This window comes from Streptomyces misionensis (assembly GCF_900104815.1).
In the GTDB taxonomy this organism is placed as follows: Bacteria; Actinomycetota; Actinomycetes; order Streptomycetales; family Streptomycetaceae; genus Streptomyces; species Streptomyces misionensis.
Genome location: NZ_FNTD01000004.1, coordinates 3,878,574 through 3,991,210, shown reverse-complemented (window position 1 = coordinate 3,991,210; position 112,637 = coordinate 3,878,574). Strand labels below are relative to the sequence as shown.

101 protein-coding genes (2 of these 101 cut by a window edge) are annotated in these 112,637 nt (G+C 73.5%); 56 read left to right on the top strand and 45 right to left on the bottom strand.

The genetic code is table 11. From position 1 onward, the window contains the following. Together BLW85_RS19700 and BLW85_RS19695 are read left to right on the top strand one after the other, a co-directional pair. On the top strand, positions 1 to 711 hold the 3' portion of the coding sequence (locus tag BLW85_RS19700; RefSeq protein WP_070024411.1) for a hypothetical protein. Its footprint begins 102 nt before the window's first position; only the last 711 of its 813 coding nucleotides appear in the window; its start codon lies off the left edge, out of view; the stop codon is at positions 709 to 711. 69 nt (positions 712 to 780) lie between these two features. Then, the gene (locus tag BLW85_RS19695) at positions 781 to 1,110 is read left to right on the top strand and encodes a rhodanese-like domain-containing protein (protein ID WP_070024410.1); all 330 of its coding nucleotides are present in this window, start codon (positions 781 to 783) and stop codon (positions 1,108 to 1,110) included. 155 nt (positions 1,111 to 1,265) lie between these two features. Here BLW85_RS19695 and paaE read toward each other — a convergent pair whose 3' ends face one another. From paaE to paaA, 5 genes are read right to left on the bottom strand one after another with little or no spacing between them, the layout of a single operon-like run. Next, positions 1,266 to 2,330, bottom strand: coding sequence for a 1,2-phenylacetyl-CoA epoxidase subunit PaaE (paaE, locus tag BLW85_RS19690; RefSeq protein WP_070024409.1), 1,065 nt, complete (start codon positions 2,328 to 2,330; stop codon positions 1,266 to 1,268). Then, positions 2,330 to 2,857, bottom strand: coding sequence for a 1,2-phenylacetyl-CoA epoxidase subunit PaaD (paaD, locus tag BLW85_RS19685; protein ID WP_070024408.1), 528 nt, complete (start codon positions 2,855 to 2,857; stop codon positions 2,330 to 2,332). Before paaD ends, paaE begins: the two co-directional genes overlap by 1 nt. Then, on the bottom strand, positions 2,851 to 3,582 hold the full coding sequence (paaC, locus tag BLW85_RS19680; RefSeq protein WP_074992740.1) for a 1,2-phenylacetyl-CoA epoxidase subunit PaaC: 732 nt from the start codon (positions 3,580 to 3,582) through the stop codon (positions 2,851 to 2,853). Before paaC ends, paaD begins: the two co-directional genes overlap by 7 nt. Next, entirely contained in the window at positions 3,579 to 3,866 is a 288-nt protein-coding gene (gene paaB, locus BLW85_RS19675) for a 1,2-phenylacetyl-CoA epoxidase subunit PaaB (RefSeq protein WP_014673816.1), read from the bottom strand. Before paaB ends, paaC begins: the two co-directional genes overlap by 4 nt. Further along, on the bottom strand, positions 3,863 to 4,891 hold the full coding sequence (gene paaA, locus BLW85_RS19670; protein WP_070024407.1) for a 1,2-phenylacetyl-CoA epoxidase subunit PaaA: 1,029 nt from the start codon (positions 4,889 to 4,891) through the stop codon (positions 3,863 to 3,865). The genes paaB and paaA overlap by 4 nt, the downstream gene beginning before the upstream one ends. A gap of 348 nt (positions 4,892 to 5,239) precedes the next feature. Between paaA and BLW85_RS19665 the strand changes: the two genes are divergently transcribed. Genes BLW85_RS19665 through BLW85_RS19655 form a run of 3 tightly spaced genes read left to right on the top strand, consistent with a single transcriptional unit; the run spans position 5,240 to position 8,402 of the window. Continuing rightward, positions 5,240 to 6,427: a DUF5819 family protein gene (locus BLW85_RS19665; protein WP_425275338.1), complete on the top strand. Its 1,188-nt coding sequence runs from the start codon at positions 5,240 to 5,242 to the stop codon at positions 6,425 to 6,427. Further along, a complete protein-coding gene (locus BLW85_RS19660) occupies positions 6,424 to 7,638 on the top strand; it encodes an HTTM domain-containing protein (protein ID WP_074992739.1) in 1,215 nt (404 codons plus the stop codon). The genes BLW85_RS19665 and BLW85_RS19660 overlap by 4 nt, the downstream gene beginning before the upstream one ends. After that, positions 7,635 to 8,402, top strand: coding sequence for a TrmH family RNA methyltransferase (locus tag BLW85_RS19655; RefSeq protein ID WP_074992738.1), 768 nt, complete (start codon positions 7,635 to 7,637; stop codon positions 8,400 to 8,402). The genes BLW85_RS19660 and BLW85_RS19655 overlap by 4 nt, the downstream gene beginning before the upstream one ends. On the opposite strand, the gene BLW85_RS19650 is transcribed toward BLW85_RS19655, so the two are convergent. Both BLW85_RS19650 and paaN read right to left on the bottom strand, forming a co-directional pair. Beyond that, a complete protein-coding gene (locus BLW85_RS19650; protein WP_107409137.1) occupies positions 8,399 to 9,352 on the bottom strand; it encodes an IS481 family transposase in 954 nt (317 codons plus the stop codon). The two genes, BLW85_RS19655 and BLW85_RS19650, sit on opposite strands and share 4 nt — an antisense overlap. Before the next feature lie 111 nt (positions 9,353 to 9,463). After that, positions 9,464 to 11,161 carry a phenylacetic acid degradation protein PaaN gene (paaN, locus tag BLW85_RS19645; RefSeq protein WP_070024404.1) on the bottom strand — a complete coding sequence of 566 codons (1,698 nt, stop codon included), beginning with the start codon at positions 11,159 to 11,161 and terminating at the stop codon, positions 9,464 to 9,466. A gap of 159 nt (positions 11,162 to 11,320) precedes the next feature. Here paaN and BLW85_RS19640 point away from each other — a divergent pair, with 159 nt between their 5' ends. Together BLW85_RS19640 and BLW85_RS19635 are read left to right on the top strand one after the other, a co-directional pair. Then, on the top strand, positions 11,321 to 12,835 hold the full coding sequence (locus BLW85_RS19640) for a 3-hydroxyacyl-CoA dehydrogenase (RefSeq protein WP_074992737.1): 1,515 nt from the start codon (positions 11,321 to 11,323) through the stop codon (positions 12,833 to 12,835). Further along, a complete protein-coding gene (locus BLW85_RS19635) occupies positions 12,832 to 13,419 on the top strand; it encodes a TetR/AcrR family transcriptional regulator (RefSeq protein ID WP_074992736.1) in 588 nt (195 codons plus the stop codon). Before BLW85_RS19640 ends, BLW85_RS19635 begins: the two co-directional genes overlap by 4 nt. A 1-nt stretch (position 13,420) precedes the next feature. Here BLW85_RS19635 and BLW85_RS19630 read toward each other — a convergent pair whose 3' ends face one another. Then, positions 13,421 to 13,918 carry an Lrp/AsnC family transcriptional regulator gene (locus BLW85_RS19630; RefSeq protein ID WP_208624867.1) on the bottom strand — a complete coding sequence of 166 codons (498 nt, stop codon included), beginning with the start codon at positions 13,916 to 13,918 and terminating at the stop codon, positions 13,421 to 13,423. 175 nt (positions 13,919 to 14,093) lie between these two features. Here BLW85_RS19630 and pdhA (BLW85_RS19625) point away from each other — a divergent pair, with 175 nt between their 5' ends. The 7 genes from pdhA (BLW85_RS19625) (at position 14,094) to BLW85_RS19595 (ending at position 22,092) form a co-directional block, all read left to right on the top strand. Then, positions 14,094 to 15,248: a pyruvate dehydrogenase (acetyl-transferring) E1 component subunit alpha gene (pdhA, locus tag BLW85_RS19625; protein ID WP_070024399.1), complete on the top strand. Its 1,155-nt coding sequence runs from the start codon at positions 14,094 to 14,096 to the stop codon at positions 15,246 to 15,248. Beyond that, the gene (locus tag BLW85_RS19620) at positions 15,245 to 16,249 is read left to right on the top strand and encodes an alpha-ketoacid dehydrogenase subunit beta (protein WP_074992734.1); all 1,005 of its coding nucleotides are present in this window, start codon (positions 15,245 to 15,247) and stop codon (positions 16,247 to 16,249) included. Before pdhA (BLW85_RS19625) ends, BLW85_RS19620 begins: the two co-directional genes overlap by 4 nt. After that, a complete protein-coding gene (locus BLW85_RS19615; protein WP_070024397.1) occupies positions 16,249 to 17,562 on the top strand; it encodes a dihydrolipoamide acetyltransferase family protein in 1,314 nt (437 codons plus the stop codon). Before BLW85_RS19620 ends, BLW85_RS19615 begins: the two co-directional genes overlap by 1 nt. Before the next feature lie 112 nt (positions 17,563 to 17,674). Continuing rightward, positions 17,675 to 18,565, top strand: a complete 891-nt coding sequence (locus BLW85_RS19610) for an NTP transferase domain-containing protein (protein ID WP_074996132.1) — start codon at positions 17,675 to 17,677, stop codon at positions 18,563 to 18,565. Next, positions 18,562 to 19,929, top strand: coding sequence for a molybdopterin molybdotransferase MoeA (locus BLW85_RS19605; protein WP_074992733.1), 1,368 nt, complete (start codon positions 18,562 to 18,564; stop codon positions 19,927 to 19,929). The genes BLW85_RS19610 and BLW85_RS19605 overlap by 4 nt, the downstream gene beginning before the upstream one ends. After that, positions 19,917 to 21,056 carry a potassium channel family protein gene (locus tag BLW85_RS19600; protein WP_079172367.1) on the top strand — a complete coding sequence of 380 codons (1,140 nt, stop codon included), beginning with the start codon at positions 19,917 to 19,919 and terminating at the stop codon, positions 21,054 to 21,056. The genes BLW85_RS19605 and BLW85_RS19600 overlap by 13 nt, the downstream gene beginning before the upstream one ends. Before the next feature lie 55 nt (positions 21,057 to 21,111). Beyond that, the gene (locus BLW85_RS19595) at positions 21,112 to 22,092 is read left to right on the top strand and encodes an NAD(P)H-quinone oxidoreductase (protein ID WP_074992732.1); all 981 of its coding nucleotides are present in this window, start codon (positions 21,112 to 21,114) and stop codon (positions 22,090 to 22,092) included. 28 nt (positions 22,093 to 22,120) lie between these two features. Here the strand turns inward: BLW85_RS19595 and BLW85_RS19590 are convergent, their stop codons facing one another. After that, complete coding sequence (locus BLW85_RS19590; protein ID WP_074992731.1) at positions 22,121 to 22,783, bottom strand: hypothetical protein; 663 nt, start codon at positions 22,781 to 22,783, stop codon at positions 22,121 to 22,123. 181 nt (positions 22,784 to 22,964) lie between these two features. Between BLW85_RS19590 and BLW85_RS19585 the strand changes: the two genes are divergently transcribed. Next, positions 22,965 to 23,507, top strand: coding sequence for a bacterial proteasome activator family protein (locus BLW85_RS19585; RefSeq protein WP_070024393.1), 543 nt, complete (start codon positions 22,965 to 22,967; stop codon positions 23,505 to 23,507). A gap of 59 nt (positions 23,508 to 23,566) precedes the next feature. Here BLW85_RS19585 and BLW85_RS19580 read toward each other — a convergent pair whose 3' ends face one another. Beyond that, positions 23,567 to 25,210, bottom strand: a complete 1,644-nt coding sequence (locus BLW85_RS19580) for a protein kinase domain-containing protein (RefSeq protein ID WP_074992730.1) — start codon at positions 25,208 to 25,210, stop codon at positions 23,567 to 23,569. Positions 25,211 to 25,554: 344 nt separating this feature from the next. On the opposite strand from BLW85_RS19580, the gene BLW85_RS19575 reads away from it, so the two are divergent. Beyond that, positions 25,555 to 27,186, top strand: a complete 1,632-nt coding sequence (locus BLW85_RS19575; RefSeq protein ID WP_079172366.1) for a protein kinase domain-containing protein — start codon at positions 25,555 to 25,557, stop codon at positions 27,184 to 27,186. A gap of 13 nt (positions 27,187 to 27,199) precedes the next feature. Here the strand turns inward: BLW85_RS19575 and BLW85_RS19570 are convergent, their stop codons facing one another. Next, on the bottom strand, positions 27,200 to 28,237 hold the full coding sequence (locus tag BLW85_RS19570) for a phosphotransferase (RefSeq protein WP_177329875.1): 1,038 nt from the start codon (positions 28,235 to 28,237) through the stop codon (positions 27,200 to 27,202). A 430-nt stretch (positions 28,238 to 28,667) separates the two neighbouring features. Here BLW85_RS19570 and pdhA (BLW85_RS19565) point away from each other — a divergent pair, with 430 nt between their 5' ends. Genes pdhA (BLW85_RS19565) through BLW85_RS19555 form a run of 3 tightly spaced genes read left to right on the top strand, consistent with a single transcriptional unit; the run spans position 28,668 to position 32,297 of the window. Beyond that, the gene (gene pdhA / locus BLW85_RS19565) at positions 28,668 to 29,924 is read left to right on the top strand and encodes a pyruvate dehydrogenase (acetyl-transferring) E1 component subunit alpha (RefSeq protein WP_074992729.1); all 1,257 of its coding nucleotides are present in this window, start codon (positions 28,668 to 28,670) and stop codon (positions 29,922 to 29,924) included. Position 29,925: 1 nt separating this feature from the next. After that, on the top strand, positions 29,926 to 30,903 hold the full coding sequence (locus BLW85_RS19560) for an alpha-ketoacid dehydrogenase subunit beta (protein WP_070024386.1): 978 nt from the start codon (positions 29,926 to 29,928) through the stop codon (positions 30,901 to 30,903). Positions 30,904 to 30,914: 11 nt separating this feature from the next. Beyond that, a complete protein-coding gene (locus BLW85_RS19555) occupies positions 30,915 to 32,297 on the top strand; it encodes a dihydrolipoamide acetyltransferase family protein (protein WP_074992728.1) in 1,383 nt (460 codons plus the stop codon). Between the two features lie 93 nt (positions 32,298 to 32,390). Here the strand turns inward: BLW85_RS19555 and BLW85_RS19550 are convergent, their stop codons facing one another. The 6 genes from BLW85_RS19550 to BLW85_RS19525 are packed head-to-tail and all read right to left on the bottom strand — an operon-like array spanning position 32,391 to position 36,868. Then, a complete protein-coding gene (locus BLW85_RS19550) occupies positions 32,391 to 33,059 on the bottom strand; it encodes a contact-dependent growth inhibition system immunity protein (RefSeq protein ID WP_070024383.1) in 669 nt (222 codons plus the stop codon). Positions 33,060 to 33,081: 22 nt separating this feature from the next. Next, on the bottom strand, positions 33,082 to 33,381 hold the full coding sequence (locus BLW85_RS19545; RefSeq protein WP_070024382.1) for an RNase A-like domain-containing protein: 300 nt from the start codon (positions 33,379 to 33,381) through the stop codon (positions 33,082 to 33,084). Further along, positions 33,382 to 34,119 (bottom strand): hypothetical protein, encoded by a 738-nt coding sequence (locus tag BLW85_RS19540; protein WP_143060456.1) that lies wholly within the window; start codon positions 34,117 to 34,119, stop codon positions 33,382 to 33,384. Between the two features lie 16 nt (positions 34,120 to 34,135). Further along, the gene (locus tag BLW85_RS19535) at positions 34,136 to 36,076 is read right to left on the bottom strand and encodes an RNase A-like domain-containing protein (protein WP_074992726.1); all 1,941 of its coding nucleotides are present in this window, start codon (positions 36,074 to 36,076) and stop codon (positions 34,136 to 34,138) included. Further along, entirely contained in the window at positions 36,076 to 36,387 is a 312-nt protein-coding gene (locus BLW85_RS19530) for a WXG100 family type VII secretion target (protein ID WP_070024379.1), read from the bottom strand. The genes BLW85_RS19535 and BLW85_RS19530 overlap by 1 nt, the downstream gene beginning before the upstream one ends. A 55-nt stretch (positions 36,388 to 36,442) precedes the next feature. Further along, positions 36,443 to 36,868 carry a WXG100 family type VII secretion target gene (locus BLW85_RS19525; RefSeq protein ID WP_070024378.1) on the bottom strand — a complete coding sequence of 142 codons (426 nt, stop codon included), beginning with the start codon at positions 36,866 to 36,868 and terminating at the stop codon, positions 36,443 to 36,445. Between the two features lie 310 nt (positions 36,869 to 37,178). Here BLW85_RS19525 and BLW85_RS19520 point away from each other — a divergent pair, with 310 nt between their 5' ends. The 3 genes from BLW85_RS19520 (at position 37,179) to BLW85_RS19510 (ending at position 39,183) form a co-directional block, all read left to right on the top strand. Continuing rightward, positions 37,179 to 37,580, top strand: coding sequence for a peptidase inhibitor family I36 protein (locus BLW85_RS19520; protein WP_070024377.1), 402 nt, complete (start codon positions 37,179 to 37,181; stop codon positions 37,578 to 37,580). A gap of 86 nt (positions 37,581 to 37,666) precedes the next feature. Continuing rightward, positions 37,667 to 38,176: a hypothetical protein gene (locus tag BLW85_RS19515; RefSeq protein ID WP_079172365.1), complete on the top strand. Its 510-nt coding sequence runs from the start codon at positions 37,667 to 37,669 to the stop codon at positions 38,174 to 38,176. A 194-nt stretch (positions 38,177 to 38,370) separates the two neighbouring features. Then, positions 38,371 to 39,183, top strand: a complete 813-nt coding sequence (locus BLW85_RS19510) for a hypothetical protein (RefSeq protein ID WP_244174886.1) — start codon at positions 38,371 to 38,373, stop codon at positions 39,181 to 39,183. On the opposite strand, the gene BLW85_RS19505 is transcribed toward BLW85_RS19510, so the two are convergent. From BLW85_RS19505 to BLW85_RS19495, 3 genes are all read right to left on the bottom strand, one after another. After that, positions 39,159 to 40,160 carry a DUF1648 domain-containing protein gene (locus BLW85_RS19505; RefSeq protein WP_244174885.1) on the bottom strand — a complete coding sequence of 334 codons (1,002 nt, stop codon included), beginning with the start codon at positions 40,158 to 40,160 and terminating at the stop codon, positions 39,159 to 39,161. The two genes, BLW85_RS19510 and BLW85_RS19505, sit on opposite strands and share 25 nt — an antisense overlap. Beyond that, positions 40,157 to 40,507 (bottom strand): GntR family transcriptional regulator, encoded by a 351-nt coding sequence (locus BLW85_RS19500; RefSeq protein WP_070024375.1) that lies wholly within the window; start codon positions 40,505 to 40,507, stop codon positions 40,157 to 40,159. Before BLW85_RS19500 ends, BLW85_RS19505 begins: the two co-directional genes overlap by 4 nt. A gap of 130 nt (positions 40,508 to 40,637) precedes the next feature. Next, complete coding sequence (locus BLW85_RS19495; RefSeq protein ID WP_070024374.1) at positions 40,638 to 41,540, bottom strand: D-alanyl-D-alanine carboxypeptidase family protein; 903 nt, start codon at positions 41,538 to 41,540, stop codon at positions 40,638 to 40,640. A gap of 185 nt (positions 41,541 to 41,725) precedes the next feature. Here BLW85_RS19495 and BLW85_RS19490 point away from each other — a divergent pair, with 185 nt between their 5' ends. After that, positions 41,726 to 42,397: a GntR family transcriptional regulator gene (locus tag BLW85_RS19490; protein WP_070024373.1), complete on the top strand. Its 672-nt coding sequence runs from the start codon at positions 41,726 to 41,728 to the stop codon at positions 42,395 to 42,397. Next, the gene (locus BLW85_RS19485; RefSeq protein ID WP_070024371.1) at positions 42,394 to 43,689 is read left to right on the top strand and encodes an MFS transporter; all 1,296 of its coding nucleotides are present in this window, start codon (positions 42,394 to 42,396) and stop codon (positions 43,687 to 43,689) included. The genes BLW85_RS19490 and BLW85_RS19485 overlap by 4 nt, the downstream gene beginning before the upstream one ends. A gap of 18 nt (positions 43,690 to 43,707) precedes the next feature. Here the strand turns inward: BLW85_RS19485 and BLW85_RS19480 are convergent, their stop codons facing one another. Beyond that, on the bottom strand, positions 43,708 to 44,460 hold the full coding sequence (locus BLW85_RS19480) for an SAM-dependent methyltransferase (RefSeq protein ID WP_074992724.1): 753 nt from the start codon (positions 44,458 to 44,460) through the stop codon (positions 43,708 to 43,710). A gap of 77 nt (positions 44,461 to 44,537) precedes the next feature. Next, entirely contained in the window at positions 44,538 to 45,362 is an 825-nt protein-coding gene (locus tag BLW85_RS19475; RefSeq protein WP_070024367.1) for a maleylpyruvate isomerase family mycothiol-dependent enzyme, read from the bottom strand. A gap of 182 nt (positions 45,363 to 45,544) precedes the next feature. On the opposite strand from BLW85_RS19475, the gene BLW85_RS19470 reads away from it, so the two are divergent. Beyond that, a complete protein-coding gene (locus BLW85_RS19470; protein ID WP_074992723.1) occupies positions 45,545 to 46,360 on the top strand; it encodes a carbon-nitrogen family hydrolase in 816 nt (271 codons plus the stop codon). 31 nt (positions 46,361 to 46,391) lie between these two features. Here BLW85_RS19470 and BLW85_RS19465 read toward each other — a convergent pair whose 3' ends face one another. Continuing rightward, a complete protein-coding gene (locus tag BLW85_RS19465) occupies positions 46,392 to 46,886 on the bottom strand; it encodes an LURP-one-related/scramblase family protein (RefSeq protein WP_070024363.1) in 495 nt (164 codons plus the stop codon). A gap of 152 nt (positions 46,887 to 47,038) precedes the next feature. Here BLW85_RS19465 and BLW85_RS19460 point away from each other — a divergent pair, with 152 nt between their 5' ends. Continuing rightward, positions 47,039 to 48,883, top strand: a complete 1,845-nt coding sequence (locus BLW85_RS19460; protein WP_074992722.1) for an NHL domain-containing thioredoxin family protein — start codon at positions 47,039 to 47,041, stop codon at positions 48,881 to 48,883. On the opposite strand, the gene BLW85_RS19455 is transcribed toward BLW85_RS19460, so the two are convergent. The 3 genes from BLW85_RS19455 to BLW85_RS19445 form a co-directional block, all read right to left on the bottom strand. Continuing rightward, positions 48,871 to 49,131 (bottom strand): DUF6458 family protein, encoded by a 261-nt coding sequence (locus BLW85_RS19455; protein ID WP_070024359.1) that lies wholly within the window; start codon positions 49,129 to 49,131, stop codon positions 48,871 to 48,873. The genes BLW85_RS19460 and BLW85_RS19455 overlap by 13 nt on opposite strands. Positions 49,132 to 49,197: 66 nt before the next feature. Next, a complete protein-coding gene (locus tag BLW85_RS19450) occupies positions 49,198 to 50,547 on the bottom strand; it encodes a M18 family aminopeptidase (protein WP_071828464.1) in 1,350 nt (449 codons plus the stop codon). Between the two features lie 132 nt (positions 50,548 to 50,679). Beyond that, a complete protein-coding gene (locus tag BLW85_RS19445; protein ID WP_074992721.1) occupies positions 50,680 to 52,506 on the bottom strand; it encodes an acyl-CoA dehydrogenase in 1,827 nt (608 codons plus the stop codon). A gap of 195 nt (positions 52,507 to 52,701) precedes the next feature. Here BLW85_RS19445 and BLW85_RS19440 point away from each other — a divergent pair, with 195 nt between their 5' ends. From BLW85_RS19440 to BLW85_RS19430, 3 genes are all read left to right on the top strand, one after another. Next, entirely contained in the window at positions 52,702 to 53,184 is a 483-nt protein-coding gene (locus BLW85_RS19440) for an SseB family protein (protein ID WP_071828465.1), read from the top strand. 127 nt (positions 53,185 to 53,311) lie between these two features. After that, positions 53,312 to 54,289, top strand: a complete 978-nt coding sequence (locus BLW85_RS19435; RefSeq protein ID WP_070024351.1) for a pirin family protein — start codon at positions 53,312 to 53,314, stop codon at positions 54,287 to 54,289. A gap of 131 nt (positions 54,290 to 54,420) precedes the next feature. Beyond that, positions 54,421 to 55,500 carry an AI-2E family transporter gene (locus BLW85_RS19430; protein WP_074992720.1) on the top strand — a complete coding sequence of 360 codons (1,080 nt, stop codon included), beginning with the start codon at positions 54,421 to 54,423 and terminating at the stop codon, positions 55,498 to 55,500. On the opposite strand, the gene BLW85_RS19425 is transcribed toward BLW85_RS19430, so the two are convergent. Then, positions 55,437 to 57,590: a SpoIIE family protein phosphatase gene (locus tag BLW85_RS19425; RefSeq protein ID WP_074992719.1), complete on the bottom strand. Its 2,154-nt coding sequence runs from the start codon at positions 57,588 to 57,590 to the stop codon at positions 55,437 to 55,439. The genes BLW85_RS19430 and BLW85_RS19425 overlap by 64 nt on opposite strands. Positions 57,591 to 57,748: 158 nt before the next feature. On the opposite strand from BLW85_RS19425, the gene aspS reads away from it, so the two are divergent. Then, entirely contained in the window at positions 57,749 to 59,512 is a 1,764-nt protein-coding gene (gene aspS / locus BLW85_RS19420; protein WP_070024345.1) for an aspartate--tRNA ligase, read from the top strand. A 56-nt stretch (positions 59,513 to 59,568) separates the two neighbouring features. Here the strand turns inward: aspS and BLW85_RS19415 are convergent, their stop codons facing one another. The 4 genes from BLW85_RS19415 to BLW85_RS19400 all read right to left on the bottom strand — a co-directional run bounded on the left by BLW85_RS19415 (position 59,569) and on the right by BLW85_RS19400 (position 65,106). Then, entirely contained in the window at positions 59,569 to 60,270 is a 702-nt protein-coding gene (locus BLW85_RS19415) for a hypothetical protein (protein WP_074992718.1), read from the bottom strand. A gap of 112 nt (positions 60,271 to 60,382) precedes the next feature. After that, positions 60,383 to 62,098 (bottom strand): methionine--tRNA ligase, encoded by a 1,716-nt coding sequence (gene metG, locus BLW85_RS19410; RefSeq protein WP_074992717.1) that lies wholly within the window; start codon positions 62,096 to 62,098, stop codon positions 60,383 to 60,385. A 183-nt stretch (positions 62,099 to 62,281) separates the two neighbouring features. Next, entirely contained in the window at positions 62,282 to 64,216 is a 1,935-nt protein-coding gene (locus BLW85_RS19405; protein WP_341867945.1) for a VWA domain-containing protein, read from the bottom strand. Positions 64,217 to 64,314: 98 nt separating this feature from the next. Continuing rightward, positions 64,315 to 65,106, bottom strand: a complete 792-nt coding sequence (locus BLW85_RS19400; RefSeq protein WP_074992716.1) for an alpha/beta fold hydrolase — start codon at positions 65,104 to 65,106, stop codon at positions 64,315 to 64,317. A gap of 99 nt (positions 65,107 to 65,205) precedes the next feature. On the opposite strand from BLW85_RS19400, the gene BLW85_RS19395 reads away from it, so the two are divergent. Next, complete coding sequence (locus BLW85_RS19395; protein ID WP_070024334.1) at positions 65,206 to 66,573, top strand: aminotransferase-like domain-containing protein; 1,368 nt, start codon at positions 65,206 to 65,208, stop codon at positions 66,571 to 66,573. Here BLW85_RS19395 and BLW85_RS19390 read toward each other — a convergent pair. Together BLW85_RS19390 and BLW85_RS19385 are read right to left on the bottom strand one after the other, a co-directional pair. Further along, a complete protein-coding gene (locus tag BLW85_RS19390) occupies positions 66,461 to 67,396 on the bottom strand; it encodes a hypothetical protein (RefSeq protein ID WP_070024331.1) in 936 nt (311 codons plus the stop codon). The genes BLW85_RS19395 and BLW85_RS19390 overlap by 113 nt on opposite strands. 79 nt (positions 67,397 to 67,475) lie before the next feature. Beyond that, entirely contained in the window at positions 67,476 to 67,958 is a 483-nt protein-coding gene (locus BLW85_RS19385) for a hypothetical protein (RefSeq protein ID WP_070024330.1), read from the bottom strand. Between the two features lie 189 nt (positions 67,959 to 68,147). Here BLW85_RS19385 and BLW85_RS19380 point away from each other — a divergent pair, with 189 nt between their 5' ends. Both BLW85_RS19380 and BLW85_RS19375 read left to right on the top strand, forming a co-directional pair. Next, positions 68,148 to 69,368 carry a PP2C family protein-serine/threonine phosphatase gene (locus tag BLW85_RS19380; protein ID WP_079172631.1) on the top strand — a complete coding sequence of 407 codons (1,221 nt, stop codon included), beginning with the start codon at positions 68,148 to 68,150 and terminating at the stop codon, positions 69,366 to 69,368. 86 nt (positions 69,369 to 69,454) lie between these two features. Then, a complete protein-coding gene (locus tag BLW85_RS19375; RefSeq protein ID WP_074992715.1) occupies positions 69,455 to 70,897 on the top strand; it encodes a hypothetical protein in 1,443 nt (480 codons plus the stop codon). 6 nt (positions 70,898 to 70,903) lie between these two features. Here BLW85_RS19375 and BLW85_RS19370 read toward each other — a convergent pair whose 3' ends face one another. Together BLW85_RS19370 and BLW85_RS39445 are read right to left on the bottom strand one after the other, a co-directional pair. Next, positions 70,904 to 72,148 (bottom strand): amidohydrolase, encoded by a 1,245-nt coding sequence (locus BLW85_RS19370; RefSeq protein WP_074992714.1) that lies wholly within the window; start codon positions 72,146 to 72,148, stop codon positions 70,904 to 70,906. A 27-nt stretch (positions 72,149 to 72,175) separates the two neighbouring features. After that, positions 72,176 to 72,349 (bottom strand): hypothetical protein, encoded by a 174-nt coding sequence (locus BLW85_RS39445; RefSeq protein ID WP_167381419.1) that lies wholly within the window; start codon positions 72,347 to 72,349, stop codon positions 72,176 to 72,178. Positions 72,350 to 72,461: 112 nt separating this feature from the next. Here BLW85_RS39445 and BLW85_RS19365 point away from each other — a divergent pair, with 112 nt between their 5' ends. Beyond that, a complete protein-coding gene (locus BLW85_RS19365) occupies positions 72,462 to 73,805 on the top strand; it encodes a tetratricopeptide repeat protein (RefSeq protein WP_074996129.1) in 1,344 nt (447 codons plus the stop codon). Positions 73,806 to 73,812: 7 nt separating this feature from the next. On the opposite strand, the gene BLW85_RS19360 is transcribed toward BLW85_RS19365, so the two are convergent. Continuing rightward, positions 73,813 to 74,598: a hypothetical protein gene (locus BLW85_RS19360; RefSeq protein WP_074992713.1), complete on the bottom strand. Its 786-nt coding sequence runs from the start codon at positions 74,596 to 74,598 to the stop codon at positions 73,813 to 73,815. A gap of 333 nt (positions 74,599 to 74,931) precedes the next feature. On the opposite strand from BLW85_RS19360, the gene thrS reads away from it, so the two are divergent. The 6 genes from thrS to BLW85_RS19330 all read left to right on the top strand — a co-directional run bounded on the left by thrS (position 74,932) and on the right by BLW85_RS19330 (position 81,478). Continuing rightward, the gene (gene thrS, locus BLW85_RS19355; protein ID WP_074992712.1) at positions 74,932 to 76,158 is read left to right on the top strand and encodes a threonine--tRNA ligase; all 1,227 of its coding nucleotides are present in this window, start codon (positions 74,932 to 74,934) and stop codon (positions 76,156 to 76,158) included. A 49-nt stretch (positions 76,159 to 76,207) separates the two neighbouring features. Beyond that, the gene (locus BLW85_RS19350) at positions 76,208 to 77,158 is read left to right on the top strand and encodes a nucleoside hydrolase (protein WP_074992711.1); all 951 of its coding nucleotides are present in this window, start codon (positions 76,208 to 76,210) and stop codon (positions 77,156 to 77,158) included. Positions 77,159 to 77,236: 78 nt separating this feature from the next. After that, positions 77,237 to 78,883 carry a glycoside hydrolase family 13 protein gene (locus BLW85_RS19345; RefSeq protein WP_074992710.1) on the top strand — a complete coding sequence of 549 codons (1,647 nt, stop codon included), beginning with the start codon at positions 77,237 to 77,239 and terminating at the stop codon, positions 78,881 to 78,883. Between the two features lie 121 nt (positions 78,884 to 79,004). Next, on the top strand, positions 79,005 to 79,706 hold the full coding sequence (locus tag BLW85_RS19340) for a DUF6445 family protein (protein WP_074992709.1): 702 nt from the start codon (positions 79,005 to 79,007) through the stop codon (positions 79,704 to 79,706). Positions 79,707 to 79,743: 37 nt separating this feature from the next. After that, positions 79,744 to 80,421 carry an SDR family NAD(P)-dependent oxidoreductase gene (locus tag BLW85_RS19335; RefSeq protein ID WP_074992708.1) on the top strand — a complete coding sequence of 226 codons (678 nt, stop codon included), beginning with the start codon at positions 79,744 to 79,746 and terminating at the stop codon, positions 80,419 to 80,421. Positions 80,422 to 80,533: 112 nt separating this feature from the next. Further along, positions 80,534 to 81,478, top strand: a complete 945-nt coding sequence (locus BLW85_RS19330; RefSeq protein ID WP_070024318.1) for an MIP/aquaporin family protein — start codon at positions 80,534 to 80,536, stop codon at positions 81,476 to 81,478. Positions 81,479 to 81,506: 28 nt separating this feature from the next. Here the strand turns inward: BLW85_RS19330 and BLW85_RS19325 are convergent, their stop codons facing one another. Genes BLW85_RS19325 through BLW85_RS19315 form a run of 3 tightly spaced genes read right to left on the bottom strand, consistent with a single transcriptional unit; the run spans position 81,507 to position 83,439 of the window. Further along, a complete protein-coding gene (locus tag BLW85_RS19325; protein WP_070024529.1) occupies positions 81,507 to 81,917 on the bottom strand; it encodes a VOC family protein in 411 nt (136 codons plus the stop codon). A gap of 48 nt (positions 81,918 to 81,965) precedes the next feature. Next, positions 81,966 to 82,355 (bottom strand): helix-turn-helix domain-containing protein, encoded by a 390-nt coding sequence (locus tag BLW85_RS19320; RefSeq protein WP_208624864.1) that lies wholly within the window; start codon positions 82,353 to 82,355, stop codon positions 81,966 to 81,968. A gap of 16 nt (positions 82,356 to 82,371) precedes the next feature. Beyond that, complete coding sequence (locus BLW85_RS19315; protein WP_074992707.1) at positions 82,372 to 83,439, bottom strand: PucR family transcriptional regulator; 1,068 nt, start codon at positions 83,437 to 83,439, stop codon at positions 82,372 to 82,374. Positions 83,440 to 83,673: 234 nt separating this feature from the next. Between BLW85_RS19315 and BLW85_RS19310 the strand changes: the two genes are divergently transcribed. Both BLW85_RS19310 and BLW85_RS19305 read left to right on the top strand, forming a co-directional pair. After that, positions 83,674 to 85,860 carry a flotillin family protein gene (locus BLW85_RS19310; RefSeq protein ID WP_074992706.1) on the top strand — a complete coding sequence of 729 codons (2,187 nt, stop codon included), beginning with the start codon at positions 83,674 to 83,676 and terminating at the stop codon, positions 85,858 to 85,860. Positions 85,861 to 85,972: 112 nt separating this feature from the next. Beyond that, positions 85,973 to 90,844, top strand: coding sequence for a DNA repair ATPase (locus BLW85_RS19305; RefSeq protein WP_107409143.1), 4,872 nt, complete (start codon positions 85,973 to 85,975; stop codon positions 90,842 to 90,844). A gap of 36 nt (positions 90,845 to 90,880) precedes the next feature. Here BLW85_RS19305 and BLW85_RS38460 read toward each other — a convergent pair whose 3' ends face one another. Further along, complete coding sequence (locus tag BLW85_RS38460; protein WP_107409142.1) at positions 90,881 to 91,249, bottom strand: hypothetical protein; 369 nt, start codon at positions 91,247 to 91,249, stop codon at positions 90,881 to 90,883. 23 nt (positions 91,250 to 91,272) lie between these two features. After that, positions 91,273 to 91,929, bottom strand: coding sequence for a hypothetical protein (locus BLW85_RS19300; protein WP_074992705.1), 657 nt, complete (start codon positions 91,927 to 91,929; stop codon positions 91,273 to 91,275). 262 nt (positions 91,930 to 92,191) lie between these two features. Between BLW85_RS19300 and BLW85_RS19295 the strand changes: the two genes are divergently transcribed. Beyond that, positions 92,192 to 93,178: an ATP-binding cassette domain-containing protein gene (locus BLW85_RS19295; protein WP_074992704.1), complete on the top strand. Its 987-nt coding sequence runs from the start codon at positions 92,192 to 92,194 to the stop codon at positions 93,176 to 93,178. Further along, positions 93,175 to 93,984 carry an ABC transporter permease gene (locus BLW85_RS19290; protein WP_070024302.1) on the top strand — a complete coding sequence of 270 codons (810 nt, stop codon included), beginning with the start codon at positions 93,175 to 93,177 and terminating at the stop codon, positions 93,982 to 93,984. Before BLW85_RS19295 ends, BLW85_RS19290 begins: the two co-directional genes overlap by 4 nt. Here BLW85_RS19290 and BLW85_RS19285 read toward each other — a convergent pair. Together BLW85_RS19285 and BLW85_RS19280 are read right to left on the bottom strand one after the other, a co-directional pair. After that, positions 93,962 to 97,087, bottom strand: a complete 3,126-nt coding sequence (locus BLW85_RS19285; protein WP_074992703.1) for an ATP-binding protein — start codon at positions 97,085 to 97,087, stop codon at positions 93,962 to 93,964. The two genes, BLW85_RS19290 and BLW85_RS19285, sit on opposite strands and share 23 nt — an antisense overlap. A 43-nt stretch (positions 97,088 to 97,130) precedes the next feature. Further along, the gene (locus BLW85_RS19280; protein WP_074992702.1) at positions 97,131 to 98,306 is read right to left on the bottom strand and encodes a permease; all 1,176 of its coding nucleotides are present in this window, start codon (positions 98,304 to 98,306) and stop codon (positions 97,131 to 97,133) included. 112 nt (positions 98,307 to 98,418) lie between these two features. Between BLW85_RS19280 and BLW85_RS19275 the strand changes: the two genes are divergently transcribed. Continuing rightward, a complete protein-coding gene (locus BLW85_RS19275) occupies positions 98,419 to 98,850 on the top strand; it encodes a GNAT family N-acetyltransferase (RefSeq protein WP_070024296.1) in 432 nt (143 codons plus the stop codon). A 20-nt stretch (positions 98,851 to 98,870) separates the two neighbouring features. On the opposite strand, the gene BLW85_RS19270 is transcribed toward BLW85_RS19275, so the two are convergent. Further along, positions 98,871 to 99,779: a phosphotransferase gene (locus tag BLW85_RS19270; protein WP_074992701.1), complete on the bottom strand. Its 909-nt coding sequence runs from the start codon at positions 99,777 to 99,779 to the stop codon at positions 98,871 to 98,873. 67 nt (positions 99,780 to 99,846) lie between these two features. Next, a complete protein-coding gene (locus tag BLW85_RS19265) occupies positions 99,847 to 100,476 on the bottom strand; it encodes a phosphatase PAP2 family protein (protein WP_070024526.1) in 630 nt (209 codons plus the stop codon). Between the two features lie 269 nt (positions 100,477 to 100,745). Here BLW85_RS19265 and BLW85_RS19260 point away from each other — a divergent pair, with 269 nt between their 5' ends. From BLW85_RS19260 to BLW85_RS19210, 11 genes are all read left to right on the top strand, one after another. Then, positions 100,746 to 102,029 (top strand): hypothetical protein, encoded by a 1,284-nt coding sequence (locus BLW85_RS19260; protein ID WP_074992700.1) that lies wholly within the window; start codon positions 100,746 to 100,748, stop codon positions 102,027 to 102,029. A 71-nt stretch (positions 102,030 to 102,100) separates the two neighbouring features. Beyond that, positions 102,101 to 102,868, top strand: coding sequence for a GntR family transcriptional regulator (locus BLW85_RS19255; RefSeq protein ID WP_074992699.1), 768 nt, complete (start codon positions 102,101 to 102,103; stop codon positions 102,866 to 102,868). Then, entirely contained in the window at positions 102,865 to 104,121 is a 1,257-nt protein-coding gene (locus BLW85_RS19250; RefSeq protein WP_074992698.1) for an MFS transporter, read from the top strand. Before BLW85_RS19255 ends, BLW85_RS19250 begins: the two co-directional genes overlap by 4 nt. Before the next feature lie 163 nt (positions 104,122 to 104,284). Continuing rightward, positions 104,285 to 105,337 (top strand): sphingomyelin phosphodiesterase, encoded by a 1,053-nt coding sequence (locus tag BLW85_RS19245; RefSeq protein WP_074992697.1) that lies wholly within the window; start codon positions 104,285 to 104,287, stop codon positions 105,335 to 105,337. An 86-nt stretch (positions 105,338 to 105,423) separates the two neighbouring features. Then, on the top strand, positions 105,424 to 106,368 hold the full coding sequence (locus BLW85_RS19240; RefSeq protein WP_070024286.1) for an RNA polymerase sigma-70 factor: 945 nt from the start codon (positions 105,424 to 105,426) through the stop codon (positions 106,366 to 106,368). A 111-nt stretch (positions 106,369 to 106,479) separates the two neighbouring features. Next, positions 106,480 to 107,679 (top strand): NAD(P)/FAD-dependent oxidoreductase, encoded by a 1,200-nt coding sequence (locus BLW85_RS19235; RefSeq protein ID WP_074992696.1) that lies wholly within the window; start codon positions 106,480 to 106,482, stop codon positions 107,677 to 107,679. 306 nt (positions 107,680 to 107,985) lie between these two features. Continuing rightward, positions 107,986 to 108,735 (top strand): hypothetical protein, encoded by a 750-nt coding sequence (locus BLW85_RS19230; RefSeq protein WP_074992695.1) that lies wholly within the window; start codon positions 107,986 to 107,988, stop codon positions 108,733 to 108,735. 224 nt (positions 108,736 to 108,959) lie between these two features. Further along, a complete protein-coding gene (locus BLW85_RS19225) occupies positions 108,960 to 109,397 on the top strand; it encodes a TIGR03618 family F420-dependent PPOX class oxidoreductase (RefSeq protein WP_070024281.1) in 438 nt (145 codons plus the stop codon). Between the two features lie 137 nt (positions 109,398 to 109,534). Next, the gene (locus BLW85_RS19220; protein WP_070024279.1) at positions 109,535 to 109,897 is read left to right on the top strand and encodes an ArsR/SmtB family transcription factor; all 363 of its coding nucleotides are present in this window, start codon (positions 109,535 to 109,537) and stop codon (positions 109,895 to 109,897) included. Further along, on the top strand, positions 109,890 to 112,553 hold the full coding sequence (gene mgtA / locus BLW85_RS19215; protein WP_074992694.1) for a magnesium-translocating P-type ATPase: 2,664 nt from the start codon (positions 109,890 to 109,892) through the stop codon (positions 112,551 to 112,553). Before BLW85_RS19220 ends, mgtA begins: the two co-directional genes overlap by 8 nt. 53 nt (positions 112,554 to 112,606) lie before the next feature. Beyond that, on the top strand, positions 112,607 to 112,637 hold the 5' portion of the coding sequence (locus BLW85_RS19210; RefSeq protein WP_074992693.1) for a lysozyme family protein. It continues 650 nt past the right edge of the window; 31 of the gene's 681 nt are visible here — the first part of the coding sequence; its start codon is at positions 112,607 to 112,609; its stop codon lies beyond the right edge, outside the window.

Sequence of the window (112,637 nt, the reverse complement as noted above, 5' to 3'; positions counted from 1 at the left end):
GCCGTGGAGACCTTCCGCGTCGAGGTCGAGAACTTCTCCCGGCTGCACGAACAGCGGCTCGGCCCGCTCTATCTGCGTATCGAGGAACTGGACGCCGAGATCGCCGAGGCGAAGGCCGCGCGCACCGGTGATCCGGAGGACGTGCGCCGTGCCGAGGAGGCCCGCGCCCGCGTGCTGCCGATCCCCGGCGTCGAGGAACTGCTGGGCGGCTGGATGGACGGCCACGGCCTCTACCCGGAAGCCGCCGCCATGCTCACCGACCAGGCGGTACGCCCCCCGGAGCGGGTACGGCCCGGCGAGGAGGCCCGCAAGCTCTACCGCGAGCTGGCCCGCAAGGCCCACCCCGACCTGGCGCAGGAGGAGGACGAACGCAAGCGACGCGAGGAGTTCCTGACCCGCGTGAACGCCGCCTACGCCCGGGGCGACGAGAAGCTGCTGAGGGAACTGGCCGAGGAATGGGCGGCCGGCCCGGTGCCGCCCGAGCGGCTCCCGAGCCCCGCCGAGGAGCTGTACGCCCGCCTCGAATGGCTCTCCCAGCGCAAGGAACTGCTCACCCTGGTCGCCCGCGAACTGGAGGACGGCGCCATCGCCGGAATGCTCCGCCTCGCCCCGGACGATCCCGACGCGCTGCTGGAGGAGATCGCCGGCAAGCTGCGCGCCGACATCGCCCAGCGGGAGGCCGAGCTGGCGGCCCTGCGGGAGCAGGGCTGAACCGGGGCCGACAGGACTGAACCGGGTCCGCCTTCGGGTAGCGTCGGAGACATGAATTTCGGAGCTGGTGTGCCCACGGCCGGGGTCACGGACCTCAAGGACGGCGACTTCCTGCTGGACGTCCGCGAGAACGACGAGTGGCAGGCGGGTCACGCCGAGGGAGCGCTGCACATCCCGACGAGCGAGTTCGTGGCCCGTTACGGCGAGCTGACCGAGGCCGTCCCGCAGGACGGCCGCGTGCATGTGATCTGCCGCTCCGGTGGCCGGTCCGCCCAGGTCACCATGTATCTGGTGCAGCAGGGCATCGACGCGGTGAACATCGACGGCGGTATGCAGTCCTGGGCCGCCGCGGGCCGCCCGGTGATCACCGACGACGGCCGCCCGGGCCACGTGCTGTAGTACACCCGCGGGGTCAGCCGAGCGGATGTGCCGCCGGCAGGTCCCCGGGCGTCTCCTCGTACACCGCCGCCGGGCCGAGCGCCGGCTCCAGGCGCTTGGCCCAGGCGTGGTGGCGGTGCAGGGGGTGCCTCGGCGGTTCCCCCTCGTGTCACTCCTCAGCGGTCGAAGTCCAGCTCCACCTGTTCGGTCAGCGGATGGGACTGGCAGGCCAGCACGTATCCGGCGTCCGTCTCCTCCTGCTCCAGGGCGAAGTTGCGGTCCATCCGGACCTCGCCCGCCACCAGGAAGGCACGGCAGGTGCCGCAGACCCCGCCCTTGCAGGCGTAGGGCGCGTCGGGGCGGTTGCGCAGCACCGTCTCCAGCAGGGACTCGCCCTCCCGCACGGGCCAGGTGCCGCCGCGGCCGTCGAGCCGCGCGGTGACCGTGCTGTGCGCGGCCGCCGGTGCGGTGCCCGCCGCGGCCGGACCGGAGTCCACGTGGAAGATCTCCTCGTGTATCCGGGCGCGGTCCACGCCCAGCCCGCGCAGCGCCCGCTCGGCGCCCTGCACCAGCCCGTACGGCCCGCACAGGAACCAGCCCGCCACCTCCTCCAACGGCACGAGCCGCGGCAGGAGTTCGGTGAGGCGTCCCTCGTCGAGCCGGCCGGAGGGCAGACCCGCCTGCTGTTCCTCGCGGGAAAGCACGGTCACCAGCTGAAGCCGCTCCGGATAGCGGTCCTTCAGGTCGGCGACCTCCTCCAGGAACATCGTCGAGGCGGCCGTGCGGTCACCGCGTATCAGACAGAACCGGGCCCCGGGCTCCCGCGCCAGCAGGGTGGAGACGATGGACAGCACCGGGGTGATGCCGCTGCCGCCGACGATCGCCGCGTACAGCCCCGGCGCCGGGTCCAGGGTGAAGCGGCCGGCCGGGGTCATCACCTCCAGTTCGTCCCCGACGTTGATCTCCTTCAGCGCGTAGGTGGAGAAGGCGCCGCCCTCCACCAGCCGCACCCCGACCCGCAGACTGCCGGGGCCCTCGGCGTCCGGGGCGGGAGCGGGTGAGCAGATCGAGTAGGTGCGCCGCACTTCCGTGCCGTCCACCCGGCGCCGCAGCGCGAGGTGCTGGCCGGGGGCGTGGCGGTACTCCGCGCGCAGCTCGGGCGGGACGGCGAGGGTGAGGGCGACGGAGTCGTCGGTGAGCCGGTCGACCGCGGCCACCTGGAGCGGGTGGAAGCGCGCCATCACAACTCCTTGAAGTGGTCGAACGGTTCGCGGCAGGACAGGCAGCGGCGCAGCGCCTTGCACGCGGTCGAGGAGAACCTGCTCAGCAGTTCGGTGTCGGCCGAGCCGCAGTGCGGGCAGCGGACCGGTTCGGTCTCGGTGGCGTGGGTGCGCGTCGGACCGAGGGACAGCGGCACGGGCCCGGAGGACTCGCGCACCCGCGGGGGCGCTATCCCGAACTCCCGCAGTTTGCGGCGGCCTTCCGGGCTGATGTCGTCGGTCGACCAGGCCGGGGTGAGCACGGTGCGGACGGTGACCTCGCGCATGCCGTGTTCCCGCAGGACCCGCTCGATGTCGAGGCTCATCGCCTCGATCGCCGGGCAGCCGGTGTACGTGGGGGTCAGCTCGACCTCGGCGGTGTCGGCGTCGCGCAGACGCACCGCGCGCACCACGCCCAGCTCGTGGAGCGTGAGCACCGGAAGCTCGGGGTCGGGGACCGAGCCGGCCAGCTCCAGCAGCTCCGCCTCCAGGGCGGTGGCGGTCACCATGACGCCCCCGGGTGACTGCGGTGCAGATGCTGCATCTCGGCGAGCATCCGCCCGAACGACTCGGTGTGGATGCCCTGCCGGCCCGCGCCCGCCGACCAGGCCCCGGTGCGGGGCCCCTCGGGGAGACTCAGGGTGGCCCGGCCGAGCACCTCGGTGACGGACTCCAGCCAACGGGACTCCAGGGCCGCCCAGTCGACGTCCAGGCCCAACACGGGCTGGAACATCTCCCCGGTGAACCGCCACAGCGCGGCGCAGGCGCGCCGCATCCGCTCATGGCTGGTCTCGGTGCCGTCTCCCAGACGCAGGGTCCACTGCTCGGCGTGGTCGCGGTGGTAGGCGACCTCCTTGACCGCCTTCGCGGCGAGCGGCGCGAACGGGCCGTCGCTCGCGGCGAGTTCGGCGTGCAGCAGGTGCTGGTAGGTGGAGAAGTACAGCTGGCGGGCGATGGTGTGGGCGAAGTCGCCGTTCGGCTGCTCGACCAGCTGGAGGTTGCGGAAGGCGCGTTCCTCGCGCAGGTACGCCAGTTCGTCCTCGTCGCCGGCCAGGGACAGCAGCACCCGGGCCTGGCCGAGCAGGTCGAGGGCGATGTTCGCGAGGGCGACCTCCTCCTCCAGGACGGGGGCGTGCCCGGCCCATTCCCCGAGGCGGTGGGAGAGCACCAGGGCGTCGTCGCCGAGGGCGAGCGCGGCGGTCACCGGGACGGTGGCCGGTCCGGTGGCGGTCACAGGTGCTTCACCCCTTCCGGGATCTCGTAGAAGGTCGGGTGCCGGTAGGGCTTGTCGGCGGCCGGCTCGAAGAAGGGGTCCTTCTCGTCCGGCGAGGAGGCGGTGATCGCGGCGGCCGGGACGACCCAGATGGAGACGCCCTCGCCGCGCCGGGTGTACAGATCGCGGGCGTTGCGCAGGGCCAGCTCGGCGTCGGGGGCGTGCAGGCTGCCGGCGTGGGTGTGGGAGAGGCCGCGCCGCGAGCGCACGAATACCTCCCACAGGGGCCAGTCGGTGGTGCTCATGCTCGCTCCGCTCCCGTCGTGTCGTGACCGGCGGGTTCGGTGCCGCCGGTGTGCTTGGCCGCGTAGGCCGCGGCCGCCTCCCGTACCCACGCGCCCTCGTCGTGGGCGCGCCGGCGCTGGGTGAGGCGCTGTTCGTTGCACGGGCCGTTGCCCTTGAGGACGTCCCGGAACTCCGACCAGTCGATCGCGCCGAAGTCGTAGTGACCCCGCTCCTCGTTCCACGTCAGGTCCGGGTCGGGGAGGGTGAGGCCCAGGGACTCGGCCTGGGGGACGCAGATGTCGACGAAGCGCTGGCGCAGCTCGTCGTTCGAATGGCGCTTGATCTTCCAGGCCATCGACTGGGCGGAGTGCTGCGACTCGTCGTCGGGCGGGCCGAACATCATCAGCGAGGGCCACCACCAGCGGTCCACCGCGTCCTGGGCCATCGCGTGCTGCTCCGGGGTGCCCTTGCTCAGGGCCAGCAGCAGCTCGTAGCCCTGGCGCTGGTGGAAGGACTCCTCCTTGCAGATCCGCACCATGGCGCGTGCGTAGGGGCCGTAGGAGCAGCGGCACAGAGGCACCTGGTTGGTGATCGCGGCGCCGTCCACCAGCCAGCCGATCGCGCCGACGTCGGCCCAGGTCAGCGTGGGGTAGTTGAAGATCGAGGAGTACTTCTGGCGGCCGCTGTGCAGCTTGTCGAGCAGTTCGTCCCGGCCGGTGCCCAGGGTCTCGGCGGCGCTGTACAGGTACAGGCCGTGGCCCGCCTCGTCCTGCACCTTGGCCATCAGGATCGCCTTGCGGCGCAGGGAGGGCGCACGGGTGATCCAGTTGGCCTCCGGCTGCATGCCGATGATCTCGGAGTGCGCGTGCTGGGCGATCTGGCGGACCAGCGTCGCGCGGTAGGCGTCGGGCATCCAGTCGCGCGGTTCGATGCGCTCGTCGGCGGCCACGGCCGCGTCGAAGGCGCGCTGGTATTCCGCCGGGTCCCCGGCGGTGGCACCGTCCGCCTGCGGGCGGGCCGTGCGCTGCGCGGCTGCTGTGGCCATGCGGTCCCCCTGACCTCGGTCTCTGTGGTGGGATACTCCCGACCGATCGTTCGGTCCGTGTGCGTCAATGGTGTGCCGGGCCGCCGGACAGTGTCAACCGCTGTGGAAAACTCCGCGCGTAGCCCGTGGACGAGCGGGGCCTGTGGACGAAGCGTGGGGGGACGGGAGGGCCCCCGCGCCCGGACTGTGCCGACAGGGGCGGGGCTGAGTACCGTTCCGTGCGAGTGCCGCGGTTGTGGCGCTCGTGGACCGTGCGGCGCCGGTGACGGGCGGCCGTAGCGACGAGCAGACCCATGGGCCGGCCCGGCGGGCCGGCCCACGACCGAGCCGGAACAGGGGACGGGGCGGATGGACGCGTACGACGAGGACTCGGGGGCCGCGCCCGGCCCGGACGGGTCGACCGGGGCGCGTCCCCCGGAGCACGCCCCGGAACGTCTGCCGGACGGCGAGCGCGACGAGGGTTTCGCCGCGCCCGCGCACGACGGCGGCTTCGCCGAGCGGGAGCCGGGCAGGGAGGCGGTGGGCCGCGCACGGCCGGGTCGCCAGCCGGCGGACGGGGAGCCGGCGGATCCGGAGCGGACCGGCCCCGAACCGGCGAGCCGGGAACCGTCCGGTCTGGAGCTGCTGGGCTTCAAGCCGACGGATCGGGAACCGACGGATCAGGAACCGAAGGACCGGGGACGTAAGGACCGGGGGCCGTCGCGCCTGAGGCCGATGGGCCGGAAGCCGTCGCGGCCGGAGCCGTCGGCCCCGGAGACGGCCCGCCCGGCGCCGCCCCACCTGGAGACAACCCGCCCGGAAACGGCCCGCCCGGGAGCAACCGGTTCCGAACCGGCCCGCCCCGAACCAGCCCGCCCAGAAACGTCCCAGCCCCACCCCCAGCCCGCCCGCCAGGGAATCCTCGCCCTCTCCCCCCGCTACCAAGCCGCCGCCGCGCTCGCCGTCGCCGCTGTCGCCGTCGGGGTCGGTGTGCACCTGCTGATGGTGTTCCTCAGCGTCGCGCCGCCCAACGCGGTGTCGAAGCAGCACGGCAAGGCCGTCGAGGCATGGGTGTTCCCGGAGTTCGAGCAGAACTGGAAGCTGTTCGCGCCCAACCCGTTGCAGCAGAACATCGCCGTGCAGGTGCGCGCCGAGGTGCGGACGAAGGACGGCAGCCTGATCACCACCGGCTGGACCGACCTGTCCGCGCAGGACGGCGCCGCCATACACGGCAATCTGGCGCCCAGCCACGCCCAGCAGAACGAACTGCGCAGGGCCTGGGACTTCCTCACCGCGACGCACACCGACGACAACCGTCCCGTCGGCATGCGCGGCTCCCTCTCCGAGGACTACCTGCGCCGGATAGTGGTGCTGCGCCTGTACCGCACCGATCCGACCAGCCGGGACGGCGTCATCCAGCGGGTGCAGGTCCGCTCCCGCACCACCAATGTGCAGCCCCCCTCGTGGAGCGACGAACGGGTGCCCGACAAGCCCTACTACCGCGAGCTGCCCTGGTGGACGGTGCGCGCCGACGAGGCCGCCGGGGGTGTGCGGTGAACCAGGTCCCCGCGACGCTGTCGCGCGCGCTCACCCGTGTCACCGAGGCGGCCCTCGGGCCCTACCAGAGTGCCGTCATCCGGATCGGCTTCGCCCTCACCTGGCTGCTCTACCTGCTGCGCGAGTTCCCGTACCGCCAGGAGCTGTACGGCCCCAGCGGACCCTGGAACCTGGCCATGGTCAAGCGGCTGACCGGGGACAACCACGCCTTCACCGCCCTGACGTGGTCGAGCGGGCAGCCGTGGTTCGAGTTCTGCTACGCGCTCGCGATCCTGGCCGCCGCCGCGCTGCTGCTCGGCTGGCGCACCCGTACGGCGTCCGTGCTGTTCATGGTGGGCGTCGTCTCGCTGCAGAACCGCAGCATCTTCATCGGTGACGGCGGCGACAACGTGCTGCACCTGATGTCCATCTACCTCGTGTTCACGCGCTGCGGTCAGGTGTGGTCCCTCGACGCGCGGCGAACGGCGCGCACCGCGGCGGCACACGCGCGGGGGGAGCGCGCCCCCGCCGACCGGACGGGCCCGGCGCTGTGGGCGGTGCTGGGGCTCGCGCTGGTCACGGCCACCGCGACCGGCAGGCTCTTCGGCAACAGCTGGCTGATCCCCGCCCTGCTGTGGGCGGTGTGGGCGGTGCTCGGACTGTGGTGGCTGGTCCAGCGCCGGGCACGGTCGGCCGAGCCGCGCATCCTGCTGGACGTGATCGCCAACGTCCTGCACAACGGCGCCCTCGTGGTGATCATGGCCGAGGCCTGTCTGATCTACGCCACGGCCGGCTGGTACAAGATCCAGGGCTCGCGCTGGCAGGACGGCACCGCCGTCTACTACCCGCTCCACCTGGACTACTTCACACCCTGGCCCGGCCTCGCCGGTCTGCTGTCGGCCAGTGCCACCATGCTGACGATCGTGGCCTACGGCACCGTCACGGTGCAGGTCGCCTTCCCGTTCACCCTGCTCGACCGGCGGGTGAAGAACGTGCTGCTGGTGCTGCTGATCCTGGAGCACGCGGTGATCGCCGTCGCCCTCGGACTACCGTTCTTCTCGCTGGCGATGATCACGGCGGACGCGGTCTTCCTGCCGACCTCCTTCCTGCTGCGGCTCGGCCGTCTCGCGGCCCGCGCGCGCGGGCGCTTCGTACGCGAGGGCGGCGGCCCGGTGCCCGGGCCACGCTCCCCGGAGGAGAGCACACCGGGCCACGTAGGGTTCACGGCATGACCGACCCGCTCATCCGCTGGCGCGAGCACGCCGCGTCCGCCGTGCTGCTCGACGGCTTCCACGCCCTGAAACACGCGCTGCGCTTCGGGGCCGAGGTGCCGGTGGCGGTCACCACCGACCGGCGGGCCGCGCTCGACCTGGCCGGGGAACTGGCCGAGGACGTGCGGGAGATCATGGGCGGGCTGCTCACCGAGGTACCCGAGCGGACGTACGCGGCGCTCGTCCCGCGGCCGCATCCGACGGGGGTCGCCGCGCTCGCCGTACGCCCCTCCCGCGAGGCCCATCTGCGCACGCTCGCCCGGATGCCCCGCACCAGCCCCGTGGTGGTCCTCGACAACCCCCGCAACCTGGGCAACGCGGGCGCCGTGATCCGGCTGGCCGCCGGGTTCGGGGCGACCGGGGTGGTCACCACCGGCACCCTCGACCCCTGGCACCCCACAGTGGTGCGCGGCGGCGCGGGTCTGCACTTCGCGACCGCCGTGGAGCGCCTGGACGTCGGCGAACTGCCGCCCGGGCCGCTGTTCGCGCTGGACCCGGAGGGCGAGGACATCCGCGGCACCGAGCTGCCCGACGACGCCGTGCTCGCCTTCGGGTCGGAGCGCAGCGGGCTGTCGGCATCGCTGCGCGCGCGTGCAGACCACCTGCTGCGGCTGCCGATGCGCCCCCAGGTCTCCAGCTACAACCTCGCCACCAGTGTGGCGATGACGCTGTACCACTGGAGCGCCACCGGGGGCGCGCCCGCCGCCCTGGGCCGCCGGCCCTAGGTGTGCTGTTCGGACAGGTTGGTGACGCGGCTGGCTGGTGGGTGGCCGCCGATGCCGGTGTGGGGTCGGTGGTAGTTGTACCAGTCCAGCCAGTCGGGGAACGCCGCTTGTCGTTCGGTGTCTGAGGTGTAGGGCCGGATGTAGGCCCATTCGTCGAGCAGGGTGCGGTGGAAGCGTTCGACCTTGCCATTGGTCTGGGGCCGCCAGGGCCTGGTCCAGCGGGGGCTGATGCCCAGGTCGCGGCAAGTCTGGCGCCAGGTGTTCTTGGTGTAGGCCCAGGCGTTGTCGGTCAGGACCCGCTCGACGATGACGCCTTGCCGGGCGAACCAGGCAGTTGCTCGTCGTAGGAAGCCGGCGCAGGTGGTGGCGGTCTCGTCGGGCAGGTCTTCGGTGTAGGCGAGGCGGGTGTGGTCGTCCAGGGCGGTGTGCAGGTAGGCGTAGCCGACTCCGGTGCGGTTGCGTCGGCCTTCGGCACGGCCCTGGGTGCGGTGCCCGCCGCCTTCTGGGATGCGGCCGAGCTTCTTGACGTCGATGTGGATGAGTTCGCCGGGCCGGGCGCGTTCGTAGCGGCGGACGGGTTCGCCGGTGGCCCGGTCGCAGGCGGCCAGGGCAGGCAGGCCGTGGCGGACGAGGATGCGGTGGACGGTGGATGCGGCGATGCCGGTGCGGGCGGCGAGTCGCAGCGGGCCGATCCGGTGCTCGCGCCGCAGCCGCAGAACCTGTGCCTCGACGGCAGCCGGGGTGCGGCGGGGTTGATGGTGCGGGCGGCTGGAGCGGTCGTGCATGCCCGCCTCGCCCAGCTGCCGGTAGCGGCTGGCCCAGCGTGCGGCTGTGGTGTGGCTGACCTGGAAGCGTTCCGCGGCCCGGCGCAGCGGCCAGCCGTCGTCCACGACACACCGGGCCAGACGCAGCCTCCCAGTCGGCGTCAGCGGGGCGTTACGGTGGGACACGAGGGCCTCCTGGCGGTCGGCGGTAGATGTCGCAATCCACACCGAACCCAGAAGGCCCTCACCTGTTCAAGCACCCAGCACGCGTGTCACCAACGTCCCGGGACAGCACACCTAGGCCCGCACGTCCCGGCGCACCTCGACCACCCGGAAGCGGTTCGCCACGAAGGCGCCGTCGCACAGGGCCGCGTTCGCCGCCGGGTTGCCGCCCGAGCCGTGGAAGTCGGAGAAGGCCGCGGTCTGGTTCACGAACACCCCGCCGGTGAGGTTGAAGGACAGTTGGGCCGCCTCCTCCAGGCACACCTCCTGGACGGCCCGCTCGACCTCGGCGTCGGTGGTGTACGCGCCGACCGTCATCGCGCCCTTCTCGCGCACCGTGCGCCGCAGCAGCTCCACCGCGTCGGCCGCCGAGTCCACCGCGACGGCGAAGGAGACGGGGCCGAAGCACTCGCTCATGTAGGCGGCCTCGGCGTCGGGCTTGGCGCCGTCCAGCTTGACGATCACCGGGGTGCGCACCACCGCGTCCGGGAACTCCGGGTTGGTGATCTCCCGGGACGCGAGGGCGACCTCGCCGAGGCCGGCGGCGGCCTCCAGACGGGCCTTGACGTCGGGGTTGACGATCGCGCCCAGCAGCCCGTTGGCCCGCGCGTCGTCGCCGAGGAGGCCGTCGACCGCGCGGGCGAGGTCGGCGGTGACCTCGTCGAAGGTCTTCGGGCCCTGGTCGGTGTGGATGCCGTCCCGCGGGATCAGCAGGTTCTGCGGGGTGGTGCACATCTGGCCGCTGTACAGGGACAGCGAGAACGCCAGGTTGGACAGCATCCCCTTGTAGTCGTCCGTGGAGTGCACGACCACCGTGTTGACGCCGGCCTTCTCCGTGTAGACCTGCGCCTGGCGGGCGTTGGTCTCCAGCCAGTCGCCGAAGGACGTCGACCCGGTGTAGTCGATGATCCTGATCTCCGGGCGGGTCGCGAGGGTCTTGGCGATGCCCTCGCCGGGGCGCTCGGCGGCCAGTGCCACCAGGTTGGCGTCGAAGCCGGCCTCGGCGAGCGCCTCGCGGGCGATCCGCACGGTCAGCGCGAGCGGCAGCACCGCGCGCGGGTGCGGCTTGACCAGGACCGCGTTGCCGGTCGCCAGGGAGGCGAACAGGCCCGGGAAGCCGTTCCAGGTCGGGAAGGTGTTGCAGCCGATGACCAGGCCGATGCCGCGCGGGACGGGGACGAACTCCTTGGTGAGCACCAGCGGGTCGCGCTTGCCCTGCGGCTTGGTCCACTCCGCCGTGCCCGGGGTGCGGACCTGCTCCGCGTACGCGTACGCCACCGCCTCCAGGCCGCGGTCCTGGGCGTGCGGGCCGCCGGCCTGGAACGCCATCATGAAGGCCTGCCCGCTGGTGTGCATGACGGCGTGCGCGAACTCGTGCGTCCGGTCGCTGATCCGCTTGAGGATCTCCAGGCAGACCACGGCCCGCACCTCGGGGCCGGCGTCCCGCCAGGCCCGCTGGCCCGCCTTCATCGCGGGCAGCAGGACGTCCAGGTCCGCGTGCGGGTAGCTGACGCCCAGCTCGATGCCGTACGGCGAGACCTCGCCGCCGACCCAGTCGTCGGTGCCCGGCTGGCCGAGGTCCAGGCGCGAGCCCAGCAGGGCGTCGAAGGCGGCCTTGCCCGCCGCCGCGTCCAGGCTGCCGTGTTCGCCGTACGCCTTGGGGTGCTCGGGGTGCGGGGACCAGTAGGCGCGCGTGCGGATCGCTTCCAGGGCCTGGTCGAGCGTGGGCCGGTGCTTCGCGATCAGCTCCGGGGCGGTCAGTTCGGCGGCCATGCGGGACCAACTCCTCGTCTCGGGAACTCTTCGTCGAGTTCACGACCTGGCAGAAAGAGCAGCGGGATGGGACGGTCAGGGCTAGAGTAACCGAACGATCGGTCGGTTCAAGGGGGTCCGCCGTATCTGTGGAAAACCCCGTGCGGGAGGATCGCGGACATGACAGCACTCGACCTCAGCAGCCCCGTGGCCGTCGTCGGCACCGGCACCATGGGCCAGGGCATCGCCCAGGTCGCGCTGGTCGCCGGCCACCCCGTGCGGCTCTACGACGCCGTACCCGGGCGTGCGCGGGAAGCGGCCGTGGCGATCGGCGCCCGCCTCGACCGGCTGGTGGACAAGGGCCGGCTCGACGCCGTCGCCCGGGACGCGGCCCGCGCCCGCCTGGAGCCCGCGCAGGCCCTGTCGGAGCTGGCCGACTGCGCCCTCGTCGTGGAGGCCGTCCTGGAGCGCCTCGACGTCAAGCAGCAGCTCTTCGGCGAGCTGGAGGACATCGTCGCCGAGGACTGCCTGCTCGCCACCAACACCTCCTCGCTGTCGGTGACGGCGATCGGCGGCGCCCTGCGCCATCCGGGCCGCTTCCTCGGCCTGCACTTCTTCAACCCCGCCCCGCTGCTCCCGTTGGTCGAGGTCGTCTCGGGGTTCGCCACCGACGTCGCCTCGGCCACGCGCGCGTACGAGACCGCCCGCGCCTGGGGCAAGACCCCGGTGGCCTGCGCGGACACCCCCGGTTTCATCGTCAACCGGATCGCCCGGCCCTTCTACGCCGAGGCGTTCGCCGTCTACGAGGCGCAGGCCGCCGACCCGGCCACCATCGACGCGGTCCTGCGCGAGTCGGGCGGCTTCCGGATGGGCGCCTTCGAACTCACCGACCTGATCGGCCAGGACGTCAACGAGGCGGTGACGCACTCGGTGTGGCAGTCCTTCTTCCAGGACGTGCGGTTCACCCCGTCGCTGGCCCAGCGCCGCCTGGTGGAGTCGGGCCGCCTCGGCCGCAAGACCGGACACGGCTGGTACGACCACACCGAGGGCGCCGAGCGGCCCGAGCCGCACACCGCCGACAAGGAGCAGGCGCCCGCCCACGTCGTCGCCGAGGGGCGGCTCGGCCCCGCGCACGAACTGCTCGACCTGATCCGCGAGGCGGGCATCCAGGTCCGCGAGGAGGACGAGGACAACGGCACCCGCCTGGTGCTGCCGAGCGGCGGCCAGCTGGTGCTCGCCGACGGCCAGACGTCCGTGGAGTTCCGCGACGTCGTCTACTTCGACCTGGCCCTCGACTACCGCAAGGCCACCCGTATCGCACTTGCGGCCTCCCAGGACACCTCGCCCCGCACGCTCGCCGAGGCCACCGGGCTCTTCCAGGCGCTCGGCAAGGACGTCAGCGTCATCGGCGACGTCCCCGGCATGATCGTGGCCCGTACCGTGGCCCGGATCATCGACCTCGCCCACGACGCCCTCGTCAAGGGCGTGGCGACCAAGGAGGACATCGACACCGCGATGCGCCTGGGCGTCAACTACCCGCTCGGCCCCTTCGAGTGGGACGACAGGCTCGGCCACGACTTCGCCTACGAGGTGCTGGACGAGATGCACGACCGCGACCCCTCCGGCCGCTACGCGCCCTCGCTCGCGCTCTTCCGCCACTCGTGCGCCGCCGAACGGCGGGAGGACCCCTCATGACCACGGCCCGACGCGACACGTACACCCCCGAGACGCTGCTCTCGGTGGCCGTCCAGGTCTTCAACCAGCGCGGCTACGACGGCACCTCCATGGAGCACCTGTCCCGGGCGGCCGGCATCTCCAAGTCGTCGATCTACCACCACGTCAGCGGCAAGGAGGAACTGCTGCGCCGGGCCGTCAGCCGCGCCCTGGACGGCCTGTTCGCGATCCTGGAGGAGCCGGGGGCGCGCGAGGGGCGGCCCGTGGACCGCCTGGAGCACGTCGTACGGCGCATGGTCGAGGTGCTCATAGCCGAACTGCCCTATGTGACGCTGCTGCTGCGGGTGCGCGGCAACACCGCCACCGAGCGGTGGGCGCTGGAGCGGCGCCGCGACTTCGACCACCGGGTCGCGGAACTGCTCAAGGCGGCCGCCGCCGACGGGGACGTACGCGCCGACGTGGAGATGCGGCTGGTCACCCGGCTGGTCTTCGGGATGATCAACTCCATCGTGGAGTGGTACCGGCCGGATCCGCGCGGCGCCACCGGCCGCGAGGTGGCCGACGCGGTCGTCCGGCTGGTCTTCTCGGGGCTGCGCGGGGACTGAGCTACGCGTCCGGCTCCAGGTCCTCCTCCTCGAACACCAGCAGCGTGCGGGTGCTCAGCACCTCGGGGATGGCCTGGAGCCGGGTGAGCACCAGCTCGCGCAGCGCCCGGTTGTCGGGCGTGTGCACCAGCAGCAGGACGTCGAAGTCGCCGCCCACCAGCGCGATGTGCGAGGCGCCGGGAAGCTGCCTGAGCTGTTCGCGGACCGTGCGCCAGGTGTTCTGGACGATCTTCAGCGTGATGTACGCCGAGGTGCTGTGTCCGGCGCGCTCGTGGTCCACGCGCGCGCCGAACCCCCGGATCACCCCGTCCTCGACGAGCCGGTTGATGCGCGCGTAGGCGTTGGCGCGCGAGACGTGGACGCGTTCGGCGACCGACCGTATCGACGCGCGGCCGTCCGCCTGGAGGATGCGCAGAATGTCCTGGTCGATCGCGTCCAGCGGCCGGGCCGGGGACAGCACGGCCTCCTGCGTCTCGTCGGCCATTCGTTCAGGTGCCATGTCCCCCCGCTTCCTCGCCGTGGACGTCCTGCGTTCATTCCAGGCTGTGGAGAACCGTTTGTCCACAGCCTCGACCCGCCTGTAGCCAAAATGTGCCGACGACCGAACAATCGGTAGGTGAGGCGGGTCACAGCCGACCCGCCTCCCGTAGCCGCTCCCACGAGGAGGTGCCGTCATGACGGTTCTGGAGCAGCGGGGCGCGTACCGGCCATCGCCGCCGCCCGCCTGGCAGCCCCGTATGGACCCCGCGCCGCTGCTGCCCGACGCCGAGCCCTACCGCGTCCTCGGCACCGAGGCGGCCGCCAAGGCCGATCCCGACCTGCTCCGCCGGCTCCACGCCCACCTGGTGCGCGGCCGCCGCTACAACACGCAGGCCACCGCGCTCACCAAGCAGGGCCGCCTCGCCGTCTACCCGTCCAGCACCGGCCAGGAGGCGTGCGAGGTCGCCGCCGCCCTGGTCCTGGAAGAGCGCGACTGGCTCTTCCCCAGCTACCGCGACACCCTCGCGGTCGTCGCCCGCGGGGTGGACCCGGTCGAGGCCCTCACCCTGCTGCGCGGCGACTGGCACAGCGGCTACGACCCCCACGCCCACCGGGTCGCCCCCCTGTCCACCCCGCTGGCCACCCAGCTCCCGCACGCCGTCGGCCTCGCCCACGCCGCCCGTCTCAAGGGCGACGACGTGGTCGCGCTCGCCATGGTCGGCGACGGCGGCACCAGCGAGGGCGACTTCCACGAGGCGCTGAACTTCGCGGCCGTCTGGCAGGCACCCGTGGTCTTCCTGGTCCAGAACAACGGCTTCGCCATCTCCGTCCCGCTCGCCAAGCAGACCGCGGCGCCCTCCCTGGCCCACAAGGCCGTCGGGTACGGCATGCCGGGCCGCCTGGTCGACGGCAACGACGCCGCCGCGGTGCACGAGGTGCTCACCGACGCCGTACGGCACGCCCGCGCGGGCGGCGGCCCCACGCTGGTCGAGGCGGTCACCTACCGCATCGACGCCCACACCAACGCCGACGACGCCACCCGCTACCGGGGCGACGCCGAGGTGGAGGCGTGGCGCGCGCACGACCCCGTGCGGCTGCTGGAGACGGAGCTGACCGAGCGCGGCCTGCTCGACGAGGCCGCCCTGGAGGCCGTACGGGAGGAAGCCGAGGCGATGGCCGCGGACCTGCGCGCGCGCATGAACCAGGACCCCGCGCTCGACCCGATGGACCTCTTCGACCACGTCTACGCCGAGACCACCGCCCAACTGCGCGAACAGCGGGACCTGTTGCGGGCCGAGCTGGCGGCCGAGCAGGACGGGCCCGACCAGCAGGAAGGCGACCGCCGATGACCACCGTGGCCGTCAAGCCCGCCACCATGGCACAGGCCCTCACCCGCGCGATGCGCGACGCGATGGCCGCCGACCCGAGCGTGCACGTCCTGGGCGAGGACGTCGGCACCCTCGGCGGCGTCTTCCGGGTCACCGACGGACTCGCCAGGGAGTTCGGCGAGGACCGCTGCACCGACACCCCGCTCGCCGAGGCCGGCATCCTCGGCGCCGCCGTCGGCATGGCCATGTACGGCCTGCGGCCGGTGGTGGAGATGCAGTTCGACGCCTTCGCCTACCCGGCGTTCGAGCAACTGGTCAGCCACGTCTCCCGGATGCGCAACCGCACCCGCGGCAGGATGCCCCTGCCGATCACCGTGCGCATCCCCTACGGGGGCGGCATCGGCGGCGTCGAGCACCACAGCGACTCCTCCGAGGCGTACTACATGGCCACCCCCGGCCTGCACGTGGTCACACCCGCGACCGTCGCCGACGCCTACGGCCTGCTGCGCCGGTCCATCGCCTCCGACGACCCGGTGGTCTTCCTGGAGCCCAAGCGGCTCTACTGGTCCAAGGACACCTGGAACCCCGAGCAGCCGGCGGAGGTCGAGCCGATCGGCCGGGCGGTGGTGCGGCGCACCGGCCGCAGCGCCACGCTGATCACCTACGGCCCCTCCGTGCCCGTCTGCCTGGAGGCCGCCGAGGCCGCGCGGACCGAGGGCTGGGACCTGGAGGTCGTCGACCTGCGCTCCCTGGTGCCGTTCGACGACGAGACGGTGTGCGCCTCCGTGCGCCGCACCGGACGCGCGGTGGTGGTGCACGAGTCCACCGGCTTCGGCGGGCCGGGCGGCGAGATCGCGGCCCGTGTCACCGAGCGCTGCTTCCACCACCTGGAGGCCCCCGTGCTGCGCGTGGCCGGGTTCGACCTGCCCTACCCGCCGCCCATGCTGGAGCGGCACCATCTGCCCGGCGTGGACCGCATCCTGGACGCCGTGGCCCGGTTGCAGTGGGAGGCCGAGGGCTGATGGCACAGGTGCTGGAGTTCAAGCTGCCCGACCTCGGCGAGGGACTGACCGAGGCGGAGATCGTCCGCTGGCTGGTCCAGGTCGGTGACGTGGTCGCCGTCGACCAGCCGGTGGTCGAGGTCGAGACGGCCAAGGCGTCGGTGGAGGTGCCCTGCCCCTACGGCGGCGTGGTCACCGCCCGCTACGGCGAGGAGGGCACCGAACTGCCGGTCGGCGCACCGCTGCTGACGGTCGCCGTCGGCGAACCGGAGGCCGAGCCGGAGAGCGGTTCGGGCAATGTCCTGGTCGGCTACGGCACCTCCGAGGCGCCCGGCCGCCGACGGCGGGTACGGCCGACGGCGCCGGCCGGCGGGGCGAGGGTGAACGGCGCCGCGCCCGCGCCCGCCGCGAGCGCCCCCGCCGTCACCCCGGCCGCGGCGCCCGGCGGTCCCGTGCCCGTGATCTCCCCGCTGGTCCGGCGACTGGCCCGCGAGGGCGGGCTGGATCTGCGCGGGCTGGCCGGTTCGGGTCCGGACGGGCTGATCCTCCGTGCCGACGTGGAGCGCGCCCTGCGGACCGAACCGGACCGGGACCGCGGCCGCACGGCCGGGACCCCCGCCGCGGCCGTTCCCGCCCCGGGCCCGGCGGAGGTCCGCGTCCCCCTCAAGGGCATCCGCGGCGCCGTCGCCGACAAGCTCTCCCGCAGCCGCCGGGAGATCCCGGACGCGACCTGCTGGGTGGACGCCGACGCCACGGAACTGATGCGCGCGCGGGCCGCGATGAACGCGGCCGGAGGGCCGAAGATCTCGCTCCTCGCGCTGCTCGCCCGCGTCTGCACCGCCGCGCTCGCCCGCTTCCCCGAGCTGAACTCCTCGGTCGACAGCGAGGCCCGCGAGGTCGTCCAACACCCGTATGTACACCTGGGGTTCGCGGCACAGACCGACCGCGGCCTGGTCGTACCGGTCGTCCGGGACGCCCATGCGCGCGGCGCCGAGTCGCTGACCGCCGAGTTCGCCCGGCTCACCGAGGCCGCCCGCACCGGCACGCTGACCCCGGGGGACCTCACCGGCGGCACCTTCACGCTGAACAACTACGGGGTCTTCGGCGTCGACGGCTCCACGCCGATCGTCAACCACCCCGAGGCGGCCATGCTCGGCGTCGGCAGGATCGTCCCCAAGCCCTGGGTGCACGAGGGGGAACTGGCGGTGCGCCAGGTCGTCCAGCTGTCGCTCACCTTCGACCACCGGGTGTGCGACGGCGGCACGGCGGGCGGCTTCCTGCGGTACGTGGCGGACTGCGTGGAACAGCCGGCGGTGCTGCTGCGCACGCTGTGAACCCGCGGTTCCCTGTGATCGGCCCGGCCCGCATACTCGGGGAGTGACCGACAAAGCCACCGCCGACGAGACCGGCGCCGGGCCGCCGGCCACCGCGGCCGCCACGACCCCCGTGCCGTACGACCCGTACGACGCCGTCGTGCTGGCCGGCGGTGCCGCGCGGCGGCTCGGCGGGGCCGACAAGCCCGGGGTACGGGTCGGCGGCCGGGCACTGCTGGACCGGGTGCTCGCCGCCTGCGCGGGCGCCCGTACGACCGTCGTGGTGGCCGCGCCCCGGCCCACCGTCCGGCCCGTGCGCTGGGCACGCGAGGAGCCGCCCGGCGCGGGGCCGGTCGCCGCGCTGGCCGCCGGCCTGCGGCACACCACGGCCGAGCACGCCGTCGTCCTCTCCGCCGACCTCCCCTTCCTCCGCCCGGCCACCCTGCGCCGGTTGCTGGCCGCGCTCCACGGGACCGGCGCCGACGGCGCACTGCTCACCGACGCGGACGGCCGCGACCAGCCGCTGGTGGCCGCCTACCGCACCGCCGCGCTCCGCCGTGAACTGGCCGCCCTCGCCGCCGCGCCCGACGGCCTCACCGGCCTGCCTCTGCGCCGGCTCACCGGCGCCCTCCGCCTCACCCGCGTCCCGGACCCGCACGCGTCCTTCGACTGCGACACCTGGGACGACATCGTCAACGCCAGGGCACGCATCAGGGAGCATGGGCACGTGTTGGATGAATGGATCTCCGCAGTCAAGGACGAGCTGGGCATCGACCTGGACGTCGACATGAACGTCCTGCTCGACCTGGCCCGGGACGCCGCACACGGTGTCGCGCGGCCCGCCGCCCCGCTGACCACCTTCCTCGTCGGCTACGCCGCGGCCCGGGGCGAGGGCGGCCCCGAGGCCGTCGCCGAGGCCGCCCGCAAGGCCGCCGCACTGGCGCTGAGCTGGGAGGAAGAGGCGCGGGAGACCGGCGGGGCCGGGGAAGGGAACGGGGGCCCGAGCGCCCCGGACGCCGGATGACCGCGTCCCGCCTGGGCGGCGGGGCACCCGTGGAGGACGGCGACGACCTCGATGTCGAGGAGGCCCTGGCCCTCGTGAGGGAAGCCAAGGACGACGGTACCGGCCCGCCCCCGGTGCCCGGGACACGGGACGCGCGGACCGACGGCCCGCACCGGGCCACCTCCTGGCCCGAGGCCCGCGAGATCGCCGCCCGCGCCGCCCGGACGGCCCGGTCCGCGGGCGCCCGCCGGGGCCCCGTCTCCGTCCCGCTCGGCGACTCCCTCGGCCTGGTCCTGGCCGCGCCCCTCGACGCGCTCGGCGACCTGCCCTCCTTCGACACCTCCGCGATGGACGGCTGGGCGGTCGCCGGGCCCGGCCCCTGGACGGTGCGCGAGGAGGGCGTGCTCGCCGGGCACGCCCAGCCCGCGCCGCTCACGGACGGCGAGGCGGTGCCCATCGCGACCGGTGCCCGCGTCCCCGCCGACACCACCGCCGTGCTGCGCACCGAGCACGGCCGCACCGACACCCAGGGCCGGCTGCACGCCACCCGGGACCTGGCCCACGGTCAGGACATCCGCCCGCGCGGCCAGGAGTGCCGCAGCGGCGACCAGTTGCTGCCCGTCGGCACCCTGGTCACCCCCGCCGTCCTCGGCCTGGCCGCCGCCGCGGGATACGACACCGTCACCGTCGTCCCCCGCCCCCGCGTCGAAGTCCTCGTCCTCGGGGACGAGTTGCTGACCGAGGGGCTGCCGCGCGACGGCCTGATCCGGGACGCGCTCGGCCCGATGCTGCCGCCCTGGCTGCGCGCCCTCGGTGCCGAGGTCGTCGCCGTACGCCGGGTCCGCGACGACGCCAGGGCCCTGCGCAAGGCGATCACCGCCTCCCCGGCCGACCTGGTCGTCACCACCGGAGGTACCGCCGCCGGGCCCGTCGACCATGTCCACCCCACCCTGGAACGCATCGGCGCCGAACTCCTCGTGGACGGCGTCGCGGTGCGCCCCGGCCATCCCATGCTGCTGGCCCGCCTCCAGGACGGCCGGCATCTCGTCGGACTGCCCGGCAACCCCCTCGCGGCCGTCTCCGGCCTGCTCACGCTCGCCGAGCCGCTGCTGCGGACCCTGGCCGCCCACCCGGCCCCCGAGCCGTACGCGCTGCCGCTGACGGAGGCGGTGCACGGACACCCGTACGACACCCGGCTCGTCCCCGTGGTGCTGCGCGGCGACCGCGCCGTACCGCTGCACTACAACGGCCCGGCCATGCTGCGCGGTGTCGCCGCCGCCGACGCGCTGGCCGTCGTACCGCCGGGCGGCGCCCGGCCGGGCGAGGAGGCGGAGCTGCTGGACCTGCCCTGGGCGGTCGCCGGGATCGGGGTATGTTTCACGTGAAACACGCGGACCACGACACCACCGCCTCCCCCGATTCCGACCGCCCCCGGGACAACGGCACCCGGACGGACGAACGGTCGGTCACCCACCGGGTGAAGCTCCCCGTGAAAGTGGTGGAACGCCCCCTCCGCCAGGTCGCCAAACGGCTGCTCATGGCGCTGCTGGTCCTGGTTCTCACCGCGCTCGTCGTCTACGCCGACCGCGCGGGCTACCGCGACAGCGCCGACGACTCCGTGGACCTGCTCGACTCCTTCTACTACGCCACCGTCACCCTCTCCACCACGGGATACGGCGACATCACCCCGGTCAGCGACAGCGCCCGGCTGACCAACATCTTCGTCATCACGCCCCTGCGCGTGCTGTTCCTGATCATCCTGGTCGGCACCACGCTGGAGGTCCTCACCGAACGGACCCGGGAGGAGTGGCGCCTGAAACGCTGGAGGTCCGCCTTGCGCGAGCACACCGTCGTCATCGGCTTCGGCACGAAGGGGCGGTCCGCCGTGCAGACCGTGTGCGCGACCGGGCTGAAGAAGGAGCAGGTGGTCGTGGTCGACCCCAGCGCCAAGGTGATCGACGCGGCGACCGCCGACGGCTACGCCGGGGTCATGGGCGACGCCACCCGCAGCGATGTGCTCAAGCGGGCCGAGGTGGGCAAGGCCCGGCAGATCATCGTCGCCCCGCAACGCGACGACACCGCCGTGCTCGTCACCCTGACCGCCCGGCAGCTCAACCGGAGCGCCAAGATCGTCGCCGCCGTGCGCGAGGAGGAGAACGCCCCGCTGCTGCGGCAGTCCGGCGCCGATGCCGTCATCACCAGCGCCAGCGCGGCCGGCCGGCTGCTCGGCCTCTCCGTCCTCAGCCCCGCCGCCGGCATGGTCATAGAAGACCTCATCCAGCAGGGCAGCGGACTGGACCTCGTGGAACGGCCCGTGGTGCGCGCCGAGGCGGGCAAACGGCCGCGCGAGATCGACGACCTCGTGGTGAGCGTGGTCCGCGGCCATCGCGTGCTCGGTTACGACGACCGCTCCATCGGCACCCTGCAACTCACGGACCGGCTCATCACCATCGTCCGCGCCAGCCCGGGCACCCAGATCACCCCGCATATCCGCCCGCTGCCCACGGACTGAGCGAACGGCCCCCGCGCACCGGCACCCGGGCCCCTCGGGGAGTAGCGTCACCAGCATGCATGCGATCACGATTCCCGAACCTGGTGGTCCCGAGGCGCTGGTGTGGGACGAGGTCCCCGACCCGGTGCCCGGCGAGGGCGAGGTGCTGGTCGAGGTGGTGGCCGGTGCCGTCAACCGCGCCGACATCCTGCAGCGCCAGGGCTTCTACGACCCGCCGCCCGGCGCCTCCCCCTACCCCGGCCTGGAGTGCTCCGGCCGGATCGCCGCGCTCGGCCCCGGGGTGTCCGGCTGGGCCGTCGGCGACGAGGTGTGCGCCCTGCTCGCGGGCGGCGGCTACGCCCAGAAGGTCGCCGTACCCGCCGGGCAGCTGCTGCCCGTTCCGCAGGGCGTCGACCTCGCCCAGGCCGCCGCACTGCCCGAGGTGGCGTGCACGGTCTGGTCCAACGTGTTCATGGTCGCCCATCTGCGCCCCGGCGAGACGCTGCTCGTGCACGGCGGCTCCAGCGGCATCGGCACCATGGCGATCCAGCTCGCCAAGGCCCTCGGCGCCAAGGTCGCGGTGACCGCCGGGACCAAGGAGAAGCTGGAGCGCTGCGCCGAGCTGGGCGCGGACATCCTGATCAACTACCGGGAGCAGGACTTCGTCGCCGAGATCAAGGAAGCCACCGGCGGCGCGGGCGCCGACGTCATCCTCGACAACATGGGCGCCAAGTACCTCGACCGCAACATCCAGGCCCTCGCCGTCAACGGGCGGCTGGCGATCATCGGGATGCAGGGCGGCGCCAAGGGCGAGCTGAACATCGGGGCGCTGCTGAGCAAGCGGGCCGCCGTCAGCGCCACCTCGCTGCGGGCCCGTCCGCTGGGCGAGAAGGCCGCCATCGTGGCCGCGGTGCGGGAGCACGTCTGGCCGCTGCTCGCGGCGGGGCACGTCCGGCCGGTGGTGGACCGCGCACTGCCGATGCCGGAGGCCGCGCAGGCCCACCGGGTGGTCGAGGAGAGCGGCCACATCGGCAAGGTGCTGCTGCTGGCCCCGTGACGGAGCCCGCCGGTGTGCGCGGGGGCGCTCAGCCCCTGCGCAGCCGCAGGCCCAGGAAGGCCAGGCCCAGCCCCAGGCCGATGAGGACGAGCCCGCTGCCCAGCGGGAGGATCCGCAGCTCCGGCTCGCTCGCGTTCTCGCTCTGCCGGGCCGCGTCCCGCGGGGCCCCCGTGGGATCGAGGCCCGCGTCCCGGGGCGGGGGCGAGGCCGCGGACGTGGGGCTCTCGGCCGTTTCCGGTTCCGCGGGCTGGGCTGCGGCGGAGCCGACCGGGTCGTCGTCGCCCTCCACCTCGGCCCAGGGGCCGTCCGGCCGGCCCGGGCGCATCCTGCCCTCCCCGGCCCCGCTCCCGGCCCGGGACGGCTCACCGGACGGCGGGTGGTTCGAGGAGGCGGAGGGCCGGGGGGCGTGCGTGGGACGCGGGGGATCGCCGGGCCCCGGACCGTCGTGCTCGTGACCGGGTCCGGGCCCCGGGCCGTCCTGGTGATCGTGCGCCGGGCGGGCCGGGTCGCCGGAGCTGCCCGCGTGCCCCGAGGTGGAGGACGAGGGAGACGGGGAAGGGGCCGCGGGCGTCGAGGAGTGCGGGGTGCCGGGGCCGGCGTACGCGGTGGCGGCGCCGTAGGCGGGCAGGGCCGTCGCGAGGACGACCAGCAGCCGCAGCGAGCGGTGGGTGAGTCGCAGCCATGGAGTCACGTCGGTGACCTCCCGGAGCCCAGCAGGCGTGAGCCGTGATCGATGGATGAACCGACGGAAACAGCCTCACATCCACCGACTCGCCGGGCATTCCGGATTGGGCCGACGGGACCAAACCGAGGTTCGGCCGATCCGGGGGGCACCCCGGTGACGAGGTGGGCGGGTGCGAGAGAATGACGGCATGGAGATGCCGAGGAACGAACGGTCGCCCGAGAATCCCCAGATCCTCGTCGTGGGCCAGGACGGGATGGCGCTCGGCGGAGGCACCGGGAACGACGATTCCCGCGAGACTCCGGTGACGGAGCAGGTCGAGCAGCCCGCCAAGGTCATGCGGATCGGCAGCATGATCAAGCAGCTTCTGGAGGAGGTGCGTGCGGCTCCCCTCGACGAGGCCAGCCGGGTGCGGCTGAAGGAGATCCACGCCAGCTCCGTCAAGGAGCTGGAGGACGGGCTGGCGCCGGAGCTGGTCGAGGAGCTGGAGCGGCTGTCGCTGCCGTTCACCGACGACGCCACCCCGAGCGACGCGGAACTGCGGATCGCGCAGGCCCAGTTGGTGGGCTGGCTGGAGGGCCTCTTCCACGGCATCCAGACCACGCTGTTCGCCCAGCAGATGGCCGCCCGCGCCCAGCTGGAGCAGATGCGCCGGGCGCTCCCGCCGGGCGTCACGGGCCCCGACGGCGACGACCACCCGGCCGGCGGCCGCTCGGGCGGCCCGTACCTCTGACCCGCCGACCACGCGAAAGGGCCCGGCGCCGGTGCGCCGGGCCCTTCTTCACGCGCGCGTCACTGCGGCGGATTGCCCGTCGACACGCTCAGCTCGATGGTGCCCGGGTCCTTGGCGCTCACGTCCGTGCCCTGGGACGGGAACTGGTCCATCACGGTCCCGTCGCCCCAGGTGTTGTCGTCCACCTTCTTGATCTTCAGCTGCCAGCCGGCCGCCTGGAAGCACGCCTTGACGGAGTTGATGTCCTTGTAGCGGAAGTCGGGCAGCCGGATCTTGGCGGGGTCGTCGTAGGACTCCTCCGGCTCCGTGCACTTCGTCTTGTCGATCACCCGGGTGGTGTCCGGCGCCCGGTAGCCCGGCCGGTGCGAGGCGGCCGCCGAGGCGGAGGCGCCGCCGCGCCCGCCCGTGTCCTCACCGCCGTCACTGTTCGCGGTCAGCGCCACGATCAGGCCGACGACCGCGGCGAGCGACACCACGCTCGCGCCGATGATCACGGCCTTGTTGCCCCGGCCGCCGCCGGAGCCCCGCCCGGCCCCCTGCACGGCCGTGTGCGGTGTCTGGGCGTACGGCGGCGGGGTCTGCGGCCCGTAGCCCACGGGCGGGGTCTGGTAGCCGGCCTGCTGCGGATAGCCGTAGGCCGGGGCGGGCGCGACCGGTGCGGGGGTGCCCTGGCCGGGGCCGTACGGGCCCGGCTGGTACGGCGTCTGCACCGGCCCGGGCGGCGTCTGCCGCGCCTGGTCGACCGGCGGGAAGACCGCGGAGCCGACTCCCGAGCCGCTCTGCCGCGGACCCGCTCCCGGCACGATGCTCGGCGCCGCCGCCTGGAAGGAGGCGGCGACCCGCAGGCACTCCTCGCGCATGGCGTCGGCGGTCGGGAAGCGCTCGTTCGGGTTCTTCCGCAGCGCGCGGGCGACCAGCGCGTCCACCGCGGGGGGCAGCGAGCGGTTGACGGAGGACGGCGCGACCGGCTCCTCCTGTACATGCGCGTACGCGATGGCCAGCGGGGAGTCCGCGTCGAACGGCAGCCGCCCGGTGACCAGTTGGAACAGCATGATGCCGACCGAGTACAGGTCGGAGCGGGCGTCCACGCCACGGCCGAGGGCCTGCTCGGGCGAGAGGTACTGCGGGGTGCCGACGACCATGCCGGTCTGCGTCATCGACGTCACACCGGACTGCATGGCGCGGGCGATGCCGAAGTCCATGACCTTGACCACACCGCGCTTGGTCATCATCACGTTGCCCGGCTTGATGTCGCGGTGGACGAGCCCCATCTCGTGGCTGATGTCCAGCGCCGCCAGCACGTCGGCGGTGACCTTCAGCGCCTTGTCGGCGGGCATGGCGCCGTACTGCCGGATGTCCTCTTCGAGCACGGAGCCGAGCGGGCGGCCCTCGACGTACTCCATGACGATGTACGGCGTGGCCAGGCCGCCCAGGTCGTCCTCGCCCGTGTCGAAGACGGAGACGATGTTGGTGTGCGTGAGCTTCGCCACGGCCTGGGCCTCGCGGCGGAAGCGCTCGCGGAAGGCCTGTTCGCGGCCGAGTTCGGTGTGAAGTGTCTTGATCGCGACCTGACGGTCCAGCACGGAGTCGTACGCGAGGTGCACGGAGGCCATGCCGCCCTCGCCGAGCAAGTCGCGCAGCTGGTAGCGGCCACCGGCCAGCGCCTGCCCCGCGTACCGGCCGTGTGCGCCGTCCTGGCTCATCTTTCCGCGTCCCCCGTCGGCCGTCGGATGCCCTGGCTCATCGCGCGGGCCTTGATCGAATGTGTCATTCCCGGCCAAGTCTGCCCCAGGCCCCGGACACGTCAAGCTCGGTGCCCGTTCCGTGACCGTACGCGCAAGAAGCGTCGCGCAAGCGTTACAGGGGGCGTACGACCGGCACACACAATTTGCACGACGGCCCTTGCTGGGGGTTTCATGGCCGGTCCGTCGCTTGGCTGGTCCCGGTTCCGGTTCCGGACCGGTGGCCCCCACGGAGGCTGTAGCGTGACCGACGGAGACCGTGACAACACCGCGCGCACCGCGGGCAGAAACGACGGCGAGGACTGATGGCACAGACGCAGCGCGCCCAGGGCCCGTCCGACCCCGAGGCGTCTGGCGGCGGCATGTCGGACGCGCCGGAGATGTGGGGCAACGGAGGGCTCGTCGGCGACGGCCGGTACCGGCTCACGCACCGGCTCGGCCGGGGCGGCATGGCCGAGGTCTTCGCCGCCGAGGACGTCCGTCTGGGCCGTACGGTCGCGGTAAAGCTGCTCCGCGCCGACCTGGCCGAGGACCCCGTCTCCAAGGCCCGCTTCACGCGCGAGGCGCAGTCGGTCGCCGGACTCAACCACCACGCGATCGTGGCGGTGTACGACTCCGGTGAGGACGTCGTGAACGGCCAGTCCGTGCCGTACATCGTCATGGAGCTGGTCGAGGGCCGCACCATCCGCGATCTGCTGATCAACGCGGAGGCGCCGGGCCCGGAGCAGGCGCTGATCATCGTCTCCGGTGTCCTGGAGGCGCTCGCCTACTCGCACCAGCACGGCATCGTGCACCGCGACATCAAGCCGGCGAACGTGATCATCACCGACAGCGGCGCCGTCAAGGTGATGGACTTCGGCATCGCCCGCGCCCTGCACGGCGCGCAGTCCACGATGACCCAGACCGGCATGGTCATGGGCACTCCCCAGTACCTCTCCCCGGAGCAGGCGCTCGGCAAGGCCGTCGACCACCGCTCCGACCTGTACGCGACCGGCTGCCTGCTGTACGAACTGCTCGCGCTGCGGCCCCCGTTCACCGGTGAGACCCCGCTGTCGGTGGTCTACCAGCACGTGCAGGACACGCCGGTGCCGCCGTCGCAGGTCCTTCAGGCCTGCCCGCCGGAGCTGGACGGCCTGGTCATGCGCTCGCTCGCCAAGGAGCCGGACGACCGGTTCCAGACCGCCGAGGAGATGCGCGGCCTGGTCCAGTACGGCCTGCAGATGCTGTACGACCAGGGCGGGCACACCGGCACCTGGAACACCGGCCCGGTGACCGCGCACGACGCCCGGCAGACCCCCGCGGGCGGCTTCGCGGGCACGACCGTGATGCCGCACCCCATGGACGGCGCCGGCACCGCCCAGATCCCCCAGCCCCTGCTGCCGCAGGGCTACGGCAGCGGCGACGACGGCGGCTTCGAGGGCCACGGCAACAAGGGCAGCGGCCGCGGCAAGCTGTGGATCCTCGCCGTGCTCGCGGTCATCGCCATCGCGGCGGGCGTGGCACTGGCGGTCAAGGGCACGGACACCGGCGGCGGCTCCGGCACCGACACCAAGCCGCCGGCGACGCACACCAAGAGCACCAAGGATGACTCCGACACCGCGAGCCCGACCGACGACAGCACCGGGCGGCCCACGGACACCACCACCGACAACGGGTCGGACACCGGTTCCGGGTCGGGCTGGGGACAGCCGTCGTACACGCCGTCGTACACCCCGTCGCAGCCGCAGAACACCGGCCAGAGCGGCCAGCCGACCGCCCCGCAGAGCACGGCCTCGCAGCCCGCGGACCCGTCGAGCGGCGGCGCGGACGCGGGGACCGGCGACGGCGGCACGGACGCCGGCAGCTCGGACGGCGGCACGGACGCGGGCGCCAACGGCGGCGGGACCACCAACGACGGCGGCCTGTCGGCCGGCGGGGCGGGCCTGCCCACCGGCTGAGCGGCGCCGCCGGTCACCGGGTGAACGCCTCGCACACCGCGTCGTACTGCCGGGTCCACCACACCGCGAGCGCGGAGGCGGCCGGGAACTGGCAGTCGGCGCGGGTGTCACCGCGCTCGTAGTGCCAGCGCAGCATCCAGAAGTCGTTCAGCCGCTCCCACCACACCCGGTGCACGGCCGCCGACAGCTCCGCGGACGTGGCGCCGGCCGCGCGCCGGTACGCGCGGGCGTACGCCCGCACCTTCGGCAGGTCCAGCGTGCCCTCCGGGCGGACGAAGAAGATCGCGGCGGCGCGTACCGCCTCCTCGGCGCGCGGCTGCACGCCGAGCCGGTCCCAGTCCACGATGGCCGCGGGGGCGCCGTCCTTGTAGAGCAGGTTGAACGGGTGGAAGTCGCCGTGCACCCAGCCGACCGGTCCGCCGGGTGGCGGGCGCCGGTCCGCGTGCCGCTCCAGCAGTGCGCGCCGTTCCAGCAGCCGGTGCCGGGCCAGCGCGTCGAAGGCGTCGGCGGGGCGGTGCCGGCGCACCCGGGCGAGCAGCCGGCCGATGAGGTCGAAGGTGTCGGCCGGATCGGCGCTCCGCACGGGATGCGGTCCGGCGGCCGGGCGGGTGCGCGCCTTGGGCGGCATCACGCGCTCCAGACAGGCGTGCACGGCGCCGAGCAGCGCCCCGAGGCGGGCGCTCTCCGAGCGGGTGAGCTGGCCGCCGTCGCGGTGCCCGCCGTCGATCCAGGGGTGCAGGGCGTAGGCGTGCCCGCCGATCACGGCGACGGTGCGTCCCTCGCGGTGCGCGAGCGGCACGGCGACCGGGACGCCCAGGTCGGCCAGGCGCTGGGTGGCCCGGTGCCGGCGTTCGATGGCGGCCGGGTCGGCGGTGTCGGGATCGAAGTGGTGCTTGAGGAAATAGCGGCCGCGCGTGGTGCACAGCCGGTAGCCGCGATTGAGCAGGCCCTGGTCGACCGGTTCGCAGGCCACAGCGGTACCTGCGGTGTCGTAAAGGCGTAGAAGGGCGCCCACCGGGGGCGCGGGGGGTGGTACACAAGGGCGCGGCACGCCGGAGATGCTAGGGCACCGAAAAGGCCCGTGAGCTGGGCATTGTCACAGGAAGTCAGCGTCGATCGCATTCGGTCACAGGGTGTACCGCCGTGAACGCACACATGTATTCCGGTATCCACCGCGAACTCTTCCCGTCACCTGGGTGAGCGGGATAACGTGCGGGTGCTCCGGCCTTGCCACAAGGCTGTGACCAGCACGCTTCCGCACCATCTCGATTTACTTGGAAATCCAAGCAAAATCGCAGGTCAGGTGGGGTTTCACAGAATTGTGGAGCACTGGGTAACGTAATGGTTGCAGGGCGCTCGCCGGGGCACCTGTCACGCCTGTTCCCGGCCGAGTGGCACCCACCCCGTGCCCGGTGGTCGAAACAGGTGAGCCGCACTGGCCTACCGGCAACCCCGGGGGCCGGAACGACGGAGGAGCACACGTGACCGTGGACAGCAGTGCCGCGCGCAAGCGCAGCGCCGCAGGCAAAGCCGGCACCACCGGCAGCAAGACCGGCACCGCCGGGACGACGTCCGGAGCCACCGGCGCCAAGCGCACCACCAGCACCACCACCCGGGCCCCGCGTACCGCGCGCGCCGGCGCCGGGAAGAGCACCGAGCCCGCTCTCGTGCAGCTTCTGACGCCGGAGGGCAAGCGGGTCAAGAACGCCGAGTACGACTCCTACGTCGCCGGCCTCACCCCCGAAGACCTGCGCGGCCTCTACCGCGACATGGTGCTCACCCGTCGTTTCGACGCCGAGGCCACCGCCCTGCAGCGCCAGGGCGAGCTGGGCCTGTGGGCCTCCCTGCTGGGCCAGGAGGCCGCCCAGATCGGCTCCGGCCGCGCCACCCGCGAGGACGACTACGTCTTCCCGACCTACCGCGAGCACGGCGTCGCCTGGTGCCGTGGGGTGGACCCGACCAACCTGCTCGGCATGTTCCGCGGCGTGAACAACGGCGGCTGGGACCCCAACAGCAACAACTTCCACCTGTACACGATCGTCATCGGCTCCCAGACGCTGCACGCCACCGGCTACGCGATGGGCGTGGCCAAGGACGGCGCCGACTCGGCGGTCATCGCCTACTTCGGCGACGGCGCCTCCAGCCAGGGCGACGTGGCCGAGTCCTTCACCTTCTCCGCGGTCTACAACGCGCCCGTGGTGTTCTTCTGCCAGAACAACCAGTGGGCGATCTCCGAGCCGACCGAGAAGCAGACCCGGGTGCCGCTCTACCAGCGCGCCCAGGGCTACGGCTTCCCGGGCGTGCGCGTGGACGGCAACGACGTGCTCGCCTGCCTGGCGGTCACCAAGTGGGCCCTGGAGCGCGCCCGCAACGGCGAGGGCCCGACCCTGGTCGAGGCGTTCACCTACCGCATGGGCGCCCACACCACCTCCGACGACCCCAGCCGCTACCGCGGCGACGAGGAGCGCCAGGCGTGGGAGGCCAAGGACCCGATCCTGCGCCTTCGCCGCTACCTGGAGGCCTCAAACCACGCGGACGAGGGATTCTTCGAGGAACTCGAGGCCGAGTCCGAGGCGTTGGGCAAGCGAGTGCGCGAAGCGGTCCGCGCCATGCCCGACCCGGACCACTTCGCCATCTTCGAGAACGTGTACGCGGACGGGCACGCGCTCGTCGACGAGGAGCGGGCCCAGTTCGCCGCCTACCAGGCGTCGTTCGCGGACGCAGAAGGGGGTCACTGAGATGGCCGAGAAGATGGCGATGGCCAAGGCCATCAACGAGTCGCTGCGCCGCGCCCTGGAGGCCGACCCCAAGGTCCTGGTCATGGGCGAGGACGTCGGCAAGCTCGGCGGCGTCTTCCGGGTGACGGACGGCCTCCAGAAGGACTTCGGCGACAGCCGGGTCATCGACACCCCGCTCGCCGAGTCCGGCATCGTCGGCACCGCGATCGGCTTGGCCCTGCGCGGCTACCGGCCGGTGGTGGAGATCCAGTTCGACGGCTTCGTCTTCCCGGCCTACGACCAGATCGTCACCCAGCTCGCCAAGATGCACGCGCGCTCGCTGGGCAAGGTCAAGATGCCCGTCGTCGTGCGCATCCCCTACGGCGGCGGCATCGGCGCGGTCGAGCACCACTCGGAGTCCCCCGAGGCCCTGTTCGCGCACGTGGCCGGCCTGAAGGTCGTCAGCCCCTCGAACGCCTCGGACGCCTACTGGATGATGCAGCAGGCCATCCAGAGCGACGACCCGGTGATCTACTTCGAGCCCAAGCGCCGCTACTGGGACAAGGCCGAGGTGGACGTCGAGGCCATCCCCGCCCCGCTGCACAAGGCGCAGGTGGTCCGCGAGGGCACCGACCTGACGCTGGCGGCGTACGGCCCGATGGTGAAGCTCTGCCAGGAGGCCGCCGCCGCGGCCGCCGAGGAGGGCAAGTCGCTGGAGGTCCTGGACCTGCGCTCGGTCTCCCCCCTCGACTTCGACGCCGTCCAGGCCTCGGTGGAGAAGACCCGCCGCCTGGTCGTGGTCCACGAGGCCCCGGTGTTCTTCGGCTCCGGCGCGGAGATCGCCGCCCGGATCACCGAGCGCTGCTTCTACCACCTGGAGGCCCCGGTGCTCCGGGTCGGCGGCTACCACGCCCCGTACCCGCCGGCCCGCCTGGAGGAGGAGTACCTGCCGGACCTGGACCGCGTGCTCGACGCCGTCGACCGCTCGCTGGCGTACTGAGGGAGAGGGTCGTGACGACGATGACGGACGCGTCCGTACGCGAGTTCAAGATGCCCGACGTGGGCGAGGGCCTGACCGAGGCCGAGATCCTCAAGTGGTACGTCCAGCCGGGTGACACGGTCACCGACGGCCAGGTGGTGTGCGAGGTCGAGACCGCCAAGGCGGCCGTCGAACTGCCCATCCCCTACGACGGCGTGGTCCGCGAACTGCGCTTCCCCGAGGGCACCACGGTCGACGTGGGCACCGCCATCATCGCGGTGGAGGTCGCGGGCGGCGCCCCGGTTCCGGCCCCCGCGGAGCCCGAGGTGTCTGCGGCGCCCGCCGAGGAGCCCAAGGCCGAGGGCCGCCAGCCGGTCCTGGTGGGCTACGGCGTGTCGACGTCCTCCACCAAGCGCCGCCCCCGCAAGGGCCCCGAGGTCACCGTCCCGGCCCCGGCCGAGGCCGTCCAGGCCGAGCTGAACGGCCACGCCCCCGTGGCGGACCGCTCCCGCCCGCTGGCCAAGCCCCCGGTGCGCAAGCTGGCCAAGGACCTCGGCGTCGACCTGGCCACGGTCACCCCGTCCGGCCCGGACGGCGTCATCACCCGCGAGGACGTCCACGCGGCGGCCACGCCGGTGGCCGCGCCCGAGCCGGTGGCGGCCCCCGCCGCTCCGGCCGCCGCGGCTCCCGCCCCCGTGGTGACGTACGACGGCGCCCGGGAGACCCGCATCCCCGTCAAGGGTGTGCGCAAGGCGACGGCGGCGGCGATGGTCGGTTCGGCGTTCACGGCCCCGCACGTCACGGAGTTCGTGACGGTGGACGTGACCCGCACCATGAAGCTGGTCGAGGAGCTGAAGCAGGACAAGGAGATGCAGGGCCGGCGGGTCAATCCGCTGCTGCTGATCGCCAAGGCCCTGCTGGTCGCCATCAAGCGCAACCCGGACATCAACGCGTCCTGGGACGAGGTGGCCCAGGAGATCGTGGTCAAGCACTACGTCAACCTGGGCATCGCGGCGGCCACCCCGCGCGGTCTGATCGTGCCGAACATCAAGGACGCGCACGACAAGACGCTGCCCCAACTGGCCGACGCGCTCGGCGAGCTGGTGTCCACGGCGCGCGAGGGCAAGACGTCCCCGTCGGCGATGCAGGGTGGCACGGTGACCATCACCAACGTCGGCGTCTTCGGCGTCGACACCGGTACGCCGATCCTCAACCCCGGCGAGTCGGCGATCCTCGCGATCGGCGCGATCAAGCTCCAGCCCTGGGTCCACAAGGGCAAGGTCAAGCCCCGCCAGGTCACGACCCTGGCCCTGAGCTTCGACCACCGCCTGGTCGACGGCGAGCTGGGCTCCAAGGTCCTCGCCGACGTGGCGGCGATCCTGGAACAGCCGAAGCGGCTGATCACCTGGGCGTGACGGCTCGGCGGAGGCCGTGACAAGGGCCGCGCACCCGGTCGGGGTGCGCGGCCCTGTCCTGTGGTGCGGCGGCTCGGACCCGGAGCGCGCGGCTCAGTTCCCGTCCGCGGGCGCGGCGAGCTGTCCGGTGACGAGTGCCAGCCAGCCGCTGGGCGAGTAGGGCGCCGGCGGGTCGACCTCCATGCCGAGTTCCGCGACCGCGAGGGCGTAGTCGGACTCGTCCAGGTCCAGCGCGAGCAGTTCCTGGAGCTCGCCCGCGAGGCGTGCGACGAGCTGCGGGTCGGTGGAGTGCCGGTAGTCCTCGACGGCGGCGTGGTGGTCGTCGAACTCGTCCGGCATGTCCTGGGAGAACCATCCCCCGAGGAACTGCCCGAGTTCCGGGAACCGGGCGTGCCACTCCCAGTGGGTGACGGGCGCCGCGGGCGCCGGCACCTCGCCGGTCTCGATGCTCGCCCTGATGTGGTCGGCGAGGCAGCGCAGCCAGGACTGGATCTCGCCCTGGTCCAGCCCGACGTCGGGAATCGCGTAGAACTCGCCGAGGCGCAGCCGAAGCCGTCCGGGCGGGTTGTCGGCGTACTCCCGCAACTGCCGCTCCGCGACGGCGAGGGCCCAGGGCCGGCTGTGCCAGGTGTGCCGAAGGTAGGCGGTGAGCGCCCGGCCGGCCTGCTCCGGGGTGTCGTCGGCGGGCTGCCCCAGGTAGGCGCGCATGACCTGGTCGAGTTCGCCGTACCGGCGGTCGTGTTCGAGGGGGCTCAGGGGCACGGTGGTCAGCCTCTACGGGTCGCTACAGATGGATCGGGAAGGTGGCGTGCACGGCGAACCCGTGCGGGCGCGCGGGGTCCCTCCTGAGGACCACCCGGGCGGCCCGCACCTCGACGGGCTCCCGGCCCGCCAGCATCATCGCCTGCAACAACACCCGCCCGACCGGCTCCTGCCGCGCGGGCCAGGCCGCCTCGATGCTCAACCGCGCCCGCGTGGACTGCGCGAGCCAACGGTGAATGAGCTGCTCGTTGGCGGTGACGACCTGCTGGGTGGCCCACTGGGCGGTTTCCCGGTCGGGGTAGGTGGCGGAGCGGGTGCGCATCTAGCCGACGTCCCCCCTCGGCCGGTCCTGGCCGGGTGTCCACAGCGGCGAGTGGGCTTCCCTCAGGTGCTCGATGCAGTGCCGGGCGAGCAGCGGGAAGAAGTCGAGGAAGTCCGCGCTGCCCGACCCGCCGCCCATCCCCTCCAGGGAGAAGAACATGTCCAGCTGGTCCTCGGTGTGGAAGAGCGCGAGGGCCTGGTAGCACTCGGACACGACACTCGGCAGCTGCCACGGACACCGCGGGTGCGACTCCTCGATGAACAGGCGGATCCCGTCCTCCACGGAGGAGTCCTGCATCTCGTCGCTGATCGCGACGCCGTCCTGGCCCCAGTAGACCGGCAGGATCTGGGAGAAGCGCGGGAAGCGCAGCCGCAGCTCGCCCGTGGTCAGGGGAACGTCTTCACCGGACCGCCATTTCCCGCTCACCAGGTGCTCGGCGATCTCCCGGAGCACCCGGGGCGTGCGGTCCTCGGTCTCCGCGCGGGGAATGCGACCGAGTGCCTCGTGCGTGGGGTCGGCCTCGAAGAGGTCGGCGGCCACGCGCAGTTCGGCGGCGATCTCCCGGAGATTCCGGCCGCCGTCCTGTTCCGCATTCCGCATTCCGCGGATGAGGGGGAACAGCCGCGACTGCCATTGGGCGGCATCGTCGGGAATTCCCGTGCCCCACCGGTCGTACGGGGACAGGAGCACGCGGGCGCCCTCAAGGCTCCAGTAATCCACGGATCCCGGATTTGTCATGCGCTCATCCTACTTCTCAGAGGTTCTTCGGCATCGAGGTCATGACGGTGAACGGGGGATCGAGATCCTCGTTGTACACGAGACGTGTTTCGACGCCCTGCACATTCCTCGCCTTGTCCGCCGGGAAGGGATCGCTCTTGAGCTCCGTCTTGCTGATGCTCCGGCCGCTGTCTCCGTACGGGGTATTGGGAACGCTGATGTCCAGGCGTTTCCGTTTACCGGGCTCCGCTTGCTTCTGCTCGGCTATCCATTCGCTGATCTGCTGGGAGTTCTGGTCGATGTTGTACTGCGTCATCTTCTGCGCCGACTCCAGGTCGGTGAAGGTCGACGCCTCCCCGACCATGGGCTGCCCATAGGGCCAGTCCGTTCCGGGGCGGGGCGGCTTCTTCAGCTCGTCCCGCAGCCGCTGCGCCAACTGCGCGTCGGTCAGCCCGACATGCTTGGTGACGGTGTGCGAGTTCTGCATCCACTCCGTCGAGGCGAGATCGACCTTGTAGACCCCGTGGTCCGCGTCACCCGGCGTGCTCCACTTGTGCTCGTTCTTGAAGTCGTTGAGCGAGCGTGCGCCGAACGCCTCCGCGCGCGCCTCTTCCGCCACATACGTCGGAGCGCTCAGCGACGCCTCGTTCAGCTCGGGGATGAGCGCCCTGAGCTTGGCCGCCTGCTCGTGGAACGCCTTGTGGCAGTCCTCCACCGCCTTGTCGGCGCCGGACTTGTCCATGTGCGAGCGGAAGACGGCGACCACTTTGCCGAACGTCGCGATGGCGGCGAACTTGGTGAACTCCTCCCAGCTGAAGCCGTCGGGCGTCAGATCCTTGACCGTCGCCTTGGCCGCCTCGGTGGCCAGGTGCTCGGTGATCTTCCGGCACTTCTCCGCGGCGGTCGCCGCGTCGTGGAACGCCGTCTTCATCTCGTCGCCGGTCTTCTTCAGGACGTCGATGACGGGGCGGCGGGCAGACGGCGCCACCGAGGGATTGGTGCGCCAGTCCCGGCCGCCGGTGTCCCCCGGACCCATGAAGCCGCCGTCCGGCTTCCAGCTGCGGCCCCAGGCGGTGGTGCCCCAGATCGACTGGCAGAACGCATTCATGGCGCCCTGCCAGTCGCTGTTGCCGCCGTCGGTCAGGTACGCGACGCAGCCGGTGAACGCGTCGGCGGACTTCTGCGCGGCCTTGCCCGCGGCCTCCCAGGCGTTCCCGATGCTGCGCAGGTCGTCGGTCTCGGCCCCGGGAGTGATCTCGGCGGTCTTGCCCAGCCGCAGGCCCTCCTCGATGGCGGGCTTGATCAGATCCGCCAGGAAGTCGGGTACTTCGCCGATCGCCCCCAGGATGGGGACGTCCGTGCCGTCGCCGGTGCCCGTCCACTTGATCGAGGCGACCGGGCCGTAGGACGCCTTGCCCACGCCGATCGGAGGATCCCTGCGCGGGGGCGGCCCGAAGATGCCGCGGGACGACCAGTCGGCCGCCACGTAGTTGTTCGCGGTGAGGGTCAGCCCGACGGCGACCCCGCCGATGCTGGCCACGGCCTTCGCCCAGACCTCCAGGAACAGCTTGGCGACCTCGTCGTAGGCCTTCGCGAAGTCGTCGGCGCCCGATCCCTTCCCGGCCGCCTGCCGGTGGTGCACGTCCTCGACCAGCTGCGTGGCCGCCTTGTGGAAGGTGAACTGTTCGTCACGGATGAGCGCGGACGTGTAGTACACGTGACCGGGCTCGATGTGGAAACCCTTGCCGTCACTGCCCGGCGCGGGCTGCTTCAGCCGCTCCCGCTCCCACTTGCGGCGGGCGTCCGACGGCCGGCCGTCGGCCCCGGTGGGCGGCGGCGGAGGGGGCTTGTAGTTCGGGTCCGGGGACGGGCCGGGGCTGGGGGACGGCAGCTTGGGCTCGCTCGGCTCGGCCGGAGGACTCGGGTTCGCGGAGGGGGTGGTGGAGGGAGCCGGCTGCGGTGGGGGCGGGGTTGCCATCAGGCCGCTCCCCAGCCGCGCAGCACCGCACGGTGCGCCGCCGCGTAGTTGGCGTGGCCGGTGGTCACGTACGCGTGCAGCCATTTCTGGGCCGCCTGGAGGTCCTGGGCCGAGCGGTCCCACTCGTCGAGCTTCTGCACGAAGACCTCGCGGGCCTCGCCCTTCCAGGACAGGACGACGGGCTCCACGCGGTCGAACAGGTCCTCCAGCCGGCCGTTGAGCTGCTTGAGGATGTCCTCCAGGTCGGAGGCGAGTTCGTGCAGGGTGGAGAACGAGACGGTGATGTGGTCGTCGGCGGAACCGGTCGACATGATCCCCCTTGTGTCGGTAACCGTGGCAGAACGTCTTGTCCGGCGTGCCGGGGCGTCAGAAGCCGTCGAGTGCGCTGCGCGGGGGAGCCGGTGGGTCGCCGGCTCCGGTGTTCGGCGTGGACAGCTTGTCGACGGCGCTGTCGATGTCGATGTGGATCCGCCGCATGTGTTCGAGCACCTGGAGATCGTCGGAACTGAAGCCGTCGCGGCTCAACCGCACGGCCTCCTCCAGCTGTTTCAGCACTTCCCGGATCCGCACGGCGTCCTCCGCCGCCGCGCGGTGGAACTCCCGGTACGCCCTCGCCGCCGGGCCCTGCCAGCCGGCCTCGATGCGGTCGACCAGTTCGTCCATGCGTCCGACCTGCTGGTCGAGGTGGTCCTGCATATGACCGAGGTCGTTCGCCAGCTTGGTGAGGTCCTGGGACGAGACATGCAGGTCGGCGCCTTGCCCGTGCTCCTGCCCGGTCCGTCGAGTGCTCATGTCGTACCCCCCGTCATCGGCGGCACCAGTGGCCCACCGATGGCGTCATTCTACGGCGGTCTCTCCGTAAGTGGCCTGGTCCGAGCGCCGCGTCGGCGGCCCCGGCCGTCAACTCCCGCCCTTCCTGCGGGTGAACCGGAAGCACGCCCGGCGGGCTCCGGGGAGCACCGGCGGGACGCACCCCCGGCGCACACCTCACGCGCCCGTCCGGCGCGCCTTCTCAGCGCTCCCGGACGGTGACCAGAGTTCTCCTTGCCGGAGTCGGGTGCCCGGCTCCAGGCGCAGTTCCGCTCTTCGCTCCGGAGGTTCGATGACGACGCAATCCGGCCGGGCCCGCGGGCTCACGGTGCTGTTCGCCACCGTGGCCATGGCCGCCGCCTGTCTGACCCCCGCCGCCCAGGCGGCGCCCGCCACCTCGTACAACGACTGCGCGCGCGGCCTGTTCTGCGTGTGGAGCGGCGACAACGGGACGGGGCAGCGGTGCGAGTGGCGGGTCGACGACGCCGACTGGCTCGCCGGATCACGGATCTGCAAGTGGGCCAAGGGAACCCGCGTGCAGTCGGCGTACAACCATGGCGAGTCCGGCGCGCCGGTCTCGGCGTACACCGCCGCCGACTACGGCGGCACGAAGATGTTCTGCCTGCGCAGCGGCCGGCGCGCCAACCTCAAGGGCGTCGGCACGTACCTGCGGTCCCACACGTGGGCGTGCTGACAGCCGTCGTCACGCCGTAACCGCCCGCTGGACCGCTCCCGACGAAGAGCCTCCTCGAAGCAACGCGAAGGAAAAAGGTGACTGGTTTGCGTAGTTCCGCCCTCGCCGCCGTGTTCGTGGCCGCGCTCGGCCTGCCGCCGGCCGCGACCGCGCCGGCGTCCGCCGCCGTACCGGTGACGTACACGCACGCCCAGGCGGCCAAGGAGTTCCGGGCCCACGGGGTGTCCTGGACCTCGTCCGGGCACTGCGACAACCGCGACGACAGCAGGTGCACGTCGTTCACGGGCATCCGCCGCACCACCGTCTCCGGCGTCATCGCCCTGAAGCGCACGAGCCATTGCGCGGTGACGGTCACGGCGGGCACCGAGAAGGGCCACAGCCGGACGGGCAAGTACCGCCACGACAACGGCTACAAGGTCGACCTGCACGTGACCAACTGCCTGGACACCTACATCCGCAAGCACTTCCGCTCGGCGGGCACGCGCGGTGACGGGGCCAAGCTCTACAAGTCGGCCAACGGCAACGTCTACGCCTACGAGAAGCCCAAGAAGGGCGCCCTGCACTGGGACGTCACCTACTACAACGGCAGCGCCTGACCACCCTGGCACGGCCCACCAGCCGCCCCTGTCCGTGCGCGACACACGGGCAGGGGCCTCACCATGCGGCGGCGCTCACCACCACCGCCGGGGCCGGTGCCGCCCGTCCCTGATGGGGCCTCAGGGGCGGATCAGGGTTCCGCCAGGGGAGTCACGGATGGTGAGGGTGTGATCGCGGACGGCACGCTGGTGCCATGACGAAATTCCCCGCAGCCGGGCGCCGTTCGGGTTCCGCACGCCGCGCCGCCGTCCTCGTGGGCGCCGCCGTCCTCGCCGGTACGGCGGCGGTCTGCGCCCCCGGAGCCGCCTACTCCGCGCCCCGCCCGGCCGCGTCCCCGCCCGCCACTCCTTTGGCCGTCACGTCCCCGTCGCCGGCGTTGCCGTCCGCCGGGTCCGCCTCCGCCGCGACCCCGGTGTCCGAGGCCGGCTTCCGTGACTGCCCGGCCCTTCCCGACGGCGTCGACCCGGCCCGCTGGAGATGCGAAGTGCACACGGCGGCACCGAGGTTGACCATGGGTGCGGTGTCCGTGCAGCTCGCCCCGATCACCATGACGCACGCCGAGGGCCCCCTGCCGGACGGCGGCGACGGGCAGGTGTGGGGAGCGATGCACACCACGCCGACCGCCCTGCCCACAGGCCCCGGCCCCGTCCGGCACCTCGCGATACAGCCCGAGTACGGCGGCCGTTCGGACTTCTACACCGGCCGGCTCAGCCTCCGCTTCCGCCTCCTCGGCCCGCGGCTGGCGCCCGGTTGCGAGATAGGCGCGAGCGCCCCCGTGGACTTCCGGCTGACGCGCTCGGGCCCGTCCACCTGGGTGTCCCAGGACCCGCCGCTGATCGAGTTCTCGGCCTACGACGACACCTTCACCGCGCCCGCCGCCGAACACTGCGGCCCCCTCACCACCGTCCTCGACCGGCGCCTCGGACTGCCCGCGGCGGAAGGGAACCTGATGACCTACGACGCCTCGTACACCTTCGAGACCTACGACCGGCTGGGCTGGGACTGACGCGCGCGGAGCGCGTTCAGCAGGGCCGCGCCCCGTTCCGCGTCGTCCAGGCTCACCGCGAAGTCGGAGCGCCGGCCCCGGGGCCGTACCACCAGACAGTCGCCGGCGCGGAGCATGACCGTGGTGCCGAGGCCGCTGAGGCGGTAGCCCCAGCCGCCGACCTGGGAGGGCAGGCGCCGCTCGGCGCGGGCGGATTCGAGGGCGTCGGGGGACCAGCGGCGGACGGGCCAGCCGAACGGGCCGAAGGAGATCTCCAGTCCGGCCTCCGAGACCTTCGCCCGGACCGAGGAGGAGACGGTGCCCCCGAGGGCGACGACCGCGCAGGAGGCGCACACGATCCCGAGCGTCCCGGCGGGGGCCAGGCCCAGTGCCAGCCCCACGGCCGAGCCCACGGCGGCCACACCGGCGACCGCGGACAGCAGTTGCAGCCACGGGTTGGCCGCGCGGGAGAACCAGACCAGCCGCTCGTCCTGCGCCAGGTCCAGCGCCGGGGTCCCGGCCCGGGGCGCGGCGGAGGCGGCGCGGGCGGTCAGCCGCCAGGCGATCACCCCGGCGACCGCGGCCAGGGCCAGCGTCACGGCGATCCACCAGGACGGTTGCCGGGCCTGGTGCCAGTCGGCGCGGTCGAGGTTGGCGCCGACGATGGACACCTGGGCGCCGAGGAGGACGACACCGGTGGGGGCCAGGGCGATCGCGGCCCAGGCGCGCGTCGAGGCCCAGGCGCGGCGCCGGCGCACGCTCACGGCGAGGGCGACAAGCAGCCAGACCGCGGCGGGGAACGCGCAGGCCTGCCACAGCGGCATCGAGCCGTCGGGTGCCGAGCCGCCGCTCCAGTGGGTGGCCAGTCGGCCGGGAAGCCGGTCCCGCTGGGTCCAGGGCAGCACGGCCAGCAGCGCCGCCACGGCCGCCGTACCGCCGGCGAGCACCCAGGGTGCGGCGCGGTGCCGGCCGAGTCCTCCGTCGTGTCCGTCCGTCATGACAACCCCCGGATCATGTCGATGAGATCGGTCCGGCTGTACCCCAGCCGGGAGGCTTCCGCGACCAGTTCCCGCACCTTGATCTGGAGGCCCGAGCGGGGGGCCGCGGCGCCCTCGGCGACGGTGATGCCCCGGCCCCGGCGGAACTCCAGCAGGCCCTCGTCCCGCAGTTCGCGCAGGCCGCGCAGAACGGTGTTGACGTTGATGTCCAGGGCCGTGGAGAGGTCGCGGGCCGACGGCAGGCGCTCGCCCGCGCGGCACTCGCCCTCCGCGACGGCCCGCCGGATCGCCGCCGCGACCTGCTCGTGCAGGGGGCGGGTGTCGGTGGTGTCCAGATGCAGCAGCATGGTGCTAATGAAGCTAGCACCATTCACTTCATCGCGGTACCCCGGCCGGTTCTTCCCGGGACCCGCCCGGGTCCGGGCAGCACAAAGGGCCCGCCGCTGGGTGCGACGGGCCCGGGAGCGCGAACGAAGGTCAGCCGAGCTTGGCGAAGCCGTAGTTGAGGAGCTTCGTGGCGTCCGTCTGGCGCTGGTTGACGGAGCTGGAGGCGAGGACGGTGCCGATGACCGTCTTGCCGTGGCGGGTGGCGGCGAAGACCAGGCAGTAACCCGCCTCCGGACCGGAGCCGGTCTTCACGCCGATGGTGCCGCTGTAACTGCTGAGCAGCGTGTTGGTGTTGGTCCACGTGCCCATCGTGCGGGTGCCGCCGGTCTTGGTCTTCGTCTTGGCCGTGTACGACTTGGTCTTGACGATGGTGCGGAACGTGGAGTTCTTCATCGCGCTGCTGGCGATCTTCGTCAGGTCGCGCGGCGTCGAGTAGTTCTTGCCGTTGCCGATGCCGTCGAAGGAGTCGAAGTGCGTGTGCTTGAGACCCAGGCTCTTCGCGGCGCTGTTCATCTTGCCGATGAAGTTGGACACGCGGGCGGCGCGGGTGGAGCCGGAGCCGTACTTGTCCGCGAGGGCGTAGGCGGCGTCGCAGCCGGACGGCAGCATCAGGCCGTACAGCAGCTGACGGACGGTCACCTTGTCGCCCACGATCAGGTGCGCCTGGGAGGCGTTGTTCTTGACGACGTAGTCGCTGTACGCCTTCTGGATCGTCACCGTGGCGTCGAGGTTGAGGTTCTTCTGCGCCAGCACGACCTTGGCGGTCATGATCTTGGTGGTGGAGCCGGTGGATCGCGTGGTGTCCGCGGCCTTGGTGTACAGCGACGAACCGTTCGCGTTGTTCATCACGTAACCGCCCTTGGCCACGATCGAAGGCGTCGTGACGGCCTGCGCGGGCGCCGCGGAGAGGGCGCCGGCGGCGAGCAGCGCGCCGGAGGTGACGGCGACGGCGGTGGCTCGGCGGAGGCGGATGCCCTTGATGCCGGTAATCAAAGTAAATACCCCGATTGTCTGGAATGCCCCTGGATGCGGCCGAGTTGAGGTGGCGAGAGTGGGGCCGCACATGTGTGACACGTAGGTAGCACAGAAGGTTGTGCGGCCGCCGGGGGTGATCCGGGTCATGTCCGCATCGTGGATACCGGCACGCGTTGCGTACCTGTTGTATCTATCCTGTAGGCATGAAAACGGCCGTCCCGCACTCCTCCCCGCCCACCAAGCAGCCGCCCGCCGCCGACCGCGTCTACGCCCACGTCAAGCAGGGCGTCCTCGACCGCAGCTACGAGGGCGGCACCCTCCTCACCGAGGGCGAGCTGGCCGAGGCCGTAGGGGTGTCGCGCACCCCCGTGCGGGAGGCGCTGCTGCGGCTGGAGGTCGAGGGCCTGATCCGGCTGTATCCCAAGAAGGGCGCCCTGGTCCTGCCCGTCTCCGCGCAGGAGATCTCCGACGTGGTGGAGACCCGGCTGCTGGTGGAGGAGTACGCCGCCCGCAAGGCCGTACCCGCCCCGCCGGGGCTGGTGGAGCGGCTGGCCGAGCTGCTGGAGCAGCAGAAGGCGCAGGTCGCCTCGGGCGATCTGGCCGGGGCCGCGGTGACCGACCGCTGCTTCCACGCCGAGATCGTCCGCAGCGCGGGCAACGAGATCCTCTCCCGCCTCTACGACCAGATGCGCGACCGCCAGCTGCGGATGGGCGTCGCCGTCATGTACTCCCACCCCGACCGGGTCGCGAGGACCCTCGCCGAGCACGAGGAGATCCTGGACGCGCTGCGGGCCGGGGACACGGACGCGGCCGTCGGGGTCGTACACCGGCACGTGAGCCGGGTGTCGCTTCTCGCGCGGGGGGAGTCCCGATGAGCAAGGTCACCCTTCCGAGCGACCCGCCCGGCGGCCGGCGGGCCGTCGTCGTGTGGTCCGTAGGCGTCGCGGTCTACTTCGTCGCCGTCGTCTTCCGCACCTCGCTGGGCGTGGCCGGCCTCGACGCCGCGGCCCGCTTCCATGTGAACGCCTCCGCGCTGTCCACCTTCTCCATACTCCAGCTGCTGGTCTACGCCGGCATGCAGATACCCGTCGGCCTGATGGTCGACCGGCTCGGCACCAAGAAGGTGCTGGGACTGGGCGCCGTGCTGTTCACCATCGGCCAGCTGGGCTTCGCCTTCTCCCCCTCCTACGGCACCGCGCTCGCCTCCCGGGCGCTGCTGGGCTGCGGCGACGCGATGACCTTCATCAGCGTGCTGCGGCTGGGCACCCGCTGGTTCCCCGCCCGGCGCGGCCCGATGGTCGCGCAGCTCGCCGCCCTGGTCGGCATGGCGGGCAACCTGATCTCCACCCTCGTCCTGGCCCGGCTGCTGCACAGCATCGGCTGGACGCAGGCGTTCGCGGGCAGCGCGCTGGCCGGCGTGGTCGTCCTCGTGCTGACGCTGCTCTTCCTGAAGGACCACCCCGAGGGGCACGAGCCCGAGCCGTCCGGTCACCAGGGCTCCGCCTACGTCCGCCGGCAGATCGCCGAGGCCTGGCGCGAACCGGGCACCCGACTCGGCATGTGGGTGCACTTCACCACCCAGTTCCCGGCGATGGTCTTCCTGCTGCTGTGGGGCCTGCCGTTCCTCGTCGAGGCGCAGGGCCTGAGCCGGGCCACGGCCGGCGAACTGCTGACCCTGGTGGTGCTGTCCAACATGGTGGTGGGCCTGGTCTACGGCCAGATCGTGGCCCGGCACCACACCGCCCGGCTGCCGCTCGCGCTGGGCACCGTCGCGGCGACGGCGCTGCTGTGGGCGGCGACGCTCTTCCACCCCGGTGCGCACGCGCCGATGTGGCTGCTGATCGTGCTGTGCGTGGTGCTCGGCGCGTGCGGTCCGGCCTCGATGATCGGGTTCGACTTCACCCGCCCCGCCAACCCGCCCGAGCGGCAGGGCACCGGCTCCGGGATCACCAACATGGGCGGTTTCATCGCCTCGATGACGACGCTGCTCGCGATCGGCGTGCTGCTGGACGCGACGGACGACAACTACACGGTCGCGTTCAGCGCGGTGTTCGTCCTCCAGGCGCTCGGTCTCAGCCAGATCCTGCGGTTGCGCGGCCGGGCGGCCCGCAGGGAGCGGGAACGGCTGGTGGCCAGCCGGGTGGAGACGGTGCACGTACCGGCGTGAGCCCGGGCCGGGCCCGGGTCAGCGCCGTTCCGGTACGAGGGTGAGGTAGGCGATCCCGAGGACGCCCCGGTAGCTCATCCACTGGGCCCGGTGCCGGTCCAGGCGGGCCCGGGTCTCGGCCGCCGACGGGTGGTCCGGGTGGGCGGCGAGCCAGACCTCCAGGTCCGCCTGGTAGCCCGACTCGAACTCCTCCCACTCCTCGCGGCTCGCGGTCTCGGTCCACTCCGGCCGGAAACCGGCGGCGACGGCGAGATCGAGCAGGGTCGCGAGGTCGTGGTGGTCGCCGGCGGCGGCACCCGGCCACATGCCCGACAGCTCGGCCTCGGTGGGCGGCCGCTCCCAGAAGCCCTCACCGACCAGCACCCGGCCGTCGTCGCTCACCAGGCGGCGCAGCTCGCGCAGGGCCTCGGCGGTGGGGGGCTCGGCCTTGCCGAGGGCGTGGGTGGCGCCGAGGCACAGCACCAGATCGGCCGGTCCGCGCCGGGTCCCGAGGGCGGATTCCTCGGCGAACTCCACCTGGTCGGCGAGTCCGCGTTCCTCGGCGTTGCGCCGGGCTCGGGCGAGGTCCTCGGCGTTCACATCGACACCGGTCCCGGTGGCGTCGGGCACGGCCGCCAGTACCCGGAGCAGCAACTCGCCCCAGCCGCAGCCGATGTCGAGGACGGTGCGGGGGCGGTTCGCGGCGAGGCGGCGGACGACGGCGTCGGCGCGGGAGGCCGAGAGGGGGCCGTGGAAGGTGAGCCGGGTGAGCCGGGGCAGGGCAGTGGTCATGCCGGGCACGCTAGAAGGATGCCCCGGCCGTCACCACCGATTTGCGGGCGACCCGGTACCCCGGGGCCGTGCGGGCCTCACGGGGTCACGGCGAAGTTGTGCAGGATGGCCTTCGTCAGGTCCTGGTCGCCCTCGGTCTTGACGCGGTCCGCCACCGCCTCGGGGGTCACCCGGCCGCACGCCAGCCGGACATAGGTCTCCCAGTCGAGGGTGAGGGTGGCCACCGGGCCGAGCGCCGGGGCGGTCTCCAGGGTGCCGCGGCCCTGGATGTCGACGCGGATGGTGCGCAGGAACTCGACGGGGCCGCTCACGTCGAAGACCACGGCCGAACTGCGCGGCGCGTTCGCGTCCTTCGCGACGATCTTGGGCAGCGCCTCCAGCAGGACGTCACGCGTGACGTGCGCGCCGGGCGAGTCGAGGTTGCCGGGACGGCCGAGGGCCGTGCGCAGGTCCTGTTCGTGCACCCAGACGTCGAAGGCGCGCATCCGGTAGGCGTGTTCGAGGGTGATGTCCTTGCCCAGCGGGCCGCGCACCATGGTGGCGGGGTCGCGGTTCTCGTTGCGCAGCTGGCGGTTGCGGCGGATGACCGTGTACTCCAGTTCGGCCGTCATCTCCGGCGCCGTGTGGTGGCGGCGGACGTCGACCTGCATCTCCATGTAGCGCTGGTGCTCGGTGGTGACGTGGAAGAGGTCGCGCGGCAGGGAGTGGATGGGGCGCGGGTCGCCGAGCAGCTCGCAGTCCATCCCGATGACGTGCGACACGACGTCGCGCACCGACCATCCCGGGCACGGTGTCCGCCGGTTCCACTCGCCCTCGACCAGTGACTGCGCCATCTCGGATATCGCGTCGATGGAGTGCGTCCAGGCGTCGGCGTAGGGCTGGAGGGTGGGATGCAGACTCACGGAACGGGACCCCTCGGCGGTCGGTACACGGGCAGGTTGTGGCGGCGTTGCCAGCGGGCGGCGGCTGCACGTCGGCGGGTGTCTGGGAAGCTAAGTTACGCTGCTGGCAGGCACCCCGGCAGTGCTTTCGCGTGACGATCGTAGGCCCGTGTGGACGACTCGAATGCCAGGACGGTGGTAGTGTGCGCGCCTCTCTGATCCAGATGGCCGTCGACGAGGGCGAATCGGTTGCCTCGCGCAGGCACCGGGCGGCCTCGCTGGTGCGCGCGCAGGCCGGGGCCGACCTGGTGGTGCTGCCCGAGCTGTGGACCACCGGTGCCTTCGCCTACGAGGAGTTCGGCCGCGAGGCCGAGCCGCTGGAAGGCCCGACGTACGAGACGATGGCCAAGGCGGCGGCCGACGCGGGCGTGTGGCTGCACGCCGGGTCGATCCCCGAGCGCGCACCCTCCGGCGACGGCGCCACCGACGAGGGCACGCTCTACAACACCTCCCTCGTCTTCTCCCCCTCCGGCGAACTGGCCGCCGCCTACCGCAAGATCCACCGCTTCGGCTTCGACAAGGGCGAGGCCGTGCTGATGGGCGCCGGGCGGGACCTGGTGACGGTCCGCCACCCGCAGACCACACTCGGCCTGGGCACCTGCTACGACCTGCGCTTCCCCGAGCTCTTCCGCGGGCTCGTGGACGCCGGCGCCGAGGTGCTGGTGCTCCCGGCGGGCTGGCCCGAGCGGCGACGCGCGCACTGGACGCTGCTGGCCCAGGCGCGGGCCGTGGAGAACCAGGCGTTCGTGCTCGCCTGTGGAACGGCCGGGACCCACGCGGGAGTTCCGCAGGCCGGTCACTCGATCGCGGTGGACCCGTGGGGCGAGGTGCTGGCCGAGGCGGGTACCGGCGAGGAGGTCCTCACCGTCGAGTTCGACCCGGCGAAGGTGGCCGCCACCCGCGAGCAGTTCCCCGCGCTGAAGGACCGCGTCCTCGGACTGGCCCCGCCGGCGCGGTAGGGGCCCGCCGGGCCGGGCCGGCGGTCGGGGCTCAGTCGTGTTCCCGCTCCTTCTCCGCCAGGTGGATCACGCACACCGCGACGGCGATGAGGAGCGCCGGGTCGGCGTCGTCGCGTACGACGTCCACGCCGTAGGTCTCCCGCAGGTGCAGCCAGCGCCGGGAGATGACGGCCAGCAGCTCGCCGTCGTACTCGACCGCGAACTCACGGTCGAGGATCTTGCCGCTGACGTCCAGTTCGGTGCCGTCCGCCAGCGCGACGCGGTAGTGGTTGCGCAGCAGGGACAGCCGCTTGCGCCGGATGGTGGCCAGGCCCTCGCCGTCCCGTTCGATCACCATCGTGTCGCGCAGCGCGAACATCTTCTGGTGGATGTCGATCAGGACCCGGCCGTGGGCGTCCTTCAGCTCGAAGGTGTCCCGCAGCCGCATCGCCTTGCCGTCGACGAGGAACACCTTGTGGCCGTGCTCGTCCTCGATCCAGTAGTCCTCGCCGATGCCGAGGAGCCGGTCGCGTACCAGGAATCTCATGCCTGAGCCCTTCCCCGGTACGGCGGATTCATCACGGCCGGACGCGGGGCGATCGGCCGGGAGCGGACCGCTTTTCCACAGGCCGCGCGGGTGAGTTGCGCGGTTGTCCACAGGCCCGGCGGGATGTCGGGGACGGGTGGCACTCTGGAGCCATGACCGACTCCGCACGACCCCGGCGCCTTCGCGTCCGTGCCCCCGAGCTGACCGGCGAGGGCGGCTGGCTGAACACGGGAGGCCACCGTTACACCCTGGCCGACCTGCGCGGCCGCATAGTCGTCCTGGACTTCTGGACCTTCTGCTGCATCAACTGCCTGCACGTCCTGGACGAGCTGCGCGAGCTGGAGGACCGGCACCGGGACACGGTGGTGGTGATCGGCGTGCACTCGCCCAAGTTCGCGCACGAGGCGGACCACCGGGCGGTCGCGGACGCGGTGGAGCGCTACGGCGTCACGCACCCGGTCCTGGACGATCCGGAGCTGGCCACGTGGAAGCAGTACGCGGTGCGCGCCTGGCCGACACTCGTGGTGATCGACCCCGAGGGGTACGTGGTCGCCCAGCACTCGGGCGAGGGCCATGTGCACGCCATCGAGCGGCTGGTGGCGGAGCTGGAGGCCGAGCACGGCGCGAAGGGCACCCTGCGCCGCGGCGACGGCCCGTACGTCCCGCCGGAGCCCGAGCCCACGACCCTGCGCTTCCCGGGCAAGGCCGTGCTGCTGCCCTCCGGCGGCTTCCTGGTCAGCGACACCACCCGGCACCAGCTGGTCGAGCTGGCGGCGGACGGGGAGACGGTGCTGCGGCGGTTCGGCACCGGGACCCGGGGCCTTGCGGACGGCGGCCCGCGGCAGGCGTCCTTCAACGAACCGCAGGGCCTCGCCCTGCTGGACGACGGCTCGGTGGCCGTCGCCGACACGGTCAACCACGCCCTGCGCCGGCTGGATCTCGCGACCGGCGAGGTGACCACCCTGGCCGGCACCGGCAGGCAGTGGTGGCGGGGCTCACCGGCCTCGGGCCCGGCCCGCGAGGTGGACCTCTCCTCGCCCTGGGACGTGGCCTGGTGGCAGGGCCGGGTGTGGATCGCCATGGCCGGCACCCACCAGCTGTGGGCCTACGACCCGGTGGCGCGCACCGTCGGCGTCACCGCGGGCACCACCGACGAGGGCCTGGTCGACGGCCCCGGCGCCGAGGCGTGGTTCGCCCAGCCCTCCGGACTCGCCGCCACCGCCGACCGGCTGTGGGTCGCGGACGCCGAGACCAGCGCGCTGCGCTGGGTGGACCCCGACGGGTCGGTGCACACCGCCGTCGGCACCGGCCTGTTCGACTTCGGACACCGCGACGGTCCCGCGGAACAGGCCCTGCTCCAGCATCCGTTGGGCGTCACCGCGCTGCCGGACGGCTCGGTCGCGGTCGCCGACACCTACAACCATGCCCTGCGCCGCTACGACCCGGCGACCGGCGAGGTCGGCACGCTCGCCACGGATCTGCGTGAGCCCAGCGGCGCCGTCCTCGCCGGCGAGGACATCGTGGTGGTGGAGTCGGCCCGGCACCGGCTGACCCGGCTGCGGCTGCCCCGGGAGGCGGTGCGGGCGGCGCCGGTGGCCCACCGGACCCGGCGCGCGGTCACCGAGGTCGACCCCGGCCGCCTCCGGCTGGACGTGGTCTTCCAGGTGCCCGCGGGCCGGAAACCCGACGACCGCTCCGGCCCCTCCACCCGCCTCCTGGTCTCCTCGACCCCGCCCGAGCTGCTGCTCGAGGGCGAGGGAGCGGACACCGGTCTGAGCCGCGAGCTGCGGCTCGACCCGGCTGTCCGGGAAGGGGTGTTGCACATATCCGCGATGGCCGCGTCGTGCGACGACGACCCGGGCGTCGAATACCCCGCCTGCCATGTCCACCAGCAGGACTGGGGCATCCCGGTCCGCCTCACCGAGGGTGCGGCGGACCGCCTGCCGCTCGTCCTCGCCGGCGTGGACGAGCAGGAGGGCGGTTCTCAGACGCCGTAGCCGTCCGTGTAGCCGTCGCCGGTGTGGTGGTGATGGTGGTGGTGGGGTTCCTCCTCCACGACCGGCGTCGGCGGTACGACGAGCCGCCGACGCCGCGCGATACCGCTGAACGTGGCGACGCCGATCAGGCCGACGGCCATCAGGATCAGGCCGACGACCGTGAGGTTGACACCGTTCATGTGCCAGTCGGTAGCGAACGTGAGTATGGCCCCCACGGCGATGAGGATGATGCATCCGCCGAGCCCCATGAGGCTTCGCCTCCCCTTTCGGTTCCGGAATCTCCGGTCTCGTCCGGGTACCCCGGGGCTTCCCGGCTAGCCCTCCAGAAAAGCCGTCAGGGCGTTCGCGAGGAGGAACGGGTCGTCGGCGCCGCACAGTTCGCGGGCGCTGTGCATGGAGAGGATGGCCACGCCGATGTCGACCGTGCGGATGCCGTGCCGGGCCGCGGTGATCGGTCCGATGGTCGTGCCGCAGGGCATCGAGTTGTTGGAGACGAAGTGCTGGAAGGGGACGTTCGCCTTCTCGCAGGCGGCGGCGAACACCGCGCGGCCCGAACCGTCGGTGGCGTAGCGGTTGTTGACGTTCACCTTGAGGATCGGGCCGCCGTTGACCCGGGGGTGGTGCGTCGGGTCGTGCCGCTCCGCGTAGTTGGGGTGCACGGCGTGACCGGTGTCCGAGGAGAGGCAGACGGTGCCGGCGAAGGCGCGGGCGCGGTCCTCGTAGGAGCCGCCGCGGGCGAACACCGAGCGCTCCAGGACGGTGCCGAGCAGCGGGCCGTCGGCACCGGTGTCGGACTGCGAGCCGTTCTCCTCGTGGTCGAAGGCGGCCAGCACCGGGATGTGGGTGAGCGGGGCGCCACCGGTCGCGGCGGCGGCCAGCGCGGCCGCGCCCGCGTGCACCGACAGCAGGTTGTCCATGCGCGGCCCGGCGACCAGTTCGCGGTCCCGGCCGAGGTAGGCCGGTGCCTCCACCGGGTGCGCCATCAGGTCCCAGCCGGCGACCGAACGGGCTTCGAGGCCCGCCTCCTGCTCCAGGAAGGAGATCAGATCGCCGTCGAGCACCTCGTCGCCCAGGCCCCACACCGGCTGGAGGTGCCGCTGCTTGTCCAGCTTGAGCCCCTCGGTGCTCACCGAGCGGTCCAGGTGGATGGCCAGCTGCGGCACCCGCAGCAGCGGCCGGTCCACGTTCACCAGGACCGTGGAGCCGTCGCGCAGGGTGAGCCGGCCGGCCAGGCCCAGGTCGCGGTCGAGCCAGGAGTTCATCAGCGGGCCGCCGTAGATCTCCACGGCGACCTGGCGCCAGCCGTGCGCCCCGCTGTCCGGGCGCGGCTTGATCCGCAGGTTGGGGGAGTCGGTGTGCGCGCCGATGATGTGGAAGGGCGTGTGCGGCGCGGCGCCCTCGGGGACGTACCAGGCGACGATCGCACCGCCGCGCAGCACGTACCGGCCGCCGCTGGTGCCGTCCCAGGCGTCCGTCTCGGCGACCTGCCTGAAGCCTGCCTTCTCCAGCCGCTCGGCGACGTTCGCCACGGCGTGGTACGGCGACGGGCTCGCCGCGAGGAAGGCCATCAGGTCGTCGGTGTGGCCGCGGTCGAAGGTGAGGGGTGCGCGCGCAGCGCTCGCTGGAGGGGTGGCGGCGGGCGACGGGCTGGATGGTGCGCTCATGGGATTCACCTTAACGACGTGCGCGGGCCCGCTCCCGGTAAGGGGAAGCGGGCCCGCGCGGGGATACGACGGGGACGTCCAAAACGTCGGGAAGGCGTACCCGAAACGTCCGGAAGCGTCCGGGGCGAGGTTTTAGAAGGCGGCCTCGTCCAGCTCCATCAGGTCCAGCTCGACGCCCGAGGCGACCTTGCGGGCCAGGGTGACGCCCGGCAGGACGTTCGCGGCGAAGAACTTCGCCGCGGCGATCTTGCCGGTGTAGAACGCCTTGTCCTTCGCGGAGGCCGTGGCCAGCTTCTCGGCGGCGACCGCGGCGCCCTTGAGCAGCAGGTAGCCGACGATGACGTCGCCGGAGGCGAGCAGCAGGCGGGTGGTGTTCAGGCCGACCTTGTAGATGTTCTTGGCGTCCTCCTGGGTGGCGGACAGGTCGGTCAGCATCAGGCCGACGATCGCCTCCAGCTCGACCGCGGCCTTGGCCAGGTGCTCGCGGGCGCCCGCCAGCTCCTCGCCGCCGGTGCCGAGCGCCAGGAACTTCTTGATGTCCTCGGCGAGCGAGTTCAGCGCGGCGCCCTGGTTGCGGACGATCTTGCGGAAGAAGAAGTCCTGGCCCTGGATCGCGGTGGTGCCCTCGTAGAGGGTGTCGATCTTGGAGTCCCGGATGTACTGCTCGATCGGGTACTCCTGGAGGAAGCCGGAGCCGCCGAAGGTCTGGAGCGACTGGGCCAGCTGCTCGTAAGCCTTCTCCGAGCCGTAGCCCTTGACGACCGGCAGCAGCAGGTCGTTGAGGGCGTGCTCGGCGGTGGCGTCCTCGCCGTTCGCCTCCTTGACCTGGATCGCGTCCTGGATCGAGGCGGTGTACATCACCAGGGCGCGCATGCCCTCCGCGTACGCCTTCTGCGTCATCAGCGAGCGGCGCACGTCGGGGTGGTGGGTGATGGTGACCTTGGGCGCGGTCTTGTCCATGAAGTTGGCCAGATCCGGACCCTGGACGCGCTCCTTGGCGTACTCCAGGGCGTTCAGGTAGCCGGTGGACAGGGTGGAGATCGCCTTCGTGCCGACCATCATGCGGGCGAACTCGATGATGCGGAACATCTGGCGGATGCCGTCGTGCTTGTCGCCGATCAGCCAGCCCTTGGCGGGGTGCTTGTCGCCGAAGGTCATCTCGCACGTGTTGGAGGCCTTCAGGCCCATCTTGTGCTCGACGTTGGTGGCGTAGACGCCGTTGCGCTCGCCCAGCTCGCCGGTCTCGAAGTCGAACAGGTACTTCGGCACGAGGAAGAGGGACAGGCCCTTGGTGCCGGGGCCGGCGCCCTCGGGACGCGCGAGCACGTAGTGGAGGATGTTCTCCGACATGTCGTGCTCACCCGAGGTGATGAAGCGCTTCACGCCCTCGATGTGCCAGGAGCCGTCCTCCTGCTGCACGGCCTTGGTGCGGCCGGCGCCCACGTCGGAGCCCGCGTCGGGCTCGGTGAGCACCATCGTGGAGCCCCACTGCTTCTCCACGGCGACCTTGGCGATGTGCTTCTGGACCTCGTTGCCCTCCTCGAAGAGGATGCCGGCGAACGCCGGGCCCGAGGAGTACATCCACACGGCCGGGTTGGCGCCCAGGATCAGCTCGGCGTAGGCCCAGATCAGGGAGCGCGGCGAGGTGGTGCCGCCGATCTCCTCGGGCAGGCCGAGGCGCCAGTACTCGGAGTCCATGAAGGCCTGGTAGCTCTTCTTGAAGGTCGCCGGCACCGGGGCGGTGTTGGTCTCCGGGTCGAAGACGGGCGGGTTGCGGTCGGCGTCGGCGAAGGACTCGGCCAGCTCGTTCTCCGAGAGGCGGGTCAGCTCCTCCAGGACGCTCTTGGCGGTCTCGACGTCCATCTCCTCGAACGGGCCGGTGCCGTACACCTTGTCGCGCCCGAGTACTTCGAAGAGGTTGAACTCGATGTCGCGGAGATTCGACTTGTAGTGCCCCATGGCGACGGCTCCGTTGAGGGATCGGCGAGGCACTGACTCCTCGCATTCGGTTCACGTACCAACAAGTAGCTACGATGATGCTACCCGTCGGTAATAAGGCGCAACCCCTGTCCCGACAAGTGTGAGAAGGGTCTACTCCTGCGGGCCGTTCGGGTCCATCCCTGCGGCGGCCATTCCCTCGGTACGCTTGCGCCCATGTACGGATACGGCCAGCCCATGGACGGCGGCGCCGCGCAGCAGCAGTACACGTCGGGGCAGCAGCAGATGGCGGGCGGGGCCGGCGGGTACGGCCAGCAGCCGCCGCTCTACCCGGAGCCGTCCCCGCCGTCGCTCGCGGACGCGGTGCGCGCGTTCACCACCGGGCAGATGTCCCCCGAGGACTTCCAGCAGATCTTCGCCACGTCGAAGGTGTACTGCCCGCGCGGCGACACCCCCGGCTTCCTCGCCCTGCACAACACCCAGCAGCCGGTGATCCCGATGTTCACCTCGCTCAAGGAGCTGCGGCGGTACGCGGGCAAGGAGTCCAAGTACTTCGTGATCACCGGCGCGGAGGTGATCGACCTGCTGCCGACCGGCTACGGCTTCGTCCTCGACATGGAGGGCGAGCACCGGATGGTGTTCGACGCCAAGGCGGTCGAGCAGATGGTGGACTACGCGATGCGCCGTATGTACGGCTGAGATCGTCCGTACGGCTGAGAGTCGCCGTTCGAGGAGCCCGGAGGGAATGCCCTCCGGGCTCTTTCCGTTGTGGGTGGCAGGAAGTTCAACGCTCAACTAAACTGGGCGTACGAAGGAGGTAGCCACCATGCCTGCAGTGACCGTCGAGAACCCGTTGACGCTGCCCCGTGTGACCGCTCCCGCCGATGCCGTGGCGCGGCCGGTGCTCACCGTCACCACCGCTCCCAGCGGCTACGAGGGCGAGGGCTTCCCGGTGCGCCGGGCGTTCGCGGGGATCAATTACCGCCATCTCGACCCGTTCATCATGATGGACCAGATGGGTGAGGTGGAGTACGCGCCGGGCGAGCCCAAGGGCACCCCCTGGCACCCGCACCGCGGGTTCGAGACCGTCACCTACATCATCGACGGCATCTTCGACCACCAGGACAGTCACGGCGGTGGCGGCACCATCACCAACGGCGACACCCAGTGGATGACGGCCGGCGCCGGCCTGCTGCACATCGAGGCGCCGCCGGAGCACCTGGTGGTCTCGGGCGGTCTCTTCCACGGCGTCCAGCTGTGGGTGAACCTCCCCGCCAAGGACAAGATGATGGCCCCGCGCTACCAGGACATCCGGGCCGGCAGCGTCCAGCTGCTGACCTCGCCGGACGGCGGCGCGCTGCTCCGGGTCATCGCGGGCGAGCTGGACGGCCACGCGGGCCCCGGCATCACGCACACCCCGATCAGCATGGTCCACGCGACGCTCGCGCCGGGCGCGGAGATCACCCTGCCCTGGCGGGAGGACTTCAACGGCTTGGCGTACGTGCTGGCGGGCCGCGGCAGCGTCGGCGTCGAGCGCCGGCCCGTCCGCACGGGCCAGACGGCGGTCTTCGGTGCCGGGTCCTCGCTGACCGTGCGCGCGGACGAGCAGCAGGACGGCAACACGCCGGACCTGGAGGTCGTCCTCCTCGGCGGCCGGCCGATCCGCGAGCCCATGGCCCACTACGGCCCGTTCGTCATGAACACCAAGGACGAGCTGATGCAGGCCTTCGAGGACTACCAGAAGGGCCGTCTGGGGACGGTCCCGGCGGTGCACGGCATGACGGACGAGGGCCCCGGGGCCTGAACCCGGGACGCCGCCGCCCCGCAGAACGAGGAGGGCCCCCGCCGGGCCGAGGACGTCCCGGCGGGGGCCCTTCCTCACTCGCCCGGCCGCGCGGGCAGGACACCCGGCCGCGGTCGTGATCCGCTGGGAACGTGCTGCTGTTGCCCGAGCCGGTCCGGCGCCTCGCCGCCTGGTGCGTCGTGCTGCTGCTCGTCGCCGGGGTCGGCTGGATCGGGGTGCGGCTGTGCGGGGAACTCCGTACGGCCGTCACGGCGGTGCTGCTGGCCCTGCTGGGCACCGCCCTGCTCGCCCCGCTGCACCGGCGGCTCGTGCGGGCCGGCGTGCGGCGCTCGGTGTCGGCGGGGCTGACCTGCGTCGCCGTGGTGGCCGTCGTCGGCGGTGCCCTCTACATCGTGGTCGCCGCCCTCGTCGACAGCGGCGACGAGATCATCGCCTCCCTGCGCAACGCGGGCAAGAGCCTCTCCCGGCACTTCGGCGCCGCCGGGACCGGCCTGGACGACCTCGCCGCCAACTCCCGTGAACTGCTGCGGAAGTTCGGCGGCACGGCCGCGTCCAACGTCATCAGCGGGGTCAGCGTCGTCGGCGAGAGCATCGCCATCGCGGTGCTCGCCCTCGTCCTGGTCTTCTTCTTCCTGCGCGACTCCCACCTCGTCCTGGGCACCCTGCGGGCCGTCGCCCCCGGGGACAGCGCCGACACCCTGGAGGCCGTCGCCCGGCGCGCCTACGAGGCGGTCGAGGGGTTCATGCGCGGCACCACCCTGATCGCGCTGATCGACGCCCTGTGCACCACCGTCGGCCTGCTGATCCTGCGGGTGCCGGGCGCGCTCGGGCTCGGCGCGCTGGTGTTCGTCGGCGCCTACATCCCCTACCTCGGCGCGTTCATCTCCGGCGCGGTCGCGGTGCTGGTCGCCCTCGCCGACCGGGGCTTCGTCATCGCGCTGTGGGCGCTCGGCGTGGTCCTCGCCGTGCAGCTGCTGGAGGGGCACGTGCTGCAGCCGGTGATCCAGAGCCGCACCGTGCAGATGCACCCGGCGGTCGTGATGGTCACCATCACGGCCGGTGCCTCGGTGGCGGGCATCCTCGGCATGCTCCTGGCCGTCCCGCTGACCGCGGCCGCCTTCGGCGTCGTCCAGGAACTGCGCACCCGCTACGCGTCCGCGCCGCCCGGCTCCCCGGGACCCCCGGACTCCCCGGTCCCCGAGCGCTCGTAGAGCTCGAACCAGATGCTCTTGCCCTCGCCCCTCGGCTCCACCCCCCAGGTGTCCGCCAGGATGCCGATCAGCAGCAGCCCGCGCCCGGACGAGGCGAGTTCGCCGGGGCGGCGCTTGTGCGGGAGGTCGTCGCCGGTGTCGAAGACCTCCACCCGCAGCCGGCGCCGGCCGCCGTTCGCGGCGACCTCGGCCAGCAGCAGCGCGTCCGTGTCGGTGTGCACCAGCACATTGGTGACCATCTCGGAGGCGAGCAGCTCGGCCGAGTCCACCTGGTCGGGGTCGGCCCAGTCGTGCAGCAGCTCGCGCACGTACCGGCGGGCCTCGGCGATCCGCTCGGGCTCGTCCTGTCCCACCGGCAGCAGCACGCGCCGTACCAGGGGCCACACCGCCGCGCCGCCGTCCGGATCGCCGCCCCGCTCCGGACGGCACAGCAGCACCAGCGCGATGTCGTCCTCGCGGCGGTCGGCCAGCGGGCCGGTGGTGTGGTGCGAGGAGGGCCCGTGCACGCCCTGCACCAGCGCGTCGGCCAGCGACTCCAGATCGCCGTCGTGGTCCTCCAGGATCGCGCGCAGCCGCCGCCAGCCGCTCTCCAGGTCGTGTCCGCCGGTCTCGATCAGCCCGTCGGTGCACAGCATCAGCGTCTCCCCCGGCTGGAGCGCGAACCGGGTCGTCGGATAGTCCGCGTCCGGGTCGATGCCCAGCGGCAGCCCGCCCGCCGTCGGCCGCTTCATCACCGTGCCGTCGGCCATCCGGATCACCGGGTCCGGATGGCCCGCGCGGGCGATCTCCAGCCGTCCGGTCGCCGGGTCGACCGCCACGTACAGGCAGGTCGCGAAGCGCGGGTCGGACTCCTCCTCGTCCTGGGTGATGCCGTGCAGGAAGCGGGCGGCGCGCGAGAGCACGGCGTCCGGCCGGTGCCCCTCGGAGGCGTAGGCGCGCAGGGCGATCCGCAGCTGGCCCATCAGTCCCGCCGCCCGCACGTCATGCCCCTGGACGTCCCCGATGACCAGCGCGAAGCGGCCGGAGGGCAGCGGGATCATGTCGTACCAGTCGCCGCCCACCTGGAGTCCGCCGCCGGTCGGGATGTAGCGGGCGGCGATCCGGATCCCCGGGATCTCCGGGCCGAGCGAGGGCAGCATGGAGCGTTGCAGCCCCTCCGTCAGCTCCCGCTCGGACTCGGCGGTCTCCGCCCGGGACAGGGCCTGGGCGAGCATCCGGGCCACCGTCGTCAGCACCGCGCGCTCGTCGGGGGTGAAGGCCACCGGATGGGCGAAGCCCGCCATCCAGGCGCCCATCGTGCGCCCGCCCACGGTCAGCGGGAGGAACGCCCACGAGCTGCGCCCGAAGGGCCGGGCGAGCGGCCAGGTCACCGGATAGCGGTCCTTGTACTCCTCGGGCGAGGAGAGGTACACCGCGCGGCCGGTGCGCACCACCTCGGCCGCCGGGTACTCCATGGCCAGCGGCATCTGGGTGAAGGGGCCCATGTCGTCGGTCCGGTGCCCGTGGTGGCCGATCATCGTCAGCCGGTCGCCCTCCACGCCGAACACCACCAGCCCGTCCGGCGTGAACCCCGGCATCGACAGGCCCGCGGCGACCCGCAGCACCTCGGCCGTGGACCGCGCCTCCGCCAGCGCACGGCCCGCGTCCAGCAGGAACGCCTCCCGCGAGCGCCGCCAGGGCCCGGTGACCGCGGTGCGGCCGCCCGCGTCCGGACCCGGCTCGGCGACCTCCTGGAGGGTGCCGGTCAGTACATAGGCGTGCCGCTCGCGGTCGTACGACGGCTTGGAGCGGCTGCGCACGACGCGCAGCACCTCGCCGCGCTCGTCCATGATCCGCACGCGCACCTCGGCGAGCGCGTCCTCGGCGACCGCGAGCTGCACCACCGAAGTGATCTCGTTCCAGTCCACCGGGTGCAGCCGGGCCCGGGTCTGGGCCTCGGTGAGGGTGGCCGGCGCCGCGGGCAGCCCGAGCAGCCGCGCCGCCTCCGCGTCCACGGTGACCAGCTTGTCCGCCGTGTCCCAGTGCCACAGCCCGGTCGCGAGGGCGGCGAGGACATCCCCTACGGCCGGGAGCGGCTCACCTGTGCGCATTGTCCCCATTTAAGACAATGTGTGCGCGTCGTGCCACCGTAGGGCCGCGGGCCGCAAATGGTGGGGAGCCGATCTTGGGGTGGCCGGTACCCTTGGTTCAGCTGGGGGCGGCAACCCCGGTGATCACCAACTCAATCCGCGAAGGACGATGAACGACGATGCATCGGTACAGGTCCCACACCTGCGGCCAGCTCCGCGCCTCTGACGTCGGCACCGACGTCCGGCTCAGTGGCTGGCTGCACAATCGGCGCGACCTGGGCGGCATCCTCTTCATCGATCTGCGCGACCACTACGGCATCACGCAGCTGGTCGCCCGCCCCGGCACGCCCGCCTACGAGGCCCTGGACAAGCTCTCCAAGGAGTCCACGGTCCGCGTCGACGGCAAGGTTGTCTCACGTGGAACCGAGAACGTGAACCCCGACCTGCCGACCGGCGAGATCGAGGTCGAGGTGACCGAGGTCGAGCTGCTCGGCGCGGCCCAGCCGCTGCCCTTCACCATCAACGCCGAGGACGGCGTCAACGAGGAGCGGCGCCTGGAGTACCGCTTCCTCGACCTGCGCCGCGAGCGCATGCACCGCAACATCATGCTGCGCACGGCGGTCATCTCCGCGATCCGCCACAAGATGACCGCGCTCGGCTTCAACGAGATGGCGACGCCGATCCTGTCCGCGACCTCCCCCGAGGGCGCCCGCGACTTCGTCGTCCCCTCCCGGCTGAACCCCGGCAAGTTCTACGCCCTGCCGCAGGCCCCGCAGCAGTTCAAGCAGCTGCTGATGATCTCCGGCTTCGACCGCTACTTCCAGATCGCGCCCTGCTTCCGCGACGAGGACGCCCGCGCCGACCGCTCGCCGGGCGAGTTCTACCAGCTCGACGTCGAGATGAGCTTCGTCGAGCAGGAGGACGTCTTCCAGCCGATCGAGCAGCTGATGACGGAACTCTTCGAGGAGTTCGGCGGCGGCCGCCACGTCACGTCCCCCTTCCCGCGGATCCCGTTCCGCGAGGCGATGCTGAAGTACGGCTCCGACAAGCCGGACCTGCGCGCCAAGCTGGAGCTGGTGGACATCACCGATGTCTTCGAGGGCTCGGAGTTCAAGGCGTTCGCCGGCAAGCACGTGCGCGCGCTGCCGGTGCCGGCGGTCCAGGACCAGCCGCGCAAGTTCTTCGACCAGCTCGGTGACTACGCGGTCTCGCTGGGCGCCAAGGGCCTGGCCTGGGTCCGCGTCGGCGAGGACGGCACGCTGTCCGGCCCGATCGCCAAGTTCCTCACCGAGGAGAACGTCGCCGAGCTGACCAAGCGCCTCTCGCTGGCCCCCGGCCACGCCGTCTTCTTCGGCGCGGGCGAGTACGACGAGGTCTCGAAGATCATGGGCGGGGTCCGCGTCGAGGCCGCCAAGCGCGCCGGCCAGTTCGAGGAGAACGTCTTCCGCTTCTGCTGGATCGTCGACTTCCCGATGTACGAGAAGGACGAGGAGACCGGCGCGATCGACTTCTCGCACAACCCCTTCTCGATGCCGCAGGGCGGCCTGGAGGCCCTTGAGACCCAGGACCCGCTGGACATCCTGGGCTGGCAGTACGACATCGTCTGCAACGGTGTCGAGCTGTCCTCCGGCGCGATCCGGAACCACGAGCCGGAGATCATGCTCAAGGCCTTCGAGATCGCGGGCTACGACCGGGAGACCGTCGAGGAGAAGTTCGCGGGCATGCTCCGCGCGTTCCGCTTCGGCGCCCCGCCGCACGGCGGCATCGCCCCCGGCGTGGACCGCATCGTCATGCTCCTCGCGGACGAGCCCAGCATCCGCGAGACGATCGCCTTCCCGCTCAACGGCAACGCCCAGGACCTGATGATGGGCGCCCCGACGGAGCTGGAGGAGGCCCGCCTGCGCGAGCTGCACCTCGACATCAGGAAGCCGCAGCCGAAGTAGTACCTCCGGTGGTCGTCGAAACGCCCGGGGCCCTTGGGGCCCCGGGCGTTTCGCCGTCACTCGGGGTCTTCCCCTTCCTCCCCGCCTTCCGCGTCGGGTGAGGCACCGTCCTCCAGCAGCCGCTCGGCGATGTCGTCGGACCACCGCTGCGCCCAGGCGCGCAGCTCGGTGAGCGCCGCCTCGTCCAGGCCGTACCGGGTGAACTGGGCGTCGGCGTAGAAGTCCGTGCCGGTCAGCCGGGACTGGAGGGTGGGCAGGTCGAAGACGTCATGGGCGTGCCGGCCTCCCAGCTCCTCCAGCTCGGGCAGGGAGAAACGGGCGGCCGCCGCTTCGGCGTCGATCAGGTCGACGGCCGCGCCCCGGTCGTAGAGGGCGCGGATCTTCGTGCCGACGGCGTCCTCCAGGCAGAGGGTGGGGCCGTACTCGGTGAGGTCCGGCGGCCCCCACAGAGTCTCCTTGTGCAGGGCGAGGAGGCAGGGCTCACCGGTCGGCGGGTCGGTGACGGTCAGCTGCGCGGTGCGCTCGGTGGCGGCGCCGGGGCGCACGGTACGGCCGCGCGCCTCCAGGGCGGCGGCGAGGGCAGCGGCGAGGCGGTCCATGGGCTCGCCGCTCTCGGTGGCGAGGTCCACGTTGGCGTGCGGGCGCCGGACCAGTCCGTGCGCCTGGAGGGCGTAGCCGCCGGCGAGCACCAGACCGTACGGTCCGCCCGCGGTGACGGCGTCCGCGAGGAGCCGCCGGTGGGGTTCGGGAAGGTTCACGGCATCCGTACTCTGCCAGACCGGCCGCCGATGACGGCGGATGCGGGAAGGACCCGGGAGCGGTGCGGCTTCCGGGTCCTTCGGGTGGAGGTGCCTCCCAGGCGGGGCCTGCTCAGCCTTCCTGGCCGCCGAAGCGCTCCTTGTAGGTGGCCAGGTCCTCGTCCGTCAGCTTGGCGAACAGGACCGGCGGGACCGTGAAGGGGGTGCCGGACGGGACGGAGGCGAGGGCCTTGGCCTCGTCCGAGGTGACCCAGGTCGCGGTGTCGGCCGGGAGGTCGAAGGCGCCGCGCATGGCCGCCGAGGTGGCCGGGATCAGGGGCTCGGAGACGACCGCGTAGAGGTGGATGAGGTTCATCGCGGTGCGCAGGGTGAGGGCCGCGCCGTCCTTGTCGGTCTTGATCTCCAGCCAGGGGGCCTTCTCCTCCAGGTAGGAGTTTCCGGCCGACCACAGGGCGCGCAGAGCGGCCGCGGCCTTGCGGAACTGGAGGGCCTCCATCTGCGACTCGTACTCCGCGAGCAGCGTCGCGATCTCCTCGCCGAGCTTCGCCTCCGCCTCGCCCGGCTCGCCGCCGGCCGGGACCTCGTCGCCGAAGCGCTTGCGGGAGAAGGACAGCACGCGGTTGACGAAGTTGCCGAGGGTGTCGGCCAGGTCCTTGTTCACCGTGGCGGTGAAGTGCTCCCAGGTGAAGGACGAGTCGTCCGACTCCGGCGCGTTGGCGATCAGGAAGTAGCGCCAGTAGTCGGCGGGCAGGATGTCGAGGGCCTGGTCGGTGAAGACGCCCCGCTTCTGCGAGGTGGAGAACTTGCCTCCGTAGTACGTCAGCCAGTTGAAGGCCTTGACGTAGTCGACCTTCTTCCACGGCTCGCGCACGCCCAGCTCCGTGGCCGGGAACATCACCGTGTGGAACGGGACGTTGTCCTTGGCCATGAACTCCGTGTAGCGGACCTGGGTGTCGACGTCGTACCACCAGGACTTCCAGTCCCGGTTGTCCGGGTCCTGGTCCGCCCACTCCTTCGTCGCGCCGATGTACTCGACCGGGGCGTCGAACCAGACGTAGAAGACCTTGCCCTCGGCCGCCAGCTCCGGCCAGGTGTCCGCCGGGACAGGGACGCCCCAGTCCAGGTCACGGGTGATCGCCCGGTCGTGCAGGCCCTCGGTCAGCCACTTGCGGGCGATCGAGGCGGCCAGCTGCGGCCAGTCGGCCTCATGCCGGGCCACCCACTCCTCGACCTCGTGCTGGAGCTTGGACTGGAGCAGGAAGAGGTGCTTGGTCTCGCGGACCTCCAGGTCCGTGGAGCCGGAGATCGCGCTGCGCGGGTTGATCAGGTCGGTCGGGTCCAGCACGCGGGTGCAGTTCTCGCACTGGTCGCCGCGGGCCTTGTCGTAGCCGCAGTGCGGGCAGGTGCCCTCGACGTAGCGGTCCGGCAGGAACCGGCCGTCGGCCGGGCTGTAGACCTGGCGGATCGCCCGCTCCTCGATGAAGCCGTTCTCGTTCAGCTTGCGGGCGAAGTGCTGGGTGATCTCGCGGTTCTCCGGGCTGGAGCTGCGGCCGAAGTAGTCGAAGGCCAGCGCGAAGCCGTCGTAGACGGCCTTCTGGGCGTCGTGCGCCTGCGCGCAGAACTCGGCCACCGGCAGGCCCTGCTCCTTGGCTGCCAGCTCTGCGGGGGTGCCGTGCTCGTCGGTGGCGCAGATGTAGAGGACGTCGTGGCCGCGCTGGCGGAGGTACCGGGAGTACACGTCCGCCGGGAGCATGGACCCCACCATGTTGCCCAGGTGCTTGATCCCGTTGATGTACGGAAGGGCGCTGGTGATGAGGTGTCGAGCCATCCGGCTGCTCCCAGGTCGGGTTGTTTTACGAACCTTGAAATGGTAGCCGAGACAGGTGGGCCGCCCGCTTCCCGTTTTACAGGGTGGGAAGGGGGCGGCCGGTGGCTGGACGGGGCGGGCCGGGACTACGGCGTGATCACGGCCGCCAGGTGGCGAGTACGCCCTCGTACAGCTCCGCGTCCGTCAGCTCGCGGGGGTGGGGCCCGCGTGGAAGAAGGCGGTGTTGGGGGTCTTCAGCTTGCGCAGGTAGTCGAACGCCTTGTTGTCGTGCTCACCGAACGCGACGAAGGAGAAGAAGACCGTGGGGTGGCTCTCCGCCGCGGCGACGAGGGCCTGGGTCGCGGGCGTCTTGGCGTCCGGGGCGCCGTCGGTCTGGAACACCACCAGCGCAGGCGTGCCGGGGGCGACGTGCTCGTCGTAGTGGGCGAGTACGGCTTCCACGGCGGCGTGGTAGCTGGTCCGGCCCATCCGGCCGAGGCCCGCGTGGACGTCGTCGATCCTCGTCGCGTGGTCCGGGGCGAGGGTCAGCTCGGTGGTGCCGTCGACCTCGGTGGAGAAGAAGACGGTGTGGACCGTGGTCTCGGGGTCCAGGTGGGCCGCGAGGGCGAGGGCCTGGTCGGCGAGGGCCTGCGCGGAGCCGTCCTTGTAGTACGGCCGCATGCTGGCGGAGCGGTCCAGCACGAGGTAGAGCTTCGCGCGGGTTCCGGTGAGGTCGGTCTTCGCGAGCGGCTCGACGGCGGCGGTGTAGGCCGTGGCGAGGGCGGGGGCGGCGGCCTGGACGGCGGGGAGGGGAGTGGCGGCGGCGCGACCGGCATCGTCGGCGGGTGCCTCCGGTGCGACCGGCTCGGTGGGCCCGGCGGGCTCGCTGTCGGAGGCGACGGCTTCCTGGGCGGGCGCGGGCTCCGCGGGTGCGGCTTCGGAGGCCGTCTCGGCGGGTGCCGCCTCCGGCTCGGTTTCGGCGGCTGCGGGCTCCGGTTCCGTCTCGGCGGGTGCGGCTTCCGTCTCCGGCTCGGTCTCGGCGTCGGGGGTGGCGTTTTCCTGGGCGGGCGCGGCGGCTTCGGTGGTCGCCGCTTCCGGCTCGGCCGCGGCGGGCTCGGCTTCGGCGGCTGCCGGCTCCGGTTCCGTCTCGGCGGGTGCGGCCTCCGACGCCGGAACGGCTTCGGCCTCGGCGGCGGTCTCCTCGGTGGGCTCGGCTTCGGCGGTGGCCGCCGCTTCCGGCTCGGCCGCGGCGGGCTCCTCCTCGGTGGCCGGCTCCGAAGACGCCTCGGTCTCGGTGACCGACTCCGCGTCCGCGGTCTGCGTCGGCTCCGCGGGGGCGGCCTCGGCCTCCGACGCCTCAGGCATGGCCGCCGGGGCGTCCACGTTTTCCGGGGCCACCTCCTCCGCCGGTGCTTCCGGCGCCGGTGCGGGTTCCGCCGTCGGTGCTTCTTCGACCTGCGCCTCGGCGCTGGTCTCGGCGTCGGCCTCGGGTTCCGCCGCCTCGGTGTCGGCCTCCGCCTCAGCGGTCACCTCCGCCTCGGTCTCGCCGGTCGGCTCGGACTCGCCCTCGGCAGCCGTCACGGCGTCCGCCTCGGCCTCGGCGTCGGCCTCCGCCTCGGTCTCCCGCTCGGCCTCGGCAACGGCGTCGTCCTCGACAGGCGCGTCCGCCTTCGCCTCGGTGTCGGTGTCGGTGTCGGCCTGCGTACCTGCCTCGGCGTCGTCCTCCGCCTCCGCCCCGGCAACGGCGTCGACCTCGGCCTCCGCCTTCGCCTCGGACTCGGCGTCACCCTTGGCCCCGACCCCCGTGTCCGTCTCGGTGGTCGACGCGTCGGGTGCGTCGTCCGCCGGGGTCGAGGGGTTCGGTACCCGGACCTTGTCGAAGGCGGCGGACACCAGCTCGTGTTCGCCGGCGGAGGAGTCGCGGGGCTCGGGGACCGTCGCCGTCGGCTCGGGAGCGACCGGGTCGCGGGGTTCCGGGACCGCCGGCGCCGGCTCGGCCGCAACCGGCTCCACCGGCTCCACCGATTCGACCGACTGCGCCGGCGCGGCCGAGGGTTGGGCCGTCGCACCCTCTGCCTCGGCGGCTCGGGACTTGCGTGAGCGGCCGAATGCGTTCCGCAGGAGAGTGAGAATGCCCATGTGTGCAACCCTTCGCGTGAGGTGACACCGTCAATCGCTGGCCAGGACGGACACGTAAGGTTAGCGGCCCTGGATGTCCGCGGTGTGGCCCCGAACCCTCACGGCGCACCGTCGACGCGTGCCAGGAAATCCCCCAGCACCCGGTTGAACTCCTCGGGCCGCTCCAGATTGGGCAGATGGGCCGCCCCTTCGACGACCTCCAGGGTGGAGTCGGGGAGCAATCGCGCCAGGGACTCGGCGTCGGCGACGGGCGTGTAGGTGTCGTCGGCACCCACCACCACCAGCGCGGGGACCGCCACCCGTGTCAGCAGGCCCCGGTAGTCGGGGCGTTCGGCCCGCCCGCGCAGGGACGCCGCCGCGCCCCGCGGGGCCGTCGCGGTCATCATGCCGTGGACGTGCGCCTTGACCTCCGCGCGGGCGTACGGCGCGATCATGCGGTCCAGCACCTCGTCGGCGTAGCCGCGCATCCCCTCCGCGAGCAGCCGGTCCGCCATCGCGTTGCGGTTCCGTACGCCCTCGGGGGTCTCCGGCTCGGCGAAGGTGTCCGCGAGGACCAGTCCCCGGATCCGGTCGCCGAAGCGGTCGTGGCACTCCATGGCGATCTGGCCGCCCATCGACAGCCCGGCCAGCACGAAGGTGTCCACGCCCAGGAAGTCGAGGAGTTCGGCCACGTCCTCGGCGTGGCGGGAGAGCGGGACCTTGCCGGGAGTGACCGGTGAGGCGCCGTAGCCGCGCAGGTCGGGGGCGACGACCCGGCGGCCGGCGGAGAACTCCGCCACCTGCGGGTCCCACATCGTGCGGTCGAAGGGGTGCCCGTGGATCAGCACCAGGGGGCAGCCGGCGGAAGCGGAATCATGGCATTTGTCGGTGAACGCGAGGTACGGGGGCATGTGATCGACCCTAGGCGGGCCCAATTGCTCGGTGCAATAAGATCTTTGCCCTCGGTGCAATCGCGGCTCGGCCGACGCGCCAGACCAACAGGGGGACCGATGAACGACTTTCGGCGGATCGCCGACCGGATAGCCGCCGACATCGCGAGCGGGCGGCTGCGGCCGGGGCAGCGGCTGCCGCCGCAGCGTGCCTTCGCGCGGCGGCACGGGCTCGCGCCCTCCACGGCGGGGCGGGTGTACGCCGAACTCGTGCGCCGGGGGCTGGTGGTGGGCGAGGTCGGGCGGGGCACCTTCGTGCGGGCCACCGCCCCGGACGGACAGCCGGGACACGCACTGACCGAGGCGGCGGCCGGGGCACCGCCGGTGAACCTGGAGCTGAACTACCCGGAGGCGGCGGGGCAGTCGGAGGCGCTGGCCCGGTCGCTCGCGCCGCTGCTGCGGCCGGACGCGCTCGGGGATGCGCTGCGGCCGGCCGGGGCCGCCGGTACGCCGGCCGCGCGGGAGGCGTTCGCCGCGCTGCTCGACGAGGGCGGGGTGCGCGCCGACCCGGCGCGGATCCTGTTCACCGGCAACGGCCGGCAGGCGATCGCCGCCGCGCTCGCCTCGCTGGCCCGCCCCGGCGACCGGGTCGGGGTGGAGCCGCTCACCTATCCGCTGGTCAAGGAGATCGCCGGCCGGCTCGGGCTGAGTCTGGTGCCGCTCGCCATGGACGAGGAGGGCGTCCGCCCGCAGTCCGTCGCCACCGTCCACCGCACCGCGCCGCTGGCCGCCCTCTACCTCCAGCCGACCCTGCACAACCCGACCGCGCTGACCATGGGCGCACCCCGGCGGGCCGAGCTGGCGGACGTCGTCCACAGGCTGGGGATACCGGTCGTCGAGGACCGGATCTGGTCCTTCCTGGAGCCGGGGCCGCACCGGGTCCCGCCGCTGGCCGCGCTCGCGCCGGACCTCGTCCACCTCGTGGACGGGCTGTCCAAGCGGGTCGCGCCCGGTCTCACCGTCGGGTTCGTCGTCGTACCGCGGGGGCGGGGCGAGGCGGTGGCGCGGGCCGTCCGGGCCGGGGGGTGGAACGCGGGCGGGTTCGCGCTGGCGGCGGCCGTGCGCTGGCTCGCCGAGGGAACCGTGGACCGGCTGGTGGCCGCCAAGCGGCGGGACGCGGCGCGCCGGCAGCGGCTGGTCGCCGAGAAGCTGGCCGGCTTCGCGGTGCGCTCCGACCCGGCCGCCGGTTTCGCCTGGTGGCAGCTGCCCGCGCCGTGGCGCGCGGACACCTTCACGGCGGCCGCGCGCGAACACGGGATCGCGGTCACGCCCGGTACGGCCTTCTCGGTGGGGCCCGGCCGCGCCCCGGACGCGGTCAGGCTTGGGCTCGGTTCGGTTCCGGAGCCGGTGCTGGCGCGGGCTCTGGAGACCCTCGCCACCGTCGCACGAGGCGGGCGGGGCGCAGATTCCGGGTCAGCCAGGTGGTGAGGGCCACCGTGAGGCCGAGGCCGAGCAGCAGCCAGGAGACCGTGCGCAGGGTGCCGGTCAGGGCGTCGTAGACGGCGCCGGCGGCCGGGCGGGGCACGTCGGCGGGCAGGTCGGCGAGGGTGAGGCGGCGGCCGATCGCCACGGCGAGACCGAGCAGCGCGCCGCCGAGGGCGGTGCCCAGCGCGGTCGCGGCGATGGCCCGGCGGCGGCGGACGGCCAGGGCGATGCCCGCGGCCGCGAAGGCCACGGCCGCCACCGGCAGCCAGAATCCGGCGACTTCGAGCACGTGGAACCCCTTTCGGAGCGACGTCAGTTCGTCGGCCGGGAGCACGGCGACAGTGGTGTGCTGCACCGGGATACGGGCGGCGAGCGGTATGTGCTCGTCGCTGAGCTGCTGTTTGACCTGGGCGGTGACGGGGGCGAGGTCGACGGTGACCGGCTCGGCGGCCGCGTCGTCGCGGTCGTCGCGCAGCGCCCGCAGCACCGCGTCGTGAGTGACCCGGTTGCCGGTGTCCCAGGCCAGCCGGAAGGCCTCGGTCTGGGTGAAGGAGCGCACCGCGTCGTGCACGAACGGGCGGACGGAGCCCCGCAGCGGGCCGACGTCCAGCCGGTGGTCCACCTCGTGGAGCAGGCTGTCCCCGACCGCGTTCGCGACGGCCTCCCGCACGTCCGGGTCGGTGGCGAGCGGGGCCATCGTGGTGACGTACCGGCCCGTGTCGGTGAGCCCGTACGCCGCCCAGACCGCCAGCGCGCCGAACGGCACGAGCAGGCAGGACAGGGTGATCAGTACGGCCGACAGGGCGCTCCTGAGGCGTTGCGGCACCCTTTCAGGCAACGGCCGGCGGGGCCGGGACGCTACCGGGGGGCGCCCGTCCGGGCGACCGCCGCACGGGGACGCGGCCTCAGCGGATCCGCCGTCCGAAGGCGTCCTCGCGGGTGTAGTACCGGTAGAAGAAGACGATGAAGGTGGCCGCCGCGACCAGCAGCGACATCAGCACGGTCCGGGCGACGGAGTGGCCGGCCTGGCTGTACAGGAAGCCGAACGCGCAGCCGACGAACGCCGTCCACAGCAGCGCGTGCACCTCCCGGATCATCCGTGGGGCCAGCGCCAGCAGGGCGAGGCACAGCACGGTGAAGACGAGGAAGCTGGCGAAGGCCAGCAGCAGGTTCCAGCCGGTGACCGGGCCGCCGTCGCGGTTCATCTCCGCGACCCAGAAGCCGTAGATCAGGCCCAGCACCACCGGGACCGCGATCCGGCCGATCCGGTGGGTGCGGGCGTCGAAGACATCGGGGGTACGGCGCTGGTCGGGGGAGGTGGCGGCCTGCACCTCGGGCGCCGGGGCGCGCCGGGGGATGCCACCGGGTGCGGGTGCCGCATGGGTCATGTGAGCACTCCTCTCTCCTCGCCCCCGTTCGCCTTCCAATGCACACCTGTGCGCCCGCCCCGGCAACTCGGACGGCGGAACCCCGGGCGGCCCGGGCCGTCCCGCGGGTCCGGAGCACGGGTGCCCGGATGCGTGTCCCTCTTCCCGTGTTTGTCGACCGAACCTGGAGACTCGGCCGATGTGAACCGGATGACGTACGAGCGGCACCGCCGGCGGCGGCTCTGCGGGCAGGGTTACGCCTGGCTGCTGCCGCTGCTGCTGCTCGTCGGCATCGTGCTGCTGGACTTCAACACCGACGCGGAGTACCGGTTCGTCTCCTGGATCGTGCTGGTGCCCGGCATCGCCGCCGCGATCTGCGGGGTGCGCACCACGGCCTGCTTCTGCGTGGTCTCGCTGGTGGCGTACGTGCTGGTGGACAACGCCTGGCCGAACCAGTACCGGGCGGGCTTCGCCGACTTCCTCCTGGTCGCGCTCGGCGGTGCGCTGGCCACGGTGGTCTCGGCCCTGCGGGTGCGGCAGGAGCGGCACATGCTGCGCATGGAGGACGTCGCGGCGGCCACGGTACGGGCCGTGCTGCGCCCGCTGCCCGAGCGCTGGGCGGGCCTCGAACAGGCGGGCGCGTACTTCCCCGCCGACGTGGAGGCGCAGGTCGGAGGCGATTTCTATGACATCCAGCCCGGGCCGTACGGCACCCGGGTGCTGGTCGGGGACGTCCAGGGCAAGGGGACGGGCGCGGTGGAGGCGGCCGCCGCGCTGCTCGGCAGTTTCCGGGAGGCGGGCTACTACGAGAAGGACCTCGGGACGGTCGCCGAGCGCCTGGAGATCCGGATGCTGCGGCTGCGGATCCACGCCACCGCGATCGGCCGCCGCGACGGTGACCGGTTCGCCACCGCGGTGCTGGTCGCCTTCTCCCGGGTCGCCCCCGACACGGTCGAGATCGTCAACTTCGGGCACGAGGCGCCGCTCGTGGTCGGCCCGCGCGGGGTGCGCGAGCTGTCCTGCGGGGACGGGCTGCCGGTCGGCCTGAGCGACCTGGTCGGCGGGCTGCCGCCGGTGCACCAGGTGCCGCTGGCCGAGGACGAGACGCTGCTGCTGGTCACGGACGGGGTGACCGAGGCCCGGGACCGCCACGGCGAGTTCTACGACCTGGTCGGCGACGTCGCCGAAGCCGTCGTGGCCGATCCGTGCTGCGCCGAGCCCGAGCGCCTGGTGCGCCGTGTCCACGACGGTGTCCGGCGGCACAGCGGGGGCGTGCTGGCGGACGACACCACGATCTTCGCGGTGCGCCGCCTCCCGGTCGGCGACGAAGGACCGCGGACGGCGGTGTTCCCGGGGTGGAACAGCGGGAGATGGCTGCCGGAGCGGGTGTGGGCGGGCGACGACCCCGAACGGGGAAGTTCGGCGTCCTGAGGCGCGTCGGGGCGGTCCCAGCGGTTACGGTGCTGGCGGGAGAGTGCGGATCCACAGGGACCGCAGGGCCTACAGGGGGAGGGACCATGCCCGGAACCGTGCTGCTGCTCGCGGCCGCGCCGCTGGGCCGGGGACGCCTGGTGGACGCGGCCTCCGTGCTGCCGGTGCTGGCCGCCGTCGCCCCCGCCGTGCTGTCCGGCACCGACACCGCCAACGTCGTGGAACTCGCGGACCCGGTGGACCCGCAGGGCGTGCTGACCCGGCTGCGGGCCGCGGCGGCCGCGCCGGGGCCGCTCACCGTGTACCTCACCGGCCAGCTGCACCTGGACCGCCGGCAGCGGCTGCCGCACCTCGCGCTGGCCCGCACCACGCCGGCCACGGTCCGCTACACCGCGCTGCCCTGGCACTGGATCCGCGAGGAGCTGCGGCTGCGGCCGCCGGGGCGGACCGCGGTCCTCCTCGACCTGCACGCGGACCCGGAGGCCTGGCGGTACCTGCACGAACAGCCGCTGGACGCGGGCCGCACGGCCGCGGTCTACGGCCGCGTCGCACCGCCGCCCGGGCGCCGGGGGCCGGCCGAGCCGACGTACATGAAGACGGTCGCCACCCTGCTGCGCAGCGGTCACCGCCCGCCGCTGGACGAGCTCCACTACCAGGCCCTCGCCCGCATCGCGGAGGAGACCGCCGTCAACGTCCTCCTGGGACCGCCCCAGGTCGCCGCGTACGCCGGTCCCGGTGAACCCGGGTTCGGCGCGCCCCCGGGCGCCGCCGCGGCCGGCCCCGGGTGGACGGGCCCCGCCGGGCCGTCCGACGGGTTCGGCGCGGTGGTGGGCGCCGGGCACCCCGGCGGGTACGCGGGGACCGGGGCGATCCCGGGGCCGCGGGTGGACGTGCCGGACGCGGTGCGGGCCGGCGGTGCCGGTCCCGTGGCCGCCGACGCCGTCCGGCCGGTTTCCGGCGCGGCGGCCGACGCCGGGGACGCGGCCGGGGACGCGGGCGTGGCCGAACCGGCGGAGCCCGGCGCGGGCGAGGGGCCGGGGGACGACGCGCGGGCGGAGGGCGGCGCCGCTTCGCCGCCGGTCCCTGCGGACGGGCTCCCGGAGGCCGTTGGCGATCCGCACGTCGCCATCAGTGACGCCGTACGGGACGGGCGGCACGAGGAGGCCGACGCGATCGCGGCGCGGCTCCAGGAGGCGGCCGTCGGGGAGCACGGGCCGGCGTCCGAGGACGCGCTGCACTGGGCCGAGGTGCGCGCCGACCTGGCGATGTTCGCGGGAGACGCGGGGCGCAGCTGCCGGGGCTGGATGACGGTGGCCGAGACCAGGCTCGCGGCGGGGCAGGCCCCCGACGCGCCCGCCGTGGAGGCCGCCGTCGACCGGGCGCACCACCAGTGGGGCCGCATCGGCGACACCGCGCGGGCCCGTGAACTGGGGCCCGCGCTCGCGGAGCTGCGCTCCAGGGTGCCCGGGCGCAGGCAGGGCGCGCTGGAGGACGTACGGCGGCAGCTGCGCGAGTTGCAGCGGACCTGACCCGGCTCACGCCTCCGACAGCAGCGCCAGGGCCCCCGACACCAGGGTCCGCACGCCCGGGGCGACCGTGGCCGGGTCGGGGGCGAAGTGGGGGCTGTGGTTGCTGGGCACGGCGGCCAGCTTCTCGGCGAGGGTGTCGCCGGAGGAGCGGTCCCAGACGTCGGCGGGCGTGGTGGTGACGAACCAGTACGAGTAGGGGATGGCGCTGTTCAGCGAGAACTCCGGGAAGTCCTCGCTGCCCATCGCCGGGCCCGGGTCGAACACCGTGCCCGCGCCGAAGACCTCGCCGTGCACGGCGGCCACGGTCCGGTCGGTGTCCGCGTCGTTCACGGTCACCGGGAAGGTGTTGCCGAGGGTGACGTCGGGCTCGCGGGGGCAGCCGGCGGCCAGGCACTCGCCCTGGGCGATGCGCCGGATCGCGGCCAGCATCCGCTGCCGTACCGCCTCGGACTGGGTGCGCAGGTTGAGCGCGATGCGCGCCTCGCCGGGGATGATGTTGTGCCGGGTGCCCGCCTCGATCCGGCCCACCGTCAGCACCGCGGACTCGCCCGCCGCGACCTCCCGGGAGACCACCGTCTGCAGCCGGGTGACGAGGTAGGCGGCGGTCACCACCGGGTCCACCGTCGCCTCCGGGCGCGAGCCGTGCCCGCCCCTGCCGTACACCACGATGTCCACGTCCGTCGCGGCGGACATGATCAGCCCCGGCGCGTGCGGGTACAGCCCCGCCGGGCCCGGCGCCGCGTGCTGGCCGAGCAGCACGTCGGGCCGCCCGAACCGCTCGTACAGCCCGTCCGCCAGCATCCGCCGGGCGCCCTGCCCGGTCTCCTCGGCGGGCTGCCCCACCACCAGCAGCGTGCCGCGCCAGGTGTCCCGCCCCCGCGCCAGCGCGGCCGCGGCCCCGGCCAGCCAGGTGACGTGCAGATCGTGGCCGCAGGCGTGCATCACCCCGTCCGTGGTGGAGGCGTACGGCAGCCCGGTCGCCTCCGGGACCGGCAGCGCGTCCATGTCGGCGCGCAGCAGCACGGTCGGGCCGTCGCCGTTGGCCAGCCGGCCCACGACACCGGTGCCGCCGACGCCCTCGGCCGTCTCGAACCCCGCGTCCGCCAGCCGGCCGGCCAGCTTGCCGGCGGTGCGGTGTTCGCGCAGGGACAGCTCGGGGTGGCGGTGCAGATCGCGGTAGAGGTCCTCCAGGCTGGCGACCGGGAGGTCGGCGGTGAGGTCCAGCGCGGTGCGGGCGGCGGCAGAGGTCATGCGGGCAGGGTAGGCGGGTCGGTGTGTTCAGTGCGACGCCGGTGCCGCAGCGGTGGCCTGCGCGGCGGGAGCCGCCGGTGCCGAGGCGCGGGCCGGGCCGGCGTTGGCCGCGAGGATCAGGGAGGTGGCGGCGACCACGGCGGCGGCGACGGCCCTGCGCGCGGTGGAATTCCCGCGAGAACCGGGTGTACGTCCGGACACGGCGACCTCACAACACGACAGCGGCGTATTAAGCAGGTTTAATCCGCCGTTTAACCTAGAGGCAGTGGGAGCCGAACAGCAAGGCGGACAGGGGGAGTTGGGGGTGCCGGTGGTGCGGGAAAGGGACGATCCGGGAACGGTGGGACGACGGGTGCAGCGGTTGCGCGCCCAGCGCGGGCTCACCCAGCGGCAACTGGCGGAGCCGGCCTACACCCCGGCGTACATCTCCACCCTGGAGGCGGGCCGGGTGCGCGCCTCCGACGAGGCGCTGCGGCACATCGCGGACCGGCTCGGCGTGAGCTTCGAGGAACTGGCGCTGGGCCGCCCCGCCCACCTCGCCACGGAGCTGCGGCTGCGGCTGACCGAGGCGCAGCGGCTGCTGGCCGACGGCCGGGCCGAGGAGGCGGCGGCGCGCTACGCGGACCTGCTGGCCGAGGCGGAGGCGCACGCACTCGTCCCCGAACAGGCCGCCGCGCTGCTGGGACTTGGCGAATGCGCGCTGGAGACGGGCGCGTTGACGGATGCCCGGGCCCACTTCGAGCGGGCCGAGGAACAGCTCGCCGACGCCTCCCCGGCGGCCCGCGCCCCCGCCGTGCGCGGCCGCGCGGTCGCCCACTACCTGGCCGGTGAACTCCGGTACGCCGTCTACCTGCTGGAGACCACCCTCGACGAACTCAACCGGGGCGGCCTGCACGACCCGGACGCGCTGCTGCTCCTGTACGCCAGCGCCATCGGCCCCTACCTGGACATGGGCGCGCACGCCCGTGCCGCCCAGGCCGCCGAGTTCGCCCTCGCGCTCGCCCCGCGCTCCGGCGACCCTGCGCTGATCGCCCGGATGCACCGCTCGGTGGCCCGCACCCTGCTCGCCGAGGGCCGCGCCGCCGAGGCCGACGCCTCCCTCGCCAAGGCGGCCGAGTTGTACCGCCAGCTCAGCCTGCGCACCGAACTGGCGCACTGCCACTGGATGCGCGGCTACGTCCACGCGCAGAACAACCACCTGGAGGCCGCGGAGACGGAGCTGCGGCAGGCGCTGGACATGCTGTCGCAGACCCGGGCCGCCCTCTACCGCAGCCAGGCCGCGGTGGAACTCGCCGATGTGCTGCACCGGCGCGGCCGGTCCGCGGAGGCCGCGGAGCTGCTGGAGGGAGTGCTGGGCGACTTCTCCTCCGAGCGCGGCGCCGTGCACGCCGCCGCCGCGCACCGGCTGCTCGGCATCATCGCCGAGGACGGCCGTGACACCGAGTCCGCCGAGGAGCACTACGTGCGCGCCCTCAGCCTGCTGGAACGCGCGGGCGCCGCCGGCGACCTGGCCGACCTGTGCCGCCTCCTCGGCGATCTGCTGCGCCGTACCGGACGGGTCGAGGCCGCCCTGGACGCCTACCGCACCGGACTCGGCCACCGCGCCGCCCCGGGCACCACGACGCTGGGCCCCGCACCGGCGCAGCCGCCGCTCTGATCCCGGCCTACACCTCCGCCCGGCCCTCCTTGCGCACCTGCGCGAGCCGCAGCGCCCCCACCTGGACGGCCGCCTGGGTGGCGTCGTTGGGGACGTCGGCGAGCCCGCCGTTGGTCAGGGCGAAGGCGTCGTCGCCCACGCGGACGGCGGCGACGTCGAGGGTGAGGCGGCTCTCCTGGTCGTCGGAGGTGGTGGCGTCGAGGGTGATGTGCAGGCCCTGGCGGGCGTCGCCGACCTCGGGCAGGGGGAGTTCGGCGACCCGGACGTCCTCCTGGGTGTCCTGCTGGGTGGTGGCCGTGAACCGGGCGCACTTGGCCGGCATCGTGCGCAGCCAGGCCAGCGCGGCGTCCACGTCGGACGGGCGGCGGGCGCCGATCTGGTAGCGCAGCTGGGCGTCGGTGTCGGCGTCGTCCAGGCCGACGGCGGCGCGGGCCGGGGCGCCGAGCAACCGGTCGCTGTAGAGGGCGTCGAGGAGTTTGTGGCAGTCGCCGGCCGAGGTGTTCGCCTTGAGCAGCCCGTCCCGCCAGGTCGCCGCGCCGCGGGTCGCGGCCCAGGGGGCGCCGAGGTCGGTCTGGGTGAGCAGCGCGGACTGCGCCTGGCCGTCGGTGAGCGTGGAGCCGTCGGGCCGGGCCGGGGCCTGCTCGCCGCGGGAGGGGCGGTCGATCGTCGGGAGGGGCTGCGGCGCGGTCGCCGGCTGCTTCAGGGTCAGGGCCGCGCAGCCGCCGACGCCGAGCAGGCCGGCGCCTATGAGGCAGGTCAGCAGGCGTCCGTGCGGTCGTATGCCGTCGTACATCGCGGTGCCTCCCGGTGCTGGTGCCTCCTCTCACGGCACCACCGTCCCGGGCGCCCCACCAGCGCGCGGGCCCGGACGGGTGAGGGCCGGGAGGGCGGGCGGGGGAGCGGGCGGGCGGGGAAAACCCGTCGCCCGTTCCGCCCGGCCGTTGCTAGCCTCCCGGCCATGCAGCGCGCCCCGCAGTGCCCGAGCCCGTGCCCGAACGGCACGACGACGCCGGAGACCGTCCCGGCGCGCTGACATCCGACCTGTCCGAAGCCCCGGGGTGAACGCCCCGGGGCTTCTGGCGTGTCACGGGGTCGTCCGCCTCCGTCGAGCCATCGAGGAGACACCGTGCACGACCAGCTTCCCGACCACCGCCGCATCGGCCGCGATCTCGGCCTGTTCGGCACCGATCCGCTGATGGGCGCCGGGCTGCCGTACTGGCTGCCGGACGGCGCGGTGGTCCGGCACACCCTGGAGGAGTACATCCGCGAGGCCGAGGTCCGGGCCGGGTACCGGCACGTGTACTCGCCCGCGCTCGGCAAGCGGGAGCTGTACGAGATCTCCGGCCACTGGGACCACTACCGCGACGACATGTACCCGCCCATGCGGATGGGCGCCGAGGAGGTCGTGCTGCGGCCCAGCCTCTGTCCCCACCACGCCCTGATCTACCGTTCCCGCGCCCGCAGTTACCGCGAACTGCCCCTGCGTATCGCCGAGTTGGGCACCATGTACCGCGCCGAGCCGTCCGGGGTGCTGGGCGGGCTGACCCGGGTGCGGGCGATCCGGCTCAACGACGCCCATGTCTTCTGCACCCTGGACCAGGCGGTGGCCGAGTCCCGCGCCGCCCTGGAGCTGATCGCCCGCGCCTACGCCGACCTCGGCATCCGTGCCGTGCGCCACCGGCTCTCGCTGCCCGGCGCGGGCGGCAAGTACGTGGCCGACCCCGCGCTGTGGCGCCGGGCCACCGCGCTGCTGCGGGAGGTGCTGGACCGCGCCGGCGTGGCGTACGAGGAGGCGGCGGGCGAGGCCGCCTTCTACGGACCCAAGATCGACGTGCAGATCGCGGACCCGGCCGGGCGCGAGTCCACCCTGTCCACCGTGCAGATCGACTTCCACCAGCCCGCCCGCTTCGGCCTGCGCTACACCGGCGCCGACGGCGCCCGGCATCGCCCGGTGATGGTGCACCGCAGCGTCATCGGCAGCGTGGAGCGTGCCGTGGCCCACTTGGTCGAGGTGCACGGTGGCGCCTTCCCGGCCTGGCTGGCGCCGGTCCAGCTGGCGGTGCTGCCGGTCGGCGCCGAGCAGGAGGAGCGGGCGGCGGCCGTCGTGGCCGAGGCGCGGGCACGGGGGTTGCGCGCGGAGTTCGCCGGGCCCGGCGAGGGCTCCCTGGGCGCCCGCGTCCGTGCCGCGCGTCTGGTGCCGTACGTGGCGGTGATCGGCGCCCGCGAGGCCGCGGCGGACCGGGCCGCGGTACGGCTGCGGGACGGGCGGCGGCCCGGGGAGCTGCCGGTGGCGGAGCTGCTGTCCCGGATCGCCGCGCGGGTGGCGGCGCGCGGGACCGGGCTGTGGGAGTGACGGGAGGGCTGAACTAGCGTTCGGGTCCCGTCAGACGAAGGAGTCCGCAGTGTCCGGTCCGCAGCCCGTCCCCGTGATCATCGACTGCGACACGGGTGTCGACGACGCCCTCGCGCTGCTGTTCGCCGTGCGCCACCCCGGCCTCGAACTGCGCGCGGTGACCTGTGTCGCCGGGAACACGGACGTGGACCGGGTGGTCCGCAACACCCTGACCGTGCTGGAGCAGGCCGGGGCGCCGCGGATACCGGTGGGCCGGGGCGCCGAGCGGCCGCTGCTCGAACCGGCCCGGACCTCGGGCTGGCACGGCGGCGACGGCATGGGGGACCTGGGGCTGCCGGAGCCGGTCCGCGCCCCCGCCGACGTGGACGCGGTGACCCTGCTGCGCCGGGAGATCCTGGCCTCGCCCCGGCCGGTCACCCTGGTCCCCACCGCGCCCCTGACCAACATCGCGCTGCTGCTGCGCACCCATCCGGAGGTGACCCGCAACATCGAGCGGATCGTCTTCATGGGCGGCGCGGTCGGCGCCGGGAACGCCACGGCCGTCGCCGAGTTCAACGTCTGGCACGACCCGGAGGCGGCGGCCGTCGTGCTCACCGCCGGGGTGCCGATCACGATGTACGGCCTGGACGTGTTCCGGGAGGTGGTGGTGACCGGCGCGCGGGCGCGGCGGCTGCGGGCGAGCCCCGAGCCCGGGGCCCGGCTGGCCGGCCGGCTCCTCGGGCACCGCCCGGACGGGCCCGAGGAGACGGGCTGCCTCGGGGACGCGGGGGCGGTGTGCGCGGTCGCCGATCCGGCGGGGCTGACCACCCGGCCGCTGCCCGTCGAGGTCTGCCTCGCCCCCGGCCCCGCGCGCGGCCAGACGATCGTGGACCGCCGGACGCGCCCCGGCGAGTCCGAGGCCCATCACGGACGGCGCGAACAGGCCCTGGTCGACGTCGCGTTGGCGGTGCACGCAAAACGGTACGCGCGGCTGTTCCTGGAGACCGTCGGGGGCCGCTGACGGGCCGGTCCGGTTTCCAAGGTTCGCTTTCCGGGCAATGTGGACAGATTCCCTACAACCGTCTTGAAGGGAGCCCGCATGGCAGACCTCTCCTCCCGGAACCCCGACTGGTGGCGTCAGGCCGTCATCTACCAGGTCTACCCCCGCAGCTTCGCGGACGCCGACGGCGACGGGCTCGGCGACCTCCGGGGCATCACCCGGCGGCTCGGCCATCTCGCCACGCTCGGCGTGGACGCCCTGTGGCTGAGCCCGTTCTACCCGTCCGAGCTCGCCGACGGCGGTTACGACGTCGCCGACCACCGGGACGTCGACCCGCGCCTGGGCACCCTGGACGACTTCGACGCCCTGGTCGCCGAGGCGCACCGGCTGGGCCTGAAGGTCGTGGTGGACCTGGTGCCCAATCACACCTCCCACCAGCACCCCTGGTTCCAGGAGGCGCTGCGGGCCGGCCCCGGCTCCGCGGCCCGCGAGCGGTACGTCTTCCGGCGCGGGCGCGGCGCGCACGGTGAACTGCCGCCCTCGGACTGGCAGTCGGTCTTCGGCGGCAGCGCCTGGCACCGGGTGCCCGACGGCGAGTGGTACCTGCATCTGTTCGCCGCCGAACAGCCGGATCTCAACTGGGAGAACGAGGAGGTCCGCGCCGACTTCCGCACCACCCTGCGGTTCTGGTCCGACCGGGGCGTGGACGGCTTCCGCGTGGACGTGGCGCACGGCCTGGCCAAGGACCTGACCGAGCCGCTGCGCGACCTCGGGGACATCGGCGCCGCCGGGGAGACCGCCCTGCTGCGCGTGCCGCCCGGCGACCACCCCCACTGGGACCGCGACGAGGTGCACGAGATCTACCGCGACTGGCGCAAGGTCTTCGACGCCTACCGGCCGCCGCGCAGCGCCGTCGCCGAGGCCTGGGTGCCGGGCCCCCGCCGCGCGCTGTACGCCCGCCCCGACGAACTCGGCCAGGCCTTCAACTTCGAGTACCTGCAAGCGCCGTGGGACGCGGCCGAGCTGCGCCGCGTGATCACCGAGGAGCTGGCCACCGCGCGCGCCGCCGGGGCCGCCGCCACCTGGGTGCTGTCCAACCACGACGTCGTGCGCCACGCCTCCCGGCTGGTCCTGCCGCCCGGCACCGACCCCGGCGCATGGCTGCTGTCCGGCGGCCACGCGCCCGCGATCGACCCGGCGGCGGGGCTGCGCCGGGCCCGCGCGGCGACCCTGCTGATGCTGGCGCTGCCCGGGTCGTCGTACCTCTACCAGGGCGAGGAACTCGGGCTGCCCGAGGTCGCCGATCTGCCCGCCGAGGTGCTCCAGGACCCGATCTGGGAGCAGACCGGGCACGTCCGCAAGGGCCGCGACGGCTGCCGGGTGCCGCTGCCCTGGACGACGGGCGGACCGAGTTACGGCTTCGGGCCCGGCGGCGCCTGGCTGCCGCAGCCCGCGTCCTTCGCGGCGTACGCCGTCGAGGCGCAGAGTGGGGCGGCCGGGTCGACGCTGGAGCTGTACCGCACCGCCCTGCGGCTGCGCCGCAAGCTGCTCGGCGGGGAGGAGCTGGAGTGGACGCCCGGATGCCCCGAGCACGTGCTGGACTTCCGGCGGAGCGAGGGGTGGCGGTGCGTCACCAATCTCGGGACGGAGGCGGTGGCGATGCCGCCGGGTGAGGTGCTGCTGGGCAGCGCGCCGCTGCCGGGGGACGGCGGGCTGCCGCCGGACACCACGGTCTGGCTCGCCTGACCGGCCGAGGACCGCGGGTGACCTGGGGGTTGCCAGGTATTGGTGTGCATGGCACACGGTTGGGGAAAGGTTGACCGGTCTTCGGGAGAAGGCCGCGCGGGCGCGGGCCTAGATTCGCCGCATGCCCCCACAGCCGGCCCCCGGGCCGCCCGCGCCCCGGCCCGCGGGCGCGCTGCCCGTCCTGCCCTACCGCAAGCCGACCAGGGGCCGCGACTACTGGGTCCTGGACGACGTGCTGCCCGATCCGGACGCGGTGCGCGCGCGGTGCCTGGCCAAGGACGACTGGGCGAAGGGGTACCCGTACACCTCCGAGACCTGGCCGGGCCTGCGCGCCATGCCCGGCCTGGAACCCGGTGAACTCGCGGTCGTCGAGAAGCTGGTGCGCGAGGCGACCGGCGCCGGGAGGCTGTGGGTGCAGCCGGCGCCCGGCGGTGGCACGCTCAACCACAACTGCGTCCAGGTCGTCGGCGCCGGCGAGAGCGAGCCGCGCCCGCACACCGACTCGCGGGCGCTGTGCCGGTACGCGGCCGTGCTCTACCTCAACCCCGGAGTCCCCAAGGACTGCGGGACCAGCTTCTACCGCCAGCACCTGCCCGGCGGCCGGCTCGGCGGCAACGTCGTCCAGGCCCCGCACAACAACCTGGTGGACGCCCTGGGCACCCGCTTCGTGGCCCCGGACGCCTTCGAGGAGGACGTCCGCGTACCCCACAAGTACAACCGGCTGCTCCTCTACAACGCCAACCTCGTGCACAGCGCAACCGGTTACACCGGGGACACGCTGGCGAAGAAGCGCATGACCGCCGTGTTCTTCTGGATGGCCTGACCGGCCGGGGTGCGGGGCGGGCCGCCGTGGGGTACGGATGGTGGGCGTGAGCACAGTCGCCATCGTGGGAGCGGGACGCGGGCTCGGTGCCGCCGCCGCCCGCCGGTTCGGGCGGGAAGGGTACGACGTCGCCCTCGTCGCCCGCGACCGCGCACGGCTCGACGCGCTGGCCGGGGAACTGGCCGCGGACGGCGTCCGCGCGCGCGGCTTCCCCGCCGATGTGCGCGAGCCCGAACGGCTGGCCCGCGCGCTCGCGGAGGCCGGGCGGGAGCTGGGGACCGTGGAGGTTCTCCAGTACAGCCCGGTGCCGCACCGGGACTTCATGCTGCCGGTGCTGGAGACCGGGTACCGGCAGCTGGCCGGCCCCGTCGAGTTCTCGGTGTACGGCCCCGTGGCCGCCGTCCAGCAGGTGCTGCCCGGGATGCGGGAACTGGGGCGCGGCACGATACTGCTGGTGAACGGGGGTACCGCCGCCGTGCCGCACATCGAGCGGGCCGGTACGTCCATCGCGTTCGCCGCGGAGAGCGCCTACGGGCACCTGCTGCACGAACGGCTGGCCCCCGAGGGCATCCACGTCGCGCAACTGGTCATCCCGGGCGCCATCACGCCCGGACACGCGCGCAAGGACCCCGCCGTGCTGGCCGAGATGCTCTGGGGCATGCACCGGGACCGGCACGGCTTCCGGCACTTCGCGGACGACCTCGACAGCCGCTGACGGCCGGGCACCCACGAAGGGGTGAGGGTCCCTCGACTCACCCTGCGTGAAGAGCATTTCTGCCGCAATATGGTGACGTTGGCCGTATTGCTCCTCCTCAAGGGGGCCTTTCATGGCTGTCGAGATCCCGTCGCTGATCAAACCCTCCACGCTGCGCGCCAGAGGCGGCCTGCTGGGCGAGTGCCTGGCGGAGTTCCTCGGGACGTTCGTCCTCATCTGCTTCGGCTGCGGTTCGGTCGCGATGGCCGTCGCCGCGCTGCCCGGCTCGGGCCGTGCCGCCACCCCCACCACCATCTTCCTCGCCGCCGGCGACTGGCTGCTGATCACCTGGGGCTGGGCGATGGCCGTCGTCTTCGGCGTCTACGTGGCCGGCGGAGTCAGCGGCGCCCACCTCAACCCCGCGATCACCCTGGCGATGGCCGTGCGCCGCGGCTTCCCCTGGCTCAAGGTGGTGCCCTACTGGTGCGCCCAGGTGGTCGGCGCCTTCACCGGGGCGGCCCTGGTCTACCTGGTCTACCACCAGGCGATCCACGCCTATGACGCCGCCGCCCCCGGCCCCAAGGTGAACGGGCACACGAACGCCACGTTCTCCATCTTCGCGACCTTCCCCGCCGCCTACTTCCACGGCGGGTTCTGGGGCCCGCTGATCGACCAGATCGTCGGTACGGCGTTCCTGGTGATGCTCGTGGTGGCCGTCCTCGACCTGCGCAACCAGGCCGTGCGGGCCAATCTGGCCCCCCTGATCATCGGCTTCGTCGTGGCCGCCATCGGCATGTCCTTCGGCGCCAACGCCGGCTACGCCATCAACCCGGCCCGTGACTTCGGGCCCCGGCTGCTCACCTACGCGGAGGGCTGGGGGAGCCTGGCCTTCCCGGGCAGCCTCTCCGGCGTGTTCGCCCACTACTGGTGGATCCCCATCGTGGGCCCGCTGATCGGCGGGGTCATCGGAATCCTGGTGTACGACCTGTTCATCGGGGACGTCCTGGTCACCCGCGCCCAGCAGGACAAGCTCCCAGAACCGGGCCGGGCCCGCCCGGAACGGCCGGTCGACGAGTAGCCCCCGGCACGTTCCGCGCGCGGCGGCGTCAGGAACGCGGCTGGGTGAAGCGGATGCGGTTGCCGAAGGGGTCGCGCAGGCCGCAGTCGATGCCGTACGGGCGCTCGGTGGGCTCCTCCGTGAACTCCACGCCCTTGTCCAGCAGCGTCTTGTAGGTCCCCCGGCAGTCGTCCGTGGTGAGGATGAGCCAGCCCCCCATGGCGCCCTTGGCGACCAGTTCGCGCACCTGCTCGGCGGTCTCCTCGGACATCGCCGGGGCGCCCGGCTTCTCCAGGAGGATCTGCCGCTCGGGGTGGCCGGGGATGCTGACGGTCAGCCAGCGCATGAAGCCCAGGCTGACGTCGGCCGCGACCTCCAGACCGAGCTTTCCGACGTAGAAGTCGAGGGCCTCGTCCTGGTCGAGGACGTAGATCTGTGACTGCGTGATGGCGTTGAACATGACGACCACGCTAGTGAGCGGACGCCGCGAAAACTTATCCGAAACTGCTCAGTCGGGCCGGGACCACGCCATCGTGAAGCACGTCGGCACGCCCGCGGCCACCGCCTCCTTGCGGTAGGCGCGCGGTGAGCGGCCGACGATGTCGCGGAAGGTGCGGCTGAAGGTGCCCGGACTCGCGAAGCCCACCGCGAAGGCGATGTCCGTCACGCTCCGGCCGGTCTCGCGCAGCAGGTACATCGCCCGTTCCACCCGGCGGCGTTGCAGATAGCGGTGGGGCGTCTCGCCGAACGTGGCCCGGAAGGTGCGGCTGAAGTGCGCGGGCGACACATGCGCGATCCGGGCCAGGGCGGGGACGTCCAGCGGACGGGCGTAGTCGCGGTCCATCGCGTCCCGCGCCCGCAGCATGCGGCGGTTGGTCTCCTCGGCGGCGCGGCTCACGGCGTTCTCCTCCCGGTCACAGCGGCTGGCCGGGCCAGCCGAGGAGCCGGGCCCCGATCACCGCCGTCTGGAGCATGTACCGGTGCGCGGGGTCGGCGGGGTCGGCGGCGGTGAGTTTGCGGATGCGCTCCAGGCGGTAGGTGAGCGCGCGCACGCTGAGCGAGAGCCGGCGGGCCGCCTCGGCGGCCACGCAGCCGGAGTCGAAGTAGGCGACCAGGGTCTCCAGCAGCGGGCCCGCGCCGCCCCGGGCCTCGGTCAGCGGACCCAGCGTGTGCTGCACCAGATCGGCCATGGCCTGCCGGTCGCGGGCCAGCACCGGGTAGACGAGCAGGTCGGCGGCGCGCAGCAGCGGCCCCGGCAGCCCCAGCCGCTCGGCCATGTCCAGCGCGGCCAGGGCCTCCTCGTACGACTGCACGACCCCGCCGGGGCCGGGCTGCGGGCGTCCGATGGCCACCCGGCCGCCCTCGGCGGCCGCGCACGCCTGCCGCGCGAAGTGGTCGAGCACATCGCCGTTGTCGCCGGGCGCGACGCACAGCAGCCGGCCGTTCTTCGTGGTGAGCAGGATGCTGTGCGAGTCGAACCGGGCCAGCACCTCGCCCTCCACCCGCCGGGCCACCGGGCCGCCCTCCACGTACGGCTGCGCGCCCTCGGCGACCGCGACCGCGTGCGCCCGCGAGAGGCGCAGCCCGAACCGCTCGGCGCGCTCGGCCAGCCGTCCCAGGTCGCTGCGGCCGTAGAGCAGATCGTCGATGAACTCCCGGCGGGCCGCCTCCTCGCGGCGTACCGTGAGCCGCTGGGCACGCTCGTAGCCCTCCGCGAACGCGTCGACGGCCTGTTCCACGGCGGCCAGCGCGGCCAGCGTGCTCTCCGCGCTGCCGGGGCCGACGGGCCAGGCGCCGCGCGCCGCGGCCAGATGGGCGACGACCAGCGCGCGCAGCCCGAGCCCGGCCTCTGCGGCCTGTTCGCCCAGGGTGCGGCGGCCCTTGATCTCCTCCCGGGTCAGCCGCCGGCCGGTGGCCGCGACCTCGCTCAGGATCGGGGCGAAACCGTCCAGATAGCGCCCCGGTATCTCGTGCTCGGCCACCCTGCCCCGTTCCCCCCGTGATTTTCACGCGCCCGTGACGCTTTCTCAGCGCATGTCCGGCATGCAGACAGTAGTGAACACTGCCGGAAACCGGCAATGCGCGAACGGCTGTTCCCGGCGCACCATCTGCGCGGGGAGCACTACGGAGGGTCCGCCGCGGGGGCATGGGCGCATGCCTCCGCGGCCGGGCCTCGGGGGAGCTCCGACCCACCGTCTGACGCAAGGACGTATGCCATGGAAGCCCTCGGTGTGCTCGTCGCCGCCTGTGTGATCGTCGCCCTGCTCCTGTTGTTCGGGTTCTCCCGGCTGTACCGCAAGGTCGACCAGAGCCAGGCCCTGATCGTGTCGAAGACCCGGCGGGTCGACGTCTCCTTCACCGGCCAGGTCGTGCTGCCGATCCTGCACAAGGCCGAGGTCATGGACATCTCGGTGAAGACCATCGAGATCAGCCGGGCCGGCCGGGACGGGCTGATCTGCCGGGACAACATCCGCGCCGACATCCGCATCCTGTTCTTCGTCAAGGTCAACAAGACCGAGCAGGACGTCATCAAGGTCGCCCAGTCCGTGGGCACCGAGCGCGCCAGCCACCAGGACACGCTCCAGGAGCTGTTCCACGCCAAGTTCTCCGAGGCGCTGAAGACCGTCGGCAAGCAGATGGACTTCACCGACCTGTACACCAAGCGCGAGGAACTGCGGTACCACATCATCGAGTTGATCGGTGTCGACCTCAACGGGTACCACCTGGAGGACGCGGCGATCGACTACCTGGAGCAGACGCCGCTGAGCCAGCTGGACCCGGCCAACGTCCTCGACGCCCAGGGCATCCGCAAGATCACCGAGCTGACGGCCGTGGAGCACGTGCGCACCAACGAGGCCAAGCGCACCGAGCAGAAGGAGATCACCCGCCAGGACGTCGACGCCCGCGAGGCCATCCTGGAGCTGGAGCGCCGGCAGGCGGACGCCGAGATCAAGCAGAAGCGGGAGATCGAGACCTCCCGGGCCCGCGAGGAGGCCGAGACCGCCCGCGTGGTCGAGGAGGAGCGGCTGCGCGCGCAGGGCGCGTTCCTGCGCACCGAGGAGCAGCTCGGCGTGCAGCGGGAGAACCAGGCGCGGGAGATCGCGGTCGCCGCGAAGAACCGCGAGCGGGTCATCGCCGTGGAGAACGAGCGCATCGAGAAGGACCGCCTGCTGGAGGTCATCGCCCGCGAGCGGGAGACCCAGCTGACCCGGATCTCCGCCGAGAAGGAGGTCGAGGCGGAGCGGCGAGACATCGCCGAGGTCATCCGGGAGCGGGTCGCGGTGGACCGTACGGTCGCCGAGCAGGAGGAGTCCATCAAGAAGCTGCGCGTGGTCGAGGAGGCCGAGCGCGAGCGGCAGGCCCTGGTCATCGCCGCCGAGGCGGAGGCGCAGGAGAAGCTGGTCAAGGACATCAAGGCCGCGGAGGCCGCCGAGCAGGCCGCCACGCACCGCGCCGCCGAGGAACTCACCCTCGCCGAGGCGCGGTTGAAGACCGCCGACCTCGACGCACGGGCCAAGCTGCGGCTCGCCGAGGGCGTCCAGGCGGAGTCCGCCGCCGAGGGACTGGCCGCGGTGCAGGTGCGCGACAAGGAGGCCGAGGTCACCGTGAAGGCCGGCCGCGCGGAGGCGGAGGCCACCCAGGCGCGGCTGCGCGCCGAGGCGGAGGGCGTCCAGGCGAAGGCCCTCGCGGAGGCCGAGGGGACGCGGGCCAAGGGGCTCGCGGAGGCCGAGGGCGCGCAGGCGGCGGCCGCGGCGACCGAGGCACGGCTCAAGGCGGAGGCCGAGGGCGCGCGGGCCAAGGCGCTCGCCGAGGCGGAGGGCGCGAAGGCGGCGGCGCTCGCGGAGGCGTCCGGCATCGGCGAGAAGCTGAAGGCCGAGGCGGCGGGGCTCACCGAGAAGGCCGCGGCGATGGCCGCGCTGGACGAGGCGTCGCGCGGACACGAGGAGTACCGGCTGCGGCTCCAGGCCGAGAAGGAGATCCGGCTGGCCGGACTGGAGACGCAGCGCCAGGTCGCCGAGGCGCAGGCGACGGTGCTCGCGACCGGGCTGGAGAACGCCGACATCGACATCGTCGGCGGGGAGTCCGTCTTCTTCGACCGGCTGGTTTCGGCGGTCTCGCTCGGCAAGGGCGTCGACGGCTTCGTGGCCAACTCCCGCACCGCGCAGACGCTGGCGAAGCCGTGGCTGGACGGGTCGGCGAGCTTCACCGAGGACCTGAGCCGGGTGCTGGGCTCCCTGGGCACGGCCGACGTGCAGAACCTGACGGTGTCGGCCCTGCTGATGAAGCTGATGAACGGGGGCGGCGCGGAGGCCGCGCAGTTCCGTCAGCTGCTGGAGAAGGCGGGCGAACTGGGCCTGGCGGACACGTCGCTCGCCTCGCTGAACGGGGCCGGGCGGAACTGAGGCCGGGCGGACCCGGGGCCGGGCGCGGCGGGCGCGTCCGGCCACCACGCGCCCGGCCGCGCGCCCGCGCCCCCCGGCGCGCCCCACCTTCCCGCACACGAAAGGGAACCCCATGTCCACCGCCCCCGAGCCGGAGGCCTCCGTCGACGCCGGCACCTACGACGTCCTGCGCGACCGGCTGGCCGGGCACGCGGCCGAGCTGGCGCGGCGGGCCGAGGCGCTGAACGCCCGGCGCGCCGAGGAGTTCGGCTCGACCCGGCTGGACCTCGCCGCCACCGACCGCCTGAACACCCCGCACGCCTGCGTGCGGCAGGACATCGTGGCGGTCGGCGACGCGCTCCTGTTCGGCAGCACCGGCCGCGGCGGCGAGAACGCGGCCGTCGCGGACGTGCTCGCCCTGTACGACCGGGGTGGCGGACGGCTGGCGCAGGACGCCGTCCCCGGACTCCTCGACGACCCCGCGTTCGTGCGGGAGTTCACCGCCCTGCACCGCTACTACCGCGACGCCCGGCTGCTCCGCCTGCGCCGCACCGACACCCGCCTCCTCGCGGTGTTCCGCACCGGCGAGAAGGCCGAGGACGTCCGCGTCCTGCGCTGGCGGCTGACCGAGGACGGCGGCGCGCGGTTCCTGGACGCGCGCGGCGACCGCGACGACGCCGTGCCGCCCGCCCAGGACGTGACCTGGACCGGGACCGGCCGCGCCGACCACGTGCTGGGGCGCGAGCCCTATGTGGCGGTGCCCGGGGGGCTCGGCGTCTCGGCCGTCGGCGGCACGCTCACCGTGCGCACCCGGGACGGCGAGGAGCTGTACGCCGAGCCGGTGGCGGAGCCGTTGCAGTCCCTCGCCGACGCCGCCGTGGCGCACGCGACGACCGGCCCCCTGGTGCTGCTGCGGGTGCGGCCGTACAAGGAGGACACCGACCGGTACCTGGTGTTCAACGCCCTGACCCGGACCGTGGTCCGCCTCGACGGCCTCGGCCGGGCCTGCCGGTTGCTGCCCGAGGAGCAGGGCGTCGTCTTCCCGGGCGGGTACTGCCTGGCGAGCGGCCGCCACAAGACGTACGAACTCGACGTTCGGGGGCTGGAGTTCGAGCAGGAGGTGCGCGCGCCCAACGGGGAGGACGTGCTGTACGCCTTCCGGGACCGGTCCGGGGGCGGCACGCTGCTGCTGTCGTACAACACCCTGCGCAAGGAGATGGCGACCCCGCTGCCGTGCCAGGGCTGGGCGCTGTTCGAGGACGGCGCGCTGGCCGTGCTGCGCGCCGGGGGCGACGAGCCCGCGCACACCCATCCCGTCCAGTGGTGGACCTCCCCGTACGTCTCCGACACCCACGCCGCCGCCCTGCGCACCGGCACCGGCGCGCTCGCCCGGGTCGGCAACGCGGACCTGGTACGCGGCCTCGCCGACTGTCTCTCCGTGGCCCGGCTGGTCGCCGACGGCATCACGACCGGCGAGGGCTACCGGGCGCTGACCGCCGCCTGCGTCCGCGCGGCGGACACCCACCACTGGCTCGCCGAGCCCGAACTCGGCGGGCTGGACGAGCCGTTGGCGGCGGTCCGGGAGACCGCCGAGCAGGTGCTGGCCGAGTACGAGACCGTACGGGAGCTGACCCGGCAGGCCGCCGAGGCGCTGGAGGAGGCCGCGGAACGGATCGCGGCCGTGGTGCGCCGGCTGCGCGGCGAGGCCCCCCGCGAGGCCGCCGCCTGGGTGCGCGGACTGACCGAACTGCGGCACGCCCACGGCCATCTGCTCACCCTGCGCGAGCTGCGCCACGTGGACGTGGAGCGGGTGGCGGAGCTGGCCGCCGAGACCGAGGACGACCTGGCCGCCTTCGGCAAGCGGGCGGTGGCGTTCCTGGCCCGTGAGGACGCCTTCACCGGCCAGCGCGCCGAGGTGGAGCGGCTGGTGGCGCAGGCGGCCGCGATCGAGACGGTGGCCGGCGCCGAACCGGTCGCCGCCCGCCTGGACGAGCTGGCCGACGGGCTGCGCACGGTCACCGAGGTGGTCACCGGCCTCGACATCGCCGACGCCACCGTGCGCACCGCCGTACTGGAGCGGATCGCCGACGTCCTCGGCGGCGTCAACCGGGCGCGGGCCACGCTGGACGCCCGCCGCCGGTCCCTGCGGGACCAGGAGGGCCGCGCCGAGTTCGGCGCCGAGACCGCGCTGCTCGCCCAGGCCGTCACCGCCGCGCTCGCCGCCTCCGGCACCCCCGAGGCCTGCGACGACCAACTGGCCGCCGTGCTCGCCCGGCTGGAGGACCTGGACGGCCGGTTCGCCGAGTTCGACGACTTCCTCGGCGAACTCGCCGACAAGCGGGCCGAGATCTACGAGGCGTTCGCCGCCCGCAAGCAGTCCCTCGCCGACGCCCGTGCCCGCCGCGCCGAGCAACTGGCCGTGTCGGCCGGGCGGATGCTGGAGACGGTGGCCCGGCGCGCGGCCACCCTCGCCGACGCCGACGCGGTCACCGCCTACTTCGCCTCCGACCCGCTGGTCGCCAAGGTCGCCCGGACCGCCGGTGAACTGCGCGAACTCGGCGACAGCGTGCGCGCGGAGGAACTCGACGGCCGCCTCAAGGCCGCCCGTCAGGAGGCCGCGCGCGCCCTGCGGGACCGTACCGACCTGTACGCCGACGACGGCCGCACCCTGCTGCTCGGCGGCCACCGCTTCGCCGTCAACACCCAGCCGCTGGATCTCGCCCTCGTCCCCCACGGCGACGGCCTGGCCCTCGCCGTCACCGGCACCGACTACCGCGCCCCGGTCACCGACCCCGACTTCGCGACGACCCGCGCCCACTGGGACCGGCACCTGCCCTCCGAGTCCCCCGCGGTCTACCGCGCCGAGCACCTGGCCGCCCGGCTGCTCGCCGAGCACGGCGCGGCCGCCCTCGCCGCCACCGACGACCTGCCCGGACTGGTCCGCCGGGCGGCGCAGGAGGCGTACGACGAGGGCTACGAGCGCGGCGTCCACGACCACGACGCCACGGCCGTGCTGACCGCGCTCCTGCCCCTCCACGACGCCGCCGGCACCCTGCGCCACGAGCCCGCCGTCCGGGCCGCCGCCCAGCTCTTCTGGGCCCACGGCACGACGGCGCAGGCCAGGGCCGCCTGGACCCGCCGTGCCGTGTCCCTGGCCCGCGCCCGGGACGCCTTCGGACCGTCGGCGGCGCCGGGCGAGCTGGTGGCGGAGCTGGCCGCGGCCATCGGGGAGTGGGACCGGGAGACGGACGGCGCCGGCCCCGACCGGTCGCACGCCGCCGCCGCGTACCTCTTCGACGAGCTGACCGGCGGCCCCGAGGGCTTCGTGCTCGGGGCCGCCGCCCGCGCCCTCCTGGAGAAGTTCCGGCAGGCGACGGCCGGCTCGGAGTACGGCCGGGACCTGGCGGGGCTGGCCGAGTGGCGGGACCGGTGGCAGGTGGCGCGGGCCTGGCTCACCGCGTACGCCGGCGCGAGCGGCGCCGACGCCGGGCCCGGCGAGCTGGCCGAGGCCGTCGCCGCCGAACTCTGCCCCGACCTGCCCCGCTACGACGGCGACGCCCCGCTCACCGCCACCGTCGAGGGCCTGCTCGGCGCCCACCCCCGGGTGACCGGCGGACGGATGGAGCTGCGGCTGGACGAGTTCCTCGCCCGCACCGCCCGGCACCTGGCGCACGACGTGCCCGGCTTCCGCGCCTACCAGCGCCGCCGCACCGCCCTGCTGACCGCCGAGCGCGAGCGGCTGCGCCTGGCCGACCACCGTCCCCGCGTGATGCCCGCGTTCGTGCGCAACCGGCTCGTGGACGAGGTGTACCTGCCGCTGATCGGCGACAGCCTGGCCCGCCAGCTCGGCACCACGGGCGCCGGCAAGCGCACCGACACCGGCGGACTGCTCCTGCTGGTCTCCCCACCGGGCTACGGCAAGACGACGCTCATGGAGTACGTCGCCGACCGGCTCGGGCTGATGCTGGTCAAGATCAGCGGCCCGGCGCTCGGCCACACCGTCACCTCGCTGGACCCGGCCGACGCCCCGAACGCCACCGCCCGCCGTGAGATCGAGAAGATCGACTTCGCGCTGGCGGCCGGCAACAACACCCTGCTCTACCTGGACGACATCCAGCACACCTCGCCCGAACTCCTCCAGAAGTTCATCCCGCTGTGCGACGCCACCCGGCGCGTGGACGGCGTGTGGGACGGCGAGCCGCGCACCTACGACCTGCGCGGCAAGCGGTTCGCGGTGTGCATGGCGGGCAACCCGTACACCGAGTCGGGCGAGCGCTTCCGCATCCCCGACATGCTCGCCAACCGGGCCGACGTGTGGAACCTCGGCGACGTCCTCACCGGCAAGGAGGACGTGTTCGCGCTGAGCTTCGTGGAGAACGCCCTCACCGCCAACCCGGTGCTGTCCCCGCTCGCCGGGCGCGACCGGGCGGACCTGGACCTGCTGGTCCGGCTGGCCGCGGGGGACCCGACGGCCCGCGCGGACCGCCTCGCCCAGCCCCTGCCCCCGGCCGAACTCGACCGGGTCCTCGCGGTGCTGGCCCATCTGCTGGCGGTGCGCGACACCGTCCTCACGGTCAACGCGGCCTACATCGCCTCCGCCGCCCAGTCCGCCGACGCGCGCACCGAGCCGCCGTTCCGCCTCCAGGGCTCCTACCGCGACATGAACAAGATCGCCCAGCGGCTGCGCCCGGTCATGAACACCGCCGAACGCGAGGCCGTGGTCCAGGACCACTACACCGCCGAGGCGCAGACCCTCACCACGGGCGCCGAGGCCAACCTCCTCAAACTCGCCGAGCTGCGCGGCACGCTGGACGCGGGCCGGGCGGCCCGCTGGGCCGAGATCAAGGCCGCCCACGTCCGCACCCGCACCCTCGGCGGCCCCGAGGAGGATCCCCTGACCCGCGCGGTCGCCGCCCTCACCCTGCTGGCGGACCGGGTGGCGGCCGTGGAGTCCGCCATCGACCGGGCCGTGACCGAGCGTCCCGGCACGGACCCGGTCAGGTGAGGCCGGCCCGCGCCGTCCTCCACGGCGCGGTCCCGGTCAGGGGCGGGCGTTCGGGTCGTCGTCCAGCGGGCAGCGCCAGGACAGGACGCCGTTCGCCGCACGAGGGGCTGCCGGATGGGGGTGGCCGGGCACCGGGCACGGGGGCACGGGGCGTCCGCCGGTGGACTCGATGACGCTGTCCTGGAGTTGTTCCGCCAGGAGGGTCAGCGCCGACCGGTCCGGCAAGGCGTCGTCCAGGTCCACCGTGACGGAGGAGCCGTCCGGGTAGGCGAGGGTGACGTGCACCCCGCCGCCGGTGCCGGGGGCCGTGCCCTCCGCGACCCGGAGTACGGCACCTTCCGGCGCCTCCAGTTCGCGCAGCACGGACTCCGCCCAGCTCCGTACCGTCCCCACGTCGAGCGCCATGAGCCACTCCCCGTCCGCCGCTCCTACTTCTTCGCCGTCACGTCCGCCGCCCAAACCAGGGAGCCGGTGCCCGGCCGGCCGCCGATGCGGACACGGAAGGTCATGTAGTCCTGGAACTGGACGCGGTCGCCGTGCTTGACCGGCTTCAGCGTGCCGTGGAAGTGGTAGCTCTTGCCGACGACATGGCCCGCGTTCTTCGGCATCCGCTTGCCGTTGCGCCACCAGGAGACGCCGGACTCGTTGACGTTGCTCGTGATGACGGACTGCACCCGGGCGGAGATCTTGAAGCCCCAGTTGATGTTCGAGTAGGGGCAGTTGAACCGGGCCGCCAGCGTGCCGTTGGCGTCGCTCCAGCTCGGGTTCCGGTCGCAGCGCAGCACCGCGGAACGCCGTTCGGCGGCGGCGCGCCGCGCCACCGTTCCCGACACCGCGCGCAGGCTGCCCTTGCCGAGCCCGAGTTGGGCGCCGACACGGTCCAGGTCGGCGCGGGAGAGTTTCGCGCCGCCGTCCAGGGCGAAGCGCAACGTCGTGGTCCCGCCCGCGGTCCTCGTGGTCGCCGCGTAGGTCTGCGTCGCGGAGGCGGTGACGGCCCCCGTACTCGCCCGCGTGCCCGCGCCGGGCGACCCCGGGGCCGCCTGGGCCGCCGGAGCGGCCAGCAACGCGGCGGCGACCGCGGTCACGACGGCCAGCCTCCCCGGAACTCCCCTGCCGCCACGTCCCTCGACATCCACCATGCCGTTCCCCCTTTTTCTGTCCGTGTGGGTTCTCCACTTGTCCGTGTGGGACCTCCACGCCGTGATGCTCTCCCGCGGCATCCCGGACGAAGCGCGAACAAGCGGACATTCACCTGACAGAGCGACGGCACACCCGGTTTCAGGGCACCCGCCGCGCTGAAACCCGACTGAAGCCGCGCTGAATCCCCCGGGGCGCACGCTCTGGGACATGACGAACGCGGAACTCGCCATCGCGGCCCACGGGTTGCGGAAGGCGTACGGGGACAAGACGGTGCTCGACGGGATCGACGTCGAGGTGCCGGCGGGGTCGGTCTTCTCGCTGCTCGGGCCCAACGGGGCGGGGAAGACCACGGTGGTCAACATCCTGACCACGCTCATTTCGGCCGATGCCGGGCGGGCCCGGGTCGGCGGGTTCGACCTGGCCGCCGAGGCGCAGAAGGTGCGGGGGGCCATCGGGGTCACCGGGCAGTTCTCCGCCGTGGACGGGCTGATCACCGGCGAGGAGAACATGCTCCTCATGGCCGACCTGCACCACCTGTCCAAGGCGGAGGGCCGGCGGGTCACCACCGGGCTGCTGGAGCGGTTCGACCTGGTGGAGGCCGCGAAGAAGCCCGCCTCCACCTACTCGGGCGGGATGAGGCGGCGGCTCGACATCGCGATGACCCTCGTCGGGGAGCCGCGGATCATCTTCCTGGACGAGCCCACGACCGGTCTCGACCCCCGCTCCCGGCACACCATGTGGGGGATCATCCGCGAGCTGGTCTCGGGCGGCACGACCGTCTTCCTCACCACCCAGTACCTGGACGAGGCCGACCAGCTCGCCGACCGGATCGCGGTGCTCAACGGCGGCCGGATCGTCGCCGAGGGCAGTGCCGAGGAGCTGAAGCGGCTGGTGCCCGGCGGGCACGTGCGGCTGCGGTTCGCCGACCCGGCCGGCTACGAGCAGGCGGCGGGCGCGCTGCGCGAGGCCACCCGCGACGACAGCGCGCTCACCCTCCAGATCCCCAGCGACGGCACCCAGCGCGAGCTGCGCGCCATCCTCGACTGGCTCGACACCGCCGGCATCGAGGCCGACGAACTCTCCGTGCACACCCCGGACCTGGACGACGTGTTCTTCGCGCTCACCGGCTCCGCCGACGTCCCCGCCCAGACCAACGGTTCCACCGAGGCCACCGAGAAGGAGACCGCCCGATGAGCGCCGCAGCACCGTCCCCCCGGGCCCACGCCCTGCGCGACAACCTCACCATGCTGCGGCGCAGCCTCCTGCACGCCCGCCGCTACCCCTCCCTGACCCTGAACGTGCTGCTCACCCCGGTGATGATGCTGCTGCTGTTCGTCTACGTCTTCGGCAACGTGATGAGCGCCGGCATGGGCGGCGGGCACGCGGACCGCTCCCAGTACGTCGCCTACATCGTGCCCGGCATCCTGCTGATGACCGTCGGCATGATCTCCCTCGGCACCGCGGTGTCCGTGGCCACCGACATGACCGAGGGCATCATGGCCCGGTTCCGCACCATGGCGATCTCCCGCGCCTCCGTGCTGGTCGGCCACGTCATCGGCAGTGTGATCCAGACGATGCTGGCCCTGGTGCTGATCCTGGCCATCGGGCTCGCCATGGGCTTCCGCCCGAACGCCACGCCGGTCGAGTGGCTGGCGGCGGCCGGGCTGATGGCCCTGGTCAGCCTCGCGCTGACGTGGATCGCGGTCGGCATCGGCCTGGTGAGCCCCAACCCCGAGGGCGCCAGCAACCTCGGCATGCCGCTGACCATGCTGCCGCTGCTGTCCAGCGCCTTCGTGCCGGTCGACGCCATGCCCACCGGGTTCCGCTGGTTCGCCGAGTACCAGCCCTTCTCGCCCGCCATCGAGACCCTGCGCGGACTGCTGCTCGGCAGCGGGATCGGCACCGAGAACGCGGTGCTGGCGATCGGCTGGTGCCTGGCGCTGACCGTGCTCGGCTACGTGTGGTGCAGGGCGCGCTTCAACCGCGAGCCGCGGCGGTGAGCTCGCGCAGGGCCTCGGCCCGCAACTCCTCCGGCCCCAGGGCGGCGTACGCCGATCTCGCCTCGGCGTACGCCGCCCCGGCGGCGCTCTCGGCCGCCTGCCGGCAGCGCGCCGAGGACAGCGTGGGGTAGTCCCGCAGCACCGGCATCCGCTCCGCGAGCGCCATCAGCCGCACGGCCGCCGTCTCGCCGCGGGCCAGTCCGGCGAAGCCGAGCGCCACCAACACCGTGCCGTACACCGGCAGTTCCACCAGTTCCCCGGCCCCGGACACACCGGACAGCATGGCGAGCAGCTTCTCCCGCAGCCGCTCGGCCAGCCCGGCCACCGGCTCCAGCCGGCCGTGCTGCGCGTGCGCCGCGAGCGCGGCCGCCTGCATCTGGAGCGACCAGGAGTCCGCGAAGGGATCACCGGCCTCCAGGGCCCCCTCCCGCATCCGTGCCGTCGCCTGGCGCCACAGGCCGAGCCCGATCTCGCTCAGCCCCCGGGCCAGTGCCACCTCCGCCCGTGCCGACAGCAGTTCCGGGGACGCGGGCTCCGGCTGCTGGTCGCCGACCGCGAGGCCCAGCCAGTACTCCGCCTCCTCGATCTCCCCGCGCTGGAGACAGGCGGAGACCAGTCCGTAGCGGACGCCGATCAGGTCCGTCCAGTCGCCGTACTCGCCGAGCGCCTCCGCGGCCCGCAGATGGTCGTACGCCTCCGCGCCGCGCTCCAGCTTCAGGCACAGCTCGCTGATCCGGCCGTGGCTGAGCAGCAGCGTGGACGGGTTGGCGGCGGGGCCCAGCGCGGCCAGCATCCGGCGGGCGCAGTCCAGCGCGCGCTCCGTCTGCTGCTCGGCCTCCCACACATAGCTGGCCACACCCGACGCGATGCCCGCCAGCATGGGCTCGGGGGCCTCGCACAGCCGCGACAGCCGCTCGTACCCGGGCGGGCGTATCTCCGGGACGGCGGCCAGGACGACCGCCAGGGCCCGCAGCGCGGTGTCCGGCGGGGCGGGCGGCAGCCGGCGCAGCGTGACCAGATGGCGTCCGGCGCGCGGGCCGTAGCCCATGAACAGGCAGGTCGTGCACACCACCGCCGCGCTCCGGGCCGTCTCCACGTCCTCCGGGTGCTCCGGCCGGAAGTGGGACAGCGGGCCGGCGGTCTCGGCGACGAGGGCGGTGAGCCGGGTGTAGCTGTTGCCGGCGGACCACAGGGCGGCCAGTACGGCGGTGAGGGCGGCGGTGGCCGGGCCGTCGGCGCGGGCCAGGGCGTGCCGCAGCGCCAGGACGAGGTTGTCCTGTTCGGCGCGGGCCCGGTGGAAGGAGGACGGGGCGTCCCCGCCGAACAGCACGTCGTGGTGGGTCCGGCCGAAGTCCCGTGCCCAGGCGAGGAACCGGTCGGTCACCGCCTCCTCCTCGCCCGCCTCCGCCCGCCGGGCCGCGCTGAACTCGCGCAGTGTCTCCAGCATGTGGAAGCGCACTCCGAAGGGGCCCTCGCCCACCTTGATCAGGGACTGGGCGGCGAGCTGCTCCAGCAGGCCGAGCGCGTCGCCGTCCTCGCCGAGCACGTACTGGGCGGACTCCTCGGTGAAGCCGCCCGGGAACACCGACAGCGCGCGCAGCGCCGCCCGGCCGTCCGGCTCCAGCAGGTTCCAGCTCCACTCGACCACGGCCCGCAGCGTGCGGTGCCGCTCGGGGGCGTCCCGGGCGCCGCCGCGCAGCAGCGCGAAGCGGTCCCGCAGCCGGTGCGAGATGTCGGCGACGGACAGCACGCGCACGCGGGCCGCGGCGAGTTCCACGGCGAGCGGCAGCCCGTCGAGGTGCCGGCAGATCTCGGCCACGCGGTCGGCGGGCAGCTCCACGCCGGGCCGGGCGGCCCGCGCCCGCTGCCCGAACAGCTCGATGGAGGTGGCCAGGGAGAGTTCGGGCACCGCGTAGACGGCCTCGGAGGTGAGCCCGAGCGGCGCCCGGCTGGTGGCCAGCACCCGCAGTTCACGCGAGCGCGAGACCAGTGCCCGGGCGAGCGCGGCCGCCCCGGCGAGCACGTGCTCGCAGTTGTCCAGCACCAGCAGGGCGGGGCCGGGGCCGAGCGCGGCGGCGACGGCGCGTACGACGTCGCCGTCGCCCGGGCCGGTGGGCTGGCGCGCCTCGCCGGCGCCCACGGCCGAGGCCACCTCCGCGGCCACGTCCTCGTCGGCGATGACACCGGCCAGCGGCACGAAGTGCACCACCGGATGGTCGACGGCCCGGCTCACCGCGTGCGACAGGCGGGTCTTGCCGAGCCCGCCGGGGCCGAGCAGGGTGACCACCCGGGCCTCCCGCAACAGGGCGGTGACGGCGGCGACGTCGGCGTCCCGGCCCAGCAGCGGGTTGGGCTCGTGCGGCACCCCGTGCCGGGCCGGGGCGGTGTCGGGGCGCAGCAACTCGGTGTGCAGAGCGCGCAGTTCGGCGCCCGGGTCGGCGCCCAGTTCCTCGCGCAGCCCGTGTCGGTACTCCTCGTACCGCAGCAGCGCGGCGGGCCGTCCCGCCGTGGCGGCCTCGCAGCGCAGCAGTTGCGCGAACAGCTCTTCGTCGCGGGGGTGTTCGCGGTGCAGTTCGGTGAGGAGCGGGAGGGCCTCGGCGGGGCGGCCGAGGTGGGCGAGGGCGAGCGCCCGGTGCCGTATCAGCGCCCGGTACGGCCGCACGCGGGCCGCCCGCAGCGCCGTCACCGGATCGTCCGCGTCGTCGTCGCCCACGCTCCCGTCCCACAGCGCGAGGCCGGCCTCGCTGCGCGCCAGGGCGCCCGCGTGGTCCCCGGCCCGGGCGCACGCGGCGCTCGCCGCCTCGTGCGCGAGCAGCGCGGAGCTGTCCACCTGGGTCTCGTCCAGCGCCAGCCGGTAGCCGGTCGGGGTGCTCACCACCACGTCGGCGCCGAGCTGGGTGCGCAGCCGGGACACCAGCACCTGCACCGCCTTGCCCGGCCGCTCCGGCTGCTCGTCCGGCCACAGTCCCGCCACCAGCCGGCCGGTGCCGCACCCGGCGCGCAACTCCTCGGCCAGCAACGCCAGCAGCCCGCGCAGCCGGGGCGCGGTGATCTCGCGCCCGCGGTAGGCGACGCGGGACAGCAGGGCCAGCTCGGTGGTCACGGGGGCACCCTAGCCCCAGGGCGTCTGGTTCAGGGCGCCCGGTTCAGGGGTGGTGATGGCCGTGCTCGTGCTGGTGCTCCTCGGTCTCCTGCGGGGAGCCGCCCATCATGCGCAGCATCGCCGGGCCGCCGGTGCGCAGGAAGCGGACGACGAGGCAGGCGGCGAGGAGGAGGAAGGCGATGTTGAGCCAGGTCGTGTAGTTCCAGCGGACGCCCTCCTCAGGGAGCCGGGCCACGGCCTGGTCGGGGACGAGGCCGAGGCCGCCGAAGACGAACTCCACGACGTAGCCGGCCACCGCGATGGCGGCGAAGAAGGCGGCGAGCAGGAAGCCGGCCATGCGGGCGCCGTAGTACTTCCGGTAGATGTTGAGGATCGGCAGGATCAGCAGGTCGGCGTAGATGAAGGCGATGACGCCGCCGAAGCTGATGCCGCCCTTCCAGAGCACCACCGCGAGCGGCACGTTGCCGATGGAGCAGACGAACGTGGCGATGGCGACGACCGGTCCGATCAGCGGTCCGACCAGCTTGGCGGCGAGGGGGTGGCCGGCCAGGAAGAAGGTGTGCCAGAAGTCGCCCGGCACCCAGGCGGCGATGGCCCCGGCGATCAGCAGGCCCACGACCAGGTCGCGCAGGATCGCGGCCCACTCCATGACGAAGATGTGCGACACGGAGGTGAGCCCGTCCCGGGACAGCAGCCGGCGCAGGAAGCTGCCCTCGCCCCCGACGGACATGTCCATCGCCGCGTGCCCCTCCATCGACCCGGCGAGCCCGCGCTCGGCCTGCCGGCGCGCCTCGCGCAGCAGCCGCTCCCGCAGGAACACGCGGAACAGCACCGCGAGTACGACGATCATGACCGGGCCGCCGACGAACTCGGCGGCGGTGAACTGCCAGCCCATCAACAGGGCGAGGATCACGCCGAGTTCGATGACCAGGTTGGTGGAGGCGATCTCGAAGGCCATCGCCGCGGTGAAGTCGGCGCCCTTGCGGAACAGGGAGCGGGCGAGGGCGACGGCGGCGTAGGAGCAGGAGGACGAGGCCGCGCCGAGCCCCGCGGACAGGGCGAGGGTGCGCGGCCGGTCGTCGCCGAGCAGCCGTACGACCGTCGAGCGGCGCACCACCGCCTGGACGACGGCGGAGAGGGTGAAGCCGAGGATCAGCGCCCAGGTGATCTCCCAGGTCATCGAACCGGTGATGGACAACGCGTGCCCGATCGCGTGCATGCAGCGCACTCCCTTCACGGTGGTGCGGTTCCGCCACTCGCCGGAGAGTACCCCCTCGGGGTATTCAAAAACGCCGGGAAGGTCCCGGTCCGGTGATCGGTATCCTCCCGCCATGGATATCCGTGTAGAGGTCGTCCGGGAGGCGGGCCAGGAGCTCGTCGACGCCTTCGGCAGGCTGCTTCCGCAGCTGTCCCGGACCGCCGAACCCCTGGACCGCGCCGCGCTCGACCGGATGGTGGCCTGCGACGCCAACACGGTGCTGGTCGCCCGGACGCCCGACGCGATCGTGGGCGCCCTGGTCCTGGTGCTGCTGCCGCTCCCGTCCGGGCTGCGGGCCCGGGTGGAGGACGTGGTGGTCGACGGCGCCGCGCGCGGCCGGGGTGTCGCGGGGCTGCTGCTCGAAGAGGCCGTGCGGCTCGCCCGGAAGGCGGGGGCGCGCACGGTCGACCTCACCTCCCGCCCGGACCGCACCGCCGCGAACCGCCTCTACGACCGCATCGGCTTCCGCCCCCGCGAGTCCACGGTCTACCGCCTGGCGGAGTGACACCGCCCGGGGCCCCTCGGTCAGCGGGTGGCGGTCAGGCGGCGCAGGGCCGCACGGGCCGGCGGGCCCCAGGTCGGTTTGCGTCCGCGGTGGTCGGCCGCGGAGATCAGGAGGCAGCCGAGGGCGCGGGCCAGGGCCCAGCCGCGCGCCCGGCGCACGGTCGCGGGGTCGGGGGCCGGGCGGTACGCGGCGAGGCAGCGGTCGGCGGCGCCGTCGGGCAGGAGGGTCCAGGCGGCGGCCAGGTCGCAGGCCGGGTCGCCCGCGCACAGGTCCCCGAAGTCGATCACCCCGCAGAAGGTGCCGTCCGCCGTGAGCACGTTGGCCGCGTGCAGATCGCCGTGGAGCCAGACCGCCGGGCCCGGCCAGGCGGGCGCGGCGACGGCGTCCGCCCAGAGCGCGCGGGCCGCGCACGCCGTCCCGTCGGACAGCAGGCCCAGCGCGGCGGCGTGGGCGAGGCCGCCACGGACCCGCGCGTCGTGGTCGGCCAGGCTGCCGCCCCGGTCGCGGCCGGCGGGCGCGTCGGCGGGGGCCGGCTCGTGCAGCGCGGTCAGGAAGGCGGCCAGGGCGTCGGCGGCTTCCTGTGCGCGGGTCGCCGGGGCCAGGTCGGCGGGGGTGCCCGGCAGCCAGGTGGTGAGGAGCCAGGGGCGCGGGAACCGGTCGGAGGGCTCGCCCAGGTGCCGGGGGACGGGCACCGGCAGGGGGAGGCGCGGGGCGAGGAGGGGCAGCCAGGCGTGCTCCTTGCGCAGCAGCGTGTCCGCGTCGGCGGTGGCCCACGGGAGCCGGACCGCGAGGTCGTCGCCGAGCCGCCACAACTGGTTGTCCCAGCCCCGCGCGCCCAGCCGAAGGGGCCGTTGGGCCAGGTCCGGGTGACGGGCGCGGAGCAGGTCGCGGATCAGGTCCGCGGTGATCTCGGTGCCGGAGTGGGCCATGCCGGACAACGGTAGTGGTCCGGCACGGCACGGGCCGTGCGTACGACGCGCACGGCCCGGTCGGGCGTCAGGACGCCTGTGACGACAGCAGCGGGCGCAGCGCGCCGGTGCGCAGCCGGTCGACCAGTGGCGGCGCGAGACGGCGCAGCACCAGGACGGTGATCAGGGAGACCACGCTGCCGACCAGCGCGCCCACGGCCACGTCGTGCGGGTAGTGCGCGCCGACGTACACCCGGGAGGCGCCCATCGCGATCGCGGTGATCAGGGCGAGGGAGCCGAGCCCGCGGGCGATCAGCAGCAGCGCCACCGCGAAGGCGAAGGCGACGGTGGTGTGGTTGCTGGGGAAGGCGTAGTCGTCGGGCGCCGGGCACGCCTCCAGGAGGAAGTCGTGCGGGAGCGCCCGGCACGGCCGGGGTTCGTCGAAGACGTCCTTGATCCCGCTGTTGACCACGTAGGAGAGGACGACCGCGATCGGCGTCGCCAGCACGGCGGCCATCGCGGTGCTGCCCTGCCCCCGGGCCCGCCACCAGGCCACCAGCAGGTACACCACGAACAGGCCGATGCCGATGGAGCTGAACACCGTCGCCGGCTCGTTCAGCCAGTGCGTGTGCCGGGCGAAGTCGGTGACGTCGGTGTAGAGGCCGCCGTCTATCGCCGCGCCGTCGAGCGCCAGGGCGGTCGGGGAAGAGGTCGTCATCAAATGGGTCTCCGGGCCGTGCAGCATGTGCCGGGCGCTCCGTGAGAACGGGAGCGGACACAGATCGGACGTACGGATGAAGCTCGGACGTCTCCAAGGTAAACGTCTACAAGTATGTAGACGATATCAGGTCCCCGCATCCCGGCGAGCCTCCCCCTGACCCGAACGGCCCCGCCCTGCTCGCGCCCGCGCCCGGACGGCGTTCCGCTGGCATCCGGAGCGGCCTTCGGCGGCGGCCCGGAACGATCCGTACGGTGCGGAGGTGCGCGGTGACGAACGACGCGACCCCCGGCGGCCCCGGCCGCCCGGAGCCGGCCCGGCCCGCCCCCGCCGCCCCGCGACGGGGGCGCGGGGTCCGCCGCCGCCTCGCCTCCGCCCTCGCCGGCCTGCTCCTCGTCCTCGGCTGCCTTCTCGTCCCGCTCGCCGTGGTCGCCACCTGGGCCGCCGACCTGGTGGGCGACACCGACCGCTACGTCGCCACCGTCGCCCCGCTCGCCTCCGACCCCGCCGTGCAGGAGGCCGCGGCCGACCGGGCCACCGACGCGCTCATGGCCCACATCCACCTGCCGGACCTGCTGGCCGGCGTGGCACCGAAGGACCGGCCCGCCCTGGAGAAGGCGCTGGGCACCGGGCTCGGCGGCGCGCTGCAGGGCGCCGTGCGGGAGTTCGTGCACGACCGGGCCCGCAAGGCCGCCGCGTCCCCCGCCTTCGCCACCATCTGGACCGACGCCAACCGCGAGGTGCACGGCGTCCTGGACAAGACCCTCACCGGCACCGGCGCGGTCCGGCTGACCGACGACACCGTGACCCTCGACCTCGCGCCCCTGGTGGACGACGTGAAGCGGCGCCTGGTCGGGGACGGCATGGCCTTCGCGGCCCAGCTGCCCACCCCGCACGCCGAGTTCACCCTGCTCCAGTCCCACCAGGTCGGCGAGGCGCGCACGTACGTGCGGCTGCTGCGCATCGCCGGGAACTGGCTGCCGGTGCTCGCCGTCGTGCTGATCGCCGCCGGGGTGCTGCTGTCCCGGCGGCGGCGCCGGGCCCTGGCCGCGGGCTGTCTCGGCGCGGCCGTCGCCACCGCCCTGCTCGGCATCGGGCTGCGGGTCTTCCGCGGGTTCTACCTCGACCGGCTGCCCGCCGACGTCTCCCCGGCCGCGGCCGGCGCGGTCTACGACACCCTGACCCGGTTCCTGGCGACCGCCGTGCGCACGGTGATCGTGCTCGCCGTGGTGATCGCCCTGGGCGCCTGGCTCACCGGCACCGGACGGCGGGCCGGGCTCGTCCGGGGCCTGTGGACCTCCGGCATCGGCGCGACCCGGTCCACCGCCGGCCGCGCGGGTCTGCGCACCGGCCCGGCCGGACCGTTCGTGCGCCGCCATCGCGCCTGGTTCACCTGGCCGCCGGTGGCCGCCGCCGTGGCGGCCTGCGTGCTGTGGCCCCACCCCACGGGGTGGGTGGTGCTCGGCATCGCCCTGTGCCTGCTGTTCGTGCTGGCGGTGGTCGAGTTCCTGGCCGCGGGCGCCGCACCGGGGCGCCACGGAGCGCATTGCTGATCCAGCAGCTTCGCCCCGGTGCAGTAGCTTTCCGGAGCCCTTGAACTCCCCGACCGCACCGGAGACCCGCCATGCCCCGAGAGGCGCCCTACCTCGCCGTGGCCGACGCGCTGCGCGCGCGGATCGTCGCGGGGGAGTGGGCGGTCGGCGCGCGGCTGCCGTCCCGGGCGCGGCTCGCGGTGGCGTACGGCGTCGGGCGCAATGTCGTCCAGCGGGCCGTGGACCGGCTGATCGCCGAGGGACTGCTGGAAGGGCGCGCGGGTTCGGGGACGTACGTCCGCACGCCCCGCGAGCGGCTGCCGATGATCCGTGCCCGCCGTCACGGCCGTGGCGGTCATCCGGCCACCGCGCTGACGGAGCGGGGCCGCGCGGGCGCCTGGGACTTCCGCACCCTGGTGCGCGTCCCGGCCCCGGAGGCGATCGCCGGGCGGCTCGCCATCGCGCCCGGCGACCTCTGCGTCAGCACGCACTACGAGTTCCTCGCCGACGGCGTCCCCGTCCAACTCTCCCACTCCTGGGAGCCGTTGACGCTGACCGGCGGCACCCCGGTGGTGCTGCCGGAGCGGGGGCCGCTGGCCGGCAAGGGGGTGGTCGAGCGGATGCGCGCCATCGGGGTGAGCGTCGAGACCGTGGCCGAACTGCCCCGCCCGGCCCGCGCCACCCGGGAGCAGGCCCATCTGCTCGGCATCGCCGTCGGCGACCTGGTGCTCCGCATCGAGCGGACCCTCTACGACGCCGGGGGCCGCCCGGTGGAGACCGCCGACATCGTCATCCCGGACGCGCGCCGGGAAGTGCTCTACGAGTTCGCCGTCGACCAAGGGCGGCAGCCGTCCTCATGACCCCTCCCCGCAGCCTGCTGCGCGACCGGGACTTCCGCCTCCTGTTCGCCGCCACCGCCCTCGGCCAGCTCGGCGACCGTGTCGTCTTCCTGGCCCTGCCGCTGGTCGCCATCACGGCGCTGGGCGCCGACGAGTTCCAGATCGGTCTGCTGACCGCGACGACCACCGCCGGCTCCCTCCTCGTCGGACTGCCGGCCGGCGCCTGGGTGGACCGGGTGCGCAAACGCCCGGTGCTGATCGGCACCGACCTCGCCCGGGCCCTGGTCCTCCTGTCGGTCCCCGCGGCCTGGTGGGCCGGAGCGCTGACCGTGCCCTGGCTCTACGCGGTCGCCCTGGCGCACGGTCTGCTCGGCGTCTTCTTCGACGTCTCCTACGCCAGCTACCTGCCCCGTCTGGTCGGCCGCGACCGGCTGCTGGAGGGCAACTCCACGCTGTCGGCGGTCCGTTCGGTGACCAGCATCAGCGGGCCGGCGCTGGCGGGCCCGCTGGTCGGCGGTCTCGGAGCGGCCCCGACCCTGGTGGCGAGCAGCGCCGGGATGACCGCGTCGGCCCTGCTGGCGCTCGCCATCCGGGTCCGCGAGGACAAGCCGAGGCCGGCCGCCCGCCCGCGTCTGCGCCGGGACGTCCTGGCGGGCCTGCGTTTCGTGCTCGCCCGTCCGGCCCTGCGCGCGACCGTCCTCGGCGACGCCCTCTTCAACCTCTTCCTGGCCATGTACCAGACCATGCTGCTGGTCTTCCTGGAACGGCGGCTGGGACTCGGCGCGAGCGGTGTCGGGCTGGTCCTGTCCGGCATGGGCTGCGGCGCCCTGCTGGGCGCGCTGACGGCCACCCGGCTCGCGCGCCGGCTCGGGCAGGGCCCGGTCATCTGGCTGGCGCCCCTGCTGACCTGCCCCCTCACCGTGCTGACGCCCCTGGCGCACCCGGGCGGCGCCGGCGTGTACGCGGCGGCGGCCGGACTGGCGGCGCTGTCCTTCGGCGGGGTCGTACGCGTCGTCGCCCAGTCCAGCTTCCAGCAGGCGCTCACCCCGGACGGGCTGCTGGGCCGGATGAACGCGACCGCCCGGTTCGTCTCCTGGGGCGGACTCCCGCTCGGCGGACTGCTCGGCGGCGCCTCGGGCACGGTGTTCGGCGCCCGGACCACCCTGTGGCTCGCCGCGGCCGGCATGACCCTGAGCTTCCTGCCCGCGGCGCTGTCCCCGCTGCGGGGCATGCGCGCCGCGGACTGTGCGCACCACGCGGACGCGCGCCCTTGACGCCGTCGGCCGAACCGGCCTCACCCGCACGGAACTTGTACAGACACCTTTTCTCCACAGGCCGATCCACGGACGTTCTTCCGGCCGTACCCGGACACCCCTAGGGTTCCGTTGTCATGTACGCGCCCCGGTCCCGTCGGGGGCCCTTCCTCCAGGAGAGCGCATGGACTCGCGTCGTACCGCCACCGCCCTGACCGCCACGGCGGCGGCGATGCTGCTCGGCCTCGCCGGCCACCCGGCATCCGCCGCGACCGCGGCCCCGGCCGCCGGTGCGGTCACCGGCACCAGCCTGTCGGTGTTCGCCTGGAACGTCGACCTCGGCACCGCGATCGTCGACAGCACCCAGAACGAGAAGGCGGCCCAGCGCACTCCCGTCATCGAGTCGGTCGTCCGCGCGCACGGCGCGGACGTGGTCGTCCTCGACGAGGACTTCAACAACACCTCGACGGCCGACATCGTCGCCGAGCTGTCCGACCTGTACCCGTACCACACCCCGGTGGTCGGTCAGACCTGCTCCGGCGGCGGCTGGAACGGCATCAGCGGAGACTGCTCCGACTCGCCGTTCGTCATCAACGGCGGCACGATGATCCTGTCCAAGTACCCGATCACCGCCCAGTACGCGCACGTCTTCGCCAACTCGGCCTACGGCACCTGGGACTACCACGCCAACAAGGGCGCGGCGCTGGTGCGGATCGACAAGGGCGGGACGGAGAGCTGGGTGATCGGCACCCACCTCCAGGCCGACGAGTCCGGCACCTCCACCGACACCACCCAGGCCACCCGGCTCGCCCAGCTCGGCGAGATCCGCTCCTGGGCGGACGGCATCGCCGGGACGGACGCGCCGGTGCTGATCGGCGGCGACCTGAACGTGGAGTACTACGGCGGCCGGTCGCGCGGCGACTACGACCATGCCCAGACCGCGGTGAACGGCGTGCTCGGCACCCCGGCCACCGACCCGGCCCAGACCCTGCGCACCATGGACTGCCCGGTCTCCGCCTGGTGCCAGTACATGTCCGGCGTCGAGTCCTTCCCGAAGGACTACCGCGACGACCTGGACTACATCGGCTACCTCAACGCCCCCGGCCGCCCGGTCCCGTCGGCCGTCTCCCCGGTCAGGACGGACTTCGACCCCCAGTCCGGCTGGAGTGCCGGCCAGACCGACACCAACGCCCCCAGCGACCACTACCCGGTCGAGACGACGTTCCGGATCGGCTGAACCCGCGCCGGGCGGGGCCCGGCGGACCCGGTGGCCCGCAACGCCGCCATGGGCCACCGGGGTTGGCGAAGGCTAGGATCCCGGTCATGGCCCTGACGGCGAGCGAAGTGGACCGGTTCGAGGCGTCCAGGCACCGGCTGGAGGCCCTCGCCTATCGCCTGCTCGGCTCGGCGAGCGAGGCCGAGGACGTCGTGCAGGAGACGTTCCTGCGCTGGCAGGGCGCCGACACCGGGCGCATCGAGGTCCCCGAGGCCTGGCTGACCAAGGTGCTCACCAATCTGTGCCTCAACCAGCTGACGTCGGCCCGCGCCCGCCGCGAGACCTACGTCGGCGCGTGGCTGCCCGAGCCGCTGCTCGCCGGGGACCCGATGCTGGGCCCCGCCGACACCGCGGAGCAGCGCGAGTCGGTGTCGTACGCCGTGCTCACCCTGCTGGAGCGGCTCACCCCCAACGAGCGCGCGGTGTACGTGCTGCGCGAGGCCTTCGACTACCCGCACCGGGAGATCGCGGAGATCCTCGACCTCACCGAGTCCGCCAGCCAGCAGATCTTCCACCGCGCCAAGAAGCACGTCGCGGACGGCCGGGCCCGCGCCGAGATCGACGAGGCGGCCGCCCGGCGGATCGTGGACGAGTTCCTCGCCGCCGCCACCAGCGGCCGTACCGAACCGCTGGTGCGGCTGCTCACCGAGGACGTCTTCGCGATCGGCGACGGCGGCGGCAAGGTCCCGGCCCGCGCACGGGCGTTCGAGGGAGCCCGTGCGGTCGCGACGTTCATGCGGGGCCTGTTCAAGCCGGGCAAGGCCAAGCGCAACCTGGTCGGCGGCTCCCCCGACGTCCATGTGGTGGCCGCCAACGGCATGCCCGCGATCGTGGTGGTGCTCGACGGCCGGGTCATCGGCGTCACCTGCCTGGAGATCACCGAGCAGGGCATCACCGCCTTCCGCAGCCAGGTCAACCCGGACAAGCTGGTCCGCGCGACCCGGCGGTGGGCGGCCGGCGAGCACGGCGAACCCGTGCTCAGCCTCTTCTGATCCTCATGTGACCGGCATCACAGCGCACTCCTGTCAGGAAACGGCGGGCCGCCCGGTTCAAGGGGCGAACCGCGCACGACGCGGCGCACGCACGAGCGACAGGAGCAGGCAATGCAGCACCGCATCATCGTCCTCGGGGCCGGATACACCGGAGCCATCGCCGCCGGCCGCATCGCCCGCCGGCTGCGCCGCGAGGACGTCGCCATCACCCTCGTCAACGCCGAACCCGACTTCGTCGAGCGCGTCCGGCTGCACCAGCTCGCCGCCGGGCAGGACCTCAGGCCCCGGCCGCTGGACGCGATGTTCGCGGGCACCGGCGTGGCGCTGAAGCTCGCGAAGGTCACCGGGGTGGACGTCGACCGCAAGTTGGTGACCGTCGCCGACGCGCGGGGCGCGCGGGAGGAACTGCCGTACGACAGCCTCGTGTACGCCCTCGGCAGCACCGGGCACGACCAGGGCGTCCCCGGAGTCGCCGAGCACGCCTACGACGTCGCCGGCCGCCCCGGGGCGCTGCGGCTGCGCGAACGGGTGGCCCGCCTCGACGCCGGGGCGCCCGTGGTCGTGGTCGGCGCCGGGCTCACCGGGCTGGAGGCCGCGACCGAACTCGCCGAGGCCCGCCCGGACCTGGCCGTCGCCCTCGTCGCGCGCGGCGCCCTCGGGGACTGGCTCTCGCCCAAGGGCCGCCGCCATGTGCGCGAGGTCTGCGACCGGCTCGGCATCACCGTGCGCGAACACACCACCGTCACCGCCGTCACGCCCGACCGCGTCACCACCGCCGACGGCACCGGCATCGCCTCCCTGGCCACCGTCTGGACCACCGGGTTCGCCGTCCACCCGATCGCGCGGGCCACCACCCTGGAGACCGGCGACAACGGGCAGATCGTGGTCGACGCCTCCATGCGCTCGGTCTCGCACCCGGACGTGTACGCCGTCGGGGACGCGGCCCTCGCCATGGGCCCCGGCGACAAGCCGCTGCGGATGTCGTGCGCCTCGGGCGTGCCCGGCGCCTGGCAGGCCGCCGACGCCCTCGTGGCCCGGCTGACCGGGACGAAGGTGCCCACCACCGCGGTGCGCTACTACCAGCAGTGCGTCTCCCTCGGCCGGAAGGACGGCCTGATCCAGTTCGTCACCGCCGACGACCGCGCCGTCGACCGGGCCCTGACCGGACGCGTGGCCGCCCGCTACAAGGAGGCGATCTGCAAGGGCGCCACCTGGGGCGTCGCCCACCCGCTGCTGCTGCCGGCCCGCGTCCGCCCGGTCGCGCCGGCGGCGCGGCGGACGGCGGACCCGAAGGTGGACACGGCCGCCTGAGCGGCCGCCGGGGGTCCCAGCTGGGCTTCGGGGCGTCCTCGTGTACGCACCGGCGGAGCGCGACGGCGACCCGTGTCCGGCGGCTCCTGGGCGCGGCGGTGTCCGGGGGCGGCGGTGTCCGGGGGCGCGGCGGTGTCCGGCAATTCTCACGACACGTGAGGATCGGGCCGTGTTCACCCCGTCTTCGGTCGGCTTCACACCGGGCGCGTTCTCGCACTACGTTGGGGACGAACGACCGGGTGCCGCCATGGGTCGTGCCGTGTCGGCGGCCGCGTTCGCTCCGTCCCGAGCGCGCAAGGAGCCCGCATGCCGCACTCGACCTCGCCCCCCGACGCCGTGCCCGCCCGCGAGACACCGGGAGTTCCGCGCCTGCTGACCGCCGCCGTGCGGCTCGCCGGCGCCCTGCCCGCGACGCGCTCCACCCTCGGCGTCGTCCGCGGCCGGCACCAGTCCGACCGTCAGCGGGCCGGTTCCCTGCGCGCCCGGCTGGCCGAACGAGGCGTGGCCACGACGGAGTTGAGCCCGCTGCCGGAACCCGGCGAGCGCGGTGGCTCATACGGCCTGCCGGTGCGCGCGGTGGGGCTGCTGCTGCACACGCCGGGCGTGCGCCCGGAGCAGGCGATGCGGGCCGCCGCGTTATGGCGGCTGCCGCTGCTGACCGAACGCCCCGAAGGTGCGGCGGGCGGCGAGCCGGGCGGGCTCGGCGGCCGGCGGAGCGCCGTCATCGGCATCCACCTCGCCGACCGGGGCTATGAACTCGCCCTGCACCGCGTGGGGTTGGTGTCCCTGCGCCCCGACCCCGGGCCCGCCCGTCTGATCCTCGACAACGAGAAGATCACCGTGCCGGGCGGCCGTCCCCTGTGCGTCACGGTCACCGGATCGGGGCTGCTGGAGGTGCGCGGCGACTCCTTCGGCACGCGCCGGGTACGGCGGCTGCGCTTCGAACGGGCTTTGGGCGCCCATCGGTTGGACCTGGACGGCATCCCCGTGCGCGAGGTGCGCGCCCCGCTGCGGATGGCGGCCGAACCGGGCCGGCTGCACCTGCTGTACCCCTGACCATCGGCCGTTCGACGCCGGACTCCGTGTACAGCCGGAAGCCGCCCTTGCTGCGGGCGCCGGCGAGCTCAAGGGCCACTGAGCCCGGTCGGGCGTGTGGCGGAAACGTGTCGAAAACCCGCACGGTTCCTGGTCGTTGGTGACTTTCGGTGCTCGGCGCCCCGGTGGCCGGCGGGCGCGTGAAAGAGTGGGCCGACCGTTGATGATCAAGGAAAGGTGCGGGCATGGCGGCGCGGTTGACCGAGCAGGTGCGGGGGCGGCTGGAGGCGCCGAACTTCTGGTTCGTGGCCACGGTGACGCCGGACGGCGCGCCGCACGTGACGCCGATGTGGGTGGGGCTGGAGGACGGGCTGATCGTCTTCAACACCTCGGTGGGCCGGATCAAGGAGGAGAACCTCCGCAACGACCCGCGCGTCCACCTCTCCCACATCGACGCCGACAGCCCCTACGACCGGGTGCAGATCTCCGGCCGCGTGGTGCGCCTCGTGACGGGCGAGGAGGCCGAGCGCGGCATGGACCGGCTGGCCCGCAAGTACCTGGGCCTGGACGGCTACCCCTGGCTGATCGAGGGCGAGCAGCGGGTGCACGTCCTGGTCGAGCCGGAGCGCGTGCGCCACATCGTCGGCGTCGAGCCGTTCCGGCCGGGGGTCATCCCCGCCTGACCCGCCTGACCCGCCTGACCGCCTGACCGGTCGGGCCCCGGCGCACGGCACGGGCCCGCCCGCCGTCGGCCCCGGCACCTACACTGTCCGGGCGCACGTGTGTCGGCTTCGAGTGCGGGACGGGAGGGCGGCGGGTCGTGGGGGAGAACGGCGGTGGGTTCGAGGATCCGCCCGCCGAGGTGCTGGCGGCCGCCGCCGGTGCCTTCGGGTTGCTCGCCTCGTCCGTCCGGCTCCATCTGATGTGGGCGCTGTCGCAGGGGGAGAGCGACGTCACGCACCTCGCCGACCGGGTGGGCGGCGCCCTGCCCGCCGTCAGCCAGCACCTGGCGAAGCTGAAACTCGCCGGGCTGGTGCGCTCGCGCCGGGAGGGCCGGCGACAGGTCTACTACATCGACGACCCGGACGTCGTGACGCTGGTGAGAGTGATGATCGGGCAGCTGACGGCACGTTCCCGCCAGGGCGCCGCGCCGATCCGGCTTCTGCACGGGACCAGTGGCTGAGACCACCGCGGCCTTCGACCGGGACGCCGGGCCGCCCGCCGCGGTGGCCGTTTCGGCAGCGGATGCCGCCCCCGGCGAGCCGGGCGCGGCCGCGCCGACCCTGCTGGAGGTCCTGCGGCGGCTGGACACCGGCCCGCGCGGGCTGACGGAGGCCGAGGCCGAGGCACGCCTGGCCCGGTTCGGCGCGAACACCCTGCCGGCCCGGCGCGCGGCCGGCCGGTCCCGGCTCTTCGTGCGCAGCCTGCGCGATCCCTTCACGGCGGTGCTGCTCTGCCTCGGCCTGGTCTCCGCCGCCGTCCTCGCCTGGGGCACCGCCTCGGTGATCCTCTTCCTCGTCGTGGTCAGCTGCGTGCTGCGCACGGCCGGCGAGTACCGGGCCGACCGGTCCACGGCCGCGCTGCGCGAACTGGTCGCCACCACGGCGACCGTGCTGCGGCGCGCCGACGAGGAGGCGGTGCCCATCGCCCGCGAGATCCCCCTGGAGGACCTCGTGGCCGGTGACGTGATCCGCCTCGGCCCGGGCGACCTCGTCCCCGCGGACGTACGGCTGCTGCGTGCGAGCGGACTGACCGTGCACCAGTCCGCGCTCACCGGCGAGACCGCCCCCGTCGCCAAGCACGCCGATGCGCCGGCGCCGGGCAGCGGGCCGTTCGAGCAGCCGCAGTGGTGCTTCCAGGGCAGTGGCATCGCCTCCGGCAGCGCCACCGCCGTGGTCACCGCGACCGGCGCGCGGACCCGGTTCGGCGCCGCGCACGGCCGGGCGCCGGGCCGCCCGGAGCCGAGCGCCTTCGACCGGTCCGTGCACGGCGTCTCCTGGATCCTGATCCGGTTCATGCTGCTCACGCCCCCGCTGGTGCTGATGGCCAACGCGGCGCTGCGCGACCGGGGCCTGGAGACACTGCCGTTCGCGGTCGCGGTGGCGGTCGGGCTGACCCCGGAGATGCTGCCGGTCCTCGTCACCACCTGCCTGGCCCGCGGCGCCGCGCTGCTGGCCCGCACCCGGGGCGTGATCGTCAGACGGCTCCCCGCCCTGTACGACATCGGCGCCGCCGACGTGCTGTGCCTGGACAAGACCGGCACGCTCACCCAGGACCGGCCCGTGGCCGACCGCGGCCTCGGCCCGGACGGCCAGGACGACCCCGAGGTCCTGCGCTGGGCCGCCCTCAACTCCTGGTGGACCCTGCAACTCGCCGACCTGCCCGAGCCCGACGCCCTGGACGAGGCGCTCCTCGCCGCGGTCGACGAGGACGACCTCCTCGCCCACGACGGCGTCGCCGCGCTCCCCTTCACCCCGGCCCGCCGCCTGGCCACCGCGGTCCTTCGCACGCCGGGCCGGCTCGGCACGCACACACTGGTCGTCAAGGGGGACGCCGAGGCCGTCCTCGCGCGCTGCGCCCTCGACGACGAGGAACGCGGCCGGCTGCGCGACCTCGCCGCCCGGCAGGCCGAGGACGGGGCGCGCGTCCTGGCCGTGGCCACCGCCGAACGCCCGGCCCGCGCCCGCGGCTACACGGAGGCCGACGAACGCGGCCTCGCCTTCTGCGGCCTGGTCACCCTGCGGGACGCGCTCGCGCCCACCGCCGCCGAGGCGCTGACGGTCCTCACCGGTCAGGGCGTCACGGTCAAGGTGCTCACCGGGGACCACCCCGGCACGGCGGTCCGGGCCTGCCGCGACCTCGGCGTCCCGGTGTCCGACGACGCCGTCCTGACCGCCGGTGCCATCGACGCCCGCACGGACGCCGAGCTGACCGAACTCGTCGCCCACGCCACGGTGTTCGCCCGCTGCACCCCGGAGCACAAGGCCCGCGTGGTCCACGCGCTGCACCGCGCCGGGCACACCGTCGGTTTCCTCGGCGACGGCGTCAACGACCTGCCCGCGCTGCGCGCCGCCGACGTCGGCATCGCCCCGCAGGGCTGTGCCGACGCGGTCCGGGAGCGCGCCGACGTGGTGCTCGCCGAGAAGGACCTCACCGCGATCGCCCACGCCATCGACGCGGGCCGGCACGCGGGCGGCAACATCGCCGCCTATCTGCGGATCACGCTCTCCTCCAACCTCGGCAATGTGATCGCGATGCTCTGCGCCGGCCTGCTGCTGCCCTTCCTGCCGATGCTCCCCGCCCAGGTCCTCGCCCAGAACCTGTGCTTCGACGCCGCCCAGCTCACCTTCGCCCACGACCGTCCGCACCGTCTGGCACCGCGCCGGCCCACCACCCTGCCCCCCCGCGAACTGCTGCGCTTCATCACGGGGTTCGGGGTGCTCAACGCCGTGGCCGACGTCGCCACCTTCGCCGTGCTCGCCCTCGCCCTGCACGGCCTCGGCCGGAAAATGGCCGAACCGGTCTTCCACGCGGGCTGGTTCACCGAGAACCTGCTCACCCAGGCCCTGGTGATGGTGCTGCTGCGGACCGGCCGCCGGGCCGCGCGGGGCCGCGGGCCCGGCCCCGTCGGCCGGGCCGCGCTCGCCCTGGCCGTCATCGGCCTGGCGCTGCCGCCCTCACCGCTCGGCCCGCTGATCGGCCTCGCCCCCCTGCCCGCCGTCTACTACCCGCTGCTCGGCGTCGTCCTCGCCCTGTACACCGCGGCCCTGCTGGTCGCCAGGGCGCGCCACGAGCCACCGGGCGCCCCGGACGGCGGCAGCGCCTCACGCCCGTCTTAGCTCCCCCGCGGTACAAGGGCGTCGGCTGACGACAGACGCGGGAGGCCGGGGTCATGGCGGAATCGACGGCACCGAGGCGCGGCC

Excerpts from the sequence above, each read along its gene's own strand:
- BLW85_RS19425 (WP_074992719.1), bottom strand. The coding sequence starts at position 57,590 with ATGCGCACAGGTGAGCCGCTCCCGGCCGTAGGGGATGTCCTCGCCGCC.
- BLW85_RS19600 (WP_079172367.1), top strand. The coding sequence starts at position 19,917 with ATGTTTCACGTGAAACACGCGGACCACGACACCACCGCCTCCCCCGAT.
- BLW85_RS19460 (WP_074992722.1), top strand. The coding sequence starts at position 47,039 with ATGACCGACTCCGCACGACCCCGGCGCCTTCGCGTCCGTGCCCCCGAG.
- metG (WP_074992717.1), bottom strand. The coding sequence starts at position 62,098 with ATGGCTCGACACCTCATCACCAGCGCCCTTCCGTACATCAACGGGATC.
- BLW85_RS19605 (WP_074992733.1), top strand. The coding sequence starts at position 18,562 with ATGACCGCGTCCCGCCTGGGCGGCGGGGCACCCGTGGAGGACGGCGAC.
- BLW85_RS19455 (WP_070024359.1), bottom strand. The coding sequence starts at position 49,131 with ATGGGGCTCGGCGGATGCATCATCCTCATCGCCGTGGGGGCCATACTC.
- BLW85_RS19440 (WP_071828465.1), top strand. The coding sequence starts at position 52,702 with ATGTACGGATACGGCCAGCCCATGGACGGCGGCGCCGCGCAGCAGCAG.
- BLW85_RS19380 (WP_079172631.1), top strand. The coding sequence starts at position 68,148 with ATGACGTACGAGCGGCACCGCCGGCGGCGGCTCTGCGGGCAGGGTTAC.
- BLW85_RS19505 (WP_244174885.1), bottom strand. The coding sequence starts at position 40,160 with ATGACGGACGGACACGACGGAGGACTCGGCCGGCACCGCGCCGCACCC.
- BLW85_RS19520 (WP_070024377.1), top strand. The coding sequence starts at position 37,179 with ATGACGACGCAATCCGGCCGGGCCCGCGGGCTCACGGTGCTGTTCGCC.
- BLW85_RS19435 (WP_070024351.1), top strand. The coding sequence starts at position 53,312 with ATGCCTGCAGTGACCGTCGAGAACCCGTTGACGCTGCCCCGTGTGACC.
- BLW85_RS19405 (WP_341867945.1), bottom strand. The coding sequence starts at position 64,216 with ATGGGCATTCTCACTCTCCTGCGGAACGCATTCGGCCGCTCACGCAAG.
- BLW85_RS19630 (WP_208624867.1), bottom strand. The coding sequence starts at position 13,918 with ATGGCACCTGAACGAATGGCCGACGAGACGCAGGAGGCCGTGCTGTCC.
- BLW85_RS19530 (WP_070024379.1), bottom strand. The coding sequence starts at position 36,387 with ATGTCGACCGGTTCCGCCGACGACCACATCACCGTCTCGTTCTCCACC.
- BLW85_RS19375 (WP_074992715.1), top strand. The coding sequence starts at position 69,455 with ATGCCCGGAACCGTGCTGCTGCTCGCGGCCGCGCCGCTGGGCCGGGGA.
- BLW85_RS19395 (WP_070024334.1), top strand. The coding sequence starts at position 65,206 with ATGAACGACTTTCGGCGGATCGCCGACCGGATAGCCGCCGACATCGCG.
- BLW85_RS38460 (WP_107409142.1), bottom strand. The coding sequence starts at position 91,249 with ATGGCGCTCGACGTGGGGACGGTACGGAGCTGGGCGGAGTCCGTGCTG.
- BLW85_RS19560 (WP_070024386.1), top strand. The coding sequence starts at position 29,926 with ATGGCCGAGAAGATGGCGATGGCCAAGGCCATCAACGAGTCGCTGCGC.
- BLW85_RS19270 (WP_074992701.1), bottom strand. The coding sequence starts at position 99,779 with ATGGCCCACTCCGGCACCGAGATCACCGCGGACCTGATCCGCGACCTG.
- paaD (WP_070024408.1), bottom strand. The coding sequence starts at position 2,857 with ATGGTGACCGCCACCGCCCTGGAGGCGGAGCTGCTGGAGCTGGCCGGC.
- BLW85_RS19240 (WP_070024286.1), top strand. The coding sequence starts at position 105,424 with ATGGCCCTGACGGCGAGCGAAGTGGACCGGTTCGAGGCGTCCAGGCAC.
- BLW85_RS19225 (WP_070024281.1), top strand. The coding sequence starts at position 108,960 with ATGGCGGCGCGGTTGACCGAGCAGGTGCGGGGGCGGCTGGAGGCGCCG.
- BLW85_RS19265 (WP_070024526.1), bottom strand. The coding sequence starts at position 100,476 with ATGACGACCTCTTCCCCGACCGCCCTGGCGCTCGACGGCGCGGCGATA.
- paaB (WP_014673816.1), bottom strand. The coding sequence starts at position 3,866 with ATGAGCACCACCGACTGGCCCCTGTGGGAGGTATTCGTGCGCTCGCGG.
- BLW85_RS19335 (WP_074992708.1), top strand. The coding sequence starts at position 79,744 with ATGGTGGGCGTGAGCACAGTCGCCATCGTGGGAGCGGGACGCGGGCTC.
- BLW85_RS19340 (WP_074992709.1), top strand. The coding sequence starts at position 79,005 with ATGCCCCCACAGCCGGCCCCCGGGCCGCCCGCGCCCCGGCCCGCGGGC.
- BLW85_RS19490 (WP_070024373.1), top strand. The coding sequence starts at position 41,726 with ATGAAAACGGCCGTCCCGCACTCCTCCCCGCCCACCAAGCAGCCGCCC.
- BLW85_RS19310 (WP_074992706.1), top strand. The coding sequence starts at position 83,674 with ATGGAAGCCCTCGGTGTGCTCGTCGCCGCCTGTGTGATCGTCGCCCTG.
- BLW85_RS19585 (WP_070024393.1), top strand. The coding sequence starts at position 22,965 with ATGGAGATGCCGAGGAACGAACGGTCGCCCGAGAATCCCCAGATCCTC.
- paaN (WP_070024404.1), bottom strand. The coding sequence starts at position 11,161 with ATGGCCGCCGAACTGACCGCCCCGGAGCTGATCGCGAAGCACCGGCCC.
- BLW85_RS19400 (WP_074992716.1), bottom strand. The coding sequence starts at position 65,106 with ATGCCCCCGTACCTCGCGTTCACCGACAAATGCCATGATTCCGCTTCC.
- BLW85_RS19245 (WP_074992697.1), top strand. The coding sequence starts at position 104,285 with ATGGACTCGCGTCGTACCGCCACCGCCCTGACCGCCACGGCGGCGGCG.
- BLW85_RS19445 (WP_074992721.1), bottom strand. The coding sequence starts at position 52,506 with ATGGGGCACTACAAGTCGAATCTCCGCGACATCGAGTTCAACCTCTTC.
- BLW85_RS19580 (WP_074992730.1), bottom strand. The coding sequence starts at position 25,210 with ATGAGCCAGGACGGCGCACACGGCCGGTACGCGGGGCAGGCGCTGGCC.
- BLW85_RS19230 (WP_074992695.1), top strand. The coding sequence starts at position 107,986 with ATGCCGCACTCGACCTCGCCCCCCGACGCCGTGCCCGCCCGCGAGACA.
- BLW85_RS19510 (WP_244174886.1), top strand. The coding sequence starts at position 38,371 with ATGACGAAATTCCCCGCAGCCGGGCGCCGTTCGGGTTCCGCACGCCGC.
- BLW85_RS19385 (WP_070024330.1), bottom strand. The coding sequence starts at position 67,958 with ATGACCCATGCGGCACCCGCACCCGGTGGCATCCCCCGGCGCGCCCCG.
- BLW85_RS19535 (WP_074992726.1), bottom strand. The coding sequence starts at position 36,076 with ATGGCAACCCCGCCCCCACCGCAGCCGGCTCCCTCCACCACCCCCTCC.
- BLW85_RS19665 (WP_425275338.1), top strand. The coding sequence starts at position 5,240 with ATGGACGCGTACGACGAGGACTCGGGGGCCGCGCCCGGCCCGGACGGG.
- paaE (WP_070024409.1), bottom strand. The coding sequence starts at position 2,330 with ATGGCGCGCTTCCACCCGCTCCAGGTGGCCGCGGTCGACCGGCTCACC.
- BLW85_RS19345 (WP_074992710.1), top strand. The coding sequence starts at position 77,237 with ATGGCAGACCTCTCCTCCCGGAACCCCGACTGGTGGCGTCAGGCCGTC.
- BLW85_RS19485 (WP_070024371.1), top strand. The coding sequence starts at position 42,394 with ATGAGCAAGGTCACCCTTCCGAGCGACCCGCCCGGCGGCCGGCGGGCC.
- BLW85_RS19305 (WP_107409143.1), top strand. The coding sequence starts at position 85,973 with ATGTCCACCGCCCCCGAGCCGGAGGCCTCCGTCGACGCCGGCACCTAC.
- BLW85_RS19480 (WP_074992724.1), bottom strand. The coding sequence starts at position 44,460 with ATGACCACTGCCCTGCCCCGGCTCACCCGGCTCACCTTCCACGGCCCC.
- BLW85_RS19450 (WP_071828464.1), bottom strand. The coding sequence starts at position 50,547 with ATGAGCGCACCATCCAGCCCGTCGCCCGCCGCCACCCCTCCAGCGAGC.
- aspS (WP_070024345.1), top strand. The coding sequence starts at position 57,749 with ATGCATCGGTACAGGTCCCACACCTGCGGCCAGCTCCGCGCCTCTGAC.
- BLW85_RS19655 (WP_074992738.1), top strand. The coding sequence starts at position 7,635 with ATGACCGACCCGCTCATCCGCTGGCGCGAGCACGCCGCGTCCGCCGTG.
- BLW85_RS19500 (WP_070024375.1), bottom strand. The coding sequence starts at position 40,507 with ATGCTGCTGCATCTGGACACCACCGACACCCGCCCCCTGCACGAGCAG.
- BLW85_RS19325 (WP_070024529.1), bottom strand. The coding sequence starts at position 81,917 with ATGTTCAACGCCATCACGCAGTCACAGATCTACGTCCTCGACCAGGAC.
- BLW85_RS19465 (WP_070024363.1), bottom strand. The coding sequence starts at position 46,886 with ATGAGATTCCTGGTACGCGACCGGCTCCTCGGCATCGGCGAGGACTAC.
- BLW85_RS19615 (WP_070024397.1), top strand. The coding sequence starts at position 16,249 with ATGGCACAGGTGCTGGAGTTCAAGCTGCCCGACCTCGGCGAGGGACTG.
- paaA (WP_070024407.1), bottom strand. The coding sequence starts at position 4,891 with ATGGCCACAGCAGCCGCGCAGCGCACGGCCCGCCCGCAGGCGGACGGT.
- BLW85_RS19370 (WP_074992714.1), bottom strand. The coding sequence starts at position 72,148 with ATGACCTCTGCCGCCGCCCGCACCGCGCTGGACCTCACCGCCGACCTC.
- BLW85_RS19640 (WP_074992737.1), top strand. The coding sequence starts at position 11,321 with ATGACAGCACTCGACCTCAGCAGCCCCGTGGCCGTCGTCGGCACCGGC.
- BLW85_RS19250 (WP_074992698.1), top strand. The coding sequence starts at position 102,865 with ATGACCCCTCCCCGCAGCCTGCTGCGCGACCGGGACTTCCGCCTCCTG.
- BLW85_RS19295 (WP_074992704.1), top strand. The coding sequence starts at position 92,192 with ATGACGAACGCGGAACTCGCCATCGCGGCCCACGGGTTGCGGAAGGCG.
- BLW85_RS19290 (WP_070024302.1), top strand. The coding sequence starts at position 93,175 with ATGAGCGCCGCAGCACCGTCCCCCCGGGCCCACGCCCTGCGCGACAAC.
- BLW85_RS19575 (WP_079172366.1), top strand. The coding sequence starts at position 25,555 with ATGGCACAGACGCAGCGCGCCCAGGGCCCGTCCGACCCCGAGGCGTCT.
- BLW85_RS19275 (WP_070024296.1), top strand. The coding sequence starts at position 98,419 with ATGGATATCCGTGTAGAGGTCGTCCGGGAGGCGGGCCAGGAGCTCGTC.
- BLW85_RS19360 (WP_074992713.1), bottom strand. The coding sequence starts at position 74,598 with ATGTACGACGGCATACGACCGCACGGACGCCTGCTGACCTGCCTCATA.
- BLW85_RS19620 (WP_074992734.1), top strand. The coding sequence starts at position 15,245 with ATGACCACCGTGGCCGTCAAGCCCGCCACCATGGCACAGGCCCTCACC.
- BLW85_RS19255 (WP_074992699.1), top strand. The coding sequence starts at position 102,101 with ATGCCCCGAGAGGCGCCCTACCTCGCCGTGGCCGACGCGCTGCGCGCG.
- BLW85_RS19330 (WP_070024318.1), top strand. The coding sequence starts at position 80,534 with ATGGCTGTCGAGATCCCGTCGCTGATCAAACCCTCCACGCTGCGCGCC.
- BLW85_RS19235 (WP_074992696.1), top strand. The coding sequence starts at position 106,480 with ATGCAGCACCGCATCATCGTCCTCGGGGCCGGATACACCGGAGCCATC.
- pdhA (WP_070024399.1), top strand. The coding sequence starts at position 14,094 with ATGACGGTTCTGGAGCAGCGGGGCGCGTACCGGCCATCGCCGCCGCCC.
- BLW85_RS19635 (WP_074992736.1), top strand. The coding sequence starts at position 12,832 with ATGACCACGGCCCGACGCGACACGTACACCCCCGAGACGCTGCTCTCG.
- BLW85_RS19280 (WP_074992702.1), bottom strand. The coding sequence starts at position 98,306 with ATGCACGCGATCGGGCACGCGTTGTCCATCACCGGTTCGATGACCTGG.
- BLW85_RS19525 (WP_070024378.1), bottom strand. The coding sequence starts at position 36,868 with ATGAGCACTCGACGGACCGGGCAGGAGCACGGGCAAGGCGCCGACCTG.
- BLW85_RS19545 (WP_070024382.1), bottom strand. The coding sequence starts at position 33,381 with ATGCGCACCCGCTCCGCCACCTACCCCGACCGGGAAACCGCCCAGTGG.
- BLW85_RS19540 (WP_143060456.1), bottom strand. The coding sequence starts at position 34,119 with ATGACAAATCCGGGATCCGTGGATTACTGGAGCCTTGAGGGCGCCCGC.
- BLW85_RS19595 (WP_074992732.1), top strand. The coding sequence starts at position 21,112 with ATGCATGCGATCACGATTCCCGAACCTGGTGGTCCCGAGGCGCTGGTG.